This window comes from Idiomarina sp. A28L (assembly GCF_000218785.1).
Lineage (GTDB): Bacteria > Pseudomonadota > Gammaproteobacteria > Enterobacterales > Alteromonadaceae > Aliidiomarina.
Genome location: NZ_AFPO01000025.1, coordinates 115343 through 198478, shown reverse-complemented (window position 1 = coordinate 198478; position 83136 = coordinate 115343). Strand labels below are relative to the sequence as shown.

The window sequence follows — 83136 nt, the reverse complement described above, 5'->3', positions numbered from 1 at the left end:
CATTAAGGGGCCCCATTTTGTAATGCTTATTGGCTTTAGGGTAACGAAAATTAGCGAATATAAACAGTACAAAAATGTAACATTTAATGAGTAGGGATAGATGGAGAGTGGCTTTTTTTGTGGTCAGGAGCGTGAACTCACCATCTATACATGCGGTAGATAGCTCTAACTTTCTTTGTGGCCTGACCAGTGGTATGTTACGGGTATTGATGTAGCAACGATAGGAAGAATAATGAGCGAATTTGTAACGGTTTCTGAAGCGAATAAGGTTGTTCGAATTCACTTGAACCGCCCAGCTAAGCGCAATGCCTTAACGCAAGATATGTATGCAGCAATGACAACCGCATTAAAAGATGCGGATGCTCGTGATGATATCGCCGCGGTAGTATTTTCAGGTGAAGGCGATTTGTTTTGTGCTGGTAATGATCTTGGTGATTTTCTCAAGCATGGTGAACTGAAATCAGATTCGCCAGTGTTCCAATTTTTAGCCACTATTTCGTCAGTAAATGTAACCGTGGTTGCGGCAGTGCAGGGCGCCGCTGTAGGTATTGGCACCACACTGCTATTGCATTGCGATTTGGTATACGCAGCAGAGGGTACGCAGTTTGTGATGCCATTTGTGGATATGGGCTTGGTGCCGGAGGCTGGCTCTAGCCAACTCATTCCAGCGCTGTGTGGTCACTTGAAGGCCGCAGAGTTGTTGTTACTAGCTGAGCAATTTGATGCCGTCAAAGCTTACGAACTTAATATCGTAAACAAAGTAGTGCCAGTGGCAGAGCTAGAAGCTACCGTGGCCGATGTAGCTGCGCGCCTAGCGAAAAAGCCAATACAATCACTGCGGATTAGTAAACGATTAATGAAAACGCAACCAGAAGCAATTAATGATCGAATTCAACGTGAATTAGTTGATTTTCTGCAAGTGTTATCAAGCCCTGAAACTCAGGCGATTATCGCCGCCAAAGCCAAGCGCTAATTCAGAAAGCGGGGTCAGTGAGGTGTTTCTCTGGCACCTTTTTGTGTTTGCAAAAAGGTGCCAGAGAAACACCTCACTGACCCCATCTTCTTAGCACCAAACTAGCACCAAACTTCGGCTAGGGTGGTTTCTGGGCTGTAGTGGTGGGCAATTTGTGCTTGTAGCAACTCGGCTGTGGCGAGTGCATCGGTAACCGCATCGTGCGGGTGGTACCACGGTAATCCATAGCGTGTGCGGCTATCCGCTAAGCGGATTGATACCTGCTTCTGGCCGCGCATACGCTGCCAGAGTGATAGCCGTTTGGCGCGGTGCATGCGTGCTTCTAATTGCATGGTATCAATGACCGGAAACTCAATACCCTCACCAATGCGCTCACGCAGCGCTACATCTAGAAACGGCCGCTCGATTCCACGGTAATGCACAACCAAAATATGGCCGGCAATGGTTTCAAGTAATTCATCGAGAATATCGAGAAGATCGGGCGCTTCTTGCAGCTGTGAATGGGTAATGCCGTGTATCACGATCGATTCAGTATTCAGTGAACGGCGGGGTTTGGCGAGCCATTGCTTCGCCTGTTGGTTAAAAATTCGCTGTAAATTAAGGGGCATGCTGCCAATGCTTACTATGCCGTGTTTACTCGGATCAAAGCCAGTGGTTTCAAAATCAATCGAAAGCAGCGGAATATCGCTAAGCCGAGCATTTGGGTTGGTTATCCCAGCATCGATTCCAGCTTGATAAAAACGTTTTAAGCGAGGATCTTTTGCAGTTTCAGCAAGCTCAAGAAAACGCTGTTGCCAATCGTTACCATTTGCAATCAACTGTTTTGCAGCAGATTTAAGCCCGTTAGGTTCAGAATCATTACCTGATAGTTTATCACTGCCCAAATAAAACATAATCGCCTTGCCTTAACCGTTCGGATAGCGAAAGCGCATGAACCGCTGCGCACTGCTCAAGATTTGGAACGCATCTTTTAAATTCTTACGCTCAAAATCGGATAAATCGCTAGGCGCCACATTGTTATCAGGCTTCTCGCCTTGCTGCAGCGCTAAAGCTTGATGGCGAATGCGAACCATAGAAATCAGCTCTAAAGCATCGCGTAAATCTGGGCCGCGGCCCGGCGGTAAAATACCTGCTTCGGTAATATCTTCAAGGCGGGCAAACGAATTACGCTGTTGCGAGCCGATGGCAAGTGCGTGTACGCGAATTAAATCAGCAACCGGTGCCGTGCCCCGGCGCTTGGTATTAATCGAGTTGTTTTGCTTGCCATCTTTTTCCATCACGAACCCTTTGAAAAAGCCAAGCGGCGGCGTGCGGTTGAGTGCATTTCTGGCCATGCAAGCTAAAAAACGGTTGCTGCGTTGCGCGCGATATTGAATAAGCTTGTTTAGCGTATTAGCAAATTCAGTTTCACCCCAAACACCATCAAGGTCGAAGAAAATAGAGGCGTGCAATAGGCTTTCAGGGGTGGGCTCTGTGATCCAATCAGAAAAATATTTTTGCCACACTTTTAATGGCTGCCGCCATTGCGGGTTGGTAGCCATAATGTAGCCCGTGCAATAGGTGTAACCACAGGCATCAAGGCCATCACTAACAAATTGCGCGAGTTGGCGAAAATAATCATCGTGGAGCTCGGGATCAAAGCTATCATCGAGCACCATGGCGTTATCCTGATCGGTAACGATAGATTGTTCATCACGAGCCATAGAACCTAGTGCCAGAAAGCAATAGGGCACCGGCGGAGGGCCGAACTTTTCTTCGCCGAGTTCTAGCAAACGCTGCTTAAAACTGCGGCCAATAACCGCCATGGCTGAACCTATCATGCGTGAGTTTGCATCTTCAGCCACCATACGCACAAAACTCGCCTGCACATCCTCAACTAACGTAGCCAATTCTTCGATGGAACTTTGCCGAAAGATACTGCTTACCACGAACAAGCTACTTTTCGATTCGTGGCGCACCACATCAGAAAGCGAAAGAACCCCCATGGTTTGGTTCTTTTTCAACACCGGTAAATGATGCAAATTGCGCCGCAGCATAATCAACATAGCTTCAAATACATGTTGGTTGTGTTGCACAAATACCAACTCGGTAGACATAATTTCACGCACGGGCGTTTGCTCGCTAAGGCCTACGGCTAGTACCCGTTTACGCAAATCTTTATCGGTGATAATACCAATAGGCGCGCTAATTTCTTGTTTTTCGCTGCTGTTTACCGCATTCCTTTCAACTGTATCAGCGTTGGCAACAATAAGTAGCGAGGATACTTCCTCGGTTGTCATTTTTTCCGCGGCTTCGCGAATGGTAGCGGTTTCATTGATGCTCACCGGGCTGCGGGAAATTAACGTAGCAATAGGCACTGTCATTAAATCATTAGCGCCTTCACGGCTGGAAACCGCGCGGTTTAGGCGTTCGCGATCTTCAATTTCAACCGCGTCAGCAAAAGCTTCGTACTCATCGTAGAGCCGATTAAATTCCCCGCCGGGAATAAAATATACCAATGTATCTTCAATAGCCTTCACGGGAAAACGCACTTTGCCGGTGCGTAACAAGCCCGCTTCGCCAAAAAATCCGCCATCACTGAGGCGGTTGTATAAATCGCCGGTATGGCGGAATACTTCCACCACACCACTGCGAATAACATGGAGATCATTTATGGTTTGATTATACTCAAGAATTTGGCTGCCAGCTTTGAAGTAACCCACCTCAGCCGCTTGCGCTAGCCGCTCGAGCTCCTCAATAGGGAGCTCGTTAAACGGCGGAAAGCGCTTGATAAACTCGAGTACTTCAATGTGTTCAGCTTCCATTCATTATCCTGTTCGTGGTTCGCTCATGAGCCCTTTCACGAGTGAAATACAGGCTATGAGCAACACGATGGTGAATGGGAAGCCGGCTGAAACCGCCATGGCTTGCAACGCCACTAATCCCCCTCCAAGAATCAACGCAATCGCTACCAATCCTTCGAAGGTACACCAGAATACGCGCTGAGGTGTTGGCGCATCTACTTTACCACCCGCGGCAATTGCATCGATTACTAACGAACCGGAATCCGATGAAGTAATGAAGAACACCACAACCAATATAATACCGATAAACGATGTGATTTGAGCTAGTGGCAATGCGTCAAGCATGACAAACAATTGTAATGGTAGTTCAGCGTTAACCACATCTTGATAGCCTCCCAAGTATTGTGTAATGGCTGTACCACCGAACACTGTCATCCATAATACGCAGGCTAATGAAGGTATTAACAAAACCGCTGTAAGGAATTCACGAACTGTACGCCCGCGTGATACACGCGCAATAAACATACCTACAAACGGTGACCAAGAAATCCACCATGCCCAATAGAATGCTGTCCAGCCTTGTGAAAAGTTAGAATCTTCACGACCAATCGGGTTAGCAAGTGCCGGTAAGTTTTGTAAGTAGGCCCCGAGATTAGAGAAGAAGCCAGTTAAAATACCGATAGTTGGGCCAACTATAATCACAAACAACATTAATAATGCGGCAAGTGTCATATTAATTTGTGATAAACGCTGAACCCCAGCTTCCAGCCCGGCAAGGACAGAAACTAGCGCAATTAATGTGATCACCACTACTAGAACTACTTCCATGGTAACACCCTCGGGTGTTCCGAATAGGGAGCTTAACCCAGCTGCAGCTTGCGCGGCTCCTAACCCTAATGAGGTGGCTAAACCAAATAAGGTAGCGAGAATAGCGAGAATATCAATTACGTGACCAGGCCAGCCCCATACGCGCTCACCCAAGAGTGGGTAAAAAATTGAGCGAACGGTAAGTGGTAACCCTTTATTGTAAGAAAATATTGCTAGGCCAAGGGCTAAAATTGCATAAATTGCCCATGGGTGCAGGGCCCAGTGATAAATAGTGGCCGCCATACCTAGGCGGCGAGCGGCTTCTGCATCACCTTCAGCGCCACCGAGTGGAGCCCAATCAACTCTGCCACTTTCACCCATTTCGGTACCGCTAAAGGCAGCAGAAAAATGAGAAATTGGCTCAGAAACACCATAAAACATAAGGCCGATACCCATACCTGCGGCGAACAGCATGGAGAACCAACCAAAATATGAAAAATCGGCACTGGCTTCGGTACCGCCGATGCGAACTTTACCAAGTGGCGAAACAATTAATACAAGGCAAAGAATAACAAATACGTTGGCGGCACTAATAAAAAACCAATCAAGGTTTGCAGTGAGCCAATTGCGGGTATTGGAAAAAATAGGTTCGGCTTGGCTCGGAAAGATGAGCGTAAGGGCTACGAACAACATGATGGCCAAACCAGAAATCAGAAACACGCGGTTATGTATATCGAGGCCGAATGGTCCGAGTTTAAACACAAGGTTATCTTGACCAACTTTGTAATCCGTATCGATGGGATTAACTTTACCATCGGGCTTCATCGGATCGCGCCCGGGATCAATATTGCTCATGGTTTTGTCCTTGTTTTTATGGGATTTTTATTAAAAGCTTTTATAGAGTAGTAATTCTAACCCACGAAATCAAATCGCCGTGCCGTGCTGGGGCCGGAGAGTGGATAACTTTATCGGGGTGTGGATATACGTTCTCAGGGACGCCGCGAGTACGTCCATGTAGGTTTGAGCTGCCGCATCCATGCGGCAGACACCCCGCGAACGTAAATTCCACCCCCCGAAGCGTTATCCACTCTCCGGCTCAGGCTCCGGCTCAGCGAGCCGCGGCTTTTTTTGCGCCCTCGTACATGGGTAGGATTAAATCTAGGGCGCTTTGGTTGGTGCTATCTTCGAGCTGTAGTTGGTTGTTTTGCAGTGGCGTTACGCGCTCGCCCCATTTGATTAGGCCGGCGCCACAGGTGAGGCCGCCGCCGAATACTGCAGAGATGATTTTATCGCCTGGTTTTACCATGCCGGTTTCTAAGGCTTCAGTGTAAGCAATAGGAAGCGTGGCAGAAGATGTATTGCCGTATTTTTGGATGTTAACCATAGTTTTAGCTTCTGGCACTTTGCACATTTTTGCTAGGAAATCGATTAAGCGCTTGTTTGCTTGGTGAGGAATAAGCACATCGATATCGTCAACGCTCAGGCCTGTTTCTTGGAATACAGCATCAACCGCCGCGCTCATACCTTTAACCGCACGCTTGAAAATTTCTTGGCCGATAAAGTTAAACGGCATTACGCCATCGAAATTGTAGCGATCGAAGCTCATGCCGAAATCTAGGGCTAGTACATCGCGAGCATCTGCATCGCAGCTCACTTTTGAAGCGAGTAAGCCAACTTCGTTATCAGAAGCTTCTAGTACCATAGCGCCTGCGCCATCGCCGAAAAGAACCGCGCTTTCACGCTTTGTCCAATCAAGAATGCGGGTTAGGCGCTCAGCGCCGATAACCAATACTTTTTTGTGCATGCCAATACGAATCGATGAGGTAGCAAAGTGCATGCCGTAGAAAAAGCTGCTGCACGCGGCATTTAAATCGAATGCAGCGGCATTTTTCGCGCCAATTTCTTGTTGCACTTTAGAAGCTACGTTCGGAATGATTTCATCGGGTGTGCAAGTGCCCACAATAATTAGATCAATTTCTAGTGGATCGAGATCGGCGGCAGCAAGCGCGTTACGCGCGGCAACCGCGGCCATGGTTGATGGCCCAACGGCGCTCACTCTGCGTTCTTCAATGCCCGTGCGGCTGCGTATCCATTCATCAGAAGTATCTAAGAATGTTGCCAGATCGCTGTTTGTCATGATTGCGGGTGGCATACATTTGCCCCAGCCGGTGATTTCTGCAAATTTCATTCAAACTACCTTAAAATCTAGTGATTAGCGCACGGCGAATATCGTACGTGACTCATAGTTAACAATCGTATACCTTTATGACCGATAAGAAAACGAAAAGAGCCATAACTAAAGGACGAAACACCATGCGTAACATAATCGCGGTTGTTATGCTTGCGAGCATTATATTACTTTCGGGTTGTTCAAATACACCCAGTGTTCCAAATGAAGTGCGCGTTACCGCGCCTGATATCACTGATTTTCAAAAGCCTGTAATGCAGCCAGTGCGCTTATCGGTTCGTGATCAGCGTACGCAAAATCATGTGCTTCGAGTTGAACATACATCGGATAATGCTGAGTTTGCCACGACCCACGTGCCGATGGCTACTCTGATGAGTGAGGCTTTAAAAGAATATTGGCCGCATGATGATGACGCTAATGTGGTATTCACGGTGTACCTTGAAGATGCGCTAACGCGTGTTGTGCCGCGAAGTGAAGGTTACAGCGCTGAGCATCATGTAGCGGTGCGGGTGGTTGTGCGTTCAGGCACTGAATGGATTGGCCGCCAATATGTAACCCGAGTTTCTGGTGGGCCTTACCGGCAGGTGAACTATGAACAGATTACCGATACCTTTAATCGCGCAGTACACACTAATTTGCGTGATTTAATGAGCGATCAAATATTGCAGGAATGGCTGCAAGAGCATGTGCAGTAGTTTTAAGTTTATTGATATTTAATAACGGAGCAAAAAATGAAAACTTGGTTATTAGCCGCAGTGTTTGCTTTTACTTCAGCAATAGTGCCTGTAGCGCTTGCTGATGATGGTGATATTCAAAAAACAAATTTGTATCCAAAGGTGAAATTTGTAACCAGCATGGGTGAAATGGTGGTGGAACTAAACCGTTGGAAGGCGCCATTAACAGTAGATCATTTTTTAAAGCATGTGGTGAGTGGTAGTTACAACGATACTCTGTTTCATCGTGTGGTAGCTGATTTTGTGGTGCAGGGCGGTGGTTATGAACGCGATTGGACGCCTTTGCCTGAGGGCGATACGGTTGTGAATGAGGCGGGCAATGGTTTGGCGAATAATTTCGGTACTATTGCTTTGGCCCGAGTAAATGACCCACATTCAGCGCGCCGCCAATTCTATTTCAATGTTCAAGATAACGATCGTTTGAACCCTAGCGCTCGCCGATGGGGCTATGCTGTGTTCGGGCAGGTAATTGAGAATGCAGAGTTGCTGCACGAGCTTGCCAAGGTTGAAACGGGCTTTAATGATGATTTAGGTTTTCCCGATGTGCCGGTTGAGCAATTGCGTTTGATTTCGGTTGAGCTCCTGCCAGAAGAGAAGTAACGCTTAGTGAAATATGCGCAAACAAACCATGCGCCAGTAGGTTTTGGCAACATTGTTCGCTTTTACCTTCAGCGCCGGCTAATCACGATATTTTTACTCGGGATGGCTAGCGGCTACCCGTGGGTAATGATCGGCTCTTCAATGTCGGCTTGGCTGAATGAAATGGGCTTTACCCGTGCAACCATTGGCTTTTTTGGAGCTGTATTTGCGGCCTATTCGATAAATTTCTTGTGGTCGCCACTAGTGGATAGGGTGAAAATTCCGTTCTTGAGCACTTGGCTCGGGCATCGGCGTGGTTGGATTCTATTCTGCCAACTAGGCATTGCCTGTAGCTGCTTTTATTTGGCGCAAATCGATTTTGCTACCAATTTGTATTGGGCCGGTGTTGTTGCGCTTACGTTGGCGGTATTTTCGGCAACGCAAGATATCAGTATTGATGCTTATCGGATTGATTCAATAGGTGAGCACGAAGCGCGGCTGCAATCGGCCGGTGCGGCAATGACAACGGCGGGTTGGTGGACAGGCTTTGCCGGTTTAGGTGCGATTCCATTTTTCCTCTCGGATATGCCAGGCTGGGATTGGCCGCGGGTATATCAATATCTAGCATTGTTTATGGTGGTATTGAGCGCGGGTGTTTGGTTGGCGCGAGAACCGGTAACAACTCGCAGGGCGTTGCAGCGCGAAGCGGAGCTGCGTTACCAGCAAGTTTTGGCTGGCGTGGGTAACAGTATTGCATTTAGGCATAAAATAACGGCGTGGTTAGGGGTTACCTTGGTTGAGCCTATGGCGGAATTCTTTCGCCGCAGTGGCGTGAAGTTTGCGCTCTCTATTTTGCTGTTCGTATTGCTATTCAAGGTGGGTGAAGCCTTTCTTGGACGTATGTCTATTGTGTTTTATCAAGAAGTTGGTTTTACCAACTCAGAAATAGGCCTTTATTCTAAGTTGGTGAATTGGTGGGTAACCATTATTTTTGCCTTGATTGGTTCTTATGTAACCATGCGTATCGGTATTTTGAAGGGCCTGTTTATTGGTGGCTCGGCCATGGCGGCAAGTAACTTATTATTCTCGGCGTTGGCTTTGGTTGGCCCCAACAAAGCATTATTGCTAGCGGCTGTTATTACCGATGGCTTTACATCAGCGTGGTCGACGGTGGCGTTCGTTGCTTTAATTAGCTTACTGGCGAATAGAGCATTTACAGCTACTCAATATGCACTGATGGCTTCGGTGGGCACTTTGGGGAGAACGGTTTTAGCTACTTACAGTGGCGCTGTGGTGGATTGGCTTGATGGTAACTGGGCGCTATTCTTTTTGCTTACTACACTTATGGTTATCCCTAGTTTGTTGTTTTTATGGACGATTCGTAAGCCAATCCAAAAGCTCGAAGATGATAGCCGTGAGAAACAGAATAAGTGGGATTCTGAGCAAGCTGCTTTGAATTCTGAAAAGGAGTAGCCTGTGGCGAACTGGGTAATTGTGGGCACTGGCGCACTAAGCGCGTTGTGGGCCCATGGCCTGCACGCAGCGGGTGCAAACGTACAAGTTTATTCGCACCATGAGGCCGATAATCAGCGTGTTGCGCTCAGTGTATCTCAGAATTTTCATCAGCTCTCTGGGCAGGATAAGTTGCACCCTGATCTACACCCTGAGCTACTCCCTGAGCTACTCCCTAAGTTACAAAAGTGTGTTAATGTACAAACAGTTCAGTTCCCCGTTATTCATTCACCGAGTGAAGCCTCTGCAAATGCAGTGTGGTTGATTATGGTAAAGGCTTGGCAGTTAGAACCACTGTTAACTGAACTTGCTGCAAAGGGCCTGAGGGCCGCCACTATGGTTCTTAGCCATAATGGTATGGGTGCGGGTGATACTATTTTAGCGGCAAATGAGCAGTGGCAAATATTTGATTTGGTAACTACTCATGGGGCGTGGCGGCAAAGCCGCACGCATAGCACCCACGCAGGGCTTGGCGAATCTTGGATTGGGGAACGTGCGCTAGCTGATAAGCCAATTGATAACAACCCTCCGCTTTGGTTTGTAGAGTTAGCGCAAGCGCTGCCACCGCTACATTGGGTGGACAATATCTTGCACCGGCGTTGGCAAAAGATGGCGATCAATTGTGCAATAAACCCTTTAGCTACATTAGCGGGTGCCGATAATGGCATACTGAGAGCCGATGAATATCAGCCCAAAATTAGAGCTATTTGCGAAGAAATAGCGAATATAAATCCTGAATTGGATGCCGATGAGTTAGTAAAGCAAGTGCACAAAGTAGCGGCGGCAACCGCTACGAATAAGTGCAGTATGTTGCAAGATATACAAGCAGATAGGCTAACGGAAATAGAATTTTTAAACGGGTTCATTTGCCGTGAGGGTGAACGGTTACATGTAGCAACTCGAAGTAATTGTGAGCTGTGGGCGCAAATTCAAACATTACAACGGTAGCCTTCAACGCAACGTATTGCTGCCATAAAGATTTATTCTGAACCCTTTGTTCAGTGCTTTAATAATCCTAGATTCAGGGATTAATAAATACACGCGATGCTAGCGAGCTAAATAAGAATATGAAAAAAAATAAAGATCCGGTTTATTACGGCGATTATCTGGGGCTAGATAAACTTTTATCGGCACAACACCCAGTAAGCCCGCAATACGGCCCCGAAGCCCACGATGAAACCCTATTTATTATTGTGCATCAAGCTTATGAACTTTGGTTTAAGCAAATGATTCATGAGTTGCGCTCAGTGCTGGGTATTTTTCGTGAAGAACACGTAGCCGATGAACGGTTAATGACGATTGTGCATCGTTTAAAGCGCATGGTAACCATTCAAGAATTGCTGAATCAGCAGATTAACGTGATGGAAACTATGACCGCCCAAGATTTTCTCGAGTTCCGAGATTACTTGGTGCCAGCCTCAGGGTTTCAAAGCATTCAATTTAAAGAAATTGAAATTAGCCTTGGGGTGAAGCGGGATAAGCGTATTGCCTTTGATCAGGCTTCTTTTTATAACCGCATTAATGCAACGGATAGAGCCTATTTGGAATCTTTAGAGGCGAAGCCCGATTTATTCGAACGAGTAGATGCTTGGCTGGCTCGTATGCCATTTCTGCAGCAAGACGATTTCACGTTTTGGCAGCATTATAAACAAGCGATTGATCAGCAGCTGCAACACGATGAAGATATTGTGCGTTCAAATGCTTTGCTCAGTGATGAAGAGATAGCGAGTGAATTAGCTGAGCTTGCAAGCACGCGAGAGAATTTTTCGGCGTTATTCGATAGCGACAAGTATAAGGCGATGCAAGAAGATGGCCGTGTTCGCTTATCGCAGCGCGCCATGCAGGCTGCATTGTTTATCCATTTATACAGCGAAGAGCCTGCGTTTAACTTGCCATATCAAGTTTTGAATGCACTTAGTGATATTGATAAAAACCTCACGATTTGGCGTTATCGCCATGCCATGATGGTTCAGCGCATGCTGGGTTCGAAAATTGGCACGGGTGGCTCTTCGGGGCATGAGTACTTAAAGCGAACCACAGAAAAAAATCGAATTTTTGCCGATTTTATGAATCTGGCTACTTATTTATTACCGAAAGGCAGTTTGCCGCCATTGCCGGCAAGCGTGCGGGCGAGTTTGCGCCGGGGAGGATAATTGTTTGCATCTATTAGTGATTCGTTAGCAAAAACCGAAGCGGTGTTTGAGAAATTGCGGGAGCGTGCGGAGCAACGCCCGCCTGAGTTAACCCGAGAGTGGTTTGATCAAGCATTGTTTAAAACCAGAAGCAATCAGGTTTCGGCTTATTTGGATGAGGCGGAAACAAATGCACGGCGGTTAGCGGAAGTGCCCCCTGATTCACCGGTATTTAATATTATGAACGAAATTGTACAAGAGCAGCTCACGGCATTGGTGCAGGCGCTCTACAGAGGTTAAATAAAGAGGTTAAATAAAAGGTTCTCGAATGCTCAGCATTTGAGAGCTTTTTTATTAGGAATGAAACAGTTTGAAACCCACGTGCGCAATTATTAGCCCAACATTGATGAATATTTAGCTAGTTAAATAGATTTAAATCATATCTTTAGTTAATTTTATTAACTAACCTACCCGATTAAACGCTCACTTCTATTTTTTATAAAAGCCATTCTAATCAATCATTTACAATTCAATGCCGCGGCTTTTGGTTTTTGCGGTTGGAAAGTAAGGTTTCAACTTTGAAACATTTGTTGTGTAAATGGGTGCAGAAAACCTTGCAACACTTATGTTGTTTGATATAGTGATGTTGTTGGGCGTGAAAAACTAGCAACATAACGTGAGTGCTATAGCTTTTTTTCAATATAGGGCGAACGTTTGAGCTGGGCAGTGAGTGTAGAGCTAGCTGACACGGTTTCCCACGGTTTGTTGATTTGTAAACACTTTAGATTGATCAAAGCATGATGAAAATTGTGCGCCATAAACCTAAAAATCACTAAGAGTGATCCAGGGAGAAACTACATGTACACAAATACTAAATTAGCTAAGTCGATTCGCTTAGCGCTAATGTTCGGCGCATCTGCTACTGCTTTTGCTGGCGTTGCCGTAGCGCAAGAAGAAGACGAGCAAGAAGAAGAGCAAGCAGAACGCGTAGAGCGTATCCAGGTAACTGGTTCGCGTATCAACCGTTCAGCAATGGAAGGTGCACTTCCTGTAACTACTATCAGCCGTGAAGACATCGATTTATCAGGTGAAACTTCAGTTGCTGATTTACTACGTGGCACAACGTTTAACACTTCAGGTTCATTCCGTCCGCAATCAGGTAATGCTGCGCAAGGTACTGCAACTGTAAGTTTACGTGGCTTAGGTGCTTCACGTACGTTGGTTCTTTTAGATGGCCGTCGTTTACCGACTTCTCCATCAACAGGTTCAAGCCAAGATTTAAGCATCGTACCAATGGCAGCTGTAGAACGGATCGAAATCCTTTCTGATGGTGCTTCTGCGGTATACGGTTCTGATGCAATCGGTGGTGTAATTAACATCGTAACGCGTCGTGATTTCAACGGCGTTGAAGCACGTTACGGCCAATCAAGCGTTAGCCTTCCTCGTGAAGGTGGTGATCGCGAAGAAGGTTCAATCGTATTCGGTTCTTCCAGCGATTCTACCCGTGTAGTCGGTGGTGTTTCTTGGAACAACCGAGATATCATTTTCGAAAATGCATATAGCTGGGTACAGCCGGGTACTTCAATCTACGGTAGCAACGTAACTGAAACTGATTACTCAGGTGGTTTCCGAGCCGTAGATCCAAACACTTGTGCTGATACCGTAAACTTCCGCATGGTAGGCGTAACTTGTGCGTATAACTTTAACGCGACTAACGCGAACGAAGCTTCTACCGGCAACAAAGGTTTGTTCTTAAAAGCTGATCACGATATCAACGATGATTGGAATGTATTCATGAATGCGAGCTACTCAACTGCCAAATCGTTTGGCCGTTATGCGCCTTCATTGAACGATCCAGGTTCTATATTGAATCCCGATAGCTTTAACAACCCTACAAACCCAGATAGCCCGTTCTTTAACCCCACTTATTCTGCTCAAGGCCGTAACATTGGCTTAGATGCATACAACAGCTGGTTAGCGGGTGATACCGTATTTAATGGCGATAACGCTGTTGAAGAACGTTTTAACGATGATGGCGAATTGATTGGTGGCCGCGTTACGGGTAACCGTGACATGCTGTACTTCCACCGGTTTGCTTCAATCGGTAACCGTGATAGCTTCGTAGACAACAGCTCTACTGATTTGTTGTTTGGCGCTCAAGGCCGTATCGGTGAAGTTGATGTAGATTTCGGCGCTCGCACCAGTAGATCTAAAACGTTTGATGTAGGTTATAACTACTTATTACGTACTCAAGCAGATACTCTAGTTAACATCACACCGGAAGAAGTTGGTGCTGGTGGTGTTTACTACGATCTACGTGATCCTCTAGGTTCGCGTTATTCTGGTGATGATGCTGCTGCTTACGCACAGTTAATTAACAGCATGAACGTAACCATTGCACGTGTTTCTGAATTTCAACAACGTGAAGCGTTTGGTTCTGCAAGCTTTGATGTGATGAGTGTTGGCGCTGGCATGATTCAGGCTGCGGTGGGTTTCGAGTACCGTGAAGAAGATTACGTGGATAAGTATGATTCACTTTCTGAAGCTGGCTCTGTAGGTGGTTCTGCAGGTAACTCAGCTGGTGGTGGTCGTGATGTGACGTCTGCTTACGGTGAGTTATTAATTCCAGTAACTTATGATTTAGAGCTTAACTTAGCCGGTCGCTTCGATGATTACTCTGACTATGGTTCAGATTTCTCACCAAAAGCGAGCTTCCGTTGGACGCCAACTGAAGCATTATTAGTTCGTGGTTCATGGGGTGAAGGTTTCCGTGCTCCTAGCTTGGATATCATCACTGCAGCTGATTCTTCTGGTAACCCATCAGTATCTGACCCGGCGACATGTTTGAACTTCTCGCAACCGGCAGACTGTTCTGTGCAAGTACGTCAGATCACCAGTGCAAACCCGGATCTTGAGTCTGAGCAATCAACTCAAATGTCATTAGGTGTTGCTTACCAAGCTACTGATTGGTTCAACTTCTCACTTGATTATTGGAAAGTTGAGATCGAAAACCGTATCGCTTTCTTCGGCGCTACTGGCTTGCTTACTCGTGAGCGTTTAGGTCAGCCAATCCCTGCAGGTTTGGGTATCATTCGTAACACGAACGTTGATTTCACTGGTCAGGTACCTGCGGGTAGCCCAGTAAACCCAATCGTTGGTGTAAACGGTGGTTATGGTAACGATGGTACTATCGACATCGAAGGTCTTGATTTCAATGCGCGTACCAACTTTGATTTCGGCCGCTTTGGTAGCTTGAATCAGAACTTGCAAGTTGCTTACACGCGTTCATTCAAAATCGATGGCGGTGAAAGCTTCGTAGGTGAAATCGGTGACCCGAAATATCGTGCAACATTGCAAAACGTTCACACAATCGGTGATTTCGATTTAGCTTGGAACATGAACGTAATCGGTTCACAACAAAGCACTACTAATCCAGATGATTATATCGCTACTTGGGTAACTCATGATTTACAAGTAACGTATAACACTCCTTGGAATGGTCGTTTCAGTGTTGGTGCACAGAATGCGTTCGCTAAAGAGCCGCAACTTCGCTCTTTCGGTGGTCGTAGCTACAACTTCAACCTTTACAACGCATTTGGCCGTGTAACTTACTTCCGTTACACTCAAAAATTCTAAGTATCGAGTTAAGTTGAGTTAAATTAGATTTTATATAATCTAAACAGAAACCGGCCTTAGGGCCGGTTTTTTTTCGAAATTTTTTGCGCTTTTGCGAAAACTAAGGGCGCAAGCAGATAATTGAGATAAGAAAATATGAAGCATTGGAGTGATTATTGGCGCCATTCGGCTGCGTTAAATAGCTTTGCGGAATCAGATTCGGCATCCGGCTACGTTGGTGAGGTGGCAGATTTTTGGCATCAGCACTTAGCTAACTATAAAGAACAAGCACATTTAGTTGATGTGGGTACGGGCAACGGTGCGCTTGCCGTTTTAATCGCAGAATATGCTCGAAAGCGAGGTTATGCTTGGAATATCACCGGTATCGATGCGGCGGATATAGATCCAATGGCGAGCTTGCAAGCGAAACCAGAGTTGGTAGAAAAGCTTAAGGGGATTAAATTTCTTGGCTCTACCCCGATTGAAAAGCTGCCTTTTGAAGACAACTCGATAGACACCGTTACCAGCCAGTTTGCCTTTGAGTATGCGGATACCACTTTGGCGCTGAAAGAGATTCTTCGCGTGCTTAAATCGAATGGAGAATTCGTTGCAATGGCACACCATGCAGAATCTTCATTGGTAAACGATTCTCAACGTGGTTTAGCAATCTTTGACTATACTTTGAATAATTCACCGTTATTTATGCAAGTAGATTTATTGTTTCAACTAGCTTCTAGGGCATTGGCGGCAATGGATTACGCGAGTTGGAATAGAACGCAAGAGTGCATTGCTATTAGTAAATCAATTCAATGGACCATGACGATAATTTCTGAGCGCTTTAATCAAAAGGGAGATGAAGCCTGGGTTAATGATATCTTTGGCCAAGTGATAAATTTAATTAAAGCAGTAACAACTGCGCAGAACGCTGAACGGGCTCTTAGCGGATTAGGCAGCATTTATGGCGCACTGCAAGCGCATCAACTAAGATTGAAAGAACAAATCGCCGCTGCTTTAACACGAGAAAAATTAATCGATTTGCAAAAGCAAGCTAAGCAAAATGGCGCTGAAATGTCTTCTCGTGACTTCGCTATTGATGGTGAGCTATTTGCTTATGTTGTTACAACCAGAAAGCAATAATTTTTCTAACTGTCTAGTTTTTTAAAGTTTTTTAAGGTTGCTAAAATCTAGCTTAGTGGATCGGGGTAAAGTGAAGTAAAGCAATTGATCTGGTCGGATGATCTCTGCCGATGTGCCTAATCAATATGAACTTTTTATGGCACGGGGCGTTGAGTAAAGAAACCTCAATTTGCTTGGTTGACAGCTTTGCCTTGTTCGTGGGAGTATTCAGGGAATGCTATTTCTGCGAAATAGCTATTTCGGTGTAGGATAACTTTTCATCACTCACACAACTGGTTCCTTAGTATTATCAGGTGACGTTCGAACTTCTGTTCAAGCCTAGTAAGCGAAGGATAAAGTTAAGTCTAATTGGTTGGGAACTATGACCACAGTAATCAAACGAAGCAAAATCGCTGCCGCTATGGCAGGTGTGATGGCGCTGACGGGAGTAGGGTTAGCATCTGCTAATGATACATCTCTGTCGCGGCTACAGGCCGAGCAAACGCAAACTAATCGTGCGAATGCCGCCTCTCAAGAGCGCATCGATTCATTGTTCGAGCAGAGCAGTGACCTTTTAGCAGACTACCGTGCGGTAGTAGCTGAATTCGAAGCCCTAAGACTTTATAACGACCACGTTCAGCGTCTTGTAGACGACCAGAACGCGACCCTTGATTCTTTGCAACGTCAAATCGACGGCATCGAAGAAACGCGTCAGGGCGTTGTTCCACTTATGTACAAGATGATCGATTCACTTGATGAGTTCGTTCAGCTGGATATTCCAATTCACCGTGAACAGCGGGAACGTCGAGTTGAGCGCCTTCGCGAAGTAATGGTGCGTTCAGAAGTTACTGACTCTGAAAAATTCCGCCAGATCATCGAAGCATACCAAATCGAAATGGATTACGGTGTAGGTTTGATTGCATATGAAGGTACTTTGAATTTTGAAGGCCAAGATATTGCAGTTGATTATTTACACGTAGGCCGTATCGCATTCTTAGCACAATCTTTGGATATGCGTAATGCATGGGTGTGGGATAACGACAACCGTGAATGGTCACGTGTAGACGATTCTTTCTTGAATCCGTTGACGCAAGCCATTCGTATGTCTCGCCGTCAGACAGCATTTGATGTTGTGCGTCTGCCAGTATTTGCCGCGGAGAATGCAGAATGAAACAGGTAGTGAAAAACTTAATGGTAGCCGTGGCAGGTATCTCGCTAGCGGCATCAGCTGCGTTTTCTGTAAACGCGCAGGAAACCGAAGCTCGAACTCTTGACGAACTACTGCAACAGGTTCAACAGCAACGTGCAGCAGCACAGCGCATTGACCAAGCACGTGAGCGTCGCTTCATGGACGACCGTGCTGATAAGCAAGCTTTGTTGCGTTCAGCACAACAGGAATTACGTGATGAACAAGCACGTAGTACCCGTTTACAAGAAGAATACGCACAAAACGAAATCAATATCGCAAACAAAGAAACCGAACTTGATAACATGGTTGGTACTTTGGGTGAGATCTTTGGTGTAATTCGTGGTGCTGCTTCAGACACGATTGGCCGTATTTCTACTTCAGTAGTAAGTGCGCAATATCCAGATCGTGAATTGATTCTTGCAAGCTTGGCAGAAGCTCGTGAATTGCCAAATATTGCTGAATTGGAAGAGTTATGGTTAGCATTGCTTACTGAAATGACTGAATCAGGTAAAGTTGCGCGCTATCAAGGCGAAGTAACCCTACTTGACGGTGGTTCTGAAGTTCGTGATGTTATTCGTATCGGTTCGTTTAACCTGATTTCTGAAGGTGAATACTTACTGTATAACGATTCAACTAAACAAATTCAGCCTATTGCGCGTCAGCCGTCTGGTCACATTTTACGTGCTGCAGGTAATTTCGAAGACACTACTTCAGGTCATGCTGGTGTGTTTATCGATCCTTCACGTGGTCAGATTCTGAGCTTGCTTACCCAGAAAGCAACTTTGATTGAGCGCTATCACCAAGGTCAAACCGTTGGTTATGCAATCACTGTAGTACTAATCTTAGGTTTCATTATTGCAATCTATAAATTAGTTACCTTAACTGCAGTTGGTGGTTCAATCCGTCGTCAGTTGAAGAATCTTGATAATCCTTCAGATAAGAACCCATTGGGCCGTATCTTGAACGTGTATCATGAAAATCCACAAACTGATGTAGAAAACCTTGAACTTAAACTTGATGAAGCGATTCTTCGTGAAACACCAAGTGTTGAGTCTGGCGTTAGCATTATCAAAATCCTTGCAGCTATCGCACCGTTGATGGGTCTACTAGGTACGGTTGTTGGTATGATTGGTACGTTCCAATCTATCACTCTATTCGGTACTGGTGATCCACGTATCATGGCTGGCGATATTTCAATGGCCTTGGTAACTACTGCGATGGGCTTGATTGCTGCGTTGCCTCTGATTGTTATTCACTCAATCGTTGCTTCGAAAAGCAAATCAATTCTGCACACTCTTGATGAGCAAGCAGCTGGTATCGTCGCTTCTCACGCAGAGAAGAAGGGAGCGTAAGCCATGCAATTGTACCTGATGGGACTTTGGGAAACTGTCAGGGATTTTATTGGCACAGGTGGTGACGTTTTATATATGGTGTTCGCCGCGCTACTAATCATGTGGATTGTTATGGTTGAGCGCTGGTGGTATCTCCTTGGTGTGTTCCCGAAGGAACGGGAACAAATCATCAACGAGTGGAACGATCGTAAAGACACCACCTCCTGGTACGCACATAGAATCCGTGATGCATGGATTTCGCAAGCGTCCGAAAAACTGTCAGCGCGGATGCTGGTGCTGAAGACGATGATTGCCATTTGTCCATTAATTGGATTACTTGGTACGGTTACGGGGATGATCACTGTTTTTGAAATTATGGCAGTGCAAGGAACCGGTAACCCTCGTCTGATGGCAGGCGGTATCTCAATGGCTACGATTCCGACAATGGCGGGAATGGTTGCAGCTCTATCTGGTATGTTCTTTGTTCAGCGCTTAGATGCGCGAGTTAAAGCAGCAAAAGAACATCTGATAGATAGTTTGCCTCATCATTAAGAGAGAAGAATTATGGCACGTAAACGTTTACGCGAAGAAGAAGAAGCAACACTAGACATGACCCCGATGCTCGACATCGTGTTCATCATGTTGATCTTCTTTATCGTTACAACATCGTTTGTGAAAGAAGCAGGTATCGATGTAAATCGTCCTGAAGCCTCGCAAGCGACACAAAAGCCGTCGGCCAACATCTTTATAGCGATCCGTGAAAACGGTGAGGTATGGATGGACCGTCGTCAAGTAGATGTGGAGCGGGTAGCCGCTAACTTGGAACGTCTTCTAGCTGAACAACCTACCGATATGGTGGTTATTCAGGCTGACGAAGGTGCCCGTCACGGTATAGTCGTGAAGGTTATGGACCAAGTTAAAGAAGCCGGTATTGCCCAGATTTCAATAGCAGCGGAGAATGACTGATATGGTGCGCATCTTAGTATCAATATTACTAGGCGCGGCGGTCACCTTTTTACTGTTTGTCTTCATGGCATACCTAATCAGTGGTGGCGATCGTCGGGCAGAACCGCCTGAGCCTCCGACTACCATTGATATCGTTTCAGCACCACCGGAACCGGAAGCAGAAGCGCGTCGTCGTACGCCGCCTCCGCCTCCGGAGCCACCAGAGACACCACCGGATACACCGCAAAGTGAACCGGATGCCTCTGATGATGCAATATCCTTTAATATGGATATCGGCGGTGTTGACCTCGGTGGTGCAGGCGCGGGCCTAGGTGATCCTAGTGCGGGCTTGGGCCGTGATGGAGATGCTCAACCAATCGTTCGTGTTGAGCCTCGCTATCCGCCTTCAGCGGCGCGAGACGGTATTGAAGGCTGGGTGCAACTGCGTTTTACAATCGATGAGACCGGTGGTGTTACTGATATCGAAGTCATTGATGCGAATCCACGTCGAGTATTTGACCAAGAAGCACGTCGTGCGTTAGCACGGTGGCGATATGCGCCAAAAGTCGTCGATGGCAGACCTCAGCGTCAAGAAGGTCTTACAGTTCAATTAGACTTTAATATGGACGGGAGTTAATTCATGAAAACTATCACAACAATAGTGTGTGCTGTGGTTGTCGCCATGGGTTTTACTCTTGCCTCTGCCAATGCGCAGCAGAACACTGATGTTGGGTTTACTATTCCAACAGCAGATGAACTGCAGCGAGCGAAGGATAACCGACGCTCGCAAGCATTAGCAGAGCGAGTAGCTCGCCGTGTTATGGCCGCTTATGAGCTATACGAAGCCGAAGATATTCGTGGCGCGATTGCGGAGCTTGAAGAAGCTCCTTCGCGCACAGATTATGATCGCGCTTATGTTGCTCGGTTTATGGGCTCGATGCTGGCTAGTTTAGAAGATGATCCAACGGCTAACCGCCGCGCGATCGCGCAACTTGAAGCTTCTGTTGCTCCTGATCTTTTAAGCCATGCTGACCATGCCGCTTCGTTACAATTACTAGGTAACTTGAACTTAATCGAAGAAAACTTTGCGGAAGCAATAGATGTTCTTCGCCGTTATTTGCAATTTACCGGTGAATGGAATCCTGATGTATTGATTCGTATGGCTTCGGCTCATATGGAATTGAAACAGTATGATCGGGTAATTCCATTAGCAGAGAAAGCATTGGAAAACATGGATGAGCCTCATCGTAATCCATACGTTCTAATGATCGCTGCGAACTACGAAGCAGGTAAAACGCTTGAAACTATCTCGGTTTTAGAACGTGGCGTTGTTGCACTGCCAAGCGAACGTGCTTGGTGGGTACAACTTGGCATGATGTATAACTTGAGTGAGCAGTATGAGGAAGCATTGGCAACAATGCGTATCGCCTATGATGCTGGTTACTTCCGTACTTCTAACGATTATCGTGCGCTAGTTCAATTATACGCGAACAACTCGGTGCCATTTTATGCCGCTGAGATAATGTCGCGTCATCTTGAGGCTAACGATATCGAAGGTACAGCTCGGAACTATGCAACTGCAGCGCGTGCTTATAACACTGCGCGCGAGTTTGCTAAATCGGCTGAATCTTACGGGAAAGCGGTAGCTCAAGCAGAAGATAACAATGATCGTATCGATTATAATCGCCGTCAAGGCGAAGCGTTATTGCTTGCGCAAGAGTATCGTCGTGCAGCAGCACCTTTCAGAGCAGCGATTGAGTTGTCGCCAAGTGGGCAAGACACAGGCCGTCTATATATGTCTTTAGCGGAAGCTTACTTTTACAGTAATCAATACCGCCAAGCTTATGACGCGGCACAACGTGCAACCCGTTTTAGTAGCACTCGACGCAATGCTGAAGGTTGGTCTCAGTTCATTAAAGATACGGCATCACGCCGTGGCGTAGATATTTAAGGCCAATTGCGTAAAATACAAATGTATTGAAGCATTATGGTTATATAAAAACCCTGCCGTTGAGCAGGGTTTTTTTATTTGTCTTATCGGGAGCTTTACCTTCGAGCCTTTCTAAAACGCTCTAGATCAGATATGATCGCAGCCCGTTGTAGATGTACTGAGGAATATTTGATGTCAAACCATGACTCTTTTAAAGATTCGAGCAATGCATGGCATTTAGTGCTCGCGCTTGTTGTGTTTGTAGGTATTGCTTTGCTTACTCCGATTTTAAAATTGATTACGTTGTTCGCAGCTTAATAGCTCTGGATTTGAGCGAATGTAGGGAAGCCTGCTGCGCTAAATAGGGAATTTATCATGGCTTTATCGTTGCTATTGGTTGAAGATAATGCGCGGACGCGTGAAAATATTTTACAGATACTTGAGAAATCACCGTATCATGTAACAGTGGCTGTTGATGGATTAGACGGTTTAAACCAAGCAAAACTTAAGCCCTTTGATTTGGTTTTAATGGATCACAAAATGCCGTTAATGGATGGCATTTTACTGATTAAAAATCTCAGAAGTGAAGAACAATACGAGCATACACCGTTGTTCTTAATGACAACTTCAGACCCCGAGCAAGTTTTAGCGAAAGCAAAGCGCTTTGGTGCTGATTTGGTTTTGGGTAAACCGCTGAACGCGGATTTACTACTTTTTCAATTACGCCAATCTACACGCACCTGTGTGGTGGCCTAAGTAGTGGATAACTAATGACTCATAATGTAGCAGCAGATATGCGTGGCAATTACATTGCTCGCAGAATTACACCGGTTGCTAATTTTCCAAAGCCGGGAATTACCTTTCGCGATATAACACCTGCACTGCAAGACCCACGGGCGTTGCGAAATAGTATTGATTTATTTGCCGAGCGTTACGATAACATGGGGTTAACCCAGATCGTGGCGATCGAAGCTCGTGGTTTTATTTTTTCTGCTGCTTTAGCCGATCGCCTCGGTATTGGCCTAACGCTTATCCGTAAGGCGGGCAAGTTGCCTCGGGAAGTGTTCTCTACAAGCTACACTCTTGAATATGGCGACGATATTTTAGAGCTGCACAAAGATTCGTTAAAGGCCCGTGATAAAATTATTATTATGGATGATATGTTAGCCACCGGCGGAACAATGAAAGCAGCAGTTGAATTAGTTCGTAATTCACCAGCAACAATCATGGAAGCAGCATTTGTTTGCGAGTTACTGTATTTGGGTGGCCGTAAAGAGATGGATAAAATTGGCATAAACAGTTACGCCATTTGCGCTTTTGATGAATAACTGCGAAGCTTGAACCTCGCTTTATTTAACCTAAATTTGAACGGCTGAAATTTATATTGGAGGTTGCATGAGTTACCAAGTGCTGGCACGGAAATGGCGGCCGCGTAACTTTAGTGAAGTGGTTGGGCAACAACATGTGTTGCAAGCACTCACTAACGCGCTAACCCACCAGCGTTTGCATCATGCTTATCTACTTACCGGTACTCGTGGGGTTGGTAAAACAACCATTGCGCGCATTCTTTCTCGCAGTTTAAATTGCGTTACCGGTATTACACCAACACCTTGTGGTGAATGTTCCGCATGCATTGATATTGAAGCCGGCCGTTTCGTTGATTTAATGGAAATTGATGCCGCTTCGCGCACTAAAGTTGAAGATACCCGCGAAATCTTAGAGAACGTACAGTACCGGCCAACGTCGGGCCGCTATAAAGTGTATCTAATAGATGAAGTGCACATGCTTTCACGGCATAGTTTTAACGCGCTCTTAAAAACTTTGGAAGAGCCACCACCCCATGTGGTATTTGTGCTCGCTACCACCGACCCAGATAAGTTACCCGTTACCGTTTTATCACGCTGCTTACAATTTAGTTTGCGGGCGCTAACACGCGATGAAATTGCTGGTCAACTACAACATATTTTGGCAGCGGAAAATATTCCGTTCGAACCTTCTGCTTTAGCGTTGTTGGCACGCTCGGCGAGCGGAAGTATGCGCGATGCGCTAAGCCTCACCGATCAAGCTATTGCTCAAGGCGATCAACAGGTAAATGAGCAAGAAGTTGCCCGTATGTTAGGGCGTATTGATAGCCATAATTTAATTGAACTGTTGAACGATATCGCTGATGGTGATGTGAATCTGGTTCTCAATGGTTTGCGTGGCCTTGTTGATAAAGTGCCGGATATCGCAGGTGTTTTATCTGAGTTACAAGGCTTGTTGCACCAACTTGCTTTAGTGCAAGTAGCGCCAAGTATGTTAGACCCGGAATTACACGAACAAGAACAGCAGATGCTGGCTTTAGCGAAGAAAATTGATCCTGCGGCTGTACAAGTATATTACCGCTTGGTTCTGGAAGGCCGGCGAGAATTAGCCTACGCGCCCGATGCTTTTAGCGGTGTGGAAATGACGTTACTGCGTTTGTTAGCGTTTCGCCCGGCGGTGGGAGCGCCCGTTACTGCGGGAAAGCCACAAACTAGCGAAAATAAACCAGCTTCTGAGCTGGCCACAAAAACGCAGCCTGCAAAACCTGCCGCTGTTGGCAAAGAGCCCTCAGCGGCTGGCAAAGAGCCCTCAGCTCAAAACAAAGAGCCCTCAGCGGCTGGCAAAGAGCCCTCAGCTCAAAACAAAGAGCCCTCAGCTCAAAACAAAGAGCCCTCAGCGGCTGGCAAAGAGCCCTCAGCTCAAAACAAAGAGCCCTCAACAGCTAGCGAACAGCCTTTAGCTGAAACTTCGCAAACAAAGTCGGCTGTAATTATCGAAGAAGCCCCAGAATTAGAAGAATCGATTGCGACGAATATGTCGGAATTTGCAGCTCACGAGATTCCGGGTTTCATCGAAGAAGACGAAGAAGAATACGAAAGCTTGTATGCGGAACAACAGGGTATTGAAGCGCAAGCTGCAGGGCTAATACCTCGAGGCGCAGAGGCGAATGATTCAGCACGAAATAATTCTGAACCTGCTACGCAGGAAAGCTCTGCCAATGTAATACAAGAAAGAGTAAAGCAACAAGAGGTTGGCGGCGAACCTGATGGTGGCAAAAGAACGGAACAGCAACCTACTACATCAGATTTAAGCTCATTGCTCGCAACCCGCCAGCGTTTGGCAGCTAAGCGAACTGAGTCGAGCAAGAGCACGCCTAGCACTAGCACAACTAGTGTTGATGCAGTAAATTCGCTGGTGGGAATAGATTCGAACATTGCTAATAAGCCAGCCATTGAAACCAAATTGGAAGAGGCAGTAGCGCCGAGTATTCAGGATTCGCCAGCAAACGAACTAAGCGAAACCCCAGTGGTAGCAAAGAAAATTGTGGCGGCAGCGCAAGTTGATGAATGGGCTGCAACCATAGAACAACTGAACATTGTTGGCCGTACGCGGCAGGTGTTGTTGCATTCCATGTTGCACCAAACTGAAGATCGCTTAGTGTTGGAGGTTGATGAAGCGCAACAAGGGCTGCTTTCTGGGCATATGGATGCAAGTATCAAGCATGAGTTAGGTAAGATCATGAATGTTGAGCGCCTACAGATCAAAACCGGTGCTCCGGAACGTACTCCATTTCGAATTCAGCAGGAAATTGATGCCAAGTTATTAAAAGACGCACAAGATCGTGTGGCCGCGCATCCGGGTATTCAGCAGTTACAAAGTAACTTTTCGGCGGAGCTAAAAAAGGTTGATGTGCTGCACTAATTAGCCGATTTAGGGTTGAAAATACCGGTGTGAGCCCAAAGATTAAGGTTTAAGAACAGGAATTAAAGGGCGCAATCACCAACGCGCTTAATTTTTTGATAAAAAGAGAGATATTGAGATGTTTAAAGGCGGCATGGGTAACATGATGAAACAAGCGCAGCAGATGCAGGAAAAAATGCAGAAGGCGCAAGATGAAATCGCGAGTATGGAAGTAACCGGTGAAGCCGGCGCAGGTATGGTTAAAGTTACGATGTATGGTAACCACAATGTGAAGCGTGTAGCTATCGACCCAAGCTTGTTCGGCGATGAAGATGACCGTGAAATGTTAGAAGATTTAATTGCGGCAGCTACCAACGATGCAGTGCGCCGTGTAGAAGAGGCCTCAAAAGAAAAAATGGGCTCTATTGCTGGTGGCATGGGCTTACCGCCAGGTATGAAGCTGCCGTTCTAATGAAAGCTTTTAGCCCGGCCATTGCGGCTTTGATTGAAACCTTGCGAGTTCTGCCTGGGGTTGGTCAAAAAACTGCGCAACGTATGGCGTTCCAGCTTTTGGAACGCCATCGCGATGGCGCCGCAAAGCTTGCTAGCGCACTCAACCATGCGTTAGAGGTGGTAGGGCGTTGCCAACGCTGTCGCACGCTCACTGAGGGCGATACCTGCTCTATTTGTGATAATCAAGTGCGTGCAGCAGAAGGCACAGTGTGCATTGTTGAATCACCAGCCGATGTATTAGCGGTTGAGCAAACAAGCCAATATAAAGGCCAATATTTCGTGTTGATGGGCCGTTTATCCCCCCTTGATGGCATTGGGCCAGCTGATATTGGTTTAGATTTATTAGAGAAACGCTTTCAAGAAGGTGGCATTAATGAAGTTATTCTTGCCACAAATCCCACCATGGAAGGCGATACTACAGCGCACTTTATTGCCGATTTAGCTGCCCGTTACAATATCAACGCAACGCGCATTGCGCATGGCGTGCCGGTAGGTGGTGAGCTGGAATATGTTGATCACACTACCTTAGGCCATGCCTTCTCCGGCCGTAAATCGTTATAAAGTTTCAGCTTTTTGCTTTAAATTTTCCCCTTGAAATATGAACTCCTTATCCCCATTACCTGTGTAGGGTTAATGACACGATAATTTAGGAGAGTAATCACCATGGCTGATAATCAGCATGCTGAAAAACACGGATTTCAAACGGAAGTAAAGCAGCTTCTACATTTGATGATTCATTCGCTTTACTCCAATAAGGATATTTTCCTTCGTGAGCTAATTTCTAATGCTTCCGATGCTGCCGATAAATTGCGCTTCAAAGCGTTACAAAATAATGATTTATTTGCCGGCGATGCAGAAATGCGGGTGCGTTTGAGCATTGATAAAGAGAATCGCAGTATCACTATTAGCGATAATGGTGTGGGTATGAGCCGCGAAGATGTAATGAGCCATTTAGGTACAATTGCAAAATCGGGCACGAAAGAATTTTTCAGCCAGCTTTCTGGCGATCAGAGTAAAGATTCTCAACTTATTGGCCAATTCGGCGTAGGTTTTTACTCTTCATTCATTGTTTCCGACCAAGTTACGGTGCGCACACGTGCTGCCGGTGCTGCGGAAGATGAAGCAGTAGAATGGCAATCGGCTGGTGATGGTGAATTTACTATTGCACCGATTTCGAAGAAAAGCCGCGGTACCGATATCACTTTACATCTGCGCGAAGGTGAAGAAGAATTTTTGGATGAATGGAAGCTACGTGAAATCGTAACTACCTACTCTGATCATTTGAGCATTCCGGTGCAAATGTGGAAAGAGGAACAACCTGAAAGTGAAGGCCCTGATGGCGAGAAAATTGCTGCTAAGCCAGGTGAATGGGAAACCGTAAACGCGGGTAAAGCACTTTGGTTACGTGAAAAGGGCGATATCAGCGATGAAGAATATCAAGAATTCTACAAAACCGTAGCGCATGATTTTGATGATCCGTTGCTGTGGAGCCACAACAAGGTTGAGGGTAAGCACGAGTACACCAGTTTGTTGTACATTCCGAAACGGGCGCCGTGGGATTTGTGGAACCGTGAAAACCAAAAAGGTATTAAATTGTATGTTCAGCGCGTGTTCATTATGGACGATGCCGAGCAGTTTATGCCAACCTACTTGCGTTTCGTTCGCGGTTTAATTGATTCTAATGATTTGCCATTGAACGTATCGCGGGAAATTCTGCAAGATAGCAAAGTAACGCGTTCGATGCGGAGTGCTAGCACGAAGAAAGTGCTGCAAAGCTTGGTGAAACTCGCTCGTGATGATGCAGAAGCTTACAACAGCTTCTGGGATAACTTCGGTAATGTATTGAAAGAAGGCCCTGCTGAAGATCAGGCAAATATTGAGCGTATCTGTGAGTTGTTGCGTTTTGCTTCAAGCCATGAAGATAGCAGCGAGCAACGAGTTTCTTTAGATGCCTACATTGAGCGCATGAAAGAAGGCCAAGATGCCATTTACTATATTGTAGCGGATAGCTATGAAGCGGCGAAGAACAACCCGGCGCTTGAGATATTCCGTAAGAAGGGCGTAGAAGTTCTATTACTCTCTGATCGCATTGATGAATGGTTAATGAGCCACATTACTGAATACAAAGAGAAGAAATTCCAATCGGTAACCCGCGGTGATTTAGATTTAGGTTCCCTTGATGACGATGCCGATAAAGCCGAGCAAGAAAAGCTTGAGGAAGATTTCGCCATCACGGTAGAGCGGTTTACTACAACCCTTGGTGATAAAGTGAAAAAGGTGCGGGTAACGCACCGGCTAACTGATTCGCCAGCCTGTATCGTTACCGACGATAATGATATGTCGACGCAAATGGCGAAATTAATGGAAGCGGCTGGGCAGAAGGTGCCAGAAACCAAATACATTCTCGAGTTAAACCCTGAACATCCATTAGTGAAGCGTGTTGCGGACGAACAGGATGAAGAACGTTTTGGCGAATGGGCTGATTTACTGTTAGAACAAGCAACGCTAGCAGAACGCGGTAGCTTAAAAGATCCGAGTATCTTTGTACGCCGCCTAAATCGCCTGATGTTGGCGCTTTAAGCTAAAAACCTCGTTAGTTAATTAAATGCTCTCCGTTTCGGGGAGCATTTTTTTTGTACAATGCCAGTGTGCGGGGCTGTGCTAGTTAATGATACAACCAACTTCGACTATGGTCGGCCTTGTTATTTGGGCCTTTGAAAGGTAAAGTTGGCGCATTATTTTTTGAATCATTTGATGACAATAATTTAGGGGAAACACCATGCGGATCATCCTTTTGGGGGCGCCTGGCGCAGGGAAGGGCACCCAAGCTCAATTTTTGATGAATACTTATAGTATTCCACAAATTTCTACCGGAGATATGCTACGTGCTGCGATTAAAGCTGGCACTGAGCTTGGCAAGAAAGCTAAAGAAGTAATGGATGCAGGCCAGTTGGTTTCCGATGATATTATGATTGGCTTGGTGCAAGAGCGAATTGCGCAAAAAGATTGTGAAAAGGGCTTCTTACTCGATGGATTCCCGCGGACTATTCCGCAAGCTGATGCTATGCAAGAAGCGGGCATCAAAATTGATTACGTACTTGAATTTGATGTAGCTGACGATGTAATTGTTGAGCGTATGGCTGGCCGCCGAGTACACCCAGGCTCTGGCCGTGTATATCACGTTACCTACAACCCGCCGAAAGAAGATGGCAAAGATGATGTTACTGGCGAAGATTTACTCGTTCGCGAAGATGATAAAGAAGCAACAGTGCGTAAGCGCTTGAAAATTTATCACGAGCAAACGGAGCCGTTGGTTGCTTATTACAAGAAGTTGGCTGACCAAGGCGTAGTGAAGTGCTATAAATTAGATGGTACGCAGAAAGTAGAAAAGATTAATAAAGAACTAAAAGATTTACTTGGCTAGGCACTTTCAAGGCCTACGCGGGTAAATACCGACAAGAATAATAATTTAAATTGGGGGCCATTATGATTTTGCCTGTTACAAGTTTATTCGCAGCGTTACTCACGCTTCTTTATCTGGTATTGGCGGTTCGTATTATTCGCCTGCGCTGGCGTGATCGCGTTGGGATTGGCAATGGCGAAGCGGTTGATTTGCAAGCTGCCGTTCGTATTCACGGTAACTTTATTGAGTACGTTCCGTTAGCCCTGATTTTGTTGGGCTTAATGGAATTGAATGGCGCCAATCCGGTATTGCTGTATGGCCTCGGTGGCTTGTTGTTCTTGGCGCGTATTAACCATGCAATTGGTTTAACTAAATCAGTGGGTGTTAGCGTATACCGTAGTATTGGTGTACTTGGTACCTTTGCTATGTTGCTACTTGCGGCGGGTTACTTGATCGGTTTTGTGATCGGAAATTCATAAGGTTTAAAATACATTATGACTAGCATTGTTGCTCTGCACAGCTCACAAAGCCATAGTGGGCAGTGGCGTTCCCTTGCTAAACAGCTCGCCCGCCTATTACCGGCGGGCGTTTCTTTTTATGCCCCCGATTTAATTGGATATGGCCAAGGCGTTTCCCTTGCTGAGGGCATACCACGTGATATTACGAAGTTTCGGCTAACTGATGAGTTGCAAGCCTTACAAGCGCAAGATGTGCCGGCTCCTGGCAGCTCTGAAAAAGTTATTTTAATTGGCCATTCTTATGGTGGCGCTACCGCGTTACAGTGGGCCTTGCGCTATCCAAGCCAGGTGCAAGGGCTGATACTCTACGAACCGGTAAGTTTTCACGTGTTGGCCGAAGAAGAAGCGGCGCGCGCAGAAATTCTTGCAATAACCGCTAGCATGGAAGGATTATCGCTCGCCGAATCGGCGGCAATATTTGTTGATTATTGGAATCAGCCGGGTTATTTCGCGCGTTTACCGGAAAAGGCCAAGGGGCTTATGGCGAAGCAACAGGCGAAGGTACAAGCTGATTTTTACGCCTTGTTAGCAGAAGAAACAACGCTAGCGGATTACGGCCAGATAAAGTGCCCCGTGGTATTATTGTATGGTGATGAATCGCCACTTTCGAGCCGCACCGTGGCGGCGCATTTAGCGGCTACACTGCCTAATTGCCAAGCGTTACCGGTACACGCTGGCCACATGGGGCCATTGGTGGCAAGTGATACAGTGAATCCATTTATTTTAGAAGCCTTAGCAAGTATGCAGGTGCTAGAGGGTAACCATTAGCCGAGCTAATACGATTCAGTTTGCACTTACTTGAACTCATATTTTAACGGCAACGCCGTTCTTTTTAGGAAATACCATGCGCCTTCTTTGGTCTAAAACCAAGATGTTGGGGCCCGAAACCAAGAAATTGGCTTTGTTAACGGGGCCTATTTTAATTGCTCAGCTCACGCAAATGTTGATGAGCGTTGTTGATACCTTGATGTCAGGGCGTGTTGGTGCGGTTGATTTGGCTGCTGTGGCTGTGGGTGGTGCAATTTGGATGCCGCTTACCTTACTTATTTTTGGTTTTGGCTTAGCGTTAGCGCCGGTAATTTCGCATTGTGATGGTGCTGATGAGCGCGATCAAGTAGCGCGGCATGTGCAACAATCGTTGTATACCTGCATAATTAGTGCACTGATTACCGCTGTTTTACTCTTCATTGCGCCTTACTTTTTGGCCATTATGGATGTGGAGCCCGAGTTTCGGCAAATGACACTGAGCTACCTGCGGTTCATTATGTGGGGCTTGCCGGCGTTTGTACTCTATGTAGTATTGCGTAACTTTTGTGAAGGCCTTTCACACACCATGCCCTCGCTGGTAATTGGCGTGATAGGCTTGCTGATTAATATTCCAGCAAACTACATCTTTATCTACGGTAAATTAGGGATGCCAGCACTTGGAGGAGCAGGCTCTGGGTTAGCTTCGGCCATCGTGTTGTGGGGTATGGCATTAAGCTTATTGGTGTATGTTATTTACGCCAAACGCTTTGCTGCAGTAGCGCCGTTCCGCAAATTTTTTCCGCCCGATTGGGACGACATTTGGCATTTCACTCGCCTTGGCTTTCCAATTTCCATGTCGCTATTTTTTGAAACCAGCCTATTTGCGGCGGTAGCTATTTTAATTGCGCCATTGGGCGCGGTGATGGTTTCTGGCCATCAAATTGCACTTAATGTTTCATCACTAGTGTATATGTTCCCGCTAAGCTTGAGTATGGCCGTTACCTTACGCGTTGGCTTCGCGCTCGGTGCACAGCGGCCGGTAGATGCGATGAACGCTTATAAAGTGGCGTTACTTATGGGCGTTAGTTTCGCTACCATTAATGGCTTAGGAATGTGGTTAGGGGGCCGTTGGCTTGCCGGCTTTTACACCGATAACCAAGAAATTATTTCCTTAGCCGGAACCCTGCTTGGGCTGGCGGCGATATTTACCGTTTCTGATACCTTCCAAGCTATTTCTATCGGCGCGTTGCGGGGCTATAAAGATACTCGTGCCGCGATGGTGGTTACGCTTATTTCTTATTGGCCTTTTGGTTTGAGTGTAGGGGTGGTTTTGGGGCTTACCGATTGGGTGGTGCCACGTATGGGAGCTGCAGGTTTCTGGATTGGCTTTATTTCCGGCTTAAGTGTTGCTGCGGTATTACTTACCTTGCGCTTGTTCCGTGTGCACAGCCGTTGGGAAGCAAAAATACACCAGCGATCCGAGTAACCGGGCCGCTGGTGGTGTGGATTAATGTTTGCGGCGTTCGCGTAATACGTTTACCACATCTTCTAGGCTGAGATCGCGAGCCTGCAAAACAACCAGCAAGTGATATAACAAATCAGCACTCTCATTTAGCAGCGCTTCATCGTTTTGTGCTACTGCAGCAAGTGCTACTTCAACCCCTTCTTCACCTACTTTTTGCGCACAGCGGCGAATACCATCGTTAAGCAATTTTGCGGTGTAGCTTTTGCCAGGGTTGCCAGCCGCTAAATCTGCTTTGCGAGCAGCAATAGTGCGCTCTAACTCAACTAGCTCGCTAGCAACCGGTTGCTGCGGTGGTAGCCAGCATGTTTCGGTACCTAAATGGCACGTAGGCCCTTGTGGCCGCGCTTGCACGAGTAGGGCATCGCTATCACAATCGGCAGTAACCGATTCTAATAACAGCTCATTACCAGAGCTTTCACCTTTCATCCATAAGCGCTGCTTGCTGCGGCTAAAAAACGTTACTTTGCCACTAGCCAAGGTTTGCTCTAGCGCTTCTGCGTTCATATAGCCCTGCATGAGTAAACGCCCGCTGGTGCTATCTTGCACCATGCATGGCAATAAGCCCTGCATTTTTTCCCATGCTAAATCAACAATATTGTCGCTGGTTACAATCATGATCTGTTCCTAGTTCGTTGTATTGAATTTGCTTCATGTTGCTAGGTGTTTATCATGAAGCAAATTCAAGTTACCGCCAAGCATTAGAGTTTAAGGGCGAATGGCAATATTAGCCTTACGCAACGTGGCTTTCAGTGTTGGAATCGGAATAATGCCTTTGTGAAAAACCGATGCAGCTAGTGCACCATCAACTTCTGCTTGTTGAAAAACATCAATAAAGTGTTGTTCTGCACCGGCACCACCAGAAGCTATCAACGGCACTGAACATTGTTTGCGAATATTCGCTAGTTGGGCAATATCGTAGCCTTTGCGCACGCCATCTTGATTCATGCAATTGAGCACAATTTCGCCAGCACCGCGGGCAATTACTTCATTTACCCAATCGGCGGTTTCCCAAGTGGTTTTTTCTGTACGGCTTTCATCGCCGGTAAATTTATATACTTCGTAGCACCCAGTTTCGGCATTGAAGAAGCTATCGATGCCAATAACCACACATTGTTGGCCAAATTCATCAACCAATTCGTTAATTAAATCAGGGCGGCGTAACGCAGGAGAATTTACTGATATTTTATCCGCGCCCATGGCAAGAATCTCGCGCGCTTGCTCAACACTTTGAATACCACCGGCCACCGCAAAAGGAATGTTAATCACTTCCGCTACTCGGCTCACCCATGATTTATCAACCACGCGGTTATCCGCACTGGCGGTAATATCGTAAAACACCAACTCATCAGCGCCTTCTTCGGCGTAACGAGTAGCTAGCGGCACGATATCGCCAACAATTTCGTGATTGCGAAATTGTACGCCCTTCACAACTTGGCCATCACGAACATCGAGGCATGGAATTATGCGTTTTGCCAGCATGTAATTGCCTCCTCAAGGGTGAACTTTCCGGTAAGCAAGGCTTTACCCAGTATTACGCTATCGCATTGCTCGGCTTTTAATGCAATTAAATCGTTCAAACCGGCAACACCGCCAGAAGCTTGCCAAACAATGTTGGGGTATTGGCGTTTCAGTTCAGCATATAAGGGCACGTTAGAGCCGCTCAGAGTGCCATCGCGGCTAATATCGGTGCAAAGCACATGGCGCAAGCCACGTTCAATGTATTGCTGTAAGAGAGCATCAAGAGTTACGCTGCTATTTTCTTGCCAGCCTTCAGTGGCCAGCCAGCGGTTGCCTTCGGCATCAATATTGATATCCAGTGCCAACACAATAGCTTCGGGGCCGAACTCATCTAGCCAAGCCAAAACGGTTTCAGGATCTTTTACCGCTTTCGAACCAATTACCGCGCGCTTAACGCCGGCTGCAAGCAATTGCTCAACATCAGCTTTAGTGCGAATACCACCGCCGGTTTGCACCGGTAAGCCGGATACTTTGGTTATCTCCGTTAGCAGCGCAAGCTGGCGTTTAGCGGGATCACGGGCACCATCTAAATCCACTAAGTGAATATATTCTGCGCCGCTATCGCGATATTGGCAGGCTACTGCAACTGGGTTGCTGTGATAGGTAGTTTGCTGGGCGAAATCGCCTTTCAATAACCGCACAACTTGGCCATCAATTAAATCAAGTGCTGGAATTAACATGAAAGCTCCAAGAAATTCTTTAAAACGCGGGCGCCATCGGCACCGGAACGCTCTGGATGAAATTGCACGCCCATAAAATTGTTATGCGCAATGGCGGCCGAAAATGCTTGTGTGTATTCACAACTAGCAATGGTTTGTTCACTAATAGGCGCCGCAAAGCTGTGCACAAAATAGAACCAAGGTTGGCTCAAGCCCTCGAACAATGGGTGATCAGATACCTCTGTGCGGTTCCAACCCATGTGCGGTAAAGGTTTACCGCCGGCTGCTTGCATGCGTTCAATTACGCCTGGAATAACCCCAAGGCATGCTACTGAACCTGCGGTTTCTCCAGTAGCAACGGCTGAACCAGCGCCAGCTTCAGCAGAACGTTCGGTAAGCATTTGCATACCTAAACAAATACCTAGTACCGGCTGCGTTAAAGCGCGCAATACTGGCACAAGGCCTAAGCTTTCTAACGAACGCATAGCGGCGCTAGCTGTACCTACGCCGGGCAGTACAACATGGCTTGCGGCTTTGATTATTTCAGGATCAGCACTGATAACAGGCGTAACACCCAAGCGGCGAAAGGCAAAATCTACCGATGCTAAGTTCGCAACCCGAGTATTCACAATCACTAGATTCACGCGAGAACTCCCTTACTCGAAGGCATTTCGCTACCTTGCTTGCGAATAGCTTGGCGTAAGCCCCGGCCAAATACCTTAAACAGGCTTTCTACTTGGTGGTGGGCATTGCCCTCAGTGGTTGTAAGGTGCAACGATACTTTCATGGTATCGCAAAGCGAACGGAAGAAATGCTCAACCATTTGCGTACCTAATTGGCCCACGTGCTCGGCACTGAAATCAGCATTAAATACTAAAAACGGGCGGCCAGAAATATCCAATATGCACTCGGCACGGCATTCATCCATTGGTAATACAAAACCAAAACGGCCAATACCGCGTTTATCACCCATAGCTTTGTATAAGGCTTCGCCTAATGCTAACGCAGTATCTTCAACGGTGTGGTGATCATCGATGTGTAGATCACCGGTTACGCCAACTTGTAGCGAAAATCCACCGTGGGTAGCGATCTGTTCCAACATGTGATCGAAAAAGCCTAATCCTGTGTGAATCTTAATCGGGCCGCTTTCATCTAAATTCACATCAATGCGGATATCGGTTTCTTTGGTGGTACGCGTTACAGAAGCTACACGTTGTTTTTGCGTGAGGCTCTTCACAATCGCTGGCCAGTTATTCTCTTGCCGATCATAACGAATGCCTTGAATACCCATAGCATCGGCGAGCTGCAAATCGGTATCGCGATCGCCAATTACCGCTGATGTAGTAAAATCTACTTTGCCTTGCTGCAAATATTCTTTTACTAAGCCGAGCTTAGGTTTGCGGCAGCTACAGTTTTCATGGTCAAAATGTGGGCAAATCAGCACATCGGCAAATGTAATGCCGTGCGCCGCGAACAAGGCCATCATGGCATTGTGTGGCGCATCAAAATCAGCCTGCGGGAAGCTATCGGTGCCAAGGCCATCTTGATTGCTCACCATTACTAAGGTGTAACCTGCATTTTGTAAATCTTGCAGGGCATTTACCACACTCGGTTCATAAACGAGCTTATCGAGGCGATCGAGCTGTTTATCAACGGCTGGCTCTTCTACTAAAGTGCCATCACGGTCGATAAATAAAATCTTTTGCGCTGCCATTTACTTGGCCTCCGTTTTTTTCGTAAGCACCGTTTTCTCAGGTTCCGAATCGTTGCGAGAATTAAGTTGCTGGTATTTTTTTAGCAGGCTAAGTAGCTGAATATTTTCTTCGGGGCTGCCAATAGTAATGCGCACTACCTGCTCTAACCCAATTTGATTCGATTGATTGCGAAGCAGTACCCCAGCATCCACGCAGTATTGTATCAGCGCTTGCGCATCTTGTACTTGGATTAGAATGAAATTGGTAACGCTTGGATACACTGCAGTTACATAACTCAACTTTTGCAGCTCAATTGCTAGCAAATCACGCTCACTCACCGTTTCAAAGGTGTTTTGGCGTGTGGCTATAAGATTATCGAATTGCAATGCTTGGCTGGCAATTTGCACGCTAACATCAGGTAATGGGTAGGGCGCAAGAATGGGCAACAAGGCGTTAATCAATGCCTCTGATCCTATGGTAAAGCCAACTCGAATACCGGCAAGGCCAAAGGCTTTAGAAAGGGTGCGCATTACTACAAGGTTTTCGTAAGTTTCGAGATAACGAACCATAGAAACGTTGTTGGTAGCCTTCGCAATTTTGCTTTTCTCTTGCTCTGAAGCTGATAGGCCTGCCAGTGCTTCAACAAACTTACTGGTTTCGGCAAATTCGATATAGGCCTCATCCGATACCACCAAAGCGCGGCCTCGGCACATTTCGATTACGGCTAATATATCTTCTTCCCGCAACGCATTGCCAAGTGGGTTTGAAGGGTTGCACAAAAACACTACTTTAATGCGGCCAGCGGCTTCATCGAGTGCTTTTTGAATACCATCAAGATCAAGTTGCCAGTTCTGCTGCTGTAATGGCACCACCACGGTTTCATTGTGGTTGATGCTGGCGGAAATCGCATACATGCCATACGTGGGCGGGCAGATAAGAATTTGATCGCGGCCGGGTTCACAGAAACTCCGAATTAATAATTCAATGCTCTCATCACTGCCGCGATGGCTAATCAGCTGATTGGCATTCACGCCAGCATAATTTGCATAGGCTTGATTAAGCTTTTTATTCTGAAAATCAGGATAGCGATTGAGATCTTCAGTAGCTACTTGATAGCTGCGGCCATAGGGCGATTCATTGGCGTTTAGCCACAAATTACCGCCCGACATGCTGCGGCGTGCAGATGCATAGGGAGTAAAGCTCTGTAAGTGCTCACGCAACAATTGTTGAATAAAACCTGCGCTCATGCTGGTATCTCCGCTCATATCTTATTTGCTGCTATCTGTTGCAGTATCGCGCTGAAAACGCGCACTTTCCAAACGCAGTGAAACAGCGCGTAAGTGAGCATCCAGCGATTCTTCCGCCGCTAAATCAATAATAGTTTCACCTAGATCAGCAAGGCCCTGTGGGCTAACTGTTTGCACCGTGTAACGCCGATAAAAATCAAGTAAACCTAAGCTACTATAATTCCGTGCAAAGCCGTAAGTGGGCAATACGTGGTTGGTGCCCGTGGCATAATCACCGCCTGATTCAGGGGTGTAGTGGCCCACGAAAATTGAGCCCGCGCGAGTTAGCTTTGGCAACCACTGCGCGCAATCATCGAGTTGTAAACTTAAGTGCTCTGGTGCATAAGTTTCGCTAATCGTCACGGCCTCAGCTAAATCTTGAGTAAGAATTAAAGCACTCGATGCTAATGCCTGATTAGTGATTTCGGCACGAGGCAAAGTAGCGAGTTGATTTGCTAACGCTTCGCGCACGGCGGCAATTAAGTTGCTAGAAGGGCTTAATAATAGTACTTGTGAATCAGGGCCGTGCTCCGCTTGAGAGAGTAAATCCGCAGCAACAAATGCAGGTTCGGCGCTATCATCGGCAATAACCAATAACTCAGAAGGGCCTGCTGGTAAATCAATAGCAGGGCCGCCGGCACGTTGGCTTACTTGTTGCTTTGCTTCGGTAACGTAGCTATTGCCCGGGCCAAATATTTTATCCACCGCAGGAATGCTCTCGGTACCTAACGCCAATGCAGCTATTGCTTGCGCACCGCCACCCAAATATACACCGGTAACACCGCATTTAAGTGCGGCATAGCAAATGGCTGGAGTTAATTCGCCTTGCGCATTTGGCGGGCTAATTAACACACGCTCACTGCAATTAGCAATTTGCGCGGGAACGCCAAGCATTAATACGGTACTTGGTAAACTAGCGCTGCCACCGGGAATATATAAGCCTACGCGGGTAAGTGCTGCGAACCGTTGTTCACAAAAAACTCCTGGCATCGTTTCTAAAGCAATATCTTCAGGCTTCTGTGCTAAGTGAAAAGCACGAATGTTGGTGTAGGCTTGATCAATCGCTGCTTTCACCTTGGCTGGCGTTTGCGCAGCAATTTCGGCCACTTTATCCATGCTCAGCTCTGGGCTTTGCAAGCTAACACCATCGAAACGTTGGGTGAGGGCAAGCAATGCCGCATCGCCTTCTTTAGCAACCTTATCGATAATTGTGGCTACTTGTTCGCGCAATGTTTCTGAAACGGCTTGCACCGGCCGGTTAAGCAGTTGCGCGCGGGTTTCACTGCTAGCTTCTTGCCAATTAATTGGTGCTGGCAATTGAATGTTCATGCTCATGGCGATTTATCCCATCATTTTTTCGATTGGCATCACTAAAATGGAGCTACAGCCGAGTGCTTTTAACTGCTCCATGGTTTCCCAAAATAAGTTTTCAGTGCTCACAACGTGCACGGCAACTTGGCTATCGCTGTGGCTTAACGGAAGTATGGTAGGGCGTTCAGCGCCCGGCAAAATAGCCTCTACTTCTTTCAATTTATCTTTCGGTGCGTGCAGCATGATGTATTTGCTTTCTTTCGCTAATTGCACGCCATCAAGCCGCGCCAGCAATTTATTTACCAGTTCTTGTTTCTCATTGCTTAAGGCTTCTTCGCGCTGAATAAGTTGCACTTGCGAACGGAAGATTACTTCTTGCTCAACTAAACCATTCGCTTCAAGGGTGGCGCCGGTAGATACGAGATCGCAAATAGCATCGGCAAGGCCCGCTCGTGGTGCTACTTCAACCGAACCGGTAAGCATTACGGTGCGTGCTTTAATATTTTGTTTTGCAAGGTAGCTTTCCAACAAACGTGGGTATGTGGTGGCAATTTTTTTACCAGCTAGAGCCTGCAAACCTTGGTAATTTGCTTCTTTTGGCACAGCTACGCTTAATCGGCAAAAGCCAAAATCGAGGCGACGTAGTGAATTGAAGCTGCTTGGCTGCTGTTTGATAACCCGCTCAAGGCGCTCTTCTTCTAAAACGTTTTCGCCGATTAAACCCAAATCAACAACACCGTCCATTACTAAGCCGGGAATATCGTCATCACGAACACGGAGTAAATCTACTGGGTGGCTTGTGCTGTGTGCCATTAAACGTGCTTCATGGATATTGAATTTCACACCGCATGCTTCAAGTAATTTCATTGATTCTTTACTCAAGCGACCCGATTTTTGTACTGCTATAGTTAGGCGTTCGTTGCTCATTCTCATTATCCTTTCAGTTCTAATTTAAATTTTTTTGATTTCGTATTTTTTATTACGTTCTTTGTTGCCGCAAAAGCACAAAGAAAAAGCCCCGGTAAGGTACGCTTCCGGGGCTTGCAGCTTGTTTAACTTGGAAGGTACCGTTGATTAAAACGTACCTCCCATTACAGCAGAAGGCCGTTACAGGGGATGATGGTGATGGTATTTTGTTGTTACAGCTTCACACACACTACGCAAAGCTGGCGCACACGCGCTAGCTTTATAGTTGTCTGCAAAGTTGTATAATAAAACCATCGTTTCAGCCTTTAGTTTCTGCGTTGATTTGTAAAGTTGTATGGATTTTACGTTGCTGAGAGAAAATTGCAAGTGTTCTCACTGATATTCTCCCGCCATATTCTTACCCAATGCATTGAACTTAAAGCATCGGCCTATAGGGTTTTCGGTAAAACGAGTAGGAAAGTGGTGCCTTTGCCTTCTTCGCTTTTCACCGTAATATCGCCCCGAAGTTTTTGCCGAACTAGGTTATATACAATCGACATGCCCAATCCTGTTCCACCATCATTACGTCTTGTGGTGAAGAAAGGATCGAAAATTTGGGTAAGCGTTTCGTTATTCATTCCAGCGCCATTATCGATAAATTTCAAGCGTATCTGGTTTCCCTCAATTGATTCAGCCTCAAGGCGTAATTCGCCGCCCGGTTCTTTGAATGCGTGGCGAATTGAATTGGTTACTAAATTAGTGATAATTTGTGCCATGGCGCCCGGTATGGTAACCATTCGAATATCTTTCGGGATATTAATTTCATAACTAATCCCAGCTCGGCGAAGTTCGATAGATAGAGTAGACATCACCTCTTCTAGATAGCCGCGTAAATCAATTTCTCGTTGTTCGGCAACCATTTGATCTACGGCAATTTGTTTAAAGTTGCTGATCAGAGCGCCTACACGCGATAAATTCTTTTGTGTGAGGCTTAACGAATCGGCACTGCGATCTAGGAAGTTAGTGAGTTGCTCACGCGTTAAATTGCCCTGGGTAAGGTGCTCTTTTAACACCGTAATTCTATCGTTCACCATGCTCGTTCCAGTAATAGCTACGCCGAGCGGGGTGTTTACTTCATGAGCAACACCGGCCACGAGGTTACCAAGTGCCGCCATTTTTTCTGATTCCACCAGTTTATCTTGGGCTTCATGCAGCTCATCTAAGGCAAACATGAGCTTACCCGCAGTTTTGCGCTTATTAAGAAACATAACAACGGTTGTAAAGGCGAGAATTAAAGCTATTAAAAGCGCTGCACCAATCGACCAAAGATACGAGCGTTGGCGATCAATAGTGCGCTCACGAGATTCTAGTAATGCAAGCTGCTCATCGAGTGCGTTACGTTGATCGCGCAGTTGTTGTTGCTGCACGGAGAGCACATTTCGGTTAGCGGTGATACGCTCGGCTAAATCATCACTTTCTAGTTGTTTTTGGCGTAATTGTTGTTCTTTTTCATTTAGTTCTGTTTGTTGTGCAGCAAGCAACGATTCACTCTGCCTTAACGTTTGCTGAATTTGCCGAAGTTGTTCTTCACGCAGCAAAATTTGCTGGCGTTGTTGATCAAGCTCGTTCAGTAAATCGCGTAATGCCGATTGCTGCGATTCCATCACTTGCTCGCGATCTTCAAGAGTTCCTTGCTGGGCACGCAAAACATTATCGCGTTCACGAATGGTTTGTTCTAACACCTGAATTCGGCTCAGTAACTGATTATTCTCTCGCTGAGTATTGGTAAGGTTTTGCTGTAATTCGCGTTGTTCGTTTTCCAATTGTGCCAAACGCTGATAGGCTCGCCGAGCATACACTGCAAGCTCAAGCTCGTTGCCCCGTAATGTAAGTAAATCAAGGGTAGAACGTAAGCCACTATCCTGAATGCGATCGCTGTTAACTTGGAAGGCTAAACGGTTTTGATTTCCGCTCACTAGATTAATCATCATATCGTCGCGTACGGGTGAATGTTCACTTATCACCAAAATAGGGCGCGAGCGGGTTGCATTAAATGCACTGTTCAACTGGTGTGAAGCGCCGGGTGCGATATAAAGAATATCAACATCACTGGCCATATTGGGCCGGGTAAGTAGTTGCACATCAATTTGTAGGCCACGCACTGGCAATATTGGCGCTGAGATAAGTTGTTGATACACCGATTCGTTACCGAGCACGCCAATAGTGAGTTGCTGGCGCACTGATTCATTTGGCCAAGTTACATACTGAACCACATTAGATAAATAGGCGGCACGTAATTCTTCGGGTGTTATTTCCGCATTACGTTCATTTATAGCACTACGAGTTTGGGTGTTAGTTTGTGCAAAGGCTTGATTCACGTTGGCGATAGTGAAAATCGAGCTTACTAACATTAAAGAAATCAGTAAAAACCGACGCATCATAACATTCGGCATCCTAAGCAACTTATGGAATAATGCGGTAAGCATAACGTAAAGGAAGAAAGGATGTCAGAGGTAACTGCAGTTTTTACACCCGGAGGTGCATTAAGTAAATCGCTCCCGGGCTTCCAGCCCCGCCCAGCCCAGCAGAAAATGGCCGCTGCTATTGAATCACTCAGCAAAGCTGGGGATCAACTAGTGGTTGAAGCGGAAACGGGAACGGGTAAAACCTTTGCGTATCTAGCGCCGGCGCTTTTGCGCGGCGGAAAAGTGATTCTTTCTACTGGAACGCGTAATTTACAAGAACAATTATTTCATCGCGATTTGCCCCAGCTTCGCGATGCGTTGGCGCCACAAGCGGTTGCAGCGCTACTCAAAGGCCGCTCGAATTATTTGTGTTTAAATCGGCTAGAACAATCGATTAAACATCCTACTGATGCGGATAGCACGGTGCTTTCGCAATTACAGGAAGTTCGTGATTGGGCGAACCGCACGAAAAGTGGTGATTTGGGTGAGTTAGCCTCTCTACCCGAAGATGCGCCAGTAATTCCGCGAGTAACCAGCACCATTGATAATTGCCTTGGCCGTGAATGCCCACAATACGAAGATTGTTACTTGGTGAAAGCCCGCAAAGAAGCCTTAGAGGCCGATATTGTGGTGGTAAATCATCATTTGTTTTGTGCCGATTTAGTATTGAAAGATACCGGCTTTGGCGAATTAATTCCTGCAGCTGATATGGTGGTTTTTGATGAAGCGCACCAGCTGCCTGATATCGCTAGCCAATATTTCAGCGATACGGTTTCTACGCGGGGGCTGGTGGATTTATGCAAAGATTTGCAGTTCCTTTATAAAACTGTAGTTCGTGATGCTAAATCGTTATCGCAGATAGCCGATCAGCTTGAACGCGCAGCCCGTGATTTGCGGTTGAATTTCCCTTTGGATCCAGAACGCGGCAATTGGCGTGATGCGCTGAATCAAGATGAGCGCGCCAAAGCTAGCACGCATTTGGCCGAACTGATTAGCCGGGCGCAAGCTATTTGCAAAAATTTGGTAGGGCGTGATAAGGATCTCGATCAGTGTTTTGAACGCTTAGATTTAATTCGTAAGCGTTGGGATTTATTGTTGAATACACAGGTAACAGGGTATAGCTATTGGTATGAAACTAGCCAACGGCACTTAACCGTGCATCGCACGCCGCTTTCTGTAGCAGAGCCCTTTGGCCGCCAACTTGCCGAACAAGAAGCCCGTTGGGTATTCACATCAGCAACACTAACCGTTGATGGCTCCTTTGATTACTTTAGTGAACGTTTAGGCTTGGGTAATGCGAAAACTTTAATTTTAGACAGCCCGTTTGATTTTGCTAAACAAGCAATGCTTTGTTTGCCGCGGTACTTACCGGAGCCGCATGCCCCGCAAATGGGCGATGCCTTGATAGATATAGTACGCAAAGTAATTGCAGTGAACCCTGGTGGTACGTTTGTACTTTTTACCAGCCATCGCATGCTGCAAAAAGTTGCGCAAGCGCTTACCGATAACATTGATAGGCCTTTAATGGTACAGGGGCAAAGCAGTAAACGTGAGCTATTAAGTACCTTTGTGGCCGCGGGCAATGGTGTGCTGCTCGGCACTAGCTCATTTTGGGAAGGGGTTGATGTGCGCGGCGATGCGCTAACGTGCGTGATTATTGATAAATTGCCATTCACCTCGCCGGATGAACCGTTGTTACAGGCACGAGTTGAAGATTGCCGCATGCGCGGTGGCGACCCTTTTGCCAGTATTCAAATACCGCAAGCGGTGATTGCCATGAAGCAAGGTGCAGGCCGTTTGGTTCGGGATGTTACGGATAGGGGCGTGCTAATTATTTGTGATAATCGGATTGTAACCAAGCGCTATGGCGCCACATTCCTAAGCAGCTTACCGGCTATGGCAAGAACTCGTTCATTAGAAAAGACATTAGAATTTTTAGCCGCTGCCAATGTTTTGAAAGGCGAGGAAGAGCCTGAAGATGAAGCAGTTGCAGGAGAAGTAAAATGAAAAGCTCACGGTTACTAGCCATTGATAGTGCAACCGAATATTGCTCTGTTGCGTATACAGATGGTCAGCAATTAATTATTCGTGGCCAAGAAGCGCCGAGAAAGCATGCAGATTTATTGTTGCCATATGTGCAAGAAGTTCTCGCTGAAGCGCAAGTAACGCTTGCTGATTTAGATGCAATTGTGGTTGGGCGTGGGCCGGGAAGTTTTACCGGCGTGCGCATTGCAGCGGGTATTGCTCAAGGTTTGGCATTTAGCCAAAATATTCCATTGATTGGGGTATCGAGTTTGGAAGCTATGGCTCAGCAGGCGTTTCGCTTACATGGTGCCACAGCAGTGGCGGCGGCGATCGATGCGCGAATGGGTGAGGTTTATTTTGGAACCTGTGTGGCCGAGCACGGTCTGATGGTTATGCAAGGCAGCGAAGTTGTCTGTGCGCCAAATACCGTAGGTGCATTAAGTAATGCGCATGAATGGTATACGGTGGGTACAGGTTTCATTACCTATCCCGATATTTTAGCCGAACGTTTTGGCAACGAGGCTGTTGTAAGGCCTACTAACATTCGCTTTCCCCATGCCGAAGATATGCTACCGATTGGTACGCAACGTTTATTAAACGGAAAGGCTGTTGCGGCGGAAGATTTTGATGTTCATTATGTTCGTAACGAAGTAACGTGGCAAAAGCTGCCCGGCCGTTCGTAAGCGTTTGTGAAAATGTTTTTTGAAAGAGAACGGGTGCTTATTTGCAATCGCTGAAGATTTAGGTGTTGATAAGCCTGATTACAGCGAATTAATCGAGGAAAGTGAGATGAAAAAGCCTGTATTATTTGGTTTATCAGTATTCATTTTAGCGCTCACGCTAACCGGGTGTGCTACCCAGATACCAGAATCAGTGCGTGGTGATGGCGGTGAGTTAACAACCTTTACGCAAGTTAAAGCTGCGCCAGAAGCTACTGTTGGCCAGCAAGTGCGTTGGGGTGGGGTTATCGCGGAAGTGCGGAATCGCGAAGATAATTCAGAAATTGAAGTAGTTGGGTTTGCTTTACGGAGTTTTGGTCGGCCTGAATCTAATGATGAAACCTATGGCCGTTTTCGAGTTATTGTTGCAGGCTTTGCCGACCCTGAGGTTTATGCAAAAGGGCGCATGATTACGGTGCTTGGAACCTATACTGAAACTGAAGCCGGCATGATCGGTGAATATGTTTATGAATTCCCGGTAGTACAAGCCAGTGGCGTGGAGTTGTGGCGCGAAGAAGCGCCGAGAATCGACGATTGGCGCTATGATATTTATTCGCCGCGCTATCGCAATTACCTTTATGGTGTAGGCCCATATCGCGTACACCCTTATCATTACTATCCATATCATTATTACCCGCAAGGTGGGGTAATTCGTAGTGGCACTCGGCCGCACCGCAGCGATGGTACTCGCCCATCAAGCCAGCAACCAAGCCAGCAGCCCAGCCCGCAACCTAGGCAGCGTATAGAACATCGGCCTCCGGTTGATCGTGAGGAACGGTATATTATTGAATGAGAGCTTTTAGTACGAAACTTCCACATATAGAACTTGCGGGCCTGCAATCAGGCCCGCAGTCATTTCCGCAACTATTAGCGTTGCATGGTTGGTTAGATAATGCGCAGAGCTTTGTTCCTTTAAATGCGCATTTGGATAGCTTTCATCGGTATTTTTTGGATTTTCCAGGCCATGGGTGCTCGGGCCATAGGCCAACCGGAGGCTGGTACTATTTTACTGAGTATGTAGCCGATGTAGTTGCTTTCATTGAGCACGAAAATCTGTACGATTTGCATTTGGTTGGCCATAGTATGGGCGGCTACGTAGCACAGTTAGTGGCAAGCATTTGCCCTGAGCGCGTGAGCAAGTTAACCTTAATTGAAGCGTTTGGCCTGTATATCAGCACTCAAGGTGATGTTGTTGATCATCTTGCAAAGGCTATTTCTACGCGCAAACGGTTGGCCGAGAAAACAGCTCCTATATACCCAGATAGTGAACGTTTGGTAAAGTTAAGAGCCGAAAAAAGTGAACTGAGCGAAGATTTAGCGCGTTTAATTATTGAGCGGAATTTGCAGCCAGTTGCCAATGGTGTTGAGTGGCGAATAGATCCAAGAGTTCGTTTGGCTTCACCAATTCGCTTTACAGAAGCGAACGCTACCGATATGTTGAAGCATATAGTTTGCCCAGTTCAGTTGATTTTAGGTGATACTGGCCACGAAGATTTACGCAAGGCTCTGGCTGCGTGGCAGAAGTATGTTCCGCAATTACAGGTGCATACTTTAGTTGGGGGGCACCACGTGCACATGCAACAGCCAGAACAAGTAGCACAAATAATAGGCAGCCTAAGTTGAATTTGCGATGTATTTCGGTGAAATCGCGGCAAAAATGTGGATAAAATCGAGATAAGCGCTAGGAACAACTGGTCTGATATGCGAGTATTACGCGTTTTTAATTTTAAGAATAATAGCTAATCAGGAGCATTCACGGTGGAAAAGATTTGGTTAAAACGTTATCCAAACGGGGTTCCGACGGAAATCGATCCGGATCATTACGCGTCTTTGGTAGATATTTTTGAAGAGAGCGTAAAGAAATATAAAGATTCTCCGGCCTTTAGTAACATGGACCATGAAATTACATATGGCGAGTTAGATACATTAACAGAGCAATTCGCAGCATATTTGCAAGGGCTAGGCCTAAAGAAAGGCGACCCGGTGGCAGTAATGATGCCGAACTTGTTGCAATATCCAGTGGCTTTGTTCGGTATTTTACGTGCTGGCATGACAGTGGTGAACGTAAACCCATTGTATACCGCACGTGAACTGAAGCATCAGCTTAACGATTCGAAAACCAAAGCGATTGTTATTCTCAAAAACTTTGCTGAAACTCTCACAAAGATTGAGAAAGACGTGAAGCTCGATAAGGTTATTTTGACGGGTATCGGCGATATGTTGCCAGCACCTAAAGGTTGGATTGTTAACTTCGTTGTGAAGTACGTGAAGAAAATGGTGCCTGCCTACAGCCTGAGCAATACCATTGAATTCAATGAAACCCTTAAAATCGGTAGCAAGAAAACCTACACGCGGCCAGAAATCGCCGGTGATGCGTTAGCCTTCCTGCAATACACAGGTGGCACTACTGGAGTATCGAAAGGCGCAATGCTAACGCACCGAAATATGGTGGCTAACTTAGACCAGATTTCGGCGTTTATCCTGCCGCGCTTAACTGATGGCAAAGAAGTGGTGATAACGGCGCTTCCGCTTTATCATATCTTTGCGTTAACCGCGAACTGCCTAGCTTTCCTTAAGTTTGGTGGCAAAAACATATTAATTACTAACCCACGTGATATGCCGGCGTTTGTGAAAGAACTGAGTAAACACAAGTTCACTATGATTTCAGGTGTAAATACGCTGTTTAACGGCCTGTTACATACACCAGGATTCAAAGATCTTGATTTTTCACATTTGAAAATCGCTCTAGGTGGCGGTATGGCAGTGCAACGTGCGGTAGCTGAGAACTGGGAAAAAGTAACCGGTTCGGCGTTACTGGAAGGCTATGGCCTAACGGAATGTTCGCCGGTGGTTACTGCAAACCCATTCGATATTGAGCATTATACCGGCAGCATTGGTATTCCATTGCCTTCAACAGATGTGATTATTGTTGATGAAGATGGTAAAGAATTGCCGCAGGGTGAAACCGGTGAGATTTGGGCCAAAGGCCCGCAGGTAATGGCTGGCTACTTAGGCCGCCAAGAAGATACCGATAAATCTATTAAAGATGGCTGGTTTGCAACAGGCGATATGGGCACCATGGACGAACATGGTTTCTTCCGCATCGTTGATCGCAAAAAAGATATGATTTTGGTATCGGGTTTTAACGTGTATCCAAATGAAATCGAAGATGTGGTTGCGAGCCACCCGAAAGTGCTGGAAGTAGCTGCTGTAGGTGTGGAGCATGAAGCTTCTGGTGAAGTGGTTAAGATTGTGGTGGTGAAGAAAGATCAATCGTTAGGTGAGAAAGAGCTAATTGATTATTGCCGCGAAAACTTAACTGCGTACAAAGTACCTAAGATTGTAGAATTCCGTGATGAATTGCCAAAAACAAACGTTGGCAAGATCCTGCGCAGAGAACTACGTGATAATTAATACGAAACAACAGTTCGGAATATTGAATGAGTAAGAACTTTCGTATGATAAACGCCACCGAGGAATTGGTGGCGTTTTGCGATCTAGCAAAAGCGAATGGTTGGCTGGCGCTGGATACAGAATTTGTGAGAACACGCACGCTATATGCTGAACTTGGTTTGGTGCAAGCGCGAACAGGCGAAGAAATTGTGCTTGTTGACCCCTTAAACGGGGTTGATTTAAGTGCGCTTTGGCAACTGTTGCGCAGCGATATCATTACTGTATTGCATGCCGCAGGCGAAGATTTAGAAATTTTCCAGCGTAATAATGCTGCCCCTCGATTTCTATTTGATACTCAAATTGCCAATGCCTTTATTAGCGATGGTACGCAAATTGGTTACGCTGGCCTCGTAGAACAAATGCTAAATGTTAGTGTAGATAAGAGCCAGAGCCGCACCGATTGGTTGCAACGGCCACTTAGCCCAGCGCAGCTTGAGTATGCAGCAGCCGATGTAGAATACTTAGCTGAGCTTTATCCAACCTTGCGGGCAAAAACCATTGATTCCGGTATGGAAACTTTGGTGTTAGCTGAATGCCAAGAGCAGGTAGCGAAGCGGGCACGAGAAACTGTGGCTGAATTAGCGTGGCGCGATATCGGTGGTGTGAGCTTACTTGATGGTAGCGGCCGGGCTATTCTGCGTGAACTCGCACAATGGCGGCTAGAGCTTGCTCGAGAAAGGAACATAGCATTACCTTTTGTTGCTCGCGATCATATTTTAACCGATATTGCCCGCAATAAACCGAGCAACCGCCATGAACTAAGCCAAACAGAAGAGCTCCACCCTAAATCGTTGCGCTTGTATGGGGAGGCTATTTTGCAGTGCGTAGAGCGAGGCTTGGCAGTGCCGAAAGAACAGCAACCGGAAGAAATTCCGCGTTATGATCAAGATTGGCAATATAAACGCTTCTTTAAAGCAGCTAAAGCAATATTAAAAGCTGCCGGCGAATCGGCGAACATTCCAGTGCCTTTGATGGGCTCACGCAAACAAATTAACGAAATTTATGTATGGCATCATTTCACTACTGAGGCCACTAAAGCTAAACTTCATACACCAGATTTGTATAACGGATGGCGCGGTGAACTGGTAGCAAAACCAATGGCGGAATTGGTGGCAGCAAGTAGTTAAGCTTCGGCTGTAAATATTCCGTTTTTGTATTGGCTTTTTTCTCGCTGTTAGAGCGAATTGAGGTGAGCATGTTAGTTCGCATATTACGTTCGCCGAAAAAGGCGGACACCTATTTATATCTTCCCCTGAAAGCCGAAATAGATGAATTACCAGAGGTGTTGCAAGGGTTATTTACGCCTGAGCAACTGGTAACTAAGTTATCAATAACACCAGAACGACAACTTGCCCGTATTTCTGGTGTAAAGCTGCTGGAACACCTGAATACCGAAGGGTACTATCTACAAGTACCGCCACCGGTGGTGAGTTTATTGAGAACACCGGAATAGTATTGAAGAATAATATACAAGTTCGAGGCAATCGCCGTTGAACAACGTAAAGAGGAAGGCCCATGCAAGCGTTAAAGAATAATTTCATACCGTATTTTACTGTGGCGAACATGCGCATGGCGCTGTTCATCATGGTTTTTGCTTTATTTTCCTTAGGTAATGTTGCCGTAGGTAATGAGCGTGATGTTGATGTTGAAGGCTTTCCTGCTTATGTAGAGAAACTCAAAGAAGAAGCTTTGGCGCATGGGATTTCAGCGGAAACCATTGAGAAAGCATTTGTTGATGTGAGCTTTTATGAGCGGGCAGTAACGGCTGATCGTAATCAACCGGAATTTACCATTACCTTAGATACTTATTTGCCGCGGGCAGTGCCTGATTGGAAAGTGCGCCAGGGTATTGAAAAGTACAATGAGCACAAAGAATTGCTGGAACGCATTGGTGCAGAATATGGTGTGCAGCCGCGTTTTATCGTTGCCTTGTGGGGAATTGAAACCAACTATGGTGGTTACACGGGTAACTTCCGGGTTATTTCGGCGTTGGCAACCTTGGCTTACGAGGGCCGCCGCGAGGAAATGTTTAAGCGTCAATTAATGCAAGCGTTAGAAATTATTGATGCTGGGCACATTGAACCTGAGCAAATGCGAGGTTCGTGGGCCGGAGCTATGGGGCAAACCCAATTTATGCCAAGCTCGTTTTTGGCCTACGCGGTTGATGGCGATGGTGATGGCAAAATAGATATTTGGAATAGCTACGCCGATGTTTTTTCTTCTGCCGCAAACTACTTAGCCAACGTTGGTTGGGATGATAGCAAAACGTGGGGTAGGCAGGTGCAGTTACCAGCAGGTTTTGATGTTGAAAAAGCAGGCTTAAGCAGCAAAAAATTATTATCAGAATGGCAAGATTTAGGCATTCGCCGTTACGATGGCAGCGATTTACCAACGCGGGAAATTCCTGCATCAGTAATTATTCCTGATGGTGTTGATGGCCGCGCTTATCTTGCTTACCACAATTGGGATGTGCTCATGCGCTGGAACCGTTCAAACTACTTTGTTGTAGTGGTAGGGCATCTCGCCGATCGGATTCAAATGGGGCAGTAAATGTCGATTAACGCGTACACGTTCAAACCTCACGGTGTGGGGTTACCTGATGTAACCATGCCTGTTGACCGAGCACTGTACTCGGTAAATGGTGGGCCGATGGCGGCAGCGGCTGGTAAAATAGTGTGCGTTGGCCGTAATTACGCTGATCATGCTAAAGAACTCGGCAACGAGGTGCCAGAGGCCCCCTTGCTGTTTATGAAGCCGGCATCTTCAATTCAACCTTTGCATTCGGAACAGCTGCGAATTCCAACCGATAAAGGTGCTTGCCATCACGAGTTAGAATTGGCGGTGTTGATTGGTGGCCTGATGCAGGGAGTAAATGCCTCGGAAGCGATGAGTAACGTTGCCGGCTACGCGCTAGCCCTCGATTTAACCCTGCGCGATGTGCAAGATGAGCTGAAAGCTAAAGGCCAGCCATGGGAGCGCGCAAAGGCGTTTGATGGCAGTGCCGCGCTTGGGCCGTTTGTTTCCGCGAATGTGTTTGGTAATGTCGCGAAAGCTAGTTTTTCGCTGGAACGCAACGGGGAAGTGCAACAGCAAGGGAAAGCGAGCGATATGATCTTCCCGGTGGCGGAGTTACTGGCGGAAATTTCTGCAATCTTTACCCTTGAGCCAGGTGATATTGTGCTAACCGGCACGCCAGCAGGTGTGGGGCCATTGGTTGTAGGCGATAACTTAAGTACTAAGTTAATCACCGGAAATGGCCAAGAATGGGCGTGGCAAACTCGTGTTACGAGCCGCTGATGGAATTTTGGCAGGAAAAATCACTTAGCGAAATGACAGTTGTGGAGTGGGAATCGCTCTGTGATGGTTGCGGTAAGTGTTGTTTGCATAAACTGCTCGATGAACGTGAAGATTTAAATGCCGATGCACCCATGGAGCTCGGTGAAGATTTACATTACACCAATGTTGCCTGCCAGTTGCTTGATACTCAATCAGGTGGTTGCAGTAATTACACGAATCGCCATCAATTTGTACCAGATTGCGTGCAACTGTCACTGGCAGCATTGCCGAATATTCATTTTATGCCTCCAAGCTGTGCGTATCGGCGTTTACATGAAGGCCGAGGGCTTCCCAGTTGGCATCCTTTGTTGCACAAGGGTTCTCGGGTTGCCATGGAAGCCGCAGGAATGGCCGTTACGTGCCATCCTACTGTGCATGATACGGAAAGTGCCGCGGAAGACGGCTTGATTGTGCTTTGGCCGCTTGCGGATGAACAATAATATTTATATGCAAATGTTGGGGTTAAGCGCCATATGACGCGTTAACCAAAGATTTTTATATTTTGCGTAAATAAAGCAAACGAACGATCAATGTTATTGCAGCAATGCTGAGTAATATAAAGAATATTATTTGCATCCACTCGGGCATATTCAAGCCCATCAAACGCCAGCCATCATCGCCGCAAATGCCGGTTACTGCGAATACGCTTGGAAACCATTCATGTAAAGGCGCCCAGCTCGGAAAATTTGGGAAGGCAGCACAGCTATTGAATAACGGATTTGCATCACGCTGTAACCACAAATGGTGATTGGCGGCTGATAGCCCAGCCCAAGCACTCGCGATCCAGCCAACATAAGCAACAACGCGAATGGCGGCATTTTGTGGCGCTAGAACCCCCAACCAAGCGAAGAGCGCTACTCCGATCATGGCGGTGCGTTGATAGATACACTGTACACAAGGGTTTAAGCCTTGTACGTGTTGCATGATCAGCGCGGCAGCTACTAACCCAGAGCTCGCTAGGGCCAGTAAAAGCCAAGGCCATTTTTGCTCTGGCCACTTGGCAATGCGATGCAGTGGTGTCATTCCTGAGGTTAATTTATTTTTATTCGTATTCATCGCAATTCCATGGTTAACTTCAGTTGGTGAATTATTATTTTAAAACAGCATGCTAACCCAAGCGTTAGAGAAAAAGAATGCCTAGGCAGCGGATTCTGCTGTCGGATAAGCATCTAAAACTTGTCCGACCATTACCAGCAAGTTACAATCAAACGCTGTTCCTATCGAATTTAAACGATTTAGCGAAGAAAGGCACTTATGTTTATTAAAGCAAAAAGCCCAGCAGGGTTTGCAGAAGAATTTATTGTGAAGTCTATTTGGAAGGGCGATTTCGCACCGGGATCTATTTTGCCTGCAGAACGTGAGTTGTCTGAATTAATTGGTGTTACGCGCACCACACTCCGCGAAGTTCTGCAACGCTTGGCCCGTGATGGTTGGTTAACTATTCAGCACGGTAAACCTACGAAGGTAAATAACTTCTGGGAAACCTCTGGCTTAAATATATTAGAAACGTTAGCTCGGCTAGATGAAGATGGCATGCCAGATTTGGTTGATCAGCTGCTTTCAGCGCGCACCAACATTAGCGCCATTTATATTCGCCAAGCCATTCGCCAAAACAAAGAACGTGCTGCAGAAGTGCTGCGCAGCGCGCAAACCGTGGAAGATACCCCGAAAGCCTTTGCTGATTTCGATTATCAATTGAATCATGAATTAGCGTTTGCTTCAGGCAACCCGATTTATGTATTAGTATTGAATGGCTTTAAAGGTTTGTATGCGCGCATTGGCCAGTTTTATTTTGCAGAGCCGGTAGGCCGTGAGTTGGCTCGCAAGTATTACGAAGAAATGCTGCAACTAGTTGAAGCAGGCGATCAAGCCGGTGCAATGAATTTGGTACGCCAATATGGCTATGATTCAGCCGCGATTTGGAAAAATTTACGCGATTCAATTCCTGAAAACTTGGTGGATTAAAGTGTGGGTTTAACCACGTGCTAATCACCTCAACAACAACGAGAAGCATGATGTTTAAAACCAAAAAAATACTAACAGCTACTCTTTCTTTAATGGCGTTTTTCTCTTTTTCCGTAGCTGTGCAAAGCGCGGAATCGGCAAAAACGCCACTGCAATACGATGATGTATTCTTACTTGAATACGCCAGTTCACCAGCACCACGGCCAAGTTCGGAAGAAATTGTGTTCGTGCGCACTTGGATGGACCGGCAAAATGATCGCCGCCGTAGCCGATTATGGACGGTGCAGGCCGATGGCTCCCAGTTACAACCACTCACCCCACTTGAACAAAACGCGCAACAGCCAGTTTGGTCGCCTATAGGTGATCGTTTGGCGTATGTGGCGGATGGCCAAATTTATATGCATTGGGCGAATTCTGGCCGCAGTGGCCAAATCTCGCACCTGCAACACGGGCCTTCATCATTAACTTGGTCGCCAGATGGCCAGTGGCTGGCGTTTGTAATGTTCACGCCCGAGAAACGCACTGCGCCAGTAAGCTTACCGGGTAAGCCCGAAGGGGCTGAATGGGCAGAGGCGCCGATTTATCTTGATAGTCGACAGTACCGTGCCGATGGTGCCGGGTATTTACCCCCTGGATATCGCCATATCTACATGATGCCTGCCGAGGGCGGCACGCCGATTCAACTTACTTCGGGTGATTTCAACCATGGTGGCAACCTGAGTTGGGCTATTGATGGCAGTGCCCTTTATTTTTCCGCGAATCGCCGTGTTGATGAGCACAAACAACCACTTAATAGTGAAGTTTATCGGCTTGATATTGAAACTCGTGAAGTTACCGCGCTTACCGATCGTTACGGCCCAGATAATAACCCGCAGGTTTCTCCCAATGGAGAGTGGATTGCTTACACAGGTGTGGATGATCGCAAGCTAGCGCAGCAAAACCAAAAGCTCTACGTTATGCGCACAGATGGTAGTGGCATTCGCTCATTGAGTGCGGAATTGGATCAGCATATAACTAGCTTCGAATGGGCTGCCAATAGCCAAGGCGTATTTATGGCCTATGATGCACAAGGCAAGGGCACTATTGCCTATCAGCCATTACAAGGTGAATTACAGGTGCTAACCGACGATATGGGTGGTGTAGCTTATAGCCGCCCATATACTGGGGGGCAATTCGCGGTAGTGGGCGATAATCGTTTGGTTTACACCCAAGCCAGTACTGAACATCCAGCTGAATTGGCGGTGCTGCGAATGAATTCGAGCCCAAATACGATTACCCAGCTCAATCGTGATTTAGTAGCGAAGCGAGAAATAGGCAAAGTTGAAGAGATTTGGTATCCATCTTCTGTGGATGATCGCCAGATTCATGGTTGGATTATTTACCCGCCGGGCTTTGATGAAAGTAAGCAATACCCTTTGATTCTTGAGATTCATGGTGGGCCACACGCCGCTTACGGGCCTTATTTTGCTATGGAGTTGCAGTTGATGGCGGCGCAGGGTTATGTAGTGCTCTACACCAACCCACGAGGTTCAACCAGCTACGGCGAGGATTTTGCAAACCTAATCCACCATAACTATCCAAGCCATGATTACAACGATTTGATGGATGGCGTTGATGCGGTTATTGCTAAAGGCTTTATCAATGAAGATGAACTCTTTATTACCGGCGGCAGTGGCGGTGGGGTGTTAACTACTTGGTCGATAGGCCACACAGATCGTTTCCGTGCAGCCGCTGCGGTAAACCCAGTGATTAATTGGTATAGCTTTGCTCTAAACGCCGATATGTACAATTACTTCAGCCAATATTGGTTCCCAGATTTACCGTGGGAAAACCCGGAGCATTATTTAAAGCATTCGCCAATATCTTATGTGGGTAATGTAACAACACCAACGTTGTTGTTTACGGGGGAGGCAGATCACCGCACGCCGATCTCAGAAACAGAACAATATTACCAAGCTTTACAATTGCGCGGAATCGATACCGCCATGGTTCGAGTTCCAGGAGCATCCCACGCTTTGCATACTCGGCCGAGCAATCATATGGCAAAACCCGCGTATGTAATTTATTGGTTTGAAAAATATCGTACTCTAAGTGAATAATGTTTGCAGCATTTCGCTGGGTTGTGATCTATAGTGAGAGTAACAACAACCAAGGAGAATGATAGATGAATACAAAACTAGCAATTGGTACCTCAATATTACTCGGTACTTTTGTTTTAAACCCTGCGGTTATGCCAGTAGCGCACGCAGATATTATCAGCACTCATGATGTTGTTGCAGAAAAGCAATCTGGGCTTGATCGGGCGCAATTAACTGAGCAACTGCAACGCGATGACGTTCGTGAGCAGCTTGTTAAGTTCGGTGTAAACCCTAATGAAGCCATTGCGCGCGTAAATGCAATGACAGACGCAGAAGTGTTACATCTAACTGCTGGCATTGGAGAGTTTCCTGCAGGTGAAGGCGTTAGTATTAGCTTAGGTGTCATTTTAGTGATTGTCCTTATTTGGTTAGTTCTTGTTCGCTAAAAGGTAGTGTTTTAATTGCGTTGTAACCAAAAAGAAAGTAATTTCTTGATTGAAAACCGCCCACAACTGAGAACTGCAGTTGTGGCGGTTTTTTCATTTCTATTTCTCGTGGCTTGCGCCAGCGCGCCGATGCAGCATACTGAATTAGCATTAGCAGATTATCAGCCTATTGAGCTGCGTGATACGCCATTCTTTCCACAAGAAGATTATCAGTGCGGGCCTGCGGCTTTAGCAACGATCTTACAAGTGAGCGGTGTTGATAGCGCCGATCCCGACACATTACGCGAACAAATTTATATTCCCGATCGACAAGGTAGCCTGCAAACAGAATTAATCGCTGCGAGCCGCAGGGCCGAGCGCATTCCGTATGTATTAGAGCCGCAGTTTTCTGCGTTACTTGCCGAACTTTATGCGGGTAACCCGGTATTGGTGTTGCAAAACTTAGCGCTAGCGCGCTGGCCGCAGTGGCATTATGCGGTAGTGGTGGGCTTTCAGCCAGATACGCAAACGATAGTTCTGCGCTCTGGAATCAATGAGCGTGAAGAAATGTCTTTACGGGCTTTTGAGCGAACTTGGCGGTTGGCGGATTATTGGGCCTTGGTAGTGGCGCCCAATGGGCTAACACCGGTTACGGCGAAACCGCTACGTTACTTTGCGGCGGTTGCTGCAATGGAGCAGCAGCAACGTTGGCAGGCTGCTCTAGCTGGCTATGCTGCGGCAGAGCAGCGCTGGCCTGAAGATGCCACAAGTGCTTTGGGTATGGGGAATATTGCATACCAACAACGAAATTTTTCGTTAGCTGAAGAGCACTACTATCGAGCGAGTGAATTAGACCCTTATGAGCCAGCTATTTTCTATAACTTGGCTTGGGCGTTATTTCGGCAAGGTAAAGTAGAGGAGGCTCGGCTTTCTGCTGCTACCGCTGCCAGTTTAGCGCCGGAGCATTCGGTATATGGCAAGGCGGTTGGCGCGCTAGAACAAGCGCAGTGAGCCTACCAAGCCAGAACAACGAACTATAGAACGTTGGTAATCAAGCATAAAAAACGGCGCCCTAGGGCGCCGTTTTACGTTTTATATATTTTCAGACACTGCTAATCGAGCAATTTAAACCAACAATTAACCGAAGTTTTTGCTGGCAAATTCCCAGTTTACTAATGACCAGAATGCATCCATATATTTAGGGCGTGCATTGCGATAATCAATGTAGTAAGCGTGTTCCCACAAATCTACGGTTAATACTGGAATTGTATTTTCATCAGTAATTGGTGTTGCTGCGTTACTGGTGTTTACGATATCCACACCGCCATCTTTGGTTTTTACTAACCATGTCCAGCTTGAACCGAAATTGTTTACTGCGCTAGTAGTGAAAGCTTCTTTAAACTTATCAAAAGAACCCCACTTTTTATCGATTGCTTCGGCTAGCGCACCAGTTGGTTTGCCGCCGCCATTTGGGCTTAAGCAATGCCAGTAGAATGTGTGGTTCCAGATTTGTGCCGCGTTATTGAATACACCACCGCTAGAAGTTTTTACAATTTCTTCGAGTGATTTACCGGCGAACTCAGAACCTTCAACAAGACCGTTTAACTTATCAACGTATGTTTGGTGATGCTTACCATAGTGATACTCTAAGGTTTCCGCAGAAATGTGTGGCTCTAGTGCATTTTTTTCGTAAGGAAGTGCTGGTAATTCGAAAGACATATTATGCTTCTCCGTTCGTTGTCTAAATGCTGGCATCCACAACCGTACAAGATGGTAACCATAATTTATGGGTGCCGATAATCCAAAATTCTGTGTTTATTATAGCGGTTGTTCTATGTAACAGATAGCGGCAAGAAAACTTGGCCACGGTATTCGCTATAACATTACCATATACATGGAGGCAGGAGATTTGGATTTCAAGGGGGAAATCAATATTCGTTATGTGTTCAGGTGGTTCATCCGCCGCCATTGCTTGTGCTATAATACGCGCCATTCAATAATGGCGATGAGCTTTGATGTTTTTGTTTTAAAGCGATATGAGAGTGCTTATGGCCTTTTGTGTTATCGGCCTACTTTTACTTTTTAAGGAGTTGTTATGCAAGATATGCAGCCTGAGCAAACCGAAGATACAGAAACACGTATTCGCCAGCAAATTGCTGAGAACCCAGTATTACTTTATATGAAAGGTTCACCAAAATTACCAAGCTGTGGTTTTTCTGCGCAAGCTTCACAAGCGTTAATGGCATGCGGTAAGCCTTTCGCTTACGTAGATATTTTGCAAAACCCAGATATTCGCGCTGAACTTCCCCGTATTGCCGATTGGCCAACTTTCCCGCAGTTGTGGGTGAGCGGAGAGTTAATTGGTGGTTGCGATATTATCCTAGAAATGTTCCAACAGGGTGAGCTGCAACCATTGGTAGTTGCCGCAGCACCTGAAGTAGATGAGAGCGGCGCAGAATAACTTTTTTTGGGGTTGGTTTTGTACAAGTAGCCCCAACATTCTTAAATACGTTGCTAGCGTATTGTTTTTCCTAAGTAATCCTACCTAGGCTTACTACCTATTTAAATAAAAAATGGAGAATAAAATGGCTGTATTAGTTGGCCGTCAGGCCCCTGATTTTACTGCAGCAGCAGTATTGGGTAATGGTGAAATTGTTGAAGGTTTCACTCTGAGCGACCATATCAAAGGTAAAAAAGCGGTTCTTTTCTTTTACCCGCTAGATTTCACCTTTGTTTGCCCATCTGAGCTAATTGCTTTTGATAAGCGTTTAGCTGAATTTGAAAAGCGCGGTGTGGAAGTTATCGGTGTTTCTATCGATTCACAATTCTCTCACCATGCATGGCGCAGCACACCAGTTGAGAAAGGTGGTATTGGCGAAGTAAAATACCCGTTGGTTGCTGATGTTAAGCATGAAATCGTAAAAGCATACGATATCGAGCACCCTGAAGCGGGCGTTGCTTTCCGTGCTTCATTCTTAATTGATGAAGAAGGCCAAGTACGCCATCAAGTGGTTAACGATTTACCATTAGGCCGTAACGTAGATGAAATGCTACGTATGGTTGATGCGTTAAACTTCCACCAAGAACATGGTGAAGTGTGCCCAGCTGGCTGGACTGCCGGTGATGAAGGTATGAAAGCGGATGCTAAAGGCGTTGCTGATTACCTAACCAAGAACAGCGGCAAGCTTTAATTGTAAGTATTGCTACCGTAAATATTGGTGCAGAAAGTTAAGTAATTGAAGGAAAGGCGAAATCGATATTCGATTTCGCCTTTTTTTATGCGATTTTTTACTCGGTTTCAGAATCGTTCGATTTGAATTTATCATGCTGAGAAACCAGTGGCCAACCGCCGAGGTTTTGGTAGCGATTCACCATCCAACAGAATAATTCGGCGGTGCGCTCTGTATCGTAAACGGCGCTGTGCGCCTCTTTGCTATCGAACGGTATACCAGCGGCGCGGCAAGCCTTTACTAGCACTGTTTGGCCAATCGTAAGGGCAGCTAAGGCTGTGGTATCGAAAGTAACAAACGGGTGGAAGGGATTACGCTTCAAACTCGCGCGTTCCGCCGCCGCCATTACAAAACTGTGATCAAAAGTAGCATTGTGGCCCACGAGCACACAGCGCTGACAATCCGCTGCTTTTTGTGCTTTTCGAATAGCTCGGAACATATCCCTTAACGCTTCCCCTTCATCAATAGCACCACGCAGTTCGCTGAACGGTTCAATACCATTGAAATCAATAGCTGCCTGTTCAATATTAGCGCCCTCGAAAGGCTTGATATGTGCATGATGAGTGGCGATAGGGACGAGCTGGCCGTTATCATCAAAATCTACTATCACTGCTGCTATTTCAAGAAGCGCATCGGTTTTGGCGTTAAACCCAGCAGTTTCCACATCAATAACAACTGGAAAATACCCACGAAAGCGATCTTTTAGAGCTAGGGGCCTATTGCCCTGATTGCTATCGTCGGCTGGTGAATCACTCATGAATATCCTTTTATATTTTTTTTAATTACAAATTTAGCGGGCGGCCGGATAATCCAAAGCCCAATTAATAAGAAGTTCGGTACCAACGCGCAAAGAAGCTTCATCGGCATAAAAGTATGGCGAATGATTACTGGGGGCGGTTAACGGGTTTTGATCTGGTGGTGTAATACCAAGAAACACAAACATACTCGGTACTTCTAATGCGTAAAATGAGAAATCTTCTGCACCTGTTACTAAATCGGCTTCATACAGATTCTCACTACCGATAATACGCTCCATAGTCGGCATCATTCGGGTAACTAAATCAGGGTTGTTTACCGTCACGGGATAGCCTTCATCAATGAATACCTCAGCTCGGGCTCCACTTGCGGCGGCTGTCATCTCTGCGGTGGTTGTTAGCTTCTCAAAAATCTCGCTGCGAATACCCATATCAAAATTACGAATCGTACCTTCGAGGTATACTTCGTCGGGAATAATATTGTTGCGCACACCGCCTTCTACAATGCCAAAGCTTACCACAGCAGGTGCCTTGGTGATATTAACTTGCCGGCTCACGATGGTTTGTACATTATTGATAATTTGGCTCGCTACAACGATGGGATCAATGCCGCCCCATGGTCGTGAACCATGAGTTTGTTCACCCAGCACCCGAATTTCAAAACGATCGGAGGACGCCATCAGAGGCCCTTTGCGATAGCCAATATGGCCAGTAGTACCTGCAGACCAAACGTGAATTCCAAATACTGCATCGGGCTTTTCGATAGCAAATAGGCCTTCTTTCAGCATCAGTTCAGCGCCACCTTCTTCCCCTTCTGGGGCACCTTCTTCAGCCGGTTGAAAGATAAACATAATATTGCCGGTAAGCTCTGCTTGTTTCCTAGCTAAATATTCGGCAGCACCCATTAGCATGGCAACATGCAGATCATGGCCGCAGGCATGCATTACGGGCACTTCACGGCCGCGGTATTCGCCGGTTGCAACAGAGGCAAATGGCACATCGGTCATTTCTTTCACTGGAAGAGCGTCCATATCGGCACGCAGGGCAACAGTAGGCCCCGGATGCGCGCCTCGGAGGATACCAACAACGCCGGTATGCGCGATATCGGTGGTAACCTCTAAGCCTAACGAACGTAAATGCTCGGCAACCACACCAGAGGTGCGAAACTCTCGGTTACTTAATTCGGGGTGTTGGTGCAGATCGCGGCGCCATTCAATTACTCGTTGCTCTAAGGCTTCACTAATAGTGGCATTGTGAGCGGAGGGGGCCGTATCGGCAGCATTGTTCACTGATTCAGCATAACTATCTGTGGTGATAAAACTAGCTAAAAGCACTGTTAAACCAATAATCGTGAGCTTCATTGTGTTCACTCCAAATGTGTGGGGTTAAGCTCAGTATTACAGTGCGCCCAAAAGAGCGCAACATATTGATGCGTTCTTCCACAACTGGCGAACAATGTGCGATACCTTGGGGCGTTTAGATCTCGGTTTTATCTTTAAACTCGCATAAATCTTCGATAATGCAGGAGCCGCAACGAGGTTTGCGAGCAATGCAAGTATAGCGGCCATGGAGAATCAGCCAGTGGTGCACATCTACTTTAAATTCGGCAGGCACCACTTTTAATAATCGTTGTTCCACGGCATCAACATTTTTACCTGGCGCTAACTTAGTTCGATTACTCACCCGAAATATATGAGTATCAACCGCAATGGTGGGCCAACCAAAGGCCGTATTTAACACCACGTTTGCGGTTTTTCGGCCAACACCGGGCAGTGCCTCTAGCGCTTCACGATCTTCGGGTACAACGCCGTTGTGTTTTTCTACCAGAATCCGGCAGGTTTTAATCGTATTCTCGGCTTTCGTATTGAACAAACCAATCGTTTTTATATAGTGCTTCACCCCATCAACCCCAAGCGCCAACATATCAGCAGGGTTATTCGCCACAGCAAATAATGGCCCGGTGGCTTTGTTCACGCCAACATCGGTGGCTTGCGCTGAAAGGAGCACCGCAATGAGCAACTCAAACGGGTTACTAAAGTTAAGTTCGGTGGTGGGGTTTGGGTTGTTGTCGCGCAGCCGCGTTAAAATTTCGATACGTTTTTGTTGATTCATTCGCTGCTCTTTTCCTCAGATGAAGTTTCTTCAGATCAGGTTTTCAGATCAGGATACGTGAGTTACACGAGCGCGTTGTGCTTTCTCTACCGGTGCCTTGGCTAGTTTTTCGCGCTTGCGGGCATCAAGCCAATTCTTTCCGGCAATTAAGAAGCCCAAGCCAATGAAAGCACCCGGAGGCAAAATGGCGATAAGCAGCGGATAATCAAACTCAATGAGTTGCACCCGCAAAGAACTTGCCCATTCGCCCAGCAACAATTCAGCACCATCAAATAGAGTGCCCTGGCCAATAAGCTCGCGCATCGCACCAAGGGCAATTAATACGGCCGCAAAGCCGAGCCCCATCATGAGCCCATCGAAACCCGCCTTATACCAATTATTCTTGGAAGCATAAGCTTCCGCACGGCCGATAATGGCGCAGTTGGTTACTATCAGCGGAATAAAAATACCGAGCGCCATATATAGACCATAGGTAAAGGCATTCATGGTGAGTTCTACTAAAGTAACGAAGGTAGCAATAACGATAACAAATACCGGAATGCGAATTTCGTTAGGTACAAAATTGCGCACTAGGGAAACGGTAATGTTAGAGCCAACTAAAACGAGTAGCGTGGCGATACCTAAGCCAAGCGCATTGGTTACGGTGCCTGATACCGCAAGGAGCGGGCATAAACCAAGCAGTTGCACTAGGGCAGGGTTGTTTTCCCACAATCCATCTTTGCTTAATGTGTGATATTCGTTACTCATTCTGCAAACTCCGCAACCATAATTTCTGCGCTTTCTGCATAACAATTCGTGGGGGCGCGGAAAAGTTCTTGGCTATTTTCTTGCGCATACCAAACTGCTTTGCGTACTGCGTTTACAAGCGCTCTAGGTGTGATAGTAGCGCCAGTGAATTGATCGAACATACCGTTATCGCGGCGCACCGCCCAGCGAGAATCATTTTCACTGCGCACCCGTTCACCATCAAAAGATAATATCCAATCGCTTTTCTTTAGTTCAATTTTATCACCTAACCCTGGGGTTTCACGGTGTTGTAAAACGCGCACACCTTGCACTTGGCCGTTGCGGTTAACCGCTACCAAAAAATGAATGTTGCCGCTGTAACCATCGGTTGCTGTAGCACGAATTGCCAGAGCGTTTGCTTGCCCCTGCAAGCGTGAACGATACACCGGTTGCTGGGGTGCGCCCAATGCTTCAGGAGCAGCGATCAGTGAACAATCGGCATAGAGGTCGTTATCATGCTGTGCTGCTGGAATTAACGCGTTTAGCGTGCGTAATAGCTCACTGCGTTGCTGCTCAGCGATACGATCAGCGGTGAGGTATTGCGTGGCCACTACCAGTGAAGTGGCGGCAATGGCAAAAGCACCAAGAATTAGGCCGTTTTTTTGCATGTTCTTCAGCATTAACCGGCTTCCTTATTATGGCCATAAGTAACAGGGCGTGTGTATTGATCGATTACCGGTACACATAGGTTGGCGAGTAACACTGCAAATGCCACGGCATCGGGGTAGCCACCATAGCTACGAATAACATAAATAAGAACGCCGATGAGCGCTGCGTAGATCAGCTTCCCTTTGCTTGATGTAGCAGCAGAAACCGGATCAGTGGCAATAAAGAAGGCGGCAAACATGGTGGCACCGCTAAACAAATGAATATTTAGGCCCGGTAGATAATCAGGCGCAAAAATACTGCCAAGAATGGCGCAAACAGAAAGCGCACCGAGCATAGCTACCGGGATGTGCCATTGAATTACCCGTTGCTGTAAGAGCAATAAACCACCAAGTAAATAGCCTAAATTAACCCACTGCCAACCAGCGCCAGCAAAGCCGATAAATTGCGGATGCTGTAAGGCTTCACTTAGCGTAGCGCCTTGGCCCAGTTGCGTTTTGAGGTGATCGAGTGGCGTTGCCATTACCACCGCATCCAGCATTGAGCCGGTATCGATGCGGCGCATTTGTTCAAGGCTGAAGCCTTCGCTAGTGAATTGAAATAAGAAGAGGTAAAGCGAATCAATAAAGCTTGGGGCGTTAGTAGCAAAACCCGTGGGTGGCATCCACGCTGTCATTTGTACAGGAAAAGAAATCAGCAGTAGCACATAACCGGCCATTGCTGGATTGAATATGTTATGGCCCACACCACCGAATAAATGCTTTACCACAACAATAGAAAAGAGTGTGCCAATAACAATAACCCACCACGGCGCTAAAGGCGGAATGCTTACTGCAAGCAATGCTGCGGTAACTATAGCGGTGTTATCTTGTAAGCCTGAACTTGGGGCACGATCGCGCGCAATTAAGCATAAAGATTCGGCGGCGAGTGCTACGGTAATAGCTAATGAAAGTTGAAAAACAACACCCCAACCAAAGAAATAAAGCTGCGCCAAAAAGCCAGGAAGCATAGCGAAAAGCACCAGCTGCATGAGTTTTGCAGTGGTGCGGCGTTGGTGATGATGCGGTGAAGATGCAATATAGAAACTCATGAGTTGTCGTCACCTTTATGGTTCGTTGCGTCCTGCGTGTTTTCGATATCGTTTTTGTGCTCGGCTTCGAGCTTTGCTAATTGCTCACGTTCGGCTTTTTTCGCTTTTGCTCGAGCTACGGCAGCGGCTACCGCATCTTTTTTATCGTTTGCAGGGGCTTCGCTCGCTTCACGCTCGGCCTTCTTGGCTTTCGCTCGAGCTACGGCAGCGGCTACTGCATCTTTTTTATCGTTTGCAGGGGCTTCGCTCGCTTCACGCTCGGCCTTCTTGGCTTTCGCCCGAGCTACGGCAGCGGCTACTGCATCTTTCTGTTCTGTTTTTGCCGTTCCACCTTCACTCTCTTGTAGGGCTTTTTTAGCTTTTACGCGCGCCAGAGCAGCTTTAACAGGATCTTGTTCATCACCGGCAGCGGCCGCATTTTTTCGAGCTTCTTGCGCTGCTTTGCGCGCTTCAGCTGCCTTTTCATGTTTAGCTAAACGTTCTTCTTTTTCCCGCTCAAGCCGAGCTTGCCTAGCTTCAAAACGTTGCCGTGCAATTTCTGATTTCTGATGCTCTATGGCTTGCTCGCGAATTTCTGCTTTTGCTTGTCGATAATATTGCACCAAGGGAATTTGGCTAGGGCAAACATAAGCACATATACCGCATTCGATGCAATCGCCAAGGTGATGTTGTTTTAAGCCATCATAATCTTTTGCCTTCGCTAGCCACTGAAGTTGCTGTGGTAGAAGTGAGGCAGGGCAGGCTATTTCACAGGCACCACAACGAATGCAGGCCATTTCAGCTTGTGCTGGGGCGAGCTCTTGTTGTGAAGGTGCAAGAATACAGTTGGTAGTTTTTATTACCGGAATTTGCAAATTAGTAACGGTAAAGCCCATCATCGGGCCGCCCATAATTACCCGCTGTTTGTTCTCAGCCTTTATTTCTTCAGCCTTAAAACCTGATTGCTGAAGCAAGTATTCAATTGGAGTGCCCAGTAAAGCCCAAGCTGTACCAGGTTGCTGTAAAGCTTCTCCAGTAATAGTAACCACGCGCTCAAGTAATGGCTCGCCATGGTTAATTGCACGAGAAACCGCAAAAGCGGTAGCTACGTTTTGCATTAATATACCGATATCAGCAGGTAAACCGCGAACGGGAACTTGCTTACCGGTCAGTACTTGAATTAATTGTTTTTCGCCACCGGAAGGATAGCGAGTAGGCACTACTTTCACTACCGGGTTAGCTGAGTTTGTATCGGTTTGCAAATCGCTGATCGCTTGCATAAATGCTGCGGCTGCTTCTGGTTTATTATCTTCTATGGCAATAACCAGTTGCTTCGCTGAGGTAAGTTTTTGCAGTAAAAGGCTACCCGCGAGAATTTCATCGGCATGTTCGCGCATAAGGCGGTCGTCAGAAACGATGTAAGGTTCGCACTCAACACCATTAATAATCAACATATCAATATTGCGTGCACCTGCTACTTTTCGTGCAGTAGGGAAACCTGCGCCGCCGAGCCCAGCAATACCCATCGCTTGCAAATGTTGTAGTACTTCGCGTTGGCTAATTGTATCGATGTCGGCAATTGGCTGGCGCGGATACCATGCATCTTTACCATCGGGTTGAATGCAAATAGTAGGCCCAGTAAGCCCAGATGGGTGATTCAGTGGGTGCTCTAGAATACCGGTAATGGTGCCTGAAGTAGAGGCGTGTATTGGCAGCCCGTTATCAACTCCAGGAATGGTAAGGGGTTGGCCTTTCTGCACATAATCACCCTGAGCAACACAAAGTTCACCGGGTTCGCCTACATGCTGGCGTAGCGGAATAAACACGGCTGGCGGTAACGGAAAGCGTTGAATGTTTTTCAGGTTCGCGGGGGCCTTTCGCTCTGGCGGGTGAATGCCACCAGGGAAGCTCCATAACTTGCTGTTTGCGGAAATATTAATCGCCATCAACTTGCCTTACTCGCAGATTCAGCAGATGTACTTTTACTCGCATCTATCACGTTCACCGGTATTTGATCGAGCTGCCACTTCCAGCGCTCAGGTTTGGTGGCAACCGGCACCATATCAATACAATCAACTGGACAGGGCTCAACGCATAAATCGCAGCCTGTGCACTCATCGGCAATTACGGTATGCATCTGCTTCGCGGCGCCAAGAATGGCATCAACCGGGCATGCTTGAATACATTTGGTACAACCAATGCACTCATTTTCACGAATAACAGCAACGGTTTTTTGCGCCTCTTCACCGTGGGCTTCATCGAGTGGCTTTGCTTCCCTGCCGAGTAAATCAGCAAGATGATCTATGGTAGCTTGGCCACCGGGCGGGCATTTATTTAGTTCATCACCGTTAGCAATTGCTTCAGCGTAAGGGCGGCACCCAGGGTAACCGCACTGGCCACATTGAGTTTGTGGCAGCAAATTATCAATTTGCTCCACGATCGGATCGCTTTCCACTCGGAAACGGATAGCCGCAAAGCCTAAAATTAATCCGGCCACAAGTGCAATAGTGGCCAATGCCATAATACCGATAAACCAACTCATGAAGTGCTAACCAACCCGGCAAAGCCCATAAATGCCAACGACATCAAGCCCGCCAAAATCATGCCGATGGCGGCGCCTTTAAACGGCTGAGGTACATCTGCTGCGGCTACACGTTCGCGCAAGGCTGCAAAAAGTACTAATACGAGTGAAAAGCCGAGAGCAGCACCAAAACCATACACAATTGATTGGGTAAAGTTGTGTTGTTCATTTACATTCAGCAAGGCCACACCAAGAACAGCGCAGTTGGTAGTAATCAACGGCAGAAATATTCCAAGCAAGCGGTACAGCGTGGGGCTGGTTTTGTGCACTACCATTTCGGTAAATTGCACTACCACTGCAATTACTAAGATAAAACTAAGTGTGCGTAACGACATTAAGTTGAAGGGTTGCAGAATGTAATGGTTCACTAAGTAACTGCTCACAGACGCAAGTGTGAGCACAAATGTAGTGGCCAGCGACATACCGATAGCGGTTTCCAATTTATTCGATACGCCCATAAACGGACATAGCCCAAGAAACTGAACCAACACGAAATTATTTACTAAAACGGTAGCCACCAGAAGCAAGAGTATTTCTGTCATCTACAACCTTTTGCTGTATCTATATACGGGAATAGAAAAGTATGCCGCTATTATCAGGGTTTACGCTTCGGGAAACAACTTACAGAATGTAGGTTTTTCTGGGTAATTGTGGCAAATACTCGATTTTCCGCCGTTACTCTGTAGGCAGCACTTATTGTTTCCAGTAAGATATAAAATTCAATTCGCTGCCGGGAGGCCGAAAAGAGTGATGAGGACTCTCGTTTGATATCGATTTTTAAACGCTTACGAGCGTTCGATGAGATGACATTTCATTGGTTATTTCATTCAACGCGATCGTTAAGAAAAAGCCGACTTGCTTTTTGGCTATCACGTAGTGGTGATGGGCCTTATTACGCCCTGTTTGCCTTACTAGCAGGTATTGCAGCGTTTGAAGGTAGCATTCTGTTTATTCAACGTGTGCTTCTGGCATTTGCGTTGGAGATTCCTCTGTTTATCGCCTTGAAGAATTTATTGCGGCGCGACCGGCCTATTTTGCGCCGTAAAGAAAAAATAGTTTTAAAACCTGCCGATCGTTTTTCTTTTCCCTCTGGGCACTCTACTGCGGCGTTTCTATTTGCGGCATTAGTTATCGCTAGCTTCCCGGTTTGGGCACCACTTTTTTATGGGTGGGCAGCTGCGGTGGCAATTTCACGAGTTGCTCTTGGAGTGCATTATCCAAGCGATGTCATTGCTGGCGCCATTCTAGGCACATCAATAGCTGCGTTCACAGTGGCATTCCTGCCAACACCATTAACAATCTAGTAAGAATTAATTCAGAAGTGGAGCTCAATGGCTCCCCAGGTTGGATTCGAACCAACGACACATGGATTAACAGTCCACCGCTCTAACCAACTGAGCTACTGGGGAATTGAAGTTTCTTATATTGAGGCGTTAAGCAAGTGGCTCCCCAGGTTGGATTCGAACCAACGACACATGGATTAACAGTCCACCGCTCTAACCAACTGAGCTACTGGGGAATCGCTTAACGGGGCGAGATGTTAATGGCATGGGCTCACAGTGTCAATATAGAAGCTCAATAATTTTTACAATAAGCGTTTATTTGCGCAGATTTTAAACGTGTTGTTTCTGTTTTAATCGTTGTAGTGAGAAAAACAAAATAGTAGTGGTTCTTTGCTGATTTTTATGGTGGAGGGGGTTAACAAATTATCCACAATTGAGCTGATCGCTTGGTACTCGTGGTTCACACGATCTTATCCACTATTTCTGTGGATAAAGCTGTGGTTAACTCTGTGGGTGAGCCTGTTTTACGGGGGCTATAGCGGATTTATTACGTAGGTTAAAAACTGGCATGATTTTTATATCTTTTTAAAATCAATTAGTTATCTAGCTTCATGCGTAAAGGTTGGATTTTGCACAGCGTTGGTGCGTTATTCCAGCAATATTCGCGTTTGCTTGTGTATTACTTTAATTTATTTTCCAAGAATAATACTATATTTTTCGCGTGGTTAACGCGGAGTGCTTACCAACTTGGCGATAATTTATGCTATCTGCTAAATATGACAACTTGACTTAATCTGAAGTTTCGAGTTTGAATTTGGTCGATTTTAGTGCTCTTTTGGGTAGCGAAAACCCGCTGTTTTTTGCCTTTGCGTAAATAAAAATGAAAAGGCATTAGAGATGTGAACTCTAACGCCTTTTTTGTTTTGAAATTATCGGTGAGCCGAATTTCTTTATTGGTAATTCGCTGCAAATTTCGCTATTCGTTTAACGGCTTCTGCCAATACTTCGCGGCTTGCCGCAAACGATAGGCGGAAATGGCCTGGAGAGCCAAATGCTGAGCCTGGAACGAGTGCAACGTTAGCTTCACTCAACAAACGCTCACAAAGCTCTACATCGGTTTCTACGCCCACTTTTTCCATTAGCCCTTCAATATTCGGGAAGGCATAAAAGGTGCCATCGCCAGAAATTACTTTTAAGCCGGGTATTTCGCTTAACCCCTCCACGAGCTTATCGTGGCGGGTGCGAAATTCTGTAACCATTTCGCCAATAAAACTTTGATCACCGTTTAAAGCAGCAAGCGCTGCATATTGGGAAATAGATGCAGGGTTCGATGTGCTTTGCGATTGTACTTTTTTCATTGCCGCAATAATTGTTTTCGGGCCAGCAGCATAGCCAATGCGCCAACCTGTCATTGCATAGGCTTTTGAAACGCCCGAAAGCACTACTGTGCGATCGATCAAATCTGGGGCTACCATGGGGATATTCACAAATGGCTCTTTAGTCCACAAAATATGCTCATACATATCATCGGTGGCAATTAGCACTTGTGGGTGTTTGCGCAACACCTTGGCCAACGCTTTTAATTCTTCAGCGCTGTAAGCCATGCCTGTTGGATTTGAAGGGCTATTCAAAAATAATAATTTGGTTTTATCGGTAATCGCACCAGCAAGTTGCTCGGCAGTGATTTTGTAGGCCTGCTCGATACCAGCTTCAATCACAACTGGCTTTGCGCCTACCAGTAATGTCATATCTGGATAAGAAACCCAGTAAGGCGCAGGAATAATCACTTCATCGCCTTCATCAAGCCATGCAGTAAGTAGATTAAAAATGCTGTGCTTGCCACCAGCGGAAACTAAAACTTGGTTTGGTTCATAGTGCAAGCGGTTATCGCGAGCGAATTTATCGCAAATCGCTTTTTTCAATTCGGGAATACCATCAACCGCGGTATATCGTGTATAACCCGCATCAATGGCTGCCTTGGCAGCATCGCAGATAAATTTTGGGGTGGTAAAATCTGGCTCACCAACACCTAAACCAATAACATCGGCACCGGCTGCTTTTAGTTCGGCAGCTTTTTGGCTAACAGCCAAGGTTGGAGATGGTTTAATAGCATTGACGCGCTTGGAAAGTTTATAATCCACAAGGCACCTGTTAACGTAGTTTTTTTATGAAAAAAAGATGTGAGCACTGGCCGCTAACTATATGTGGAGTGAGGCTAAATGTCCAGTGGCGGGAATAGCGTGAGCATGGTGTTTATTCAGGAATTCGGGTATAGTATTAGGCTTTCCAGAAGGCTTTTTCCAGCATTATTAATGTAGCCACCAGCCCAGTAGTTCGAGGAGATGGTATGCGCTCGGCGGCATCCACACAGAAATCACAACAAATGCTTAATGGCCCGATAACGCCAACCTTATGGGCAATGACTTGGCCAATGATAGCCGGCGTAGCCACACTCATTAGTTTTAATTTAGTTGATACTTTCTTTATCAGCCTTTTGGGCACTGAATCACTGGCCGCAATTGGTTTTACCTTTCCCGTTACCTTTACTGTAATTAGTTTAACCATTGGCTTGGGTATTGGTACCTCGGCGGTAATAGCGCGTAAGTTAGGGGCCAATGAAGATGAAGAGGCACGCAATAGCGGTAGTACCGCTTTATGGCTTTCGGCAATTTTAGTAGGCCTTTTGGCGTTATTTGGCTTTATCTTTTCGCGGCCTATCTTTGCCATGCTCGGTGCTACACCAGAAATTCAGCCGCTTATCGACGACTACATGAATATTTGGTTTTTAGGAGCCATATTTCTAGTACTGCCGATGGTTGGTAACAGTATTTTGCGCGCCTCGGGTGATACTAAAACGCCTTCGTTGATCATGGCTGGCGGTGGTTTGGCGAATGCTATTTTAGATCCAATTCTTATTTTTGGTTGGGGCCCGATTCCGGCGATGGGAATGCAAGGAGCGGCATATGCTAGTGTGGGGTCTTGGCTAATCGGTTTTGCCGCTATTATCTATCTTTTGGTTTGGCGCAAACGCCTAATTGAACCATTGCCACCGGGCTTAGTTGATTTTTGGCGTGCTTCGAAACAACTGCTACGTATTGGTTTGCCAGCAGCGAGCGCAAATATGCTTACGCCCATCGCAATGGGGGTGCTTACTGCTATGGTTGCAACCCATGGTGCACCGGCCGTTGCCGCATTTGGGGCGGGCTCTCGAATTGAATCAATCGCATCGGTTGTTATTCTCGCGCTTTCCATGTCGTTACCGCCTTTTATTAGCCAAAATTTTGGCGCGGGTAAGATCCAACGCGTGCAAACAGCGTATAAAACCGCACTAAAACTTATTCTATTACTGCAAGCGGCCGTGTATTTGCTAATGCTGGCGTTGCTACCGGTAATTCAACTCGCGTTTGCTCGCGATGCTGAAGTGGCTCGCGTGCTGGCATTGTTTGTTTGGATCATGCCGTTGGGCTATGGCGTGCAAGGTTGGATTATTCTTACTAATTCATCATTAAATGCATTGCACTTACCAATGCAAGCTTTGCTACTGAGTTTAGTGCGCTTGTTTGTAATGTTTGTGCCGCTTTCTTGGCTGGGTAATACCATTGCCGGGTTACCGGGAATGTTTGCTGGTGGAGTATTAGCTAACGCGATTACTGCGTGGCTTGCTTATCGCTGGTTTATGCGTGAAACGAATGGGCAAGCAGGGCGCCTAACGCCAGCGAATGCGGTGGCTACGGCCACTGCAAATGAACCGAAAGGAGAACAGCATGGCGCGTGATTTTAAGCTGGTTTCAGATTATCAACCTGCTGGCGATCAGCCAAAAGCCATCAGCAAGCTGATTGAAAATCTCGATGCTGGCTTAGCGCAGCAAACGTTGTTGGGCGTTACTGGCTCCGGTAAAACCTTTACTATGGCGAATGTGATTGCCAGTACAAATCGGCCTACGCTGATTTTGGCGCATAACAAAACGTTGGCGGCGCAGCTGTATGGTGAAATGAAAGAGTTCTTCCCGAATAATGCGGTGGAGTATTTTGTTTCCTACTACGATTACTATCAGCCTGAAGCCTATGTGCCAACCACCGATACCTTTATCGAAAAAGATGCTTCGATTAATGAGCATATCGAACAAATGCGCTTATCGGCCACCAAAGCACTAATGGAGCGCCGCGATGTTGTTCTTATTGCTTCGGTTTCAGCTATTTATGGTTTGGGCGATCCGCAATCGTATCGCAAAATGATGCTGCACCTTCGCCGTGGCGATATTATCGATCCTCGCGATATCATTCGAAATCTCGCTACTATTCAATATAAACGTAACGATGAAGCCTTTACTCGCGGTACTTATCGGGTACGTGGCGAAGTGATCGATGTATTCCCAGCGGAATCTGATGATACCGCTGTACGTATAGAAATTTTTGATGATGAAATTGAACGTATAAGCTTGTTTGAGCCACTTACGGGGCAAGTATTACAGGCTGATTTGGCGCGGTTTACCGTGTATCCGAAAACGCATTATGTAACGCCGCGGGATAAAATTGTTGAAGCGATAGATCGAATTAAGGAAGAACTTAAAGATCGCCGCGAGCAGTTTATTGGTGAAAATAAGCTAATTGAAGAGCAGCGAATTCGTGAACGTACCCAGTTCGATATCGAAATGATGTTGGAACTTGGTTATTGCTCGGGCATCGAAAACTATTCACGTTATCTTTCTGGCCGAGCGCCTGGCGAGCCACCACCAACGCTTATGGATTACTTACCCGATGATGCCTTGCTGATTATTGATGAATCGCACGTAACGGTTTCGCAAGTTGGCGCTATGTATAAGGGCGATCGTTCACGCAAAGAAAATTTGGTGGGCTATGGTTTCCGGCTGCCTTCGGCACTTGATAATCGGCCGTTGAAGTTTGCCGAATTTGAAGCCATTTCCCCACAAACTATTTATGTTTCTGCTACGCCCGGCAACTATGAAATTGAAAAGTGTGGTGGCGATGTTGTTGAGCAAGTAGTGCGGCCAACAGGCCTTATCGACCCAGAAATTGAGATTCGGCCGGTAGCAACGCAGGTTGATGATGTCATGTCGGAAATCCGTTTGCGGGCCGCGAAAGGCGAGCGGGTATTAGTAACCACGCTAACTAAACGAATGTCGGAAGATTTGGCTGATTATCTTGATGAACATGGTATTCGCGTGCGCTACTTGCACTCTGATATCGATACTGTAGAGCGAATGGAAATTATTCGTGATCTGCGTTTAGGCTTATTTGATGCCCTAATTGGTATCAACTTGTTACGGGAAGGTTTGGATATTCCAGAAGTTTCGTTGGTGGCTATACTAGATGCAGACAAAGAAGGTTTCTTGCGCGCCGAACGTTCACTAATCCAAACCATTGGCCGTGCAGCTCGTAATGTGAACGGTAAAGCCATTCTTTACGCGGATCGAATTACTGGCTCGATGCAGCGCGCAATGGACGAAACTGATCGCCGCCGTGCCAAGCAGGTGGCGTATAACGAAGAGCATGGTATTACGCCACAAGGATTGAATAAGCGAGTTACTGATGTAATGGATCTAGGTGGCGGCGCCGCGAAACGGAAACGTGATAAAGAGCGGGTGGCTGCCGCAGGCGCGGGAATTCGTATTCCTGAGTATCGAGATCCAAAAGAATTGATGCAAGAAATTAGTGTACGCGAGAAGAACATGTATCAAGCGGCGAAGGATTTAGAATTTGAGAAGGCCGCAAAAATGCGTGATGAATTGAAGCAATTGCGTGAGCAGTTAAAAACGCACGGTTAATTTCTCGGCGAAATGGTGTAAAAATCGGCAGTTAAGAGAAAAGCAGGCAAATTGCGGTTGACAGCTTTCGCCGCATCCCTATAATAGCGGCCTGCAACTCAGCGAAATGTGGATGGTTAGCTCAGCTGGGAGAGCACCGCCCTTACAAGGCGGGGGTCACTGGTTCGAGCCCAGTACCATCCACCAAATTCGCGAAATGCATGATTTAGAATTAAAGTAAGATCCCAGGATGGTTAGCTCAGCTGGGAGAGCACCGCCCTTACAAGGCGGGGGTCACTGGTTCGAGCCCAGTACCATCCACCAAATTTTAATCGCAGTGCTTAAGTAATAGAACGAGCGTTGCGAGTGTAATCAAGATCCCAGGATGGTTAGCTCAGCTGGGAGAGCACCGCCCTTACAAGGCGGGGGTCACTGGTTCGAGCCCAGTACCATCCACCATATCTAAAAAAACACCCTTTAAGCGATTAAAGGGTGTTTTTTTATGGCTGGGTTTTGAGGTCAGATTATCCCCAAATAGCTCGGCCTGCCATTACAAAAGCAGAAACTATCCCTGCCAACCATACTAACGAACGAATAGTGCTGTGATCATACCAATAGCAAATTAAATAAAGCACTCGTGATGCTACGAATACCCAAGCTAGTGTTGTAGCAACTGCATCAGCGGTGCCATAAATAGCAACCACGAGCACAGCGCTAGCATAGATAGCAAGCGCTTCAAAGCTGTTGTAATGGGCTGCGGTTGCTCGTTCACCGAAACCCGTTAAAGCGGCTTGTTGCTTGCGCGGATTTCTGTTGTTGTAACCACCGGGTTGGCGATTCATAGCAATAACTAACGGTGCTTTCGCTAAAAATGGCAGTAGCATGGTGATAAATAAGGTAGTGAATATTATGTTCACAGAGGTGTTCCTCGCTGTGGAATTATCGTTATTGTTTTTAAAACTAGTATAGGTCAGTGTATTCAACAAACCTTTTATAGCTATGAATAGAGCTATAACTCGAAAGTGGATCAGTGTAGTGGCTCAGATAATTCTGTTATAATCGCGCTCATTCAATAATTTATGTTTAATAAATAATGCCCACAGGAAAATGAACTATGTCAGTTGTTTCTCGTTTTGCACCAAGCCCTACTGGATACTTGCACGTTGGTGGCGCCCGTACAGCCCTTTACGCTTGGCTAGTAGCGCGCGCTGCTGGTGGTAAGTTTGTACTGCGAATCGAAGATACAGATCGCGAACGTTCAACCCAATCGGCTATCGATGCAATTTTTGAGGGCATGCAGTGGCTTGGCCTAACGTGGGATGAAGAGCCTATTTATCAAACCCAGCGCTTTGATCGGTATAAACAGCTTATCGATGAGCTATTAGCTGAAGGTAAAGCATATAAGTGCTACTGCTCCCATGAGCGGTTAGAGAAAATGCGCGAAGAGCAAATGGAAGCAGGCTTGAAGCCACGTTACGATGGTAAGTGCCGCAACTTAAGTGCCGAGCAAAAAGCGGAACACGAGGGTAAGCCTTATGTTATTCGTTTTTTAAATCCACAAGATGGTTCGGTAGTTTTTGATGATCACATTCGTGGGCGTATTGAGATTGCGAATAAAGAACTCGATGATTTAATTATTGCTCGTACTGATGGCACACCAACCTACAATTTCTGTGTTGTGGTAGATGATTGGGATATGGGAATTACTCATGTTGTTCGTGGTGAAGATCATATTAATAATACGCCTCGGCAAATTAACATTCTAGAAGCGCTAGGTGCTCCAATTCCAGAATATGCGCATGTTTCGATGATTTTAGGCGATGATGGCAAAAAACTTTCTAAACGCCATGGTGCGGTGAGTGTTACTGAATATCGTGATAACGGCTACTTGGCCGATGCGGTAATTAATTATTTGGTGCGTTTGGGTTGGTCGCATGGCGATCAGGAGATTTTTAGCCGCGAAGAATTAATTAAGATTTTTAAACTCAGTGATATTAATAAAGCGGCTTCGGCATTTAATACTGAAAAACTGAATTGGTTAAACCAACATTACATGAAAACTTTGCCCGTTGAGCAAGTAGCCGCTGAATTGGCATGGCATTTTGCTCGTTTAGGGGTGGCTACAGAGAGCGGGCCTGCATTGGTTGAGATAGTTAAGCTGCAGGCAGATCGTGTAAAAACATTAAAAGAAATGGCCGAAATCAGCCGTTATTTCTTTGAACCTGTTACGGAATTTGAAGCTCAAGCTGCGAAAAAGCATCTGCGGCCTGTGGCGAAAGAAGCCTTACAAGATATTCGTGATCGTTTCGACGCTATGAGCACTTGGACAATTGAGAGCGTGCAGCAAGCAATTCAAGATACCTGCGCTGCGCTTGATATTGGCATGGGTAAAGTAGGGATGCCATTGCGTGTTGCAGCCACTGGTGGCGGTAACTCGCCTTCACTCGATGCTACTTTAACGCAAATTCCGCGGCATACAGTGGTAGAGCGTATTGATCTCGCGCTGGAATTTATTCGTGCTCGCGAGGAGAATAGTTAATGCCGAAGATTCGTGATTTATTGGCAAATAATAAAAGTTGGGCGAAATCCCAACTTGAACAAGATCCTGAATACTTTAATCGGTTAGTGAATCAGCAAAAGCCAGAGTATTTGTGGATAGGCTGTTCTGATAGCCGTGTTCCAGCAAACCAGATCGTGGGTATGGCTCCAGGTGAAGTGTTTGTGCATCGGAATGTAGCAAACCAAGTGATTCAAACAGATTTTAACTGTTTAGCGGTTGTTGAGTTTGCGGTGCTTAACCTACAAGTCAAGCATGTACTTGTGGTAGGGCATTATGGTTGCGGTGGTGTGCAAGCGGCTATGGAAACTAGCCGGCATGGTTTAGTGGATCATTGGTTGCATCCAATCAAAGATATCTATCGTACAAACGAACCGAAGTTGTTAAATCTGCCTTATGATGAACGCTTCGATAGAATGTGTGAGCTCAACGTTATTGAGCAAGTACACAACCTATCGAAAAACCATATAATCCAAGAAGCTTGGGATCGCGGCCAAAAACTCAGCATTCACGGCTGGTGCTATAGTGTTCGCGATGGCCTCGTGCGAGATTTAGGCGTTACTATTACCGGTAAAGAAGGTTTGGATCCAATTTATCAGTATTATTCTGACGAAGAATCAGATGATTAATTATTCTGCAATTTAGCCTGAATTTGGGTTGATTTGTTGAAAAAGAGATCATATTGGTAAAAAAATAGGCGAACGGCCAATAAGTCCGAAAAAAAAGTTGACACTTCAGCGGGCTATTCATAGAATGCGCCTCGCTGTCAGGGATGAAGTCCTGGTGGCAAACTGCAAAATCTGGTTATCTGGGGCTATAGCTCAGCTGGGAGAGCGCTTGCATGGCATGCAAGAGGTCAGCGGTTCGATCCCGCTTAGCTCCACCATTTGCTTGTTACGCAAATAGCGTATATCTCGGCAAATGATAACCAACGTGAAAAATTTTGCAGCGTAAACAGAAATGCGTCCCCTTCGTCTAGAGGCCTAGGACACCGCCCTTTCACGGCGGTAACAGGGGTTCGAATCCCCTAGGGGACGCCAATCTGCTTACACTCACAAATGCTGCGTCCCCTTCGTCTAGAGGCCTAGGACACCGCCCTTTCACGGCGGTAACAGGGGTTCGAATCCCCTAGGGGACGCCAATTTTGTGATATGTTTTGAAGTGACTAGTCCCCTTCGTCTAGAGGCCTAGGACACCGCCCTTTCACGGCGGTAACAGGGGTTCGAATCCCCTAGGGGACGCCACTTTCAAAATACCATCTTGTTTATTAAGTTAGTTTAGGCTTCGCAAAACAAGCGTAAAACGAATATCGCAAAACGAAAACCAAATAATAAAAAGCCCGCTTTGAGCGGGTTTTTGCGTTTTTGTGATCTGCTTTATCTCAGAATCCGTTAAGCTATGCACTATTAGCGTTTCATTTGAGGGATTCTCTTTGCCACATTCTCCAGCAACAACTTCATCCGCAACCGCCAAGCAACCCGTGGCGTTAATCACTGGCGCTGGCCGCCGTTTAGGTTTACACATGAGCAAAGCTTTCCTTGCTCAAGGGTGGCGTGTTATTGCACTTACGCGTAAACGAGAAGGAGAGTTGGCTGAACTTGCCGGGCAATATTCCAACCTTGATATTGTTGAATTTGATGCGTTAAGTAATAGCAATGTGAACGCGGTAATTGAATACGTTCAAGGAAACTATCAGCATCTCGATTTCTTACTGCATAACGCTTCAATATATGAACGGGATAATGCTCATGAGGCTGATTTTAGCGAGTTCTACGATGCGCTCTACCAAATTCACATGAAGCTACCTGCGGCGCTGAACCGTGGATTAAGTGGCTTGCTTGAAAAAACAGTGCGCCCGAGTGGCAACATTATTCATATTACCGATATTTACGCCAGTAATCCGAATCAGGAATACGCGCTATATTGTTCAACCAAAGCCGGGTTAGAAAACTTAATGCTGAGCTTCGCTAAACGTTTAGCACCGAAAATTCGAGTGAATGCGATTCAGCCGGGGCCGATAAAGTTTTTGCCAGAGCATTCGAGTAATGAACAAGCACAAGTGTTAAGCGAAACCTTGTTGCCGATCGAGGGTGGCTTCGAAGCGCTCGAGAAGGGTATCGAGGCTATTCTCGCGAATGAATATATTACCGCTACTGTGCTCAAAATCGATGGTGGCCGCTCGGTGACCTAGAGAGATAGATGCGCCGGGTAGGAGTACATCACTGGTATTTACGTTGTGTGCGAACTGCTCGGTATCGAAAACTGTTTCGTTTTGTAGAGCTTGAAGAGAAGCTTGCACATAAGGTTCACTGAAATACTGCTGGTTGGTTTCTGCCACAGTGAAATCAAAAGCTTCTTGCCCGAGTAAAATATCGATATCTAGTGTTCTATCTTTGTGGCTGCGTTCTGGATCGTTACGATCACGCCCGTGCTCCGCCTCTAAGCTATTTAGCCAGGCTTTTAATGCTTGGCTACTCTCATTGCTAGAAACCACCGCAATGGTGTTTAGAAAGGCATTACTTGAGTTGATAGCACAAGGTTCTGTGCGCACAATCGGTAATACTAGAATACAACCATAGCGCTCACTCAGCTCTCGCAGAGCTCGAGCAATGTGTTCGCTTGGGGCCAAATTGCTCCCTAAACTTAAATAATAAATCACTGTAAAGCTTCCGTGTGGCCGTAAAATTCCTGATTTAACACTTCACGCTTTAATAGCTCGCGAAGCAGTGGTTCCATCATTTCTGCAATGATAGGCTGTGCCGCTAAATTGGGGTGAATACCATCGTTTTGCATTAAGCTGCTATCGATGGCGATTTCACGCATAAAGAACGGCACGAGTGGAATATTCATATCTTCGGCAACATCATGAAACACTTGTTTAAACATATCTGTGTAACGCCGGCCAAGATTTGGCGGTATTTCAACTTCGCTTAATGCTACTTTAACGTTTCTGGACTGGATGATCGTAACCATCTGCCGTAGATTGTCTTCCATTGTGGTTAAATTGAAACCGCGTAGGCCATCGTTACCACCCAGTTCAATAAACACCATATCGGGTTGGTGGCGCTCCAGTAAATCGGGCAGGCGATTTAGGCCGCCAGCGGTGGTTTCGCCGCTAATACTGGCGTTAACCATTGCTAGTTGTGGATGATTGGTTTGCCAGCTTCTGGCTATTTCACTTACCCAACTATCGGCTTGGGAAAGGCCATAACCTGCGCTTAAGCTATCGCCCAACACCATAAGTGATACGTTTGCATGTGCAGCGCGTATTGAGAACGACATTGAAATGATGATTGCAGCCGCGCCTAGCACCATCATTTTTGCTAGTTTCATGGAACTCAGTTTTGTAAGGAATTTTTTAATCATATGGCCCTAATAGAAGCTTCTTCAGTATCTCGCAATGTTGCAACCACCGCTGGTGAATTGCAAATTCTCTCGCCCCTTAGCCTCGCTATTAATGCTGGGGAAGTGGTGGCTATCGTTGGTACCTCAGGCTCTGGTAAATCAACATTGTTATCATTGTTAGCCGGTTTAGATTTGCCGTCAACCGGCGATATTACTATTGATAACGTAAAGTTGAATGATTTGGATGAAGAACAACGCGCTATTTTGCGTGGCGAGAAAATTGGCTTTATTTTTCAATCGTTTTTGCTGATTCAAAGTTTAACAGCATTGGAAAACGTAATGTTACCCGCAGAGCTTGCGGGTAGCCGCAATGCAGAAAAACAAGCTCGCGAACTACTAGATAAAGTAGGCTTAAGTGATCGGCTCACTCATTATCCCAATCAGTTATCGGGCGGTGAGCAGCAAAGGGTTGCCATTGCTCGCGCTTTTATTGGTCAACCGCAGATTTTGTTTGCTGATGAGCCAACTGGTAACCTCGATTCGGTTACTGGCGGCAAAGTAGAAGCTCTATTGTTTGAACTAAATCGTGAATATGGCACTACCTTAGTAATGGTTACTCACGATGATAAGTTAGCTGAGCGTTGTGATCGTATTTTACGTTTGAGCGCCGGCGAACTGCTGGAGTCGAACAATGGGTGATAGAACCGCAGAAATTGGTGGCGCCAATGATGCCGGTAAGCAAACTAATTGGCATAAAATATCTTGGCGATTATTAAAGCACGAATTACGCCGAGGTGAACTTACTATTATGGCTGCTGCTGTGGCGTTAGCCGTGTGTGCAGTACTTTCATTGTCGGTATTTAGTGAGCGCTTACAACTGGGGCTGGTGGAACGCAGTGCTGAATTTTTGGCGGCAGATCGTATTCTCCGGAGCCGGGGAGATGAGGTGCCAACCGAATGGTTGCAACGGGCTCAACAAGAGAACGTGGCAAGTGCTCGGCGAGTAACCTTTAATTCCATGGCCTTTGCTAATGATGAACTAGCGTTGGTTGATGTGAAAGCGGTAAGTGATGGCTACCCATTGCGTGGGCATTTAGAAACTGCTGATGAACCATTCACTCAGGGCGTGGTGGCTGAAGGATTGCCAGGCCCGGGGGAAACTTGGGTGCAGGGTTCGTTGTTCCAACAACTGAACTTAAATCTTGGTGATACTTTAGAGGTTGGTGATTCTGAGTTCATTGTTACGCGAGTGCTAAGCCATGAACCGGATGCTGGTTTTAATGTATTTGCGGATAGCCCAACGGTGCTTATTCATTTCGATGGGCTTGCGGCCACAGGGCTAATTCAACCGGGCAGTCGGGTAAATTACAATTATTTGTTCGCAGGTAGCCCTGCCGATTTACAGCGCTTCGAGAATTGGTTGTTACCACAACTCGATGAGGTATCACAGCGCTGGCGCAACGTACAAGATGGCGATTCACCACTTTCTGCGGCTCTGGAGCGTGCAGAGCGCTTTATGCTGCTCGCCAGTTTGCTTGGCGTAGTGCTAGCCGCAACTGCAGTAGCTGTGGCGGCCCAACGCTATGCCCAGCGTAATTTTGATGCGGTTGCGGTAATGAAAACGCTTGGCGGGCGCAAATCGCAAGTAGCGAAAATTTTTACACTGCACCTTTTATTGCTGACCTCGGCAAGCATTATATTGGGGTTAATACTCGGCATTGCCCTACAAGCCGCTGTTGTGGGGTGGGTGAGTGGTGCGCTCGGTTATTCGCTTCCAGCCACCGGCTCAGGCCCTTATGTATTGGCAATAGCAACAGGGCTTTTATGCGCCTTAATGTTTAGCTTGTATCCTTTACTGCGCCTATTGAAAGTGCCACCGCTGCGAGTACTGCGCAGAGATTTAACCGCATCAGGGCTTTCTCGTTGGCTACATTGGATTATTTCTGGCGGCACTATTTTCTTACTGATGGTGATTTATAGTGGTAGCGCAATGCTCTCGCTGGCACTGTTTGCCGGTGGTGTTTTGGCTATGGCTTTGTTGCTTAGTATTAGCCGTTTGTTCATTCGGGCGAGCCGACAAGCAGGCATGCAAGCAGGAAGCAGCTGGCGGTTAGCAATGGCTGGCTTACAACGCAGAGCGAAAGAAAACAGCATGCAAATGCTGAGCTTTTCGGTAGCGGTAATGCTGTTCTTGTTGGTGTTAGCGTTACGCCATGAGTTATTAGAAGATTGGCGTGGGCAATTGCCTGATGATGCCCCAAACTATTTTGTGGTGAATGTGGCGAACCAGCAAGCCGCGCCAATGCAAGCGATGTTTGAACGCGAAAACTTACCAGCAACAGCGATGTATCCGATTGTGCCTGGCCGTTTAACGGCGATAAATGGAACACCGGTTCGTGATGCGGTAAGTAAAGAAGAACGCGATGATAGCGAATATCGAGAAGGCTTTGGCCGTGAGCTGCAATTAACGTGGCAAGCTGATCTCCCAGAAGAAAACACGCTACGTGAAGGGCGGTGGTTTGCCGAGGGTGAAACGGGTGTTTCTGTGGAATCACAAGTGGCTGATCGTATTGGTGTGGGCATCGGCGATGAGCTTACCTTTTTGATTGGTGCCGATGAATTCAGTGTGCCGGTAACCAATATTCGAAATGTTGATTGGAATACCATGCAGCCAAACTTCTACATGGTATTTAGCCCTAACTTGATTGATAACATGCCGGCTACATACATTGCTAGTTTCCATTTGCCAGAAGAGCGGCGGCCGGAACTTTATAGCTTGTTCCGCGAGTTTCCGCAGGCATCATTAATTGATGTAGATGATATTCTGCAACAGGTTCGTGATGTGATAAATCACGTATCCCTTGCGGTTACCTTTGTAATGGTTCTGGTGATAGGCGCTGGTGCATTGGTGTTGGTGGCGCAAGTGCAAGCTTCGTTGGAAGAGCGGGAGCAAGAGCTGGTT

Annotated in this window: 77 protein-coding genes, 9 tRNA genes and 1 pseudogene (1 of these 87 running past the window's edge); 57 read left to right on the top strand and 30 right to left on the bottom strand. The window is 46.4% G+C overall.

Translation table 11 applies throughout. The annotated features are described in order from the left end of the window. Nucleotides 1-232: 232 nt before the first annotated feature. Nucleotides 233-973: an enoyl-CoA hydratase-related protein gene (locus tag A28LD_RS11210; RefSeq protein WP_007421191.1), complete on the top strand. Its 741-nt coding sequence runs from the start codon at nt 233-235 to the stop codon at nt 971-973. Nucleotides 974-1074: 101 nt separating this feature from the next. Here the strand turns inward: A28LD_RS11210 and A28LD_RS11205 are convergent, their stop codons facing one another. From A28LD_RS11205 to A28LD_RS11190, 4 genes are all read right to left on the bottom strand, one after another. Continuing rightward, nucleotides 1075-1866, bottom strand: a complete 792-nt coding sequence (locus tag A28LD_RS11205) for a 3'-5' exonuclease (RefSeq protein WP_007421190.1) — start codon at nt 1864-1866, stop codon at nt 1075-1077. Between the two features lie 12 nt (nt 1867-1878). After that, nucleotides 1879-3777: a DUF294 nucleotidyltransferase-like domain-containing protein gene (locus tag A28LD_RS11200; protein WP_007421189.1), complete on the bottom strand. Its 1899-nt coding sequence runs from the start codon at nt 3775-3777 to the stop codon at nt 1879-1881. 3 nt (nt 3778-3780) lie between these two features. Continuing rightward, the gene (locus tag A28LD_RS11195; RefSeq protein ID WP_007421188.1) at nt 3781-5418 is read right to left on the bottom strand and encodes a BCCT family transporter; all 1638 of its coding nucleotides are present in this window, start codon (nt 5416-5418) and stop codon (nt 3781-3783) included. Nucleotides 5419-5671: 253 nt separating this feature from the next. Continuing rightward, nucleotides 5672-6751 (bottom strand): ketoacyl-ACP synthase III, encoded by a 1080-nt coding sequence (locus A28LD_RS11190; RefSeq protein WP_007421187.1) that lies wholly within the window; start codon nt 6749-6751, stop codon nt 5672-5674. A 125-nt stretch (nt 6752-6876) separates the two neighbouring features. Between A28LD_RS11190 and A28LD_RS11185 the strand changes: the two genes are divergently transcribed. The 25 genes from A28LD_RS11185 to A28LD_RS11070 all read left to right on the top strand — a co-directional run bounded on the left by A28LD_RS11185 (nt 6877) and on the right by A28LD_RS11070 (nt 32206). Continuing rightward, the gene (locus A28LD_RS11185; RefSeq protein ID WP_007421186.1) at nt 6877-7446 is read left to right on the top strand and encodes a YajG family lipoprotein; all 570 of its coding nucleotides are present in this window, start codon (nt 6877-6879) and stop codon (nt 7444-7446) included. Nucleotides 7447-7482: 36 nt separating this feature from the next. Further along, nucleotides 7483-8085: a peptidylprolyl isomerase gene (locus A28LD_RS11180; RefSeq protein WP_007421185.1), complete on the top strand. Its 603-nt coding sequence runs from the start codon at nt 7483-7485 to the stop codon at nt 8083-8085. A gap of 6 nt (nt 8086-8091) precedes the next feature. Next, complete coding sequence (locus A28LD_RS11175; protein ID WP_007421184.1) at nt 8092-9537, top strand: AmpG family muropeptide MFS transporter; 1446 nt, start codon at nt 8092-8094, stop codon at nt 9535-9537. A gap of 3 nt (nt 9538-9540) precedes the next feature. Continuing rightward, a complete protein-coding gene (locus tag A28LD_RS11170) occupies nt 9541-10524 on the top strand; it encodes a ketopantoate reductase family protein (RefSeq protein WP_007421183.1) in 984 nt (327 codons plus the stop codon). A 119-nt stretch (nt 10525-10643) separates the two neighbouring features. Further along, entirely contained in the window at nt 10644-11729 is a 1086-nt protein-coding gene (locus tag A28LD_RS11165) for a tryptophan 2,3-dioxygenase family protein (RefSeq protein ID WP_007421182.1), read from the top strand. Beyond that, nucleotides 11730-12008, top strand: coding sequence for a primosomal replication protein PriC (priC, locus tag A28LD_RS11160; protein WP_007421181.1), 279 nt, complete (start codon nt 11730-11732; stop codon nt 12006-12008). A 558-nt stretch (nt 12009-12566) separates the two neighbouring features. Next, on the top strand, nt 12567-15344 hold the full coding sequence (locus tag A28LD_RS11155) for a TonB-dependent receptor domain-containing protein (protein WP_007421180.1): 2778 nt from the start codon (nt 12567-12569) through the stop codon (nt 15342-15344). 135 nt (nt 15345-15479) lie between these two features. Further along, on the top strand, nt 15480-16460 hold the full coding sequence (locus A28LD_RS12070) for a class I SAM-dependent methyltransferase (RefSeq protein WP_007421179.1): 981 nt from the start codon (nt 15480-15482) through the stop codon (nt 16458-16460). Between the two features lie 361 nt (nt 16461-16821). After that, entirely contained in the window at nt 16822-17610 is a 789-nt protein-coding gene (locus A28LD_RS11145; RefSeq protein WP_007421178.1) for a DUF3450 domain-containing protein, read from the top strand. Continuing rightward, nucleotides 17607-18980 (top strand): MotA/TolQ/ExbB proton channel family protein, encoded by a 1374-nt coding sequence (locus A28LD_RS11140; RefSeq protein ID WP_007421177.1) that lies wholly within the window; start codon nt 17607-17609, stop codon nt 18978-18980. The genes A28LD_RS11145 and A28LD_RS11140 overlap by 4 nt, the downstream gene beginning before the upstream one ends. Before the next feature lie 3 nt (nt 18981-18983). Beyond that, nucleotides 18984-19511, top strand: a complete 528-nt coding sequence (locus A28LD_RS11135; RefSeq protein WP_007421176.1) for a MotA/TolQ/ExbB proton channel family protein — start codon at nt 18984-18986, stop codon at nt 19509-19511. Between the two features lie 12 nt (nt 19512-19523). Further along, nucleotides 19524-19925, top strand: a complete 402-nt coding sequence (locus A28LD_RS11130; protein ID WP_007421175.1) for an ExbD/TolR family protein — start codon at nt 19524-19526, stop codon at nt 19923-19925. A gap of 1 nt (nt 19926) precedes the next feature. After that, nucleotides 19927-20541 (top strand): energy transducer TonB, encoded by a 615-nt coding sequence (locus tag A28LD_RS11125; protein WP_007421174.1) that lies wholly within the window; start codon nt 19927-19929, stop codon nt 20539-20541. A 3-nt stretch (nt 20542-20544) separates the two neighbouring features. Beyond that, nucleotides 20545-21855 carry a tetratricopeptide repeat protein gene (locus A28LD_RS11120; RefSeq protein ID WP_007421173.1) on the top strand — a complete coding sequence of 437 codons (1311 nt, stop codon included), beginning with the start codon at nt 20545-20547 and terminating at the stop codon, nt 21853-21855. 171 nt (nt 21856-22026) lie between these two features. After that, nucleotides 22027-22152 carry a hypothetical protein gene (locus A28LD_RS12445; protein WP_007421172.1) on the top strand — a complete coding sequence of 42 codons (126 nt, stop codon included), beginning with the start codon at nt 22027-22029 and terminating at the stop codon, nt 22150-22152. A gap of 57 nt (nt 22153-22209) precedes the next feature. Then, nucleotides 22210-22590: a response regulator gene (locus A28LD_RS11115; RefSeq protein WP_007421171.1), complete on the top strand. Its 381-nt coding sequence runs from the start codon at nt 22210-22212 to the stop codon at nt 22588-22590. A 14-nt stretch (nt 22591-22604) separates the two neighbouring features. Then, nucleotides 22605-23162, top strand: coding sequence for an adenine phosphoribosyltransferase (locus A28LD_RS11110; RefSeq protein WP_007421170.1), 558 nt, complete (start codon nt 22605-22607; stop codon nt 23160-23162). Between the two features lie 67 nt (nt 23163-23229). After that, nucleotides 23230-25560, top strand: a complete 2331-nt coding sequence (gene dnaX, locus A28LD_RS11105; protein WP_007421169.1) for a DNA polymerase III subunit gamma/tau — start codon at nt 23230-23232, stop codon at nt 25558-25560. A 118-nt stretch (nt 25561-25678) separates the two neighbouring features. Beyond that, nucleotides 25679-26011: a YbaB/EbfC family nucleoid-associated protein gene (locus A28LD_RS11100; RefSeq protein ID WP_007421168.1), complete on the top strand. Its 333-nt coding sequence runs from the start codon at nt 25679-25681 to the stop codon at nt 26009-26011. Beyond that, nucleotides 26011-26613, top strand: a complete 603-nt coding sequence (recR, locus tag A28LD_RS11095; RefSeq protein WP_007421167.1) for a recombination mediator RecR — start codon at nt 26011-26013, stop codon at nt 26611-26613. Before A28LD_RS11100 ends, recR begins: the two co-directional genes overlap by 1 nt. Nucleotides 26614-26715: 102 nt before the next feature. Next, on the top strand, nt 26716-28632 hold the full coding sequence (gene htpG, locus A28LD_RS11090) for a molecular chaperone HtpG (RefSeq protein ID WP_007421166.1): 1917 nt from the start codon (nt 26716-26718) through the stop codon (nt 28630-28632). A gap of 199 nt (nt 28633-28831) precedes the next feature. Further along, nucleotides 28832-29476 carry an adenylate kinase gene (gene adk / locus A28LD_RS11085; RefSeq protein ID WP_007421165.1) on the top strand — a complete coding sequence of 215 codons (645 nt, stop codon included), beginning with the start codon at nt 28832-28834 and terminating at the stop codon, nt 29474-29476. 62 nt (nt 29477-29538) lie between these two features. Continuing rightward, nucleotides 29539-29934, top strand: a complete 396-nt coding sequence (locus A28LD_RS11080) for an MAPEG family protein (RefSeq protein ID WP_007421164.1) — start codon at nt 29539-29541, stop codon at nt 29932-29934. A gap of 15 nt (nt 29935-29949) precedes the next feature. Beyond that, on the top strand, nt 29950-30741 hold the full coding sequence (locus tag A28LD_RS11075) for an alpha/beta fold hydrolase (protein ID WP_007421163.1): 792 nt from the start codon (nt 29950-29952) through the stop codon (nt 30739-30741). A gap of 76 nt (nt 30742-30817) precedes the next feature. Next, nucleotides 30818-32206, top strand: coding sequence for an MATE family efflux transporter (locus A28LD_RS11070; RefSeq protein WP_007421162.1), 1389 nt, complete (start codon nt 30818-30820; stop codon nt 32204-32206). A 21-nt stretch (nt 32207-32227) separates the two neighbouring features. Here A28LD_RS11070 and hisIE read toward each other — a convergent pair whose 3' ends face one another. From hisIE to A28LD_RS12065, 9 genes are all read right to left on the bottom strand, one after another. Beyond that, nucleotides 32228-32860 carry a bifunctional phosphoribosyl-AMP cyclohydrolase/phosphoribosyl-ATP diphosphatase HisIE gene (gene hisIE / locus A28LD_RS11065; protein WP_007421161.1) on the bottom strand — a complete coding sequence of 211 codons (633 nt, stop codon included), beginning with the start codon at nt 32858-32860 and terminating at the stop codon, nt 32228-32230. A gap of 90 nt (nt 32861-32950) precedes the next feature. Next, complete coding sequence (gene hisF, locus A28LD_RS11060) at nt 32951-33724, bottom strand: imidazole glycerol phosphate synthase subunit HisF (RefSeq protein ID WP_007421160.1); 774 nt, start codon at nt 33722-33724, stop codon at nt 32951-32953. Continuing rightward, nucleotides 33706-34443: a 1-(5-phosphoribosyl)-5-[(5-phosphoribosylamino)methylideneamino]imidazole-4-carboxamide isomerase gene (gene hisA / locus A28LD_RS11055; protein WP_007421159.1), complete on the bottom strand. Its 738-nt coding sequence runs from the start codon at nt 34441-34443 to the stop codon at nt 33706-33708. The genes hisF and hisA overlap by 19 nt, the downstream gene beginning before the upstream one ends. Then, a complete protein-coding gene (gene hisH, locus A28LD_RS11050) occupies nt 34437-35066 on the bottom strand; it encodes an imidazole glycerol phosphate synthase subunit HisH (protein WP_007421158.1) in 630 nt (209 codons plus the stop codon). Before hisH ends, hisA begins: the two co-directional genes overlap by 7 nt. After that, nucleotides 35063-36136 (bottom strand): bifunctional histidinol-phosphatase/imidazoleglycerol-phosphate dehydratase HisB, encoded by a 1074-nt coding sequence (gene hisB, locus A28LD_RS11045; protein ID WP_007421157.1) that lies wholly within the window; start codon nt 36134-36136, stop codon nt 35063-35065. The genes hisH and hisB overlap by 4 nt, the downstream gene beginning before the upstream one ends. Beyond that, on the bottom strand, nt 36137-37363 hold the full coding sequence (hisC, locus tag A28LD_RS11040) for a histidinol-phosphate transaminase (RefSeq protein WP_007421156.1): 1227 nt from the start codon (nt 37361-37363) through the stop codon (nt 36137-36139). It lies immediately after the preceding gene. Between the two features lie 21 nt (nt 37364-37384). Next, nucleotides 37385-38737, bottom strand: coding sequence for a histidinol dehydrogenase (gene hisD, locus A28LD_RS11035; protein WP_007421155.1), 1353 nt, complete (start codon nt 38735-38737; stop codon nt 37385-37387). Between the two features lie 6 nt (nt 38738-38743). Beyond that, nucleotides 38744-39640, bottom strand: a complete 897-nt coding sequence (hisG, locus tag A28LD_RS11030) for an ATP phosphoribosyltransferase (RefSeq protein WP_007421154.1) — start codon at nt 39638-39640, stop codon at nt 38744-38746. Nucleotides 39641-40068: 428 nt separating this feature from the next. Beyond that, the gene (locus tag A28LD_RS12065; RefSeq protein WP_007421153.1) at nt 40069-42060 is read right to left on the bottom strand and encodes a YfiR/HmsC family protein; all 1992 of its coding nucleotides are present in this window, start codon (nt 42058-42060) and stop codon (nt 40069-40071) included. A 63-nt stretch (nt 42061-42123) separates the two neighbouring features. Here A28LD_RS12065 and A28LD_RS11020 point away from each other — a divergent pair, with 63 nt between their 5' ends. From A28LD_RS11020 to A28LD_RS10975, 10 genes are all read left to right on the top strand, one after another. Further along, complete coding sequence (locus tag A28LD_RS11020) at nt 42124-44091, top strand: ATP-dependent DNA helicase (RefSeq protein ID WP_007421152.1); 1968 nt, start codon at nt 42124-42126, stop codon at nt 44089-44091. Further along, on the top strand, nt 44088-44792 hold the full coding sequence (tsaB, locus tag A28LD_RS11015; RefSeq protein WP_007421151.1) for a tRNA (adenosine(37)-N6)-threonylcarbamoyltransferase complex dimerization subunit type 1 TsaB: 705 nt from the start codon (nt 44088-44090) through the stop codon (nt 44790-44792). The genes A28LD_RS11020 and tsaB overlap by 4 nt, the downstream gene beginning before the upstream one ends. 106 nt (nt 44793-44898) lie before the next feature. After that, complete coding sequence (locus tag A28LD_RS12060; RefSeq protein ID WP_007421150.1) at nt 44899-45621, top strand: Slp family lipoprotein; 723 nt, start codon at nt 44899-44901, stop codon at nt 45619-45621. After that, nucleotides 45618-46451 carry an alpha/beta fold hydrolase gene (locus tag A28LD_RS11005; protein ID WP_007421149.1) on the top strand — a complete coding sequence of 278 codons (834 nt, stop codon included), beginning with the start codon at nt 45618-45620 and terminating at the stop codon, nt 46449-46451. The genes A28LD_RS12060 and A28LD_RS11005 overlap by 4 nt, the downstream gene beginning before the upstream one ends. A 135-nt stretch (nt 46452-46586) precedes the next feature. Further along, the gene (gene fadD, locus A28LD_RS11000; RefSeq protein WP_007421148.1) at nt 46587-48242 is read left to right on the top strand and encodes a long-chain-fatty-acid--CoA ligase FadD; all 1656 of its coding nucleotides are present in this window, start codon (nt 46587-46589) and stop codon (nt 48240-48242) included. A 26-nt stretch (nt 48243-48268) separates the two neighbouring features. Continuing rightward, on the top strand, nt 48269-49408 hold the full coding sequence (rnd, locus tag A28LD_RS10995) for a ribonuclease D (protein WP_007421147.1): 1140 nt from the start codon (nt 48269-48271) through the stop codon (nt 49406-49408). A gap of 68 nt (nt 49409-49476) precedes the next feature. After that, a complete protein-coding gene (locus A28LD_RS10990) occupies nt 49477-49734 on the top strand; it encodes a YcgL domain-containing protein (protein WP_007421146.1) in 258 nt (85 codons plus the stop codon). A 62-nt stretch (nt 49735-49796) separates the two neighbouring features. Further along, nucleotides 49797-50831, top strand: coding sequence for a lytic murein transglycosylase (locus A28LD_RS10985; RefSeq protein WP_007421145.1), 1035 nt, complete (start codon nt 49797-49799; stop codon nt 50829-50831). After that, a complete protein-coding gene (locus A28LD_RS10980) occupies nt 50832-51578 on the top strand; it encodes a fumarylacetoacetate hydrolase family protein (RefSeq protein WP_007421144.1) in 747 nt (248 codons plus the stop codon). It begins immediately after the preceding gene. After that, a complete protein-coding gene (locus A28LD_RS10975; protein WP_007421143.1) occupies nt 51578-52057 on the top strand; it encodes a YcgN family cysteine cluster protein in 480 nt (159 codons plus the stop codon). Before A28LD_RS10980 ends, A28LD_RS10975 begins: the two co-directional genes overlap by 1 nt. Nucleotides 52058-52112: 55 nt before the next feature. Here the strand turns inward: A28LD_RS10975 and dsbB are convergent, their stop codons facing one another. Then, entirely contained in the window at nt 52113-52673 is a 561-nt protein-coding gene (dsbB, locus tag A28LD_RS10970; protein ID WP_007421142.1) for a disulfide bond formation protein DsbB, read from the bottom strand. A 198-nt stretch (nt 52674-52871) separates the two neighbouring features. On the opposite strand from dsbB, the gene fadR reads away from it, so the two are divergent. From fadR to A28LD_RS10950, 4 genes are all read left to right on the top strand, one after another. Continuing rightward, nucleotides 52872-53582 carry a fatty acid metabolism transcriptional regulator FadR gene (gene fadR, locus A28LD_RS10965; RefSeq protein ID WP_007421141.1) on the top strand — a complete coding sequence of 237 codons (711 nt, stop codon included), beginning with the start codon at nt 52872-52874 and terminating at the stop codon, nt 53580-53582. 50 nt (nt 53583-53632) lie between these two features. Continuing rightward, nucleotides 53633-55681, top strand: coding sequence for a S9 family peptidase (locus tag A28LD_RS10960; RefSeq protein ID WP_007421140.1), 2049 nt, complete (start codon nt 53633-53635; stop codon nt 55679-55681). 65 nt (nt 55682-55746) lie between these two features. Then, entirely contained in the window at nt 55747-56106 is a 360-nt protein-coding gene (locus A28LD_RS10955) for a DUF6627 family protein (RefSeq protein ID WP_007421139.1), read from the top strand. Nucleotides 56107-56121: 15 nt separating this feature from the next. Beyond that, nucleotides 56122-57096, top strand: coding sequence for a PA2778 family cysteine peptidase (locus tag A28LD_RS10950; protein WP_050795178.1), 975 nt, complete (start codon nt 56122-56124; stop codon nt 57094-57096). Between the two features lie 126 nt (nt 57097-57222). Here the strand turns inward: A28LD_RS10950 and A28LD_RS10945 are convergent, their stop codons facing one another. Continuing rightward, complete coding sequence (locus A28LD_RS10945) at nt 57223-57804, bottom strand: superoxide dismutase (RefSeq protein ID WP_007421137.1); 582 nt, start codon at nt 57802-57804, stop codon at nt 57223-57225. Nucleotides 57805-58180: 376 nt separating this feature from the next. Here A28LD_RS10945 and grxD point away from each other — a divergent pair, with 376 nt between their 5' ends. Then, on the top strand, nt 58181-58546 hold the full coding sequence (grxD, locus tag A28LD_RS10935) for a Grx4 family monothiol glutaredoxin (RefSeq protein ID WP_007421136.1): 366 nt from the start codon (nt 58181-58183) through the stop codon (nt 58544-58546). 124 nt (nt 58547-58670) lie between these two features. Then, nucleotides 58671-59276, top strand: a complete 606-nt coding sequence (locus A28LD_RS10930; RefSeq protein ID WP_007421135.1) for a peroxiredoxin — start codon at nt 58671-58673, stop codon at nt 59274-59276. A 97-nt stretch (nt 59277-59373) separates the two neighbouring features. Here A28LD_RS10930 and rnt read toward each other — a convergent pair whose 3' ends face one another. From rnt to rsxA, 9 genes are all read right to left on the bottom strand, one after another. Further along, the gene (gene rnt, locus A28LD_RS10925; RefSeq protein WP_007421134.1) at nt 59374-60072 is read right to left on the bottom strand and encodes a ribonuclease T; all 699 of its coding nucleotides are present in this window, start codon (nt 60070-60072) and stop codon (nt 59374-59376) included. Nucleotides 60073-60105: 33 nt separating this feature from the next. Next, nucleotides 60106-61431: an amidohydrolase gene (locus A28LD_RS10920; RefSeq protein WP_007421133.1), complete on the bottom strand. Its 1326-nt coding sequence runs from the start codon at nt 61429-61431 to the stop codon at nt 60106-60108. A 115-nt stretch (nt 61432-61546) separates the two neighbouring features. After that, a complete protein-coding gene (gene nth, locus A28LD_RS10915; RefSeq protein ID WP_007421132.1) occupies nt 61547-62182 on the bottom strand; it encodes an endonuclease III in 636 nt (211 codons plus the stop codon). A gap of 48 nt (nt 62183-62230) precedes the next feature. Then, nucleotides 62231-62929, bottom strand: coding sequence for an electron transport complex subunit E (locus A28LD_RS10910; protein WP_007421131.1), 699 nt, complete (start codon nt 62927-62929; stop codon nt 62231-62233). Continuing rightward, nucleotides 62926-63588, bottom strand: coding sequence for an electron transport complex subunit RsxG (gene rsxG / locus A28LD_RS10905; RefSeq protein ID WP_007421130.1), 663 nt, complete (start codon nt 63586-63588; stop codon nt 62926-62928). The genes A28LD_RS10910 and rsxG overlap by 4 nt, the downstream gene beginning before the upstream one ends. After that, nucleotides 63588-64664 carry an electron transport complex subunit RsxD gene (gene rsxD / locus A28LD_RS10900; protein WP_007421129.1) on the bottom strand — a complete coding sequence of 359 codons (1077 nt, stop codon included), beginning with the start codon at nt 64662-64664 and terminating at the stop codon, nt 63588-63590. The genes rsxG and rsxD overlap by 1 nt, the downstream gene beginning before the upstream one ends. Next, complete coding sequence (gene rsxC / locus A28LD_RS10895) at nt 64661-66589, bottom strand: electron transport complex subunit RsxC (RefSeq protein ID WP_007421128.1); 1929 nt, start codon at nt 66587-66589, stop codon at nt 64661-64663. The genes rsxD and rsxC overlap by 4 nt, the downstream gene beginning before the upstream one ends. Beyond that, entirely contained in the window at nt 66589-67185 is a 597-nt protein-coding gene (gene rsxB / locus A28LD_RS10890; RefSeq protein ID WP_007421127.1) for an electron transport complex subunit RsxB, read from the bottom strand. Before rsxB ends, rsxC begins: the two co-directional genes overlap by 1 nt. Continuing rightward, entirely contained in the window at nt 67182-67766 is a 585-nt protein-coding gene (gene rsxA / locus A28LD_RS10885; protein WP_007421126.1) for an electron transport complex subunit RsxA, read from the bottom strand. Before rsxA ends, rsxB begins: the two co-directional genes overlap by 4 nt. Nucleotides 67767-67988: 222 nt before the next feature. Between rsxA and A28LD_RS10880 the strand changes: the two genes are divergently transcribed. Continuing rightward, entirely contained in the window at nt 67989-68528 is a 540-nt protein-coding gene (locus tag A28LD_RS10880) for a phosphatase PAP2 family protein (RefSeq protein WP_139043584.1), read from the top strand. Nucleotides 68529-68556: 28 nt separating this feature from the next. Here the strand turns inward: A28LD_RS10880 and A28LD_RS10875 are convergent. The 3 genes from A28LD_RS10875 to A28LD_RS10865 form a co-directional block, all read right to left on the bottom strand. After that, nucleotides 68557-68633, bottom strand: a tRNA-Asn gene (locus A28LD_RS10875). Between the two features lie 33 nt (nt 68634-68666). Continuing rightward, nucleotides 68667-68743: transfer RNA gene (locus A28LD_RS10870), tRNA-Asn, on the bottom strand. A 714-nt stretch (nt 68744-69457) separates the two neighbouring features. Further along, on the bottom strand, nt 69458-70648 hold the full coding sequence (locus A28LD_RS10865; protein ID WP_007421124.1) for a pyridoxal phosphate-dependent aminotransferase: 1191 nt from the start codon (nt 70646-70648) through the stop codon (nt 69458-69460). Nucleotides 70649-70854: 206 nt separating this feature from the next. Between A28LD_RS10865 and A28LD_RS10860 the strand changes: the two genes are divergently transcribed. The 5 genes from A28LD_RS10860 to A28LD_RS10840 all read left to right on the top strand — a co-directional run bounded on the left by A28LD_RS10860 (nt 70855) and on the right by A28LD_RS10840 (nt 74731). Next, entirely contained in the window at nt 70855-72282 is a 1428-nt protein-coding gene (locus A28LD_RS10860; protein WP_007421123.1) for an MATE family efflux transporter, read from the top strand. Continuing rightward, nucleotides 72272-74293 (top strand): excinuclease ABC subunit UvrB, encoded by a 2022-nt coding sequence (gene uvrB / locus A28LD_RS10855; protein WP_007421122.1) that lies wholly within the window; start codon nt 72272-72274, stop codon nt 74291-74293. The genes A28LD_RS10860 and uvrB overlap by 11 nt, the downstream gene beginning before the upstream one ends. Before the next feature lie 110 nt (nt 74294-74403). Then, nucleotides 74404-74479, top strand: a tRNA-Val gene (locus A28LD_RS10850). 41 nt (nt 74480-74520) lie between these two features. Next, a tRNA-Val gene (locus tag A28LD_RS10845) sits at nt 74521-74596 on the top strand. A 59-nt stretch (nt 74597-74655) separates the two neighbouring features. After that, nucleotides 74656-74731, top strand: a tRNA-Val gene (locus tag A28LD_RS10840). 65 nt (nt 74732-74796) lie between these two features. On the opposite strand, the gene A28LD_RS10835 is transcribed toward A28LD_RS10840, so the two are convergent. Then, on the bottom strand, nt 74797-75189 hold the full coding sequence (locus A28LD_RS10835; RefSeq protein WP_007421121.1) for an MAPEG family protein: 393 nt from the start codon (nt 75187-75189) through the stop codon (nt 74797-74799). Between the two features lie 197 nt (nt 75190-75386). Between A28LD_RS10835 and gltX the strand changes: the two genes are divergently transcribed. The 7 genes from gltX to A28LD_RS10795 all read left to right on the top strand — a co-directional run bounded on the left by gltX (nt 75387) and on the right by A28LD_RS10795 (nt 79020). Further along, on the top strand, nt 75387-76811 hold the full coding sequence (gene gltX / locus A28LD_RS10830; protein ID WP_007421120.1) for a glutamate--tRNA ligase: 1425 nt from the start codon (nt 75387-75389) through the stop codon (nt 76809-76811). Then, a complete protein-coding gene (gene can / locus A28LD_RS10825) occupies nt 76811-77458 on the top strand; it encodes a carbonate dehydratase (RefSeq protein WP_007421119.1) in 648 nt (215 codons plus the stop codon). Before gltX ends, can begins: the two co-directional genes overlap by 1 nt. A 181-nt stretch (nt 77459-77639) precedes the next feature. After that, nucleotides 77640-77715 (top strand) — tRNA-Ala (locus A28LD_RS10820). Between the two features lie 78 nt (nt 77716-77793). Next, nucleotides 77794-77869 (top strand) — tRNA-Glu (locus tag A28LD_RS10815). Between the two features lie 25 nt (nt 77870-77894). Next, nucleotides 77895-77970, top strand: a tRNA-Glu gene (locus A28LD_RS10810). Nucleotides 77971-77997: 27 nt separating this feature from the next. Continuing rightward, nucleotides 77998-78073, top strand: a tRNA-Glu gene (locus A28LD_RS10805). A gap of 188 nt (nt 78074-78261) precedes the next feature. Continuing rightward, the gene (locus A28LD_RS10795) at nt 78262-79020 is read left to right on the top strand and encodes an SDR family NAD(P)-dependent oxidoreductase (protein WP_007421118.1); all 759 of its coding nucleotides are present in this window, start codon (nt 78262-78264) and stop codon (nt 79018-79020) included. 144 nt (nt 79021-79164) lie between these two features. Here the strand turns inward: A28LD_RS10795 and folK are convergent. Beyond that, nucleotides 79165-79488 (bottom strand): annotated as a pseudogene (gene folK, locus A28LD_RS12410) (2-amino-4-hydroxy-6-hydroxymethyldihydropteridine diphosphokinase); the annotation flags it as partial. Next, nucleotides 79485-80162, bottom strand: a complete 678-nt coding sequence (locus tag A28LD_RS10790) for an arylesterase (RefSeq protein ID WP_237704264.1) — start codon at nt 80160-80162, stop codon at nt 79485-79487. The gene A28LD_RS10790 and the pseudogene folK, both read right to left, overlap by 4 nt. A 33-nt stretch (nt 80163-80195) precedes the next feature. Between A28LD_RS10790 and A28LD_RS10785 the strand changes: the two genes are divergently transcribed. Continuing rightward, nucleotides 80196-80873, top strand: coding sequence for an ABC transporter ATP-binding protein (locus A28LD_RS10785; RefSeq protein WP_007421115.1), 678 nt, complete (start codon nt 80196-80198; stop codon nt 80871-80873). Then, nucleotides 80866-83136: the 5' portion of an ABC transporter permease gene (locus A28LD_RS10780; protein ID WP_007421114.1), read on the top strand. Its footprint extends 282 nt past the window's final position; only the first 2271 of its 2553 coding nucleotides appear in the window; its start codon is at nt 80866-80868; its stop codon lies beyond the right edge, outside the window. Before A28LD_RS10785 ends, A28LD_RS10780 begins: the two co-directional genes overlap by 8 nt.

Coding starts and splice junctions, on each gene's coding strand:
- A28LD_RS11210 (WP_007421191.1), top strand. CDS start 233: ATGAGCGAATTTGTAACGGTTTCTGAAGCGAATAAGGTTGTTCGAATT.
- A28LD_RS11205 (WP_007421190.1), bottom strand. CDS start 1,866: ATGTTTTATTTGGGCAGTGATAAACTATCAGGTAATGATTCTGAACCT.
- A28LD_RS11200 (WP_007421189.1), bottom strand. CDS start 3,777: ATGGAAGCTGAACACATTGAAGTACTCGAGTTTATCAAGCGCTTTCCG.
- A28LD_RS11195 (WP_007421188.1), bottom strand. CDS start 5,418: ATGAGCAATATTGATCCCGGGCGCGATCCGATGAAGCCCGATGGTAAA.
- A28LD_RS11190 (WP_007421187.1), bottom strand. CDS start 6,751: ATGAAATTTGCAGAAATCACCGGCTGGGGCAAATGTATGCCACCCGCA.
- A28LD_RS11185 (WP_007421186.1), top strand. CDS start 6,877: ATGCGTAACATAATCGCGGTTGTTATGCTTGCGAGCATTATATTACTT.
- A28LD_RS11180 (WP_007421185.1), top strand. CDS start 7,483: ATGAAAACTTGGTTATTAGCCGCAGTGTTTGCTTTTACTTCAGCAATA.
- A28LD_RS11165 (WP_007421182.1), top strand. CDS start 10,644: ATGAAAAAAAATAAAGATCCGGTTTATTACGGCGATTATCTGGGGCTA.
- A28LD_RS11155 (WP_007421180.1), top strand. CDS start 12,567: ATGTACACAAATACTAAATTAGCTAAGTCGATTCGCTTAGCGCTAATG.
- A28LD_RS12070 (WP_007421179.1), top strand. CDS start 15,480: ATGAAGCATTGGAGTGATTATTGGCGCCATTCGGCTGCGTTAAATAGC.
- A28LD_RS11145 (WP_007421178.1), top strand. CDS start 16,822: ATGACCACAGTAATCAAACGAAGCAAAATCGCTGCCGCTATGGCAGGT.
- A28LD_RS11140 (WP_007421177.1), top strand. CDS start 17,607: ATGAAACAGGTAGTGAAAAACTTAATGGTAGCCGTGGCAGGTATCTCG.
- A28LD_RS11135 (WP_007421176.1), top strand. CDS start 18,984: ATGCAATTGTACCTGATGGGACTTTGGGAAACTGTCAGGGATTTTATT.
- A28LD_RS11130 (WP_007421175.1), top strand. CDS start 19,524: ATGGCACGTAAACGTTTACGCGAAGAAGAAGAAGCAACACTAGACATG.
- A28LD_RS11125 (WP_007421174.1), top strand. CDS start 19,927: ATGGTGCGCATCTTAGTATCAATATTACTAGGCGCGGCGGTCACCTTT.
- A28LD_RS11120 (WP_007421173.1), top strand. CDS start 20,545: ATGAAAACTATCACAACAATAGTGTGTGCTGTGGTTGTCGCCATGGGT.
- A28LD_RS12445 (WP_007421172.1), top strand. CDS start 22,027: ATGTCAAACCATGACTCTTTTAAAGATTCGAGCAATGCATGGCATTTA.
- A28LD_RS11115 (WP_007421171.1), top strand. CDS start 22,210: ATGGCTTTATCGTTGCTATTGGTTGAAGATAATGCGCGGACGCGTGAA.
- A28LD_RS11110 (WP_007421170.1), top strand. CDS start 22,605: ATGACTCATAATGTAGCAGCAGATATGCGTGGCAATTACATTGCTCGC.
- dnaX (WP_007421169.1), top strand. CDS start 23,230: ATGAGTTACCAAGTGCTGGCACGGAAATGGCGGCCGCGTAACTTTAGT.
- A28LD_RS11100 (WP_007421168.1), top strand. CDS start 25,679: ATGTTTAAAGGCGGCATGGGTAACATGATGAAACAAGCGCAGCAGATG.
- recR (WP_007421167.1), top strand. CDS start 26,011: ATGAAAGCTTTTAGCCCGGCCATTGCGGCTTTGATTGAAACCTTGCGA.
- htpG (WP_007421166.1), top strand. CDS start 26,716: ATGGCTGATAATCAGCATGCTGAAAAACACGGATTTCAAACGGAAGTA.
- adk (WP_007421165.1), top strand. CDS start 28,832: ATGCGGATCATCCTTTTGGGGGCGCCTGGCGCAGGGAAGGGCACCCAA.
- A28LD_RS11080 (WP_007421164.1), top strand. CDS start 29,539: ATGATTTTGCCTGTTACAAGTTTATTCGCAGCGTTACTCACGCTTCTT.
- A28LD_RS11075 (WP_007421163.1), top strand. CDS start 29,950: ATGACTAGCATTGTTGCTCTGCACAGCTCACAAAGCCATAGTGGGCAG.
- A28LD_RS11070 (WP_007421162.1), top strand. CDS start 30,818: ATGCGCCTTCTTTGGTCTAAAACCAAGATGTTGGGGCCCGAAACCAAG.
- hisIE (WP_007421161.1), bottom strand. CDS start 32,860: ATGATTGTAACCAGCGACAATATTGTTGATTTAGCATGGGAAAAAATG.
- hisF (WP_007421160.1), bottom strand. CDS start 33,724: ATGCTGGCAAAACGCATAATTCCATGCCTCGATGTTCGTGATGGCCAA.
- hisA (WP_007421159.1), bottom strand. CDS start 34,443: ATGTTAATTCCAGCACTTGATTTAATTGATGGCCAAGTTGTGCGGTTA.
- hisB (WP_007421157.1), bottom strand. CDS start 36,136: ATGGCAGCGCAAAAGATTTTATTTATCGACCGTGATGGCACTTTAGTA.
- hisC (WP_007421156.1), bottom strand. CDS start 37,363: ATGAGCGCAGGTTTTATTCAACAATTGTTGCGTGAGCACTTACAGAGC.
- hisD (WP_007421155.1), bottom strand. CDS start 38,737: ATGAGCATGAACATTCAATTGCCAGCACCAATTAATTGGCAAGAAGCT.
- hisG (WP_007421154.1), bottom strand. CDS start 39,640: ATGAGCAACGAACGCCTAACTATAGCAGTACAAAAATCGGGTCGCTTG.
- A28LD_RS12065 (WP_007421153.1), bottom strand. CDS start 42,060: ATGATGCGTCGGTTTTTACTGATTTCTTTAATGTTAGTAAGCTCGATT.
- A28LD_RS11020 (WP_007421152.1), top strand. CDS start 42,124: ATGTCAGAGGTAACTGCAGTTTTTACACCCGGAGGTGCATTAAGTAAA.
- tsaB (WP_007421151.1), top strand. CDS start 44,088: ATGAAAAGCTCACGGTTACTAGCCATTGATAGTGCAACCGAATATTGC.
- A28LD_RS12060 (WP_007421150.1), top strand. CDS start 44,899: ATGAAAAAGCCTGTATTATTTGGTTTATCAGTATTCATTTTAGCGCTC.
- A28LD_RS11005 (WP_007421149.1), top strand. CDS start 45,618: ATGAGAGCTTTTAGTACGAAACTTCCACATATAGAACTTGCGGGCCTG.
- rnd (WP_007421147.1), top strand. CDS start 48,269: ATGAGTAAGAACTTTCGTATGATAAACGCCACCGAGGAATTGGTGGCG.
- A28LD_RS10990 (WP_007421146.1), top strand. CDS start 49,477: ATGTTAGTTCGCATATTACGTTCGCCGAAAAAGGCGGACACCTATTTA.
- A28LD_RS10985 (WP_007421145.1), top strand. CDS start 49,797: ATGCAAGCGTTAAAGAATAATTTCATACCGTATTTTACTGTGGCGAAC.
- A28LD_RS10980 (WP_007421144.1), top strand. CDS start 50,832: ATGTCGATTAACGCGTACACGTTCAAACCTCACGGTGTGGGGTTACCT.
- A28LD_RS10975 (WP_007421143.1), top strand. CDS start 51,578: ATGGAATTTTGGCAGGAAAAATCACTTAGCGAAATGACAGTTGTGGAG.
- dsbB (WP_007421142.1), bottom strand. CDS start 52,673: ATGAATACGAATAAAAATAAATTAACCTCAGGAATGACACCACTGCAT.
- fadR (WP_007421141.1), top strand. CDS start 52,872: ATGTTTATTAAAGCAAAAAGCCCAGCAGGGTTTGCAGAAGAATTTATT.
- A28LD_RS10960 (WP_007421140.1), top strand. CDS start 53,633: ATGTTTAAAACCAAAAAAATACTAACAGCTACTCTTTCTTTAATGGCG.
- A28LD_RS10955 (WP_007421139.1), top strand. CDS start 55,747: ATGAATACAAAACTAGCAATTGGTACCTCAATATTACTCGGTACTTTT.
- A28LD_RS10945 (WP_007421137.1), bottom strand. CDS start 57,804: ATGTCTTTCGAATTACCAGCACTTCCTTACGAAAAAAATGCACTAGAG.
- grxD (WP_007421136.1), top strand. CDS start 58,181: ATGCAAGATATGCAGCCTGAGCAAACCGAAGATACAGAAACACGTATT.
- A28LD_RS10930 (WP_007421135.1), top strand. CDS start 58,671: ATGGCTGTATTAGTTGGCCGTCAGGCCCCTGATTTTACTGCAGCAGCA.
- rnt (WP_007421134.1), bottom strand. CDS start 60,072: ATGAGTGATTCACCAGCCGACGATAGCAATCAGGGCAATAGGCCCCTA.
- A28LD_RS10920 (WP_007421133.1), bottom strand. CDS start 61,431: ATGAAGCTCACGATTATTGGTTTAACAGTGCTTTTAGCTAGTTTTATC.
- nth (WP_007421132.1), bottom strand. CDS start 62,182: ATGAATCAACAAAAACGTATCGAAATTTTAACGCGGCTGCGCGACAAC.
- A28LD_RS10910 (WP_007421131.1), bottom strand. CDS start 62,929: ATGAGTAACGAATATCACACATTAAGCAAAGATGGATTGTGGGAAAAC.
- rsxG (WP_007421130.1), bottom strand. CDS start 63,588: ATGCTGAAGAACATGCAAAAAAACGGCCTAATTCTTGGTGCTTTTGCC.
- rsxD (WP_007421129.1), bottom strand. CDS start 64,664: ATGAGTTTCTATATTGCATCTTCACCGCATCATCACCAACGCCGCACC.
- rsxC (WP_007421128.1), bottom strand. CDS start 66,589: ATGGCGATTAATATTTCCGCAAACAGCAAGTTATGGAGCTTCCCTGGT.
- rsxB (WP_007421127.1), bottom strand. CDS start 67,185: ATGAGTTGGTTTATCGGTATTATGGCATTGGCCACTATTGCACTTGTG.
- rsxA (WP_007421126.1), bottom strand. CDS start 67,766: ATGACAGAAATACTCTTGCTTCTGGTGGCTACCGTTTTAGTAAATAAT.
- A28LD_RS10860 (WP_007421123.1), top strand. CDS start 70,855: ATGCGCTCGGCGGCATCCACACAGAAATCACAACAAATGCTTAATGGC.
- uvrB (WP_007421122.1), top strand. CDS start 72,272: ATGGCGCGTGATTTTAAGCTGGTTTCAGATTATCAACCTGCTGGCGAT.
- gltX (WP_007421120.1), top strand. CDS start 75,387: ATGTCAGTTGTTTCTCGTTTTGCACCAAGCCCTACTGGATACTTGCAC.
- can (WP_007421119.1), top strand. CDS start 76,811: ATGCCGAAGATTCGTGATTTATTGGCAAATAATAAAAGTTGGGCGAAA.
- A28LD_RS10790 (WP_237704264.1), bottom strand. CDS start 80,162: ATGAAACTAGCAAAAATGATGGTGCTAGGCGCGGCTGCAATCATCATT.
- A28LD_RS10785 (WP_007421115.1), top strand. CDS start 80,196: ATGGCCCTAATAGAAGCTTCTTCAGTATCTCGCAATGTTGCAACCACC.